Source organism: Streptomyces violens (assembly GCF_000717745.1).
Classification (GTDB): Bacteria; Actinomycetota; Actinomycetes; order Streptomycetales; family Streptomycetaceae; genus Streptomyces; species Streptomyces violens.
The window spans coordinates 114214-228881 of the sequence record NZ_JOBH01000010.1; the positions used below are offsets into that span (position 1 = coordinate 114214).

At 71.0% G+C, this 114668-nt stretch carries 101 protein-coding genes and 3 tRNA genes (2 of these 104 only partly in view); 49 read left to right on the forward strand and 55 right to left on the reverse strand.

The genetic code is table 11. The features are described 5' to 3' along the window. Positions 1 to 354 carry the 3' portion of a winged helix-turn-helix transcriptional regulator gene (locus IF04_RS0119740; protein WP_078600508.1) on the forward strand. The gene continues 66 nt to the left of window position 1, outside the view, so the window shows 354 of its 420 coding nt (coding positions 67-420); its start codon lies beyond the left edge, outside the window; the stop codon is at positions 352 to 354. A 129-nt stretch (positions 355 to 483) separates the two neighbouring features. Here the strand turns inward: IF04_RS0119740 and IF04_RS0119745 are convergent, their stop codons facing one another. Beyond that, positions 484 to 1698 carry a GTP-binding protein gene (locus tag IF04_RS0119745; RefSeq protein ID WP_037960015.1) on the reverse strand — a complete coding sequence of 405 codons (1215 nt, stop codon included), beginning with the start codon at positions 1696 to 1698 and terminating at the stop codon, positions 484 to 486. 264 nt (positions 1699 to 1962) lie between these two features. Between IF04_RS0119745 and IF04_RS35860 the strand changes: the two genes are divergently transcribed. The 5 genes from IF04_RS35860 to IF04_RS0119770 are packed head-to-tail and all read left to right on the forward strand — an operon-like array spanning position 1963 to position 6288. Next, positions 1963 to 3633: a sensor histidine kinase gene (locus tag IF04_RS35860; RefSeq protein ID WP_051831384.1), complete on the forward strand. Its 1671-nt coding sequence runs from the start codon at positions 1963 to 1965 to the stop codon at positions 3631 to 3633. Next, on the forward strand, positions 3630 to 4058 hold the full coding sequence (locus IF04_RS0119755) for a roadblock/LC7 domain-containing protein (RefSeq protein WP_030260539.1): 429 nt from the start codon (positions 3630 to 3632) through the stop codon (positions 4056 to 4058). Before IF04_RS35860 ends, IF04_RS0119755 begins: the two co-directional genes overlap by 4 nt. After that, positions 4055 to 4408: a DUF742 domain-containing protein gene (locus IF04_RS0119760; RefSeq protein ID WP_030259166.1), complete on the forward strand. Its 354-nt coding sequence runs from the start codon at positions 4055 to 4057 to the stop codon at positions 4406 to 4408. Before IF04_RS0119755 ends, IF04_RS0119760 begins: the two co-directional genes overlap by 4 nt. Next, positions 4389 to 5018, forward strand: a complete 630-nt coding sequence (locus IF04_RS0119765) for a GTP-binding protein (protein WP_030259167.1) — start codon at positions 4389 to 4391, stop codon at positions 5016 to 5018. The genes IF04_RS0119760 and IF04_RS0119765 overlap by 20 nt, the downstream gene beginning before the upstream one ends. 22 nt (positions 5019 to 5040) lie before the next feature. Next, complete coding sequence (locus tag IF04_RS0119770) at positions 5041 to 6288, forward strand: cytochrome P450 (RefSeq protein WP_030259168.1); 1248 nt, start codon at positions 5041 to 5043, stop codon at positions 6286 to 6288. A gap of 63 nt (positions 6289 to 6351) precedes the next feature. Here the strand turns inward: IF04_RS0119770 and IF04_RS0119775 are convergent, their stop codons facing one another. Continuing rightward, on the reverse strand, positions 6352 to 7494 hold the full coding sequence (locus IF04_RS0119775; RefSeq protein ID WP_245654458.1) for a cytochrome P450: 1143 nt from the start codon (positions 7492 to 7494) through the stop codon (positions 6352 to 6354). Between the two features lie 358 nt (positions 7495 to 7852). On the opposite strand from IF04_RS0119775, the gene IF04_RS0119780 reads away from it, so the two are divergent. Together IF04_RS0119780 and IF04_RS0119785 are read left to right on the forward strand one after the other, a co-directional pair. Further along, positions 7853 to 8878 (forward strand): cation diffusion facilitator family transporter, encoded by a 1026-nt coding sequence (locus IF04_RS0119780; protein WP_030259174.1) that lies wholly within the window; start codon positions 7853 to 7855, stop codon positions 8876 to 8878. Between the two features lie 199 nt (positions 8879 to 9077). Beyond that, entirely contained in the window at positions 9078 to 10055 is a 978-nt protein-coding gene (locus IF04_RS0119785) for a hypothetical protein (RefSeq protein WP_030259176.1), read from the forward strand. Here the strand turns inward: IF04_RS0119785 and IF04_RS0119790 are convergent. Beyond that, a complete protein-coding gene (locus tag IF04_RS0119790) occupies positions 10042 to 10983 on the reverse strand; it encodes an NADP-dependent oxidoreductase (protein ID WP_030259180.1) in 942 nt (313 codons plus the stop codon). The genes IF04_RS0119785 and IF04_RS0119790 overlap by 14 nt on opposite strands. 202 nt (positions 10984 to 11185) lie before the next feature. Here IF04_RS0119790 and ligD point away from each other — a divergent pair, with 202 nt between their 5' ends. Next, entirely contained in the window at positions 11186 to 12160 is a 975-nt protein-coding gene (gene ligD / locus IF04_RS0119795; RefSeq protein ID WP_051831386.1) for a non-homologous end-joining DNA ligase, read from the forward strand. A 78-nt stretch (positions 12161 to 12238) separates the two neighbouring features. Here the strand turns inward: ligD and IF04_RS0119800 are convergent, their stop codons facing one another. After that, positions 12239 to 14323: a PhoX family protein gene (locus tag IF04_RS0119800; RefSeq protein ID WP_030259187.1), complete on the reverse strand. Its 2085-nt coding sequence runs from the start codon at positions 14321 to 14323 to the stop codon at positions 12239 to 12241. Between the two features lie 289 nt (positions 14324 to 14612). Here IF04_RS0119800 and IF04_RS36965 point away from each other — a divergent pair, with 289 nt between their 5' ends. Then, a complete protein-coding gene (locus tag IF04_RS36965; protein ID WP_030259189.1) occupies positions 14613 to 16199 on the forward strand; it encodes a vWA domain-containing protein in 1587 nt (528 codons plus the stop codon). 67 nt (positions 16200 to 16266) lie between these two features. On the opposite strand, the gene IF04_RS0119810 is transcribed toward IF04_RS36965, so the two are convergent. Continuing rightward, the gene (locus tag IF04_RS0119810; RefSeq protein ID WP_030259190.1) at positions 16267 to 16461 is read right to left on the reverse strand and encodes a DUF397 domain-containing protein; all 195 of its coding nucleotides are present in this window, start codon (positions 16459 to 16461) and stop codon (positions 16267 to 16269) included. A 194-nt stretch (positions 16462 to 16655) separates the two neighbouring features. On the opposite strand from IF04_RS0119810, the gene metG reads away from it, so the two are divergent. After that, positions 16656 to 18365 carry a methionine--tRNA ligase gene (gene metG, locus IF04_RS0119815; RefSeq protein WP_030259192.1) on the forward strand — a complete coding sequence of 570 codons (1710 nt, stop codon included), beginning with the start codon at positions 16656 to 16658 and terminating at the stop codon, positions 18363 to 18365. A 682-nt stretch (positions 18366 to 19047) separates the two neighbouring features. On the opposite strand, the gene aspS is transcribed toward metG, so the two are convergent. After that, positions 19048 to 20811, reverse strand: coding sequence for an aspartate--tRNA ligase (aspS, locus tag IF04_RS0119825; RefSeq protein ID WP_030259199.1), 1764 nt, complete (start codon positions 20809 to 20811; stop codon positions 19048 to 19050). A gap of 245 nt (positions 20812 to 21056) precedes the next feature. On the opposite strand from aspS, the gene IF04_RS0119830 reads away from it, so the two are divergent. Continuing rightward, entirely contained in the window at positions 21057 to 23282 is a 2226-nt protein-coding gene (locus IF04_RS0119830) for an ATP-binding SpoIIE family protein phosphatase (RefSeq protein WP_078600510.1), read from the forward strand. On the opposite strand, the gene IF04_RS0119835 is transcribed toward IF04_RS0119830, so the two are convergent. From IF04_RS0119835 to IF04_RS0119845, 3 genes are all read right to left on the reverse strand, one after another. Continuing rightward, entirely contained in the window at positions 23189 to 24316 is a 1128-nt protein-coding gene (locus tag IF04_RS0119835; protein WP_030259207.1) for an AI-2E family transporter, read from the reverse strand. The two genes, IF04_RS0119830 and IF04_RS0119835, sit on opposite strands and share 94 nt — an antisense overlap. A 200-nt stretch (positions 24317 to 24516) precedes the next feature. Further along, on the reverse strand, positions 24517 to 25470 hold the full coding sequence (locus tag IF04_RS0119840) for a pirin family protein (RefSeq protein ID WP_030259210.1): 954 nt from the start codon (positions 25468 to 25470) through the stop codon (positions 24517 to 24519). Between the two features lie 195 nt (positions 25471 to 25665). After that, the gene (locus IF04_RS0119845; RefSeq protein ID WP_030259215.1) at positions 25666 to 26139 is read right to left on the reverse strand and encodes an SseB family protein; all 474 of its coding nucleotides are present in this window, start codon (positions 26137 to 26139) and stop codon (positions 25666 to 25668) included. Between the two features lie 131 nt (positions 26140 to 26270). Here IF04_RS0119845 and IF04_RS0119850 point away from each other — a divergent pair, with 131 nt between their 5' ends. The 6 genes from IF04_RS0119850 (at position 26271) to IF04_RS0119875 (ending at position 34205) form a co-directional block, all read left to right on the forward strand. Beyond that, complete coding sequence (locus IF04_RS0119850) at positions 26271 to 28097, forward strand: acyl-CoA dehydrogenase (RefSeq protein WP_030259217.1); 1827 nt, start codon at positions 26271 to 26273, stop codon at positions 28095 to 28097. A gap of 286 nt (positions 28098 to 28383) precedes the next feature. Next, positions 28384 to 29676 carry a M18 family aminopeptidase gene (locus IF04_RS0119855; protein ID WP_030259221.1) on the forward strand — a complete coding sequence of 431 codons (1293 nt, stop codon included), beginning with the start codon at positions 28384 to 28386 and terminating at the stop codon, positions 29674 to 29676. Between the two features lies 1 nt (position 29677). After that, complete coding sequence (locus tag IF04_RS0119860; RefSeq protein WP_037960018.1) at positions 29678 to 31615, forward strand: AfsR/SARP family transcriptional regulator; 1938 nt, start codon at positions 29678 to 29680, stop codon at positions 31613 to 31615. Positions 31616 to 31718: 103 nt separating this feature from the next. Continuing rightward, a complete protein-coding gene (locus IF04_RS0119865) occupies positions 31719 to 31946 on the forward strand; it encodes a DUF6458 family protein (protein ID WP_030259226.1) in 228 nt (75 codons plus the stop codon). Between the two features lie 344 nt (positions 31947 to 32290). Further along, positions 32291 to 33274, forward strand: a complete 984-nt coding sequence (locus IF04_RS36680; RefSeq protein ID WP_245654445.1) for a C40 family peptidase — start codon at positions 32291 to 32293, stop codon at positions 33272 to 33274. 91 nt (positions 33275 to 33365) lie between these two features. Next, positions 33366 to 34205, forward strand: coding sequence for a helix-turn-helix domain-containing protein (locus IF04_RS0119875; protein WP_030259230.1), 840 nt, complete (start codon positions 33366 to 33368; stop codon positions 34203 to 34205). An 18-nt stretch (positions 34206 to 34223) separates the two neighbouring features. Here IF04_RS0119875 and IF04_RS0119880 read toward each other — a convergent pair whose 3' ends face one another. After that, on the reverse strand, positions 34224 to 36035 hold the full coding sequence (locus IF04_RS0119880) for an NHL domain-containing thioredoxin family protein (protein WP_030259233.1): 1812 nt from the start codon (positions 36033 to 36035) through the stop codon (positions 34224 to 34226). Between the two features lie 65 nt (positions 36036 to 36100). On the opposite strand from IF04_RS0119880, the gene IF04_RS0119885 reads away from it, so the two are divergent. Next, complete coding sequence (locus IF04_RS0119885; RefSeq protein ID WP_030259235.1) at positions 36101 to 36592, forward strand: LURP-one-related/scramblase family protein; 492 nt, start codon at positions 36101 to 36103, stop codon at positions 36590 to 36592. A gap of 38 nt (positions 36593 to 36630) precedes the next feature. Here IF04_RS0119885 and IF04_RS0119890 read toward each other — a convergent pair whose 3' ends face one another. Beyond that, on the reverse strand, positions 36631 to 37419 hold the full coding sequence (locus IF04_RS0119890; RefSeq protein WP_030259238.1) for a carbon-nitrogen family hydrolase: 789 nt from the start codon (positions 37417 to 37419) through the stop codon (positions 36631 to 36633). 144 nt (positions 37420 to 37563) lie between these two features. Between IF04_RS0119890 and IF04_RS0119895 the strand changes: the two genes are divergently transcribed. Continuing rightward, on the forward strand, positions 37564 to 38388 hold the full coding sequence (locus IF04_RS0119895; RefSeq protein WP_030259241.1) for a maleylpyruvate isomerase family mycothiol-dependent enzyme: 825 nt from the start codon (positions 37564 to 37566) through the stop codon (positions 38386 to 38388). 70 nt (positions 38389 to 38458) lie between these two features. Here the strand turns inward: IF04_RS0119895 and IF04_RS0119900 are convergent, their stop codons facing one another. Beyond that, positions 38459 to 39772, reverse strand: coding sequence for an MFS transporter (locus IF04_RS0119900; protein ID WP_030259244.1), 1314 nt, complete (start codon positions 39770 to 39772; stop codon positions 38459 to 38461). Then, the gene (locus IF04_RS0119905; protein WP_030259247.1) at positions 39769 to 40437 is read right to left on the reverse strand and encodes a GntR family transcriptional regulator; all 669 of its coding nucleotides are present in this window, start codon (positions 40435 to 40437) and stop codon (positions 39769 to 39771) included. Before IF04_RS0119905 ends, IF04_RS0119900 begins: the two co-directional genes overlap by 4 nt. 178 nt (positions 40438 to 40615) lie before the next feature. Between IF04_RS0119905 and IF04_RS0119910 the strand changes: the two genes are divergently transcribed. Beyond that, positions 40616 to 41392 carry a class I SAM-dependent methyltransferase gene (locus IF04_RS0119910; protein ID WP_030259250.1) on the forward strand — a complete coding sequence of 259 codons (777 nt, stop codon included), beginning with the start codon at positions 40616 to 40618 and terminating at the stop codon, positions 41390 to 41392. Here IF04_RS0119910 and IF04_RS37590 read toward each other — a convergent pair. The 4 genes from IF04_RS37590 to pdhA (IF04_RS0119930) form a co-directional block, all read right to left on the reverse strand. Beyond that, positions 41275 to 41886, reverse strand: a complete 612-nt coding sequence (locus tag IF04_RS37590; protein WP_157847683.1) for an NUDIX hydrolase — start codon at positions 41884 to 41886, stop codon at positions 41275 to 41277. The genes IF04_RS0119910 and IF04_RS37590 overlap by 118 nt on opposite strands. A 106-nt stretch (positions 41887 to 41992) precedes the next feature. After that, positions 41993 to 43432 carry a dihydrolipoamide acetyltransferase family protein gene (locus tag IF04_RS0119920; protein WP_030259255.1) on the reverse strand — a complete coding sequence of 480 codons (1440 nt, stop codon included), beginning with the start codon at positions 43430 to 43432 and terminating at the stop codon, positions 41993 to 41995. A 23-nt stretch (positions 43433 to 43455) separates the two neighbouring features. Continuing rightward, positions 43456 to 44439, reverse strand: a complete 984-nt coding sequence (locus IF04_RS0119925; RefSeq protein ID WP_030259258.1) for an alpha-ketoacid dehydrogenase subunit beta — start codon at positions 44437 to 44439, stop codon at positions 43456 to 43458. A gap of 1 nt (position 44440) precedes the next feature. After that, positions 44441 to 45616, reverse strand: a complete 1176-nt coding sequence (gene pdhA, locus IF04_RS0119930) for a pyruvate dehydrogenase (acetyl-transferring) E1 component subunit alpha (protein WP_030259261.1) — start codon at positions 45614 to 45616, stop codon at positions 44441 to 44443. Positions 45617 to 45943: 327 nt separating this feature from the next. Here pdhA (IF04_RS0119930) and IF04_RS0119935 point away from each other — a divergent pair, with 327 nt between their 5' ends. The 3 genes from IF04_RS0119935 (at position 45944) to IF04_RS0119945 (ending at position 48214) form a co-directional block, all read left to right on the forward strand. Beyond that, positions 45944 to 46603, forward strand: coding sequence for a response regulator (locus tag IF04_RS0119935; RefSeq protein ID WP_030259264.1), 660 nt, complete (start codon positions 45944 to 45946; stop codon positions 46601 to 46603). A gap of 115 nt (positions 46604 to 46718) precedes the next feature. Further along, on the forward strand, positions 46719 to 47132 hold the full coding sequence (locus tag IF04_RS0119940; RefSeq protein WP_030259267.1) for a pyridoxamine 5'-phosphate oxidase family protein: 414 nt from the start codon (positions 46719 to 46721) through the stop codon (positions 47130 to 47132). A gap of 56 nt (positions 47133 to 47188) precedes the next feature. Further along, positions 47189 to 48214: a phosphotransferase gene (locus IF04_RS0119945; protein ID WP_030259270.1), complete on the forward strand. Its 1026-nt coding sequence runs from the start codon at positions 47189 to 47191 to the stop codon at positions 48212 to 48214. Positions 48215 to 48265: 51 nt separating this feature from the next. Here the strand turns inward: IF04_RS0119945 and IF04_RS0119950 are convergent, their stop codons facing one another. Beyond that, on the reverse strand, positions 48266 to 49801 hold the full coding sequence (locus tag IF04_RS0119950) for a protein kinase domain-containing protein (protein WP_051831388.1): 1536 nt from the start codon (positions 49799 to 49801) through the stop codon (positions 48266 to 48268). Between the two features lie 450 nt (positions 49802 to 50251). Between IF04_RS0119950 and IF04_RS0119955 the strand changes: the two genes are divergently transcribed. After that, a complete protein-coding gene (locus IF04_RS0119955) occupies positions 50252 to 51886 on the forward strand; it encodes a protein kinase domain-containing protein (protein WP_030259275.1) in 1635 nt (544 codons plus the stop codon). A gap of 129 nt (positions 51887 to 52015) precedes the next feature. Here the strand turns inward: IF04_RS0119955 and IF04_RS0119960 are convergent, their stop codons facing one another. Further along, a complete protein-coding gene (locus IF04_RS0119960) occupies positions 52016 to 52576 on the reverse strand; it encodes a bacterial proteasome activator family protein (protein ID WP_030259277.1) in 561 nt (186 codons plus the stop codon). Between the two features lie 202 nt (positions 52577 to 52778). Between IF04_RS0119960 and IF04_RS35875 the strand changes: the two genes are divergently transcribed. Further along, complete coding sequence (locus IF04_RS35875) at positions 52779 to 53660, forward strand: hypothetical protein (protein ID WP_037960021.1); 882 nt, start codon at positions 52779 to 52781, stop codon at positions 53658 to 53660. Between the two features lie 88 nt (positions 53661 to 53748). Here the strand turns inward: IF04_RS35875 and IF04_RS0119970 are convergent, their stop codons facing one another. The 7 genes from IF04_RS0119970 to pdhA (IF04_RS0120000) form a co-directional block, all read right to left on the reverse strand. Next, the gene (locus IF04_RS0119970) at positions 53749 to 54729 is read right to left on the reverse strand and encodes an NAD(P)H-quinone oxidoreductase (RefSeq protein ID WP_030259279.1); all 981 of its coding nucleotides are present in this window, start codon (positions 54727 to 54729) and stop codon (positions 53749 to 53751) included. Positions 54730 to 54847: 118 nt separating this feature from the next. Next, the gene (locus IF04_RS0119975; protein ID WP_051831389.1) at positions 54848 to 56038 is read right to left on the reverse strand and encodes a potassium channel family protein; all 1191 of its coding nucleotides are present in this window, start codon (positions 56036 to 56038) and stop codon (positions 54848 to 54850) included. Then, positions 56035 to 57789 carry a molybdopterin molybdotransferase MoeA gene (locus tag IF04_RS35880; protein ID WP_078600512.1) on the reverse strand — a complete coding sequence of 585 codons (1755 nt, stop codon included), beginning with the start codon at positions 57787 to 57789 and terminating at the stop codon, positions 56035 to 56037. The genes IF04_RS0119975 and IF04_RS35880 overlap by 4 nt, the downstream gene beginning before the upstream one ends. Next, on the reverse strand, positions 57786 to 58688 hold the full coding sequence (locus IF04_RS0119985; protein ID WP_030259293.1) for an NTP transferase domain-containing protein: 903 nt from the start codon (positions 58686 to 58688) through the stop codon (positions 57786 to 57788). Before IF04_RS0119985 ends, IF04_RS35880 begins: the two co-directional genes overlap by 4 nt. Positions 58689 to 58781: 93 nt before the next feature. Then, entirely contained in the window at positions 58782 to 60209 is a 1428-nt protein-coding gene (locus tag IF04_RS0119990) for a dihydrolipoamide acetyltransferase family protein (protein WP_030259295.1), read from the reverse strand. After that, complete coding sequence (locus IF04_RS0119995; protein ID WP_030259297.1) at positions 60209 to 61270, reverse strand: alpha-ketoacid dehydrogenase subunit beta; 1062 nt, start codon at positions 61268 to 61270, stop codon at positions 60209 to 60211. The genes IF04_RS0119990 and IF04_RS0119995 overlap by 1 nt, the downstream gene beginning before the upstream one ends. Next, the gene (pdhA, locus tag IF04_RS0120000) at positions 61270 to 62424 is read right to left on the reverse strand and encodes a pyruvate dehydrogenase (acetyl-transferring) E1 component subunit alpha (RefSeq protein ID WP_030259302.1); all 1155 of its coding nucleotides are present in this window, start codon (positions 62422 to 62424) and stop codon (positions 61270 to 61272) included. Before pdhA (IF04_RS0120000) ends, IF04_RS0119995 begins: the two co-directional genes overlap by 1 nt. Before the next feature lie 230 nt (positions 62425 to 62654). On the opposite strand from pdhA (IF04_RS0120000), the gene IF04_RS0120005 reads away from it, so the two are divergent. Beyond that, positions 62655 to 63143, forward strand: coding sequence for an Lrp/AsnC family transcriptional regulator (locus tag IF04_RS0120005; RefSeq protein ID WP_030259305.1), 489 nt, complete (start codon positions 62655 to 62657; stop codon positions 63141 to 63143). 34 nt (positions 63144 to 63177) lie between these two features. Here IF04_RS0120005 and IF04_RS0120010 read toward each other — a convergent pair whose 3' ends face one another. Then, positions 63178 to 63771: a TetR/AcrR family transcriptional regulator gene (locus IF04_RS0120010; protein ID WP_030259308.1), complete on the reverse strand. Its 594-nt coding sequence runs from the start codon at positions 63769 to 63771 to the stop codon at positions 63178 to 63180. Between the two features lie 226 nt (positions 63772 to 63997). Between IF04_RS0120010 and paaN the strand changes: the two genes are divergently transcribed. Continuing rightward, positions 63998 to 65695, forward strand: coding sequence for a phenylacetic acid degradation protein PaaN (gene paaN / locus IF04_RS0120015; RefSeq protein WP_030259311.1), 1698 nt, complete (start codon positions 63998 to 64000; stop codon positions 65693 to 65695). A gap of 16 nt (positions 65696 to 65711) precedes the next feature. Here paaN and IF04_RS0120020 read toward each other — a convergent pair whose 3' ends face one another. The 3 genes from IF04_RS0120020 to IF04_RS0120030 all read right to left on the reverse strand — a co-directional run bounded on the left by IF04_RS0120020 (position 65712) and on the right by IF04_RS0120030 (position 68607). Continuing rightward, on the reverse strand, positions 65712 to 66383 hold the full coding sequence (locus tag IF04_RS0120020; protein ID WP_030259314.1) for a TrmH family RNA methyltransferase: 672 nt from the start codon (positions 66381 to 66383) through the stop codon (positions 65712 to 65714). Positions 66384 to 66493: 110 nt separating this feature from the next. Continuing rightward, the gene (locus IF04_RS0120025; RefSeq protein WP_245654459.1) at positions 66494 to 67789 is read right to left on the reverse strand and encodes an HTTM domain-containing protein; all 1296 of its coding nucleotides are present in this window, start codon (positions 67787 to 67789) and stop codon (positions 66494 to 66496) included. Between the two features lie 128 nt (positions 67790 to 67917). Beyond that, positions 67918 to 68607 (reverse strand): DUF5819 family protein, encoded by a 690-nt coding sequence (locus IF04_RS0120030; protein ID WP_030259321.1) that lies wholly within the window; start codon positions 68605 to 68607, stop codon positions 67918 to 67920. Between the two features lie 224 nt (positions 68608 to 68831). Here IF04_RS0120030 and IF04_RS0120035 point away from each other — a divergent pair, with 224 nt between their 5' ends. Then, positions 68832 to 69965, forward strand: a complete 1134-nt coding sequence (locus tag IF04_RS0120035; RefSeq protein ID WP_030259324.1) for an acyl-CoA dehydrogenase family protein — start codon at positions 68832 to 68834, stop codon at positions 69963 to 69965. An 80-nt stretch (positions 69966 to 70045) separates the two neighbouring features. On the opposite strand, the gene IF04_RS0120040 is transcribed toward IF04_RS0120035, so the two are convergent. The 3 genes from IF04_RS0120040 to IF04_RS0120050 are packed head-to-tail and all read right to left on the reverse strand — an operon-like array spanning position 70046 to position 72791. Next, a complete protein-coding gene (locus IF04_RS0120040) occupies positions 70046 to 70390 on the reverse strand; it encodes a rhodanese-like domain-containing protein (protein WP_037960024.1) in 345 nt (114 codons plus the stop codon). Positions 70391 to 70433: 43 nt separating this feature from the next. Further along, positions 70434 to 71306, reverse strand: a complete 873-nt coding sequence (locus IF04_RS0120045; RefSeq protein WP_030259331.1) for a J domain-containing protein — start codon at positions 71304 to 71306, stop codon at positions 70434 to 70436. 21 nt (positions 71307 to 71327) lie between these two features. After that, entirely contained in the window at positions 71328 to 72791 is a 1464-nt protein-coding gene (locus IF04_RS0120050; RefSeq protein ID WP_030259334.1) for a DUF2252 domain-containing protein, read from the reverse strand. A gap of 135 nt (positions 72792 to 72926) precedes the next feature. On the opposite strand from IF04_RS0120050, the gene IF04_RS0120055 reads away from it, so the two are divergent. Next, positions 72927 to 73361: a MarR family winged helix-turn-helix transcriptional regulator gene (locus tag IF04_RS0120055; RefSeq protein ID WP_030259337.1), complete on the forward strand. Its 435-nt coding sequence runs from the start codon at positions 72927 to 72929 to the stop codon at positions 73359 to 73361. Between the two features lie 40 nt (positions 73362 to 73401). On the opposite strand, the gene IF04_RS0120060 is transcribed toward IF04_RS0120055, so the two are convergent. Beyond that, the gene (locus IF04_RS0120060; RefSeq protein ID WP_030259340.1) at positions 73402 to 73764 is read right to left on the reverse strand and encodes a winged helix-turn-helix transcriptional regulator; all 363 of its coding nucleotides are present in this window, start codon (positions 73762 to 73764) and stop codon (positions 73402 to 73404) included. A gap of 94 nt (positions 73765 to 73858) precedes the next feature. On the opposite strand from IF04_RS0120060, the gene IF04_RS0120065 reads away from it, so the two are divergent. After that, positions 73859 to 74509: an FMN-dependent NADH-azoreductase gene (locus IF04_RS0120065; protein ID WP_030259343.1), complete on the forward strand. Its 651-nt coding sequence runs from the start codon at positions 73859 to 73861 to the stop codon at positions 74507 to 74509. Positions 74510 to 74621: 112 nt separating this feature from the next. On the opposite strand, the gene IF04_RS0120070 is transcribed toward IF04_RS0120065, so the two are convergent. After that, positions 74622 to 74705, reverse strand: a tRNA-Leu gene (locus IF04_RS0120070). 497 nt (positions 74706 to 75202) lie between these two features. Here IF04_RS0120070 and IF04_RS0120075 point away from each other — a divergent pair. The 6 genes from IF04_RS0120075 to pknB all read left to right on the forward strand — a co-directional run bounded on the left by IF04_RS0120075 (position 75203) and on the right by pknB (position 83227). After that, the gene (locus tag IF04_RS0120075) at positions 75203 to 76015 is read left to right on the forward strand and encodes an FHA domain-containing protein (protein WP_030259347.1); all 813 of its coding nucleotides are present in this window, start codon (positions 75203 to 75205) and stop codon (positions 76013 to 76015) included. Positions 76016 to 76025: 10 nt separating this feature from the next. Beyond that, entirely contained in the window at positions 76026 to 76559 is a 534-nt protein-coding gene (locus IF04_RS0120080) for an FHA domain-containing protein FhaB/FipA (RefSeq protein ID WP_030259350.1), read from the forward strand. Between the two features lie 129 nt (positions 76560 to 76688). Continuing rightward, entirely contained in the window at positions 76689 to 78221 is a 1533-nt protein-coding gene (locus tag IF04_RS0120085) for a PP2C family protein-serine/threonine phosphatase (protein WP_211259836.1), read from the forward strand. A 23-nt stretch (positions 78222 to 78244) separates the two neighbouring features. Beyond that, positions 78245 to 79642 (forward strand): FtsW/RodA/SpoVE family cell cycle protein, encoded by a 1398-nt coding sequence (locus tag IF04_RS0120090; protein WP_030259357.1) that lies wholly within the window; start codon positions 78245 to 78247, stop codon positions 79640 to 79642. After that, the gene (locus IF04_RS0120095) at positions 79639 to 81102 is read left to right on the forward strand and encodes a peptidoglycan D,D-transpeptidase FtsI family protein (protein ID WP_030259360.1); all 1464 of its coding nucleotides are present in this window, start codon (positions 79639 to 79641) and stop codon (positions 81100 to 81102) included. The genes IF04_RS0120090 and IF04_RS0120095 overlap by 4 nt, the downstream gene beginning before the upstream one ends. A gap of 145 nt (positions 81103 to 81247) precedes the next feature. Beyond that, positions 81248 to 83227, forward strand: coding sequence for a Stk1 family PASTA domain-containing Ser/Thr kinase (pknB, locus tag IF04_RS0120100; protein WP_030259363.1), 1980 nt, complete (start codon positions 81248 to 81250; stop codon positions 83225 to 83227). A 72-nt stretch (positions 83228 to 83299) separates the two neighbouring features. Here pknB and IF04_RS0120105 read toward each other — a convergent pair whose 3' ends face one another. From IF04_RS0120105 to IF04_RS0120130, 6 genes are all read right to left on the reverse strand, one after another. Then, the gene (locus IF04_RS0120105) at positions 83300 to 84013 is read right to left on the reverse strand and encodes a class E sortase (RefSeq protein WP_030259366.1); all 714 of its coding nucleotides are present in this window, start codon (positions 84011 to 84013) and stop codon (positions 83300 to 83302) included. 89 nt (positions 84014 to 84102) lie between these two features. Further along, entirely contained in the window at positions 84103 to 85440 is a 1338-nt protein-coding gene (locus tag IF04_RS0120110; RefSeq protein WP_030259370.1) for a class E sortase, read from the reverse strand. Beyond that, entirely contained in the window at positions 85437 to 86075 is a 639-nt protein-coding gene (locus tag IF04_RS0120115) for an aminodeoxychorismate/anthranilate synthase component II (protein WP_030259375.1), read from the reverse strand. The genes IF04_RS0120110 and IF04_RS0120115 overlap by 4 nt, the downstream gene beginning before the upstream one ends. Further along, positions 86072 to 86248 carry a hypothetical protein gene (locus tag IF04_RS38350; protein WP_030259378.1) on the reverse strand — a complete coding sequence of 59 codons (177 nt, stop codon included), beginning with the start codon at positions 86246 to 86248 and terminating at the stop codon, positions 86072 to 86074. Before IF04_RS38350 ends, IF04_RS0120115 begins: the two co-directional genes overlap by 4 nt. Positions 86249 to 86319: 71 nt before the next feature. Continuing rightward, the gene (locus IF04_RS0120125) at positions 86320 to 87030 is read right to left on the reverse strand and encodes a class E sortase (RefSeq protein WP_030259380.1); all 711 of its coding nucleotides are present in this window, start codon (positions 87028 to 87030) and stop codon (positions 86320 to 86322) included. Between the two features lie 39 nt (positions 87031 to 87069). Next, positions 87070 to 87840, reverse strand: coding sequence for a DUF881 domain-containing protein (locus tag IF04_RS0120130; protein ID WP_030259383.1), 771 nt, complete (start codon positions 87838 to 87840; stop codon positions 87070 to 87072). Positions 87841 to 87983: 143 nt separating this feature from the next. Between IF04_RS0120130 and crgA the strand changes: the two genes are divergently transcribed. Further along, complete coding sequence (gene crgA / locus IF04_RS0120135) at positions 87984 to 88241, forward strand: cell division protein CrgA (RefSeq protein WP_030259387.1); 258 nt, start codon at positions 87984 to 87986, stop codon at positions 88239 to 88241. A 330-nt stretch (positions 88242 to 88571) separates the two neighbouring features. Here crgA and IF04_RS0120140 read toward each other — a convergent pair whose 3' ends face one another. Next, positions 88572 to 89501, reverse strand: coding sequence for a rhomboid family intramembrane serine protease (locus IF04_RS0120140; RefSeq protein ID WP_030259390.1), 930 nt, complete (start codon positions 89499 to 89501; stop codon positions 88572 to 88574). 143 nt (positions 89502 to 89644) lie between these two features. Next, positions 89645 to 90172 carry a peptidylprolyl isomerase gene (locus IF04_RS0120145; protein ID WP_030259394.1) on the reverse strand — a complete coding sequence of 176 codons (528 nt, stop codon included), beginning with the start codon at positions 90170 to 90172 and terminating at the stop codon, positions 89645 to 89647. A gap of 514 nt (positions 90173 to 90686) precedes the next feature. Between IF04_RS0120145 and IF04_RS0120150 the strand changes: the two genes are divergently transcribed. After that, on the forward strand, positions 90687 to 91406 hold the full coding sequence (locus IF04_RS0120150; RefSeq protein ID WP_030259397.1) for a DUF5324 family protein: 720 nt from the start codon (positions 90687 to 90689) through the stop codon (positions 91404 to 91406). A 74-nt stretch (positions 91407 to 91480) separates the two neighbouring features. Here IF04_RS0120150 and IF04_RS0120155 read toward each other — a convergent pair. Next, positions 91481 to 91553, reverse strand: a tRNA-Ala gene (locus IF04_RS0120155). A 117-nt stretch (positions 91554 to 91670) separates the two neighbouring features. On the opposite strand from IF04_RS0120155, the gene IF04_RS0120160 reads away from it, so the two are divergent. Together IF04_RS0120160 and IF04_RS0120165 are read left to right on the forward strand one after the other, a co-directional pair. Then, complete coding sequence (locus IF04_RS0120160; RefSeq protein ID WP_030259400.1) at positions 91671 to 92216, forward strand: helix-turn-helix domain-containing protein; 546 nt, start codon at positions 91671 to 91673, stop codon at positions 92214 to 92216. A 111-nt stretch (positions 92217 to 92327) separates the two neighbouring features. Continuing rightward, positions 92328 to 93647 (forward strand): serine/threonine-protein kinase, encoded by a 1320-nt coding sequence (locus IF04_RS0120165; protein ID WP_030259403.1) that lies wholly within the window; start codon positions 92328 to 92330, stop codon positions 93645 to 93647. Between the two features lie 41 nt (positions 93648 to 93688). Here IF04_RS0120165 and IF04_RS0120170 read toward each other — a convergent pair whose 3' ends face one another. The 11 genes from IF04_RS0120170 to dnaA all read right to left on the reverse strand — a co-directional run bounded on the left by IF04_RS0120170 (position 93689) and on the right by dnaA (position 108585). After that, entirely contained in the window at positions 93689 to 95116 is a 1428-nt protein-coding gene (locus tag IF04_RS0120170; protein WP_030259406.1) for a hypothetical protein, read from the reverse strand. A gap of 236 nt (positions 95117 to 95352) precedes the next feature. After that, positions 95353 to 95487 carry a DLW-39 family protein gene (locus IF04_RS39315; RefSeq protein WP_003958712.1) on the reverse strand — a complete coding sequence of 45 codons (135 nt, stop codon included), beginning with the start codon at positions 95485 to 95487 and terminating at the stop codon, positions 95353 to 95355. A gap of 157 nt (positions 95488 to 95644) precedes the next feature. Further along, a tRNA-Ile gene (locus tag IF04_RS0120180) sits at positions 95645 to 95718 on the reverse strand. A gap of 113 nt (positions 95719 to 95831) precedes the next feature. Then, positions 95832 to 96506, reverse strand: a complete 675-nt coding sequence (locus IF04_RS0120185) for a DUF3566 domain-containing protein (protein WP_078600516.1) — start codon at positions 96504 to 96506, stop codon at positions 95832 to 95834. 15 nt (positions 96507 to 96521) lie between these two features. Then, positions 96522 to 99146 carry a DNA gyrase subunit A gene (gene gyrA / locus IF04_RS0120190; RefSeq protein ID WP_030259412.1) on the reverse strand — a complete coding sequence of 875 codons (2625 nt, stop codon included), beginning with the start codon at positions 99144 to 99146 and terminating at the stop codon, positions 96522 to 96524. Between the two features lie 49 nt (positions 99147 to 99195). Further along, complete coding sequence (gene gyrB, locus IF04_RS0120195; protein WP_030259416.1) at positions 99196 to 101226, reverse strand: DNA topoisomerase (ATP-hydrolyzing) subunit B; 2031 nt, start codon at positions 101224 to 101226, stop codon at positions 99196 to 99198. Between the two features lie 444 nt (positions 101227 to 101670). Further along, positions 101671 to 102228, reverse strand: a complete 558-nt coding sequence (locus tag IF04_RS0120200; RefSeq protein WP_030259421.1) for a DciA family protein — start codon at positions 102226 to 102228, stop codon at positions 101671 to 101673. Beyond that, the gene (gene recF / locus IF04_RS0120205) at positions 102229 to 103362 is read right to left on the reverse strand and encodes a DNA replication/repair protein RecF (protein WP_030259424.1); all 1134 of its coding nucleotides are present in this window, start codon (positions 103360 to 103362) and stop codon (positions 102229 to 102231) included. A gap of 67 nt (positions 103363 to 103429) precedes the next feature. Next, entirely contained in the window at positions 103430 to 104308 is an 879-nt protein-coding gene (gene gnd, locus IF04_RS0120210; protein WP_030259427.1) for a phosphogluconate dehydrogenase (NAD(+)-dependent, decarboxylating), read from the reverse strand. Between the two features lie 209 nt (positions 104309 to 104517). Then, a complete protein-coding gene (gene dnaN / locus IF04_RS0120215; protein ID WP_030259430.1) occupies positions 104518 to 105648 on the reverse strand; it encodes a DNA polymerase III subunit beta in 1131 nt (376 codons plus the stop codon). Between the two features lie 912 nt (positions 105649 to 106560). After that, entirely contained in the window at positions 106561 to 108585 is a 2025-nt protein-coding gene (gene dnaA / locus IF04_RS0120220) for a chromosomal replication initiator protein DnaA (RefSeq protein WP_078600518.1), read from the reverse strand. Between the two features lie 356 nt (positions 108586 to 108941). On the opposite strand from dnaA, the gene rpmH reads away from it, so the two are divergent. The 8 genes from rpmH to IF04_RS0120255 all read left to right on the forward strand — a co-directional run. Next, positions 108942 to 109079 (forward strand): 50S ribosomal protein L34, encoded by a 138-nt coding sequence (gene rpmH / locus IF04_RS0120225; RefSeq protein ID WP_003949374.1) that lies wholly within the window; start codon positions 108942 to 108944, stop codon positions 109077 to 109079. 24 nt (positions 109080 to 109103) lie between these two features. Next, on the forward strand, positions 109104 to 109496 hold the full coding sequence (gene rnpA, locus IF04_RS37605; protein WP_078600520.1) for a ribonuclease P protein component: 393 nt from the start codon (positions 109104 to 109106) through the stop codon (positions 109494 to 109496). Then, the gene (yidD, locus tag IF04_RS0120230) at positions 109493 to 109813 is read left to right on the forward strand and encodes a membrane protein insertion efficiency factor YidD (protein ID WP_030259434.1); all 321 of its coding nucleotides are present in this window, start codon (positions 109493 to 109495) and stop codon (positions 109811 to 109813) included. The genes rnpA and yidD overlap by 4 nt, the downstream gene beginning before the upstream one ends. Positions 109814 to 109816: 3 nt before the next feature. After that, complete coding sequence (gene yidC, locus IF04_RS0120235) at positions 109817 to 110995, forward strand: membrane protein insertase YidC (protein WP_030259436.1); 1179 nt, start codon at positions 109817 to 109819, stop codon at positions 110993 to 110995. Positions 110996 to 111007: 12 nt separating this feature from the next. Then, positions 111008 to 111514 carry a Jag family protein gene (locus IF04_RS0120240; protein WP_030259438.1) on the forward strand — a complete coding sequence of 169 codons (507 nt, stop codon included), beginning with the start codon at positions 111008 to 111010 and terminating at the stop codon, positions 111512 to 111514. A 133-nt stretch (positions 111515 to 111647) separates the two neighbouring features. Further along, on the forward strand, positions 111648 to 112373 hold the full coding sequence (gene rsmG / locus IF04_RS0120245) for a 16S rRNA (guanine(527)-N(7))-methyltransferase RsmG (RefSeq protein WP_030259440.1): 726 nt from the start codon (positions 111648 to 111650) through the stop codon (positions 112371 to 112373). 339 nt (positions 112374 to 112712) lie between these two features. Further along, positions 112713 to 113783, forward strand: a complete 1071-nt coding sequence (locus IF04_RS0120250) for an AAA family ATPase (RefSeq protein ID WP_078600522.1) — start codon at positions 112713 to 112715, stop codon at positions 113781 to 113783. Continuing rightward, positions 113780 to 114668: the 5' portion of a ParB/RepB/Spo0J family partition protein gene (locus IF04_RS0120255; RefSeq protein WP_078600524.1), read on the forward strand. The gene runs 206 nt beyond the window's last position; only the first 889 of its 1095 coding nucleotides appear in the window; the start codon lies at positions 113780 to 113782; the stop codon falls past the right edge of the window. Before IF04_RS0120250 ends, IF04_RS0120255 begins: the two co-directional genes overlap by 4 nt.

The window sequence follows — 114668 nt, forward strand, 5'->3', positions numbered from 1 at the left end:
CTCTGCCCCGGCCGGGCCGTCTTCGAGCTGCTGGCCAACAAGTGGACAGGGCTGGCGATCACCGCGCTGGAGGACGGCCCGCGCCGGTTCGGCGAGCTGCGCCGCAAGCTGGAGGGCGTCAGCCCGAAGGTGCTTACCCAGACGCTGCGCCGGCTGGAGGACCACGGCCTGGTCCTGCGGACGGTGTACGCGGAGGTGCCGCCGCGCGTCGAGTACGAGCTCACCCCGCTGGGCCGGAGCGCGCTCGAGCCGCTGGCGCACCTGCGGACGTGGGTACGCGCCAACACCGGCAGCCTCGCAGGAGAAGGTGCCGGTGTCGGACGCGTGGCCGGCGGGCGGACGCCGGCCGCGTGACCGGCGGGACAGGCGCCGGTCGGGGGACGGACGGGGCGGGCGCCGGACCGCAGTCCTCCGGCGCCCACCGCCGTCCGGTCTACGGAGATGCCCGACGAGGGCTGCCAGGCCCGCCGGACATCCCCGGGTTCAGGGGGCCAGGACAGTCATCAAGTCCCAGGCCGGGAACGGGTCGTCGTACGCCGCCCAGGCCGCGGGCCCGTCGGCCAGTTCACCGGCGGTGAGCAGCGCGTCTGCCAGCGCCTCGCGCAGCGCGTCGGCCCGCAGCCCGGTACCGATGAAGACCAGCTCCTGGCCCTGCACGGCGGGCCGGGCATCGGCTCCGTTCTCCTCGGCGGAGTGGCCGTGCTCGTGGTCGTGGTCGTGCACGCCCGACGGCTCGAAGCGGGCCACCGCGCCCGCCTGGGACCACAGCCCGGTGACATCGGGACGGGTTGCAAGGGTGAAGAAGCCCTTGGAGCGCAGGACGGTGCCGTACGTACCGGCGTCCAGCGGCCCGGTGATCAGGTCCCACAGGCGGCCGGGGTGGAAGGGCCGCGGGTCGCGCAGCACCACGGACGAGATGCCGTACTCCTCCGTCTCGGGCACATGGTCGCCGTTGAGCTCGGCCACCCAGCCCGGCGCCTGCTCGGCCTTCGCGAGATCGAACAGCCCGGTTCCCAGGATCTCTCCGGGGTCGATCCGGCCGCGTACGGTGCGCAGGACGCGCGCCGCCGGGTTCAGCCGCCGCAGCGTGGCCTCCAGCCGGTCCGCTTCCTTCTCGGAGACCAGGTCGGTCTTGTTCAGCAGGATCACATCCGCGAACTCGACCTGGTCGATCAGGAGATCGCTGACCGTGCGCTCGTCGTCCTCCACCGGCGCCAGGCCGCGCTCCACGAGGTCGTCGCCACGGCCCAGCTCGTCGTCGAAGTTCACCGCGTCCACGACCGTGACCATCGTGTCCAGGTTCGCGATGTCGGTGAGCGTGGCCCCGTCATCCCTCGCGAACGCGAAGGTCGCGGCGACCGGCATCGGCTCGGAGATGCCGCTGGACTCGATGAGCAGATAGTCGAAGCGGCCGGCGCGGGCGAGCCGCTCGACCTCTTCGAGCAGGTCGTCGCGGAGCGTGCAGCAGATGCACCCGTTGGTCATCTCGACCAGGCGCTCCTCGGTACGGGAGAGCGCGGCGCCGTCCCGTACCAGCGAGGCGTCGATGTTGATCTCGCTCATGTCGTTGACGATGACCGCGACGCGCAGGCCCTCGCGGTTGCCGAGTACGTGGTTGAGGAGCGTGGTCTTGCCGGCGCCGAGGAAACCGGAGAGCACGGTGACCGGCAGCCGGCCGTCGGGCGGCGTGTGGTTCATGCCGAGGACAGTAGCAGATGATAATCATGTTCAACAAGGGGTTCGAAGGCGTCGCGCGGACGAAACGGGCGGCGCCCTCGCCTCCACGAGGAGCGGCACACCTGGTGACGCACCGGGGAATTCCGGTACGGACAGGACGTCAAAAGATTGTCATGACGCGGAAGTTGCTCGCCGGTAGGAAGCGGATAGGGTTCTTCCGATCTTCGCTTATCCTGCGCCCGCAGGGCCCGTTTGCGATGCCGCGACCGCCCGAGGACCCGTTTGATGACAGCTCAGACACCCGCCCGTCCGCCCCTTGTGGCGGCGCTGTACGCGTTCCTCGTCGCCCTGGTGGTGACCGGCGGCGCCGTCCTGTGGGCGGTGCTCGCGGGCCCGGCGGCACTGCGCACCTGGCTGGCGTGGGGCTGCGGCACGGTGGCGGTCGTACTGAGCGTCCTGCTGGCGGTCACGGTGTACGCGGTGCGCACCAGCGCCCGGCACCGCGCCCGGATCGCGGACATGGAGACCGCCGCCGACCGGCTCGCGGACGAGACGCTGCCCGCCGTCGTGGCCCGGCTGCGCGACGGCGCCTCCGTGGACACCGCGCTCGGCCACACCCTGATGCCCGCCGACGAGGCGCACCGGCGGATCGTGGAGACGCTGGCCACCGAGGTCGGGCGCGGCGAGCGGATGCGCGCCGCCGCGATGTCCGCCTGCGCCAGCGCGGCGGGCCGCGTCCAGGCGCTGGCCACCAGCATGCTCGCCGACCTGCGCGAGATGGAGCACCGGCACGGTGAGGAGGTCCTCGGCGACCTGCTCAAGCTGGACCACACCACCGCGCAGGCGGGCCGGCTGGCGGACAGCATCGCCGTACTGACCGGCGCCCGCTCCGGCCGCCGCTGGAACAAGCCGATCGCCATGGAGAGCATCCTGCGCGGCGCGATGGGCCGGATCAGCGCCTACCGCCGGGTCCGGCTGCACAGCAGCAGCACCTCGGCGGTGGCCGGGCACGCGGCCGAGGGTGTCATGCACGCGCTCGCCGAGATCATGGACAACGCCACCTCCTTCTCGCCGCCCACCTCACCGGTGCACGTGTACGTCGAGGAGGCCCAGGCCGGCATCGTGGTCAGCGTCGAGGACAGCGGCCTGGTCATGACCGAGACGGCGCTGCGCAGCGCCGAGGCGGCGGTGTCCGCCAAGACGCTGGACCTGATGTCGCTGTCCGGCACCCGGCTCGGCCTCGCCGTCGTCGGCTGCCTGGCCGGCAAGCACGGCCTGACCGTCTCGTTCCGGCCGTCGGCCCGCGGCGGTACGAGCGTGGTCGTACTGATCCCGCAGCAGCTCGTCACCCAGGCGCCGCCCAAGCCGGCCGGCCGGCCGACCGAGCCCGACCTGCCCGTCGCGGGGCTGCGCGCCGCGCATGACGCGCAGGCGCGCGAGGTGCACGAACGGGACGCGCACGACGCCGGCGCGCGCGAACGCCACTCGCACCGCAGCGACGTACACGAAACCGGCGTGCACGACCGGCCCGCCGCCCGTGCAGCGCGCCCCGCTTCCGGGGCCGGCGCGGCGCGGGAGACCACCGACCACCGCCCCACGGTCCCCGACCGGGACACGGGTGCCGCGCGCGACGGGGGCGCGTCGCGGGGCCCGGACGACCCGCACGGCCGGAGCGCGCCCCAGGACCGGGGCGCGCCGGACGTGCCCGCGCCGCGCGGTGCCGCCCCGGCGCCCGCGACGGAGTACGGACCGAGCGGCCTGCCCAAGCGGCGCCGCGGCCAGACCCTGGCCGGCGCGCCCATCCCGCAGGCCCCGCAGGCCACCGGACGCACCCGCGGCCGCTCCCACGAGGAGTCCGCCGCGCGGCTGCGCTCCTTCCGCCGGGCCGTGCAGGGCGAGGCCCCGCCCGCCCGGCCCACCACCCCCGAAAATGCCCCGAAGGACGATCCCCGATGAACACCACCGACAACCGCCTGGACTGGCTGCTGGAGAACCTCCTGCAGAAGACGCCGGGCGCCCGGCACGCGCTGGTGCTGTCCCGCGACGGCCTCAAGCTCTGCCACTCCCGGGACCTGAGCGTCGACCAGGCCGACCAGCTGGCCGCGATCGCCTCCGGCATCCAGTCGCTGTCGCACGGCGCGTCCGTGGAGTTCGGTGACGGCAGCGGCGGCGTGCGGCAGGCGATGACCGAATTCCACGGCGGCATCCTCTTCATCGTCGAGGCCGGGCACGGCGCCCACCTGGCCGTGGTCGCCGTCGAGGACGCCGACGTCGGCCTGATCGGCTTCAACATGAACGAGCTGGTCGAGCAGATCGGCGAGTACCTCAGTGCCGCGCCCCGCGAGGACGGCGGCGCCGGCCTGCCGGGCCGGCCGGCGTGAGCCCGCTCGGCCCGGACGACGACCCGGACCGCCTCTACACCGTCACCGGCGGCCGCAGCCGGGCCGCCGGGAGCCGCTTCGACCTGGTCACGCTGATCGTGGCCGAGTGCGAGCCGGCGCCCGGGATGCAGTCCGAGCACGTCCGCATCCTGGAGCTGGCCCGGCGCCCGACGGCGGTCGTCGAGCTGTCGGCGGCCCTGCGGCTGCCGGTCAGCGTCGTACGGATCCTGCTGACCGACCTGCTCGACACGGGCCGGATCACCGCCCGCCATCCGCGCACGGCCGCCCGGGCCGAGCTGCCCGAACCCGACCTGCTGAAGGAGGTGCTCGATGCACTCCAACGTCTCTGACGGCGCGGCCGGCGCCGTCTTGGAGGAGGACGTACGGGCCCCGCTGCACCAGTCCGCCGACAACGGCCTGAAGATCGTGATCGTCGGCGGCTTCGGCGTCGGCAAGACCACCATGGTCCGCTCGGTCAGCGAGATCCGCCCCCTCAACACCGAGGAGACGATGACGCAGGCGGGCGTCGGCGTGGACGACCCGGCCGGCGTCGAGGCCAAGTCGACGACCACCGTCGCCTTCGACTTCGGCCGCATCACGATCAACGACCGCAACGTCCTGTACCTGTTCGGCGCCCCCGGACAGGAGCGCTTCTGGTTCCTCTGGGACCGGCTCTTCGCGGGGACGCTGGGCGCCGTGGTGCTGGTCGACACCCGGCGGCTGCACGACTCCTGGTACGCGATCGACCGCCTGGAGGCGCACGGGATGCCGTTCGTCGTCGCGCACAACGACTTCGGCGGCGAGCAGCACACCCTGGAGCAGATCCGGGACGCGCTGGACCTCTCTCCCCATGTGCCGCTGCTCTCCTGCGACGCCCGCGACAGGGAGTCCAGCAAGCAGGTGCTGATCTCCCTCGTCCGCCATCTGTACGCGCTCGCCGCCCAGGAGCCGAGCGCATGACCCGAGTTCAGGAGGGTGCACCGTGACAGACGCCCCGCAGACCGGCTGCCCCGTCTCCGCCGAGGCCGTACCGCTGTACGGCGAGGGGCTGAGCGGCGATCCGGCCCGGCTGTACCGGGAGATGCGCAGCCGGCACGGCGCGGTCGTACCGATCCTGCTGGACGGCGGCTTCCCCGCCTGGTTCGTGATCGGCTACCGCGAGCTGCACCAGGTCACCTCCGACCCTGAGCTCTTCGCCCGCGACTCGCGCCGCTGGCACGCCTGGGACCAGGTGCCGGACGACTGGCCGCTGCTGCCGTTCGTCGGGTACCAGCCGTCGGTGATGTTCGCCGAGGGGCCCGAGCACCAGCGGCGGGCCGGGGCGATCAGCGACGCGCTGCTGGCCATCGACCAGTTCGAGCTGCGGCAGATCTGCGAACGGATCGCGGACGGGCTGGTCGACTCCTTCGCCGGGCGCGGCGAGGCGGACCTGATGGCCGAGTACGCGCTGCGGCTGCCGCTGCTGGTGGTCGCCGAGCTGTACGGCGCGCCGACGAGCGAAGTGCCGGACCTGGTACGGGACATCGCCGAATCGCTGGACGTGGGCGACGGTGCGATCGACGCGCACCAGCGGGTCGCGGACCGGATGGCGCGGCTGGTCCGCGTCAAGCACGACCGGCCCGGGCCCGACGTCCCCTCGCGGCTGCTGGCCCACGCGGCGGGGCTGACCGACGAGGAGGTGGTCATCGACCTGCTGGTGGTGATGGCCGCGGCGCAGCAGCCGACCGCCAACTGGATCGGCAACACGCTGCGGCTGATGCTGACCGACGACCGCTTCGCGGTCAGCCTGACCGGCGGGCGGCGCAGCGTGGGCCAGGCGCTGAACGAGGTGCTGTGGGAGGACACTCCCACGCAGAACTTCATCGGGCGCTGGGCGGCCCGCGACACCCAGCTCGGCGGCCACCGCATCAAGGCCGGTGACCTGCTCGTACTGGGGCTCGCCGCGGCCAACAACGACCCGCTGGTGCGGCCGGACTTCACCGCGTCGCACGCCGACGGCAACCAGGCGCACATGGCGTTCAGCCACGGCGACCACGCCTGCCCGTACCCGGCGCCGCAGCTCGCGGAGGTGATCGCGCGGGCGGCGGTGGAGGTACTGCTGGACCGGCTGCCCGACGTGGTGCTCGCGGTGCCCGACGAGGACCTGGTCTGGCACCCGTCGCTGTGGATGCGCGGGCTGACGGGCCTGCCGGTGACGTTCACACCGACGTACACGCCGGGGCCGGCCTGAGATTCGCTGTCCGGGGCGCGGGCCGTACGGGGCGTACCCGTACGGCCCTTTCGCCCGCCCGCCTCAGCCGACCGGCGTGAAGCGGACCGGCAGCGCGTCCAGGCCTCGGGTGAAGACGCCCTGCTCGCGCGGGGTGAAGCCATCCTCGAGCGCCATGTCCGGCAGCGCGTCCAGCAGCTGCCCGACGCCGGCCTCCACCTCGGCCTTGGCCAGCAGCGCGCCGACGCAGAAGTGCCGGCCGAGCGCGAAGGCCAGGTGGTCGGCGGCGGCGGAGAAGGCCGTCGTCGACTTGAGGTCCTCGCGGAAGATGTTGAAGGTGTCGGGGTCCGCGTACCGCCGCTCGTCCCGGCCCGCCGCGCCGATCAGGCAGGTCACGGTGGCCCCGGCCGGCACCTTGCCGCCGCCGATCACGACGTCCTCCGCCGGCTGCCTCATGATCATGTGCACCGGGGGCGTGTACCGCAGCGTCTCCGCGAAGGCCCGCTCGATCAGCGACCGGTCCTCCCGTACGGCGGCCAGCTGCTCGGGGTGGCGCAGCAGGTTGTGGACGATGCTGGAGATCGCCTTGTCGGTGGTCTCGCCGCCGGCGGTCAGCAGCAGGCTGCAGAACGCCTTGATGTCCTCGTCGCTCATCCGCGTGCCGTCGATCTCGGCGGCGCAGAGGGTGGAGAGCAGGTCGTCGCCGAGGTTCTCGCGGCGCTCCCGGATGATCGGGAGCAGATACGCGGCGAACTCCTCCTGCGTGCGCAGCCCTGCCGCCGCGACCTCCGGGTCCTGGCTCAGATTGCCGAGGAAGCCGATGATCGCGGTGTACCAGCGGTGGAAGCGGTCGTGGTCGGCGCGGTCCAGACTGAGCATGTCGACGATGACATTGACCGGGAAGCGGGTCGCGAACTGTGCGACGAGGTCGGCCCGGCCCGCGTCGCGGAAGCCGTCGATCAGCTCGCGCGCGTTGCGCTCGATGACCGGCTGGAAGGTCTCCTGGAGGGGGGCGCCGCGGAAGGCGGGCGCGACCAGCGCCCGGCGTACGGAGTGCTCGCGGCCGCTCATCTGCAGGATGGTCCGGCCGTGCACCGGCTCCAGCTGCCAGTCGTAGTTCTCGGTGGTGAACGCCGGGTCCTTGAAGGCCCGTTCGACGTCCTCGTACCGGGAGACGATGTAGCTCTGGGTGGGCTCGTGGTGGAGCAGCGGGAAGTCGTCGCGCATGACGCGGTACGCGGCGTACGGATCCGCCGCGAACTCCGGCGACAGTATGTCCGGCGCTCGGTTCGCTGCTCGGTTCGCTGCTCGGTTCGGCGCTTCTCGGTTCGCGGCCAAGAACGCTCCCTGGGAGTGTGTGGGTGAGGTCCTGCGGTCCCCACCAAGATCGTTCCTGCCCGGCGCCCTTTCAAGACCGCCTCCGGACTCCGTTCCGGCACACCGGGTTGACCTGCGGCGATGCCCGGCGGCCGGGGGAATGACAACGGGTACCGATGCAGCCTTTGGATCTTTTGCCGAAGTGCGGTTTCCTTCGTTCGAGCGCATTTGCGGCAGCCATGCCGCCCGACCCAGGAGGGAGTGGGCCATGACGGGGCACGCCCACGCGCACGGTGATCACTCGGGCCACTCGCACACGGTGGCCGCCGACGCGGACCGCCGCTGGCTGCGGGCCGCGCTGATCCTGATCACCGCGTTCATGGCCATCGAGGTCGTGATCGGCTTCCTCGCCCGCTCCCTGGCGCTGATCTCCGACGCCGCCCACATGCTCACCGACGCCGCCTCGATCGTGCTCGCGCTGATCGCCATGCGGCTGGCGGCCCGCCCCGCGCGCGGCGGCTACACCTACGGCCTCAAGCGCGCCGAGATCCTCTCCGCGCAGGCCAACGGCGTCACGCTGCTGGTGCTGTCGGTCTGGCTGGCGTACGAGGCGATCCACCGGCTCGTCGAACCGCCCGAGGTCACCGGCGGGCTGGTCCTGGTCACCGCGCTCGCCGGCGTCGCGGTCAACCTCGTCGCGACCTGGTTCATCTCCAAGGCCAACCGCTCCAGCCTGAACGTCGAGGGCGCCTACCAGCACCTCCTCACCGACCTCTTCGGCTTCATCGCCACCGCGGTGGCCGGTGCGGTCGTGCTGACCACCGGCTTCGCCCGGGCGGACGCCATCGCGTCGCTGCTCGTGGTCGCGCTGATGCTCAAGGCCGGTATCGGCCTGGTCCGCGACTCGGGCCGGATCTTCATGGAGGCCGCGCCCGCAGGGGTGGACCCGGACGCGCTGGGCGACCGGCTGGTCGCCGCCGACCAGGTCGTGGAGGTCCACGACCTGCACGTCTGGGAGATCACCTCCGGCGACCCCGCGCTCTCCGCGCACGTCCTGGTGGCGCCGGGCGGCGACTGTCACAAGGTCCGCCGGACGCTGCAGGAGCTGCTCGCCGCGGAGTACGGCATCACGCACGCCACGCTCCAGGTCGACCACCTGGGCGAACAGGACGGCGGCGGGGATCTCCTGCGCATCGGGGACCGCCAGGATCCCGACGCCGCGGACCAGCTCTCCGGCGCCCACTGCGCCGACACGCACGGACCGGTGCACCGGCCGGGGCCGCACGACCACTGAACGGCCGTCCGAAACGGCGCGTCGGCGGGCGGCGCGGCGCCGGACTTCTGCGCGCCTGTGATGAGGTGGTGATGTCGGGTTACTCGGGACGGGTGCCGATAACCGGGAGGGGTGCCACTACTCGGGACGGGTGCGGATTACTCGGGCCGGGCGCCGACTCCTCGGTACCGGTTCTGGTTTCACGTGAAACGGAGGAGACATGGCAGCGAGCGCGCCGGCCCGCACCGGTGCCCCGCCCGCACGCCGCGTACCGGCCCGCCACCGCCTGCGCGCCACTCTGGCCACCGTGCTGCTGGTCCTCGGCTGTCTCCTGGCCCCACCGGCCCTCACCGCAGGCTGGGCACGCGCCGAGCTGACCGACACCGCCCGCTACACCGCCACCACCGCGCCGCTCTCCCGCGACCCGGCCGTCCAGCGGAACATGGTCACCGCGATCACCGACGGCGTGATGCGCCGGGTGGACCTGTCGACGCTGGTGAACGCCGTGCCGCCGGCCGAACGGCCCGAGGTGCGCGAGCGGTTCACCCGCGGCATACGGGACTTCGTGGCGACCCACATCCGCGGCGTGGTCACCTCGCGTTCCTTCCCCGCCCTGTGGAGCCGCGTCAACGGCACCACCCATGCCTCCCTCGTCACCGCGCTCTCCGCGCCCGGCGGCCGGCCCGTGGTGCTCGACCTGCAGCCCGTCGTCGACCGGGCCCGGGACCGCCTCGTGCACACCGTGCCGGCCGGTGCCCGGCTGATCCAGCGGGTCCATGTCTCCGGCACCACGCTCGTACTGCTGCGGGCCGACGAGGTCGCCGAGGCCCACGGCGCGTACGAGGCAGTGCGGACGCTCGGCCGGCTGCTGCCCGTCGCGGCGGTGCTGAGCCTGGCGGCCGGTCTGCTGCTGGCACCGCGCCGCCGCCGGGCGCTGATCGGTACCGGCCTGGGCTGCGTGGCGGGCGGCGCGCTCCTTCTCGCCGCGTTCGCCGCCGCCCGTGGATACGCCCTGGACGCGCTGCCACCGGCGGTGTCCGACGCGGCGGGCTCGGCGGTGTACGACACGCTCACCGCGAGCGCCCGGCTCGGCGGCGGCGCGCTGCTGGCCACGGGGATCACCGCGGGGCTCGCCGCCGTCCTGTCGGGAGTACTGGCGAGGCGGGTGCGTGCCCGTCGAGCCGTCAGAGGCCGATGACGGTCTTGCCCTGCGCCCGGCCCGTGCGGCTGCGGGCGAGGGCCGCCGGGGCGTCCTCCAGCTGCACCTCACTGGTGATCAGGACAGTGAGCCGGCCCGCGTCGAGCTGATCGGCGAGGATGGACAGCAGCTGCGGCGAGGGGCGGTTGCCGAAGTTGAAGCCGCGCAGGTTGTGCTCGATGAGCATGTCCGTGTCGGCCGCGCCGACGGTGGACACGACCGTGCCCCCGTCCCGTACGACCTGCGTCATGTCCGCGAACGCCGACTCCCCGCTGACCAGGTCGATCAGGATGTCCACGCCGTCCGGGTGGGCCGCCAGCACCTGCTGGGCCACCGGCCCCTCGGTGTGATCCACCGTGGCCGCCGCGCCGAACTGCCCCATCAGCTCCGCGCTGCCCGCCCGCGCCGTGGCGATCACCTCGGCGCCGCGCTGCGCCGCGAGCTGCGTGACGAACGTGCCGACGCCGCCGGTCGCGCCCACGACCAGCACCCGCTTGCCCTCCGCGACCCGGGTCTCCTCGACGAGGTTGTACGCGGCCGTGCCGGCCGTCGGCACCGCCGCCGAGGTCGCGTACGTGACGTTGCGCGGCGCGGGGGCGACCGCGTCCTCGGCGGCGATGGCGTAGTCCGCGTACGAACCGCCGCCCCGGCCGACCAGTTGGAACTGCCCGAAGACCTGGTCACCGACCGTGCAGCGGCGCACGTCGGGGCCGACCGCGACCACCTCGCCCGCCCCGTCGGCCCCCAGGACCAGCGGGAAGGAGTGCGGCACGGCGTCCTTCAGCATGCCGTCGGCGATCTTCCAGTCGGTCGGGTTCAGCCCGGCGACCGCCATCGCGACCAGCACCTCGCCCGGTCCCGGCTCGGGCTGTGGCAGATCCATCAGCTCGGGCTCCGCCCCGAAGGCACTGACTGCTACGGCTCTCATCGTGGCGTTCCTTCCACCTCTCCGTACCCCGGCCCCTGTCCGGCCCCTGCCGTTCCAAGGATCGTAAGCACGCCGGTGCCGCCCGGCGCGGCAGGCGAAAGGGCCATGCCCCGGAAGCAACTCGTACGGCCGTCCCCAGAGCCGTCCCCGGCGCGGCGGCAAGGGGTTTGGCGCACGGCCGGCGCGGTTACCCCTCCCCCTCATGAAGGGCGACAAGGGCGACAAGGCAGACGGGCGCCCCCGCGGCGGGCGCGCGAAGGACGAGGAGACCGTACGGGCGGGCCGGCGCACCGTCGCGATCAGCCGCCCGGACAAGGTGCTCTTCCCCGACGACGGCATCACGAAGCTGGAGGTGGCAGAGCACTACGGGGCCGTCGCCCCGCGTGCGCTGCCGCATCTGCGCGGCCGCCCCCTGATGATGGAGCGCCACCCGGACGGCATCGGGGGCCGCCCGCTGATGCAGAAGAACGCGCCGGACTACTTCCCCGACTGGGTGCGCACCTCCGTCCAGGAGAAGGCGGGCGGCAAGGTCACGCACGTCGTCTGCGACGACGCCGGCACGCTCGTGTACCTCGCCGGGCAGGCGTCGCTCACCCAGCACCGCTGGCTGTCCCGGGAGGACACCCCCAACGATCCCGACCTCCTGATCGTCGATCTGGACCCGTCGGAGGGCGCGGACTTCGAGGACGTGCGCTGGGCGGCGGACCGGGTCTGCGCGCTGTGGGACGAAGTCCACCTGCCGGTCCGGCTGATGACCACCGGCTCGCGCGGCCTGCACGTCATCGCACCGCTGGACGCCAAGTCCGACTACGACGCGGTACGGGACTTCGCACACCGTGCCGCCGAGCTGCTCGCCGACCGCCACCCCGACCGGCTCACCACGGAGCAGCGCAAGGCCGACCGCCCCACCAAAGGCGGCCGCGGCCGTATCTACCTCGACGTACAGCGCAACGCCTACGCGCAGACCGCGGTCGCGCCCTACAGCGTCCGCGCCAAGCCGGGCGCGCCGGTGGCCATGCCGATCGCCCGTGAGGAACTGGACGACCCGGAGCTGCATGCCCGGCGCTGGACGCTGCGTACCGCGCCCGAGCGGCTGGATGCGGCCGACCCGTGGTCGGGGGACGGCTGGCGCGGCCGGTCGGTGAGCGCGGCGGCGAAGCGGCTGCCGGAGGAGTAGGCACCGCGCACGCGGACGGAGCGGGCCGCCTGTCCCCCCACGGCAGGCGGCCCGCTCCGTACTGGCGGATCGGGCGGCTCACACGCCGATGTCGTCACCGTCCGTGCGCCACACGCTGACCACGGACGGGCGGACCAGCGCGCCCGGTCCGTCCGGCCAGTGCGAAGCGGGCTTCTCCACGCTCGCGCCGTCCACCTCGCCCGGGTGCTGCACCGCGACCAGCACCCGTCGCTCCTGCACGATCGGCCCGCAGGTCTCGGCGCCGGTCGGCACGGTGAGGAACTGCCGCACCTGGCCGCGCCGGGGACCGGTGGTGGCCACGCCGAAGAGGCCGTCATGACTGCCCAGGGCGTTGCCGTCGGTGGAGATCCACAGGTTGCCGTGCACATCGAAGGTGATGTTGTCCGGGCAGGAGATCGGGCTGACCTGGTCCTTGGGGAAGCCGCCGAAGTACGTCGACGGGTCCTCCGGGTCGCCGCAGACGAGGAAGAGGTTCCACGTGAAACGTCCGGCCGCCGGGTCGCCGCGGTGCTCGGTCAGCTCCAGTATCTGGCCGTGCTTGTTCCCGTTGCGCGGGTTGGCCTCGTCGGCGGCCGCCTTGCCGTCCTTCCCCCGGTCGCTGTTGTTGGTCAGCGCGACGTAGACCTTGCCGGTGCGGGGGCTGGGCTCGACGTCCTCGGGGCGGTCCATCTTCGTGGCACCCACCTTGTCGGCGGCCATCCGCGTGAAGACGTACACCTCTTCCGCGGTCATGTCGGGCACGTGCGAGGTGGTACCGGTCGCCAGCGGGATCCACTCGCCGCGGCCGTCGAACTCGCCGTCCTCCGGCAGCTTCCCCGACCCGTCGATCTCGTCCGCCGGGCTGTCGCCGGTGAACTTCGCGACGTACAGCGTGCCCTCGTCCAGCAGCGTGCGGTTGTGCTCGCGCGCGGCGGCGCTCGTGCCGCGCTTCATCCGCTTGGCGGAGACGAACTTGTAGAAGTAGTCGAACTTCTCGTCGTCACCCATGTAGAGCACGGGCCGGCCGTCGGGGGTCAGCCGCGGCTCGGCGGCCTCGTGCTTGAAGCGGCCGAGCGCGGTGAGCTTGCGCGGGGTGGAGTCGGGGTCGAACGGGTCGATCTCCACGACCCAGCCGAAGCGGTTGGTCTCGTTCGGCTCCTTCGCGACGTCGAAGCGCCGGTCGAACCGCTCCCACTTGCGCTCGCTGGCGCCGCCCTTGAAGCCGTACCGCTTCAGCCGCGCCGCGGTCTCGGCGTCGCCGGCCTGGTCGCCGTGGGCGAAGTACTGGTTGAAGTTCTCCTCGCCGGACAGCACGGTGCCCCACGGGGTGATGCCGCCGCCGCAGTTGTTGAGCGTGCCGAGGATGCGAGTGCCCTCGGGGTCGGCGGAGGTCTTCAGCAGGTCGCTGCCGGCCGCCGGGCCGGTCACCTCGAACGGCGTGGTGCCGGTGATCCGGCGGTTGAGGTGGTGGCGGGGCACCGCGGTGAGCCGGCCGCTGCGCCGCTCCTCCTGCGCCACGAGCACCGTCAGGCCGTGCGCCTGCAGCCCGATCTCCGCCTGCTCGCGGGTCGGGTTCTCGGCGTCGTACCCGGCGAACATCAGGGCCTCGTCGGTGTACTCGTGATTGATCACGAAGAGCTGCCGGTCCCGCTCGCCCGGGAGGTCCAGCACGGCCATGTAGTCGCAGTTGTAACCGAACTGGCCGGCCTGCGCCTTCGCGGACTGCCGGTCGGCGTCGAACGCCGGGGCGCCGCGCAGCACCGGGTCGCCCCAGCGGATGACGATGTTGTGCTCATGGCCCGTGGGCACGGTCACCGTGTCGGCGGTGTTGGGCGCGACGGCCGGGAAGCGCAGGCCGCGGGCGGGGCGGGCGTGCCGGGTGGCGGTGGCCGCCGTACCGGACGCGGTGCCGGAACCGGCCGCGGCGGCCTGCGGCGCTGCCGGGCCGGTCAGCGCGGCGCCGGTGGCCGCGGCAGCCGTGACGACGGCGCTCGCGCGCAGGACGTTCCGGCGGGAGAGCGCCCCCGCGATCACGTCACCGACGTACGCGTTGCCGCTGGTGTTGGGCGTCTCGTGGAAACAGGCGTCACCGCAGCGGTAGCGGCAGGTCATGGCCGAACGGCCGCCCGGGTGAGAGCCGATCAGCGGCAGCAGCTTGCGCACGGTGTTCCTTCGGGTAGGGGATGACGACGGGTGGTGACGTGACGGTGCGTCGGGTGATCAGCCGTGACGGTATGGGGACAGGCCCGACACGCGGCGACAAAAAGATGAACTGACGGTGAATCCGGGTGGCTTCGGCTCGTACCGGCGCACGACGCGCGGGGTCCCACGATGCGATAGGGGCAGGCCGCTACCCTTTGGTGTCCGTCCTGGTCAGCACGCGCCTCGCTCAAACGGACATTCGCCGCACCCAGCACATACGCACGCCACCACACGCACGAGAGGTACGCCGATGGGCATTCGGAGTCTGCTGCGCAACGCTTTCGGTCGCTCCAAGGCGGCCAGTAAGGAACCGGATGCCGTCGCGGCGACGGAGGCCACCGACGCGGCGGCCATCCCGGAGGCCCGCGAGGAGTCGGCCCCCTCGGCCCCCTCGGCCGACGCGGTGACGGAGGCGGCGCCGGCCGCGGAGACGGAGGTACCGGCGGCCCGTACGGAGCAGGCACCGGCCCGTCCGGAGCCGGCGTACGCGGAGACCGCCCCCGCGGCGGGCGCCGCGGTACTCGCGGCCGAGGCCGCCTCCGCCCCCGCCTCCTCGACCCCCTCCGACGTCCCGGACGTCTCGGACCTGGTGAGAGAGGCATTCGACCGGCCGTTGGCCCCGAAGCCGGATGCTCCGGAGGAGCGGGCTGCGGAGCCGGCGGGTGCGGAGCCGGCGGCTGCTGAGGCGACGCCCGAGGTCGAGGCCGGGGAGCCGAAGGACACGAAGGACGCGAAGAGCGACGAGGTTGCGGCGCAGCACGAGGCCGAGGCCAAGGCAGAGGCCGCCGAGCCGGTGGCCGCCGAGCCCGAGGTCAAGGCAGAGCCCGAGCCGGCGACCGCCGACGCCGAGAAGGCCGAGGTCGAGGCCCCGGCCGAGGAGCCGAAGGTCGAGCAGCCGAAGGCGGAAGCACCGCAGGCCGACGAGCCGAAGGCCGAGCCCGAGCCCGCCCCCGCGGCCACCATCCCCGCCGCCCGCACCGAATCCCCCGCCGAGGCCCCGGCCGAGGCCCCCGCCGAACCGGCCCCCGCGCCCGCAGCCGCCCCCGCGAAGGCAGCCGCCCCCGCCAAGACGGACGCCGCCGACGAAGAAGCCCGTCCCGCCCTCCCCCTCGCCAAGGTCGAGGAGGTCGCGCCCGGACTGGTCAGCCTGTACAAGGACGCCGGTGCGGCGCTGGAGAAGCACGGCCTGACCACGCAGCGCGCCGCCGTCTACCTCGTGCTCGACCGCTCCGGCTCGATGCGCAACTACTACAAGGACGGCACCGTCCAGCACCTCGCCGAGCAGGCCCTCGGCCTCTCCGCGCACCTGGACGACGACGGCACCGTCCCCGTCGTCTTCTTCTCCACCGACATCGACGGCACCGCCGAGCTCGACCTCACCTCGTACGAGGGCAGGATCGAGGAGCTGCACGCGGGCCTGGGCCACATGGGCCGCACGAACTACCACTGGGCGATCAAGGCCGTCGTCGACCACTACAAGAAGTCGAAGACGACCGCGCCCGCGTTCGTGATCTTCCAGACCGACGGCGCCCCCACTTCCAAGCCCGCCGCCGAGAAGGCGCTGTGCGAGGCGGCCGGGCTGCCGATCTTCTGGCAGTTCGTCGGCTTCGGCGACCCCGAGGCCAAGGGCTTCGACTTCCTGCGCAAGCTGGACGACCTCACCGTCCCGGAGAAGCGGAAGGTCGACAACGCCGGCTTCTTCCACGCCGGCCGCGACCCGCGCGCCCTGGCCGACGCCGACCTCTACGCGCAGCTGATGATCGAGTTCCCGGAGTGGCTCACGGAGGCCCGCGCCGCGGGCGTGCTCAAGAAGAGCAAGAAGGGCAAGAAGAGCTGACCCGGCACGACCGGCGAACGGCCCGGCGGCTCCCACGGGGAGCGGCCGGGCCGTCGTGCTTCCCGCCTCAGTCCGCCGTCGTGTACGCGATGAACAGCGACCACGCGGCCGACGAGAAGGTCAGCCGCGGCTCCTCCCCGTCCACCCGCTTCGAATCCCGCACCTGCACCGATCCGGCCTCGGCGGCGACCGCGACCTCCACGCAGGCGGCGTCCTCGTACTCGCTGTAACTCGACGTGAACCACGTCGCCCCGTCACCCATCGCCCCTCCGCCACCCCTCGATGCCGCGCATCGCTTCCCCAGGTACTCACAGCATCCCCGGTCGCCTGCACACCATGCGTACGCGCGGGGGCGGCCCTTAAAGGGGGCGCGGTGACCCCCGTCCGGGCGAGTACGATATTGGCGTTCCGTAGTGCAAAAAATCACTCACCGTAGCGACTTGGGAGCAGCCGGCAATGGCTCGACACCTCATCACCAGCGCCCTTCCGTACATCAACGGGATCAAGCACCTGGGCAACATGGTGGGGTCCATGCTCCCGGCCGATGTCTACGCGAGGTACCTGCGGCAGCGCGGTCACGACGTGCTCTACATCTGCGCGACCGACGAGCACGGCACCCCCGCCGAGCTGGCCGCGAAGGACGCCGGCCAGTCGGTCGACGCGTTCTGCGCCGAGCAGCACGACGCGCAGAAGGCGATCTACGACGGCTTCGGCCTCGCCTTCGACCACTTCGGCCGCAGCTCCTCGCCGGAGAACGTCGAGCTGACCCAGCACTTCGCGCGCAAGCTGCACGAGAACGGCTTCATCGAGGAGCGGGCGATCCGCCAGGTCTACTCGAACGCCGACGAGCGCTTCCTGCCCGACCGCTACATCGTCGGCACGTGCCCGCACTGCGGTTACGACAAGGCCCGCGGCGACCAGTGCGAGAACTGCACCCGCGTGCTGGACCCGACCGACCTGATCGACGCCCGCTCGGCGATCAGCGGCAGCAGCGACCTGGAGGTGCGGGAGACCAAGCACCTCTTCCTGCTCCAGTCCAAGCTGCAGGGCGAGGTCGAGAAGTTCATCGACGAGGCCGGTGAGGAGTGGCCGACGCTGGCCTCCTCCATCGCCCGCAAGTGGCTGACCGAGGGCCTGCACGACCGCGCGATCACCCGCGACCTGGACTGGGGCGTGCCGGTGCCCGCCGACGTCTGGCCGGACCTGGCCGCCGAGGGCAAGGTCTTCTACGTCTGGTTCGACGCCCCGATCGAGTACATCGGCTCGACGAAGGAGTGGGCGGACGTCGACCCGGAGAACCGCGACTGGAAGTCGTGGTGGTACGAGGCCGACGACGTTCGGTACACGGAGTTCATGGCCAAGGACAACGTCCCCTTCCACTCCGTGATGTTCCCGGCGACCCAGCTGGGCACCCGCGAGCCGTGGAAGAAGGTCGACTTCCTCAAGGCCTTCAACTGGCTGAACTACTACGGCGGCAAGTTCTCCACCTCCCAGCGGCGCGGCATCTTCACCGACGCGGCGCTGGAGCTGCTGCCCGCCGACTACTGGCGCTACTTCCTGATCGCGAACGCGCCGGAGTCCGACGACACCTCCTTCACCTGGGAGCTCTTCTCCTCCTCGGTCAACAAGGACCTGGCCGACACCCTCGGCAACTTCGTCAACCGCGTGCTGTCCTTCTCGCGGAAGCGCTTCGGTGACGAGGTACCGGCGGGCGCCGAGGCCGGCGAGGCCGAGGCGAAGCTCGGCGAGGACATCGCGCGGCTGCTGGCCGAGTACGAGGGCCACATGGAGGCCCTCCAGTTCCGCAAGGCCGCGGCGTCGCTGCGCGCCCTGTGGAGCACGGGCAACTCCTACCTGGAGGAGAAGGCCCCCTGGCTGGAGATCAAGACCGACAAGGACGCGGCCGCGCTCACCCTCCGTACGGCGATGAACCTCATCCACCTGTACTCGGTGATCTCCGAGCCGTTCATCCCGTCCTCGGCAAAGGCCATGCGCGGCGCGTTCACCCTCACCGACGACACGGCCCTGTGGATCACCCCGGACGAGGCCCGCTCCCTCTCCGCGGTCCCGGCCGGCACCCCCTTCACCGTCCCCCCGGTCCTCTTCGCCAAGATCACCGAAGACGACCTGGCGGCCTACAAGGAGCGCTTCGGCGGCGAGGAGTAAGTCCTCCGGTCCCGGCCGGTGCCTCCTCGGGGGCACCGGCCGTCCCAACTCCCCCTGAAGCCTCAGGGGTTGACACGGCTGGTAGAATCAGAGCACCGAACGATCACACGCAGAAGCAGTACAACCGCATGTGACGTCAGTACGACAGCTCCCTTCCTCTTCGGAGGACGGGGGCTTTTCTGCTTTACCGCTCCATCTGCTTTACCGCTCCGTCCGAGTCCGACCGTCCATGGCTCCCTGAATCTCTTCAGGGGGCCTTTTGCTTTTCGGAGGCAGTACTTGTCCCACGCTCAGACCGTCCTCACCACCGCGCCGGTATGGCTCGCCGCGACCGGCGTCCTCGCCCTCCTCGTCCTCGCCCTGCTCGCTGCCTATGTCGTACGGCTCGTGGTGTGCAAGGCCCGCGCCGAAGACCTGCCGCACGTGCTGACCGGGATGAGCCAGGTACTGGAGGCCATCGCCGCCATGCTGCCCTGGTCCCGGCCGCGCGACCGGGCCGATGACCCGCTCCCCGCCCCCCCCCGCCGGGCAGCCGGTGCCGCAGCCCGCCGTCCGCTCCGTCCACACGGTCCATTCCGTGACCGCCGTACAGCAGTCCGGGCAGCTGACCGACTGACGTGCGGCAAACGCACGAAGGGCCCGGAACCGCCGAGCGGTTCCGGGCCCTTCGTCTGCGTGCTGCTTACTTCACCTGCGGCTTGCGGATCGAGAGGTGGAGTTCCTTGAGGCGGGACTCCTCGACCTCGCTGGGGGCGCCCATCAGGAGGTCCTGGGCGTTGCCGTTGAGGGGGAAGGCGATGGTCTCGCGGATGTTCGGCTCGTCGGCGAGGAGCATGACGATGCGGTCGACGCCGGGGGCGATGCCACCGTGCGGCGGGGCGCCGAACTTGAACGCGCGGAGCATGCCGCCGAACTCGGCCTCGACGGTGTCCTTGTCGTAACCGGCGATCGAGAAGGCCTTGTACATGACCTCGGGCTCGTGGTTACGGATCGCGCCGGAGGACAGCTCGACGCCGTTGCAGACGATGTCGTACTGCCAGGCCAGGATGTCCAGCGGGTCCTTGGTCTCGAGGGCTTCGAGACCGCCCTGCGGCATCGAGAAGGGGTTGTGGGAGAACTCGATCTTGCCGGTCTCCTCGTCCTTCTCGAACATCGGGAAGTCGACGATCCAGCAGAAGCGGAAGACGCCCTCTTCGAAGTGGCCCGCGCGCTTGGCGGCCTCGACGCGGACGGCGCCCATGATCTTGGAGACCTCGTCGAACTCGCCCGCGCCGAAGAAGACGGCGTGGCCGGGCTTCAGGTCCAGCTTCGTCACCAGCGCCTTGACGTCGTCCTCGGTGAGGAACTTGGCGATCGGGCCGGTGAGGGCGTTCTCCTCGCCGACGCGGACCCAGGCGAGGCCCTTCGCGCCCTGCTCGACGGCGTACTCACCGAGCTGGTCGAAGAACTTGCGCGGCTGGTCGGCGGTGTCCGGCACGGCCAGCGCGCGGACGTGCTTGCCGGCGAACGCCTTGAAGCCGCTGCCCGCGAAGACGTCCGAGACGTCGACCAGTTCCAGCTTGGCGCGCAGGTCGGGCTTGTCGTTGCCGTACTTGAGCATCGACTCGCGGAACGGGATGCGCGGGAACGGCGAGGTGACCTCGCGGCCGCCGCCGAACTCGGTGAAGAGCTCGGTCATCAGCTTCTCGACGGGCTGGAAGACATCCTCCTGCTCGACGAAGCTCATCTCGATGTCGAGCTGGTAGAACTCGCCGGGCGAGCGGTCCGCGCGGGCGTCCTCGTCACGGAAGCACGGCGCGATCTGGAAGTACCGGTCGAAGCCCGCGATCATCAGCAGCTGCTTGAACTGCTGCGGGGCCTGCGGCAGGGCGTAGAACTTGCCGGCGTGCAGACGCGAGGGGACCAGGAAGTCGCGCGCGCCCTCGGGAGAGGTCGCGGACAGGATCGGCGTCGCCATCTCGTTGAAGCCGAGCGTCACCATCTTCTGGCGGATGGCCGAGATGACAGCCGTGCGCAGCATGATGTTGCGGTGCATGCGCTCGCGGCGGAGGTCGAGGAAGCGGTACTCCAGGCGCTTCTCCTCGTTGACCCCGTCCTCGGCGTTGATCGTGAAGGGGATCTGCTCGGCGGCGCCGAGCACCTCGACCGCGGAGACCTCGATCTCGACCTCGCCGGTGGGCAGGTCGGGGTTGATGTTGTCCGCGCCGCGGGCGCTGACCTTGCCGTCGATGCGGACGACGGACTCCTTGGTCAGGGAGCCGAGCGCTTCGTTGGCGGGGGTGCCGGGGCGGGCGACGAGCTGCGTGATGCCGTGGTGGTCGCGCAGATCGATGAAGAGGATGCCGCCCAGGTCACGTCGATTGTGCAGCCAGCCGCTGAGGCGGACGTCCGTGTCGACGTCCGCGGCCCGGAGCTCGCCGCAGTTATGGGACCGGTACCGATGCATCGCTCATCCAAGTCGTCGCGAGTCGAGGTGGGGCACGGGGGAGGGAGGCCGGGGTCGGCTCCCGGTCGGCACCCGATGATCACCCCAGGATTGGCATAACCGCTCCAGGTTACCGCTCCGCTCCGCCGCTCCGGGCTGCCATATCCACGACAAGGCCCTCCTGAGCGCCGCGTGGGAACACCATGGGACCAGGGTCACGTCCTTCGCACTGGTGAGCCTCCGTGAAACCCACCTAAAGTGATGCAATGCGCACCAAGGACGTCCTGGCCGCCATTGGCACCGGCCTGTGGCACTGGGACCACGCAGTGGGCAAGGTGAGGCTGGACGCCGAGGCGGCCAGGCTGCTCGGGCTGCCCGAGGAGCCGGCCGACTTCAGCGAAGCCTTCATCCGCTCCCGTTTCCACGCCGTCGACTTCGCCGAGATCAACGGCGTCGTCCATCTCGCGCTGACCGAGGGCACCCTCGCCGAGGGCAGACTGCGGGTCATGGACACCGACGGCAAGGTGCTGCGCGTCGTCCGCTGCCGGGCCCGCGTCACCCCGCTGGACAACAGCTACGAGCTGCTCGGCACCCTCCAGGAGGTACCCGAGCCGCAGCCGGGCACGTCCGCGGCGCGCACCCCCGTCACCGGCGACTGGCGCCGCTCCCGCGAGGCGTTCCTGCTGGACGCGGGCCGTGCACTGGCCGAGGCCCGCTCCACCGCCGAGGTCCTGCGGGTGGCGGCCGGCCTGTCCATGCCCGGCTTCATGCCCGACGGGCTGGCCGTCTTCGGCATCAAGGGCGACCACATATCGGTCATCGGGCACCACGGACAGCGCCCCGGAGACGAGCAGCCGTTCGTCGACATGTCCCTGAACACCGACTATCCGGCCGCCGAGGTGATACGGACCGGGCGCGCCATTTACCTCCCCACCCCGGAGGACTACCACCGCCGGTTCCCCGCGACCTGGCCGATGGCCGCGCGCTTCGACCGCCAGTCCTGGGCCTTCCTGCCGCTGATCAGCGCCGGCCGGACGGTCGGCGCCTGGATGGCCGCCTTCGCCCACCGGGTCGCCTTCACGCCCGACGAGCGCTCGGTGCTCACCACCGTCGCCCGGATGCTCGCCCAGGCGCTGCACCGGGCCGGCGACCAGGAATCGCAGCTGGAGCTGACGGTCGGCCTGCAGCGCAGCATGATGCCGACGGTGCAGCCGGACATCCCCGGCATGGCGGTGGCCGCGCGGTACGTCCCCACCGGCGGCGGCCTGGAGGTCGGCGGCGACTGGTACGACATGATCACGCTGCCCTCGGGCCGGATCGCCCTGGTCATCGGGGACGTGCAGGGCCACGACGTACGGGCCGCCGGCCTCATGGGCCAGCTGCGGATCGCGCTGCGCGCCTACGCCTCGGAGGGCCACCACCCCGACGCCGTGCTCTCCCGTGCCTCCCGCTTCCTCTCCGGCCTGAACGACACCGAGGCCGATGGGCTGGACCCGCGCTTCGCGACCTGCCTGTACATCGAGGTCGACCCGGCCACGGGGCTGCTGGACATCGCCCGGGCCGGCCACCCCGACCCCGCCATCCGGATGACCGACGGCACGATGCTGGTGCGGCCGACCGCGGGCGGGCTGCCGCTGGGCATCGAGCCGGACACCGACTACCCCACCACCCGGCTGGTCCTGGAGCCCGGCGAGACAATGCTCGTCTGCACGGACGGGCTCATCGAGACCGGCGGGCACGACCTGGAGAGCGGCTGGGCGCGGCTGCGGGACATCATCGAGAACCACGAGGAACCGGAGTCCGGCGACAGCCTCGAAACGCTCGCCGACGCGCTGGTACAGGCCGTGCACGGACCGTCCTCGCACCACACCACCGGGCGGCTCGCCGACCGCCGCGAGGACGACATCGCGATGCTGCTGCTGTGCCGTGAGGGCGGCAGCTGCGCCATCGGCACCGGCGGGCTGGAGCCGCGCGCGCCCGTGCGCCGCACGGTACTGACCATCGCGCAGGCCGAGCCGGAGCGGATCTCCGAGGCCCGCGGCCAGATCCGCGACGTGCTGCACGACTGGGCCGACGAGGACCAGATCGACTCGGCCGCCCTGATGGTCTCCGAGATGGTCACCAACGTCCTGCTGCACACCGACGGCGACGCCCTGCTGATCGCCGAGATCTCCGGTGTGAAGGGCTCCCGGCGCGTCCGGGTGGACGTCGCCGACAGCAGCGACGAGCTGCCGCACCGCCGTCGCCCCGGCGAGCTGGCCTCCTCCGGGCGCGGCCTGGTCCTGATGGAGCTGCTGGCGGGCGCCTGGGGCGTGAATCCGCGCGGGGACGGCAAGTCGATCTGGTTCGAGCTGTACGAGGACGCGCAGGAAAAGGCCGCCGCCGTACCGGACGCGGCTCAGGCCGGGGCGCCGCCGGACGTGTCCCCGGAGGAGCCGCCGGACGGCGGTCCCTCGCTGCCCGGCTCCTCGCTCTCCGAACCGGCCGCGTAGCGCTGGTGCAGCTCTGACAGGATCCCGGTGGCCGCCGCCGTCAGCGGCACGGCCAGCAGCATCCCGAGGATGCCCGCCACGCTCGCGCCCGCGGTGATCGCGAGCAGCACCACGGCCGGGTGCATATGGACGGTACGGCTCTGGACCATCGGCTGCAGGACGTGCCCTTCGAGCACCTGCACGGCCAGTACGACGCCCAGCGCCCACAGCGCGATCACGAACCCGCGGTCGGCCAGCGCGACCAGTACCGCGACCGCGCCGGAGATGAACGCGCCGAGGTACGGGATGTACGCGCCGACGAAGACCAGCGCGCCCAGCCCGACCGCGCCCGGTACCCCCAGGATCAGCAGCCCGACCGTGATGCAGACGGCGTCGATCAGCGCGATGACCGTCGTCCCACGCATGAAACCCTCGACGGCCTCGAAGCCGCGCCGCGCCATCCGCTCCAGCTGCGGCCCGGACTCGCCCGGTGCCCAGGACCGCATGACGCCCACCGCCCGCTCGGCGTCCCGCAGGAAGAAGAAGGTCAGCAGCAGCGCCAGCACGGCGGCGGCCACCGTCTGGCCGAGCAGGCTGATCCCGGAGAGCAGTCCGGTCGCGGCCCGGCCGCCGAACTTCTCCGCCAGCTCCTTGGCATTCGCCGTCAGGTCGCCCAGCGAGGTGCCGGAAGCGCCCAGGTGCTTGGTGAGCTCCCGGGTCGCCCGCTGCACCGACGACACGATCTGGTCGCCGGTGTCGATCAGCGCCGACACCACGATGTACCCGGCTCCGCCGACGACCACCAGCAGCACGGCGCAGGTCAGCCCGGACGCCAGCGAACGGTTGACCTTCATCGCGACCAGCCGCCGGTACACCGGCCCGAGCAGCGCACTGCCCAGCAGGGCCAGCAGTACGGGCGTCACGGCCGCCTTCAGGTGCACGGTCAGCCATACGGCGACCGCGACCACCGCCGCGACCAGCAACAGCAGCCCGCACCAGGCCGCCGCCCGACGAGCACCGAGGGGAAGCAGCGCTTCCCGATCATCCCCGTTCAACCTTTTCTGCACCGGGCCAGTCCACCACGTGCCCCCCAGGGGCGCGGGGAACTGCGCGCCCAACCGGACACATCCGGCACCCGGCCGACGCAGCGAACCCCTACGGCGAGCCGCCGTGGCAACACGGACACGGCCGTGCCCGGCGTTTCACGTGAAACACCGGGCACGGCCGTGGGCGAGTCGGATCAACCGGCGGCAGCTCAGCCCGCGGCAGCGGGAATCGTGCCGAGGCGCCCCGCCTGGAAGTCCTCGAACGCCTGGGCAAGCTCGGCGTGCGTGTTCATCACGAACGGGCCGTAGTGCATCATCGGCTCGCGGATCGGCTGCCCGCCGAGCAGCACGACCTCGAAGTTCGGGCTGCGGGACTCCTGGGTCGCGTCCGCCTTGATCGTGAGCGAGTCACCGGCGCCGAAGACGACCGACTGGCCCATCCGGAACGGACGGCCCTCGGGGCCCGCTGTGCCGCGCCCGGCCAGCCCGTACGCCAGCGCGTTGAAGTCCGACCGCCAGGGCAGCGTCAGCTCGGCGCCCGGGTTGAGCGAGACGTGCATCATCGTGATCGGCGTGTGCGTGATGCCGGGGCCCTCGTGGCCGTCGATGTCGCCCGCGATCAGCCGCAGCAGCGCACCGCCGTCGGACGAGGTCAGCAGCTTGACCTGGCCGCCGCCGATGTCCTGGTAGCGGGGGGCCATCATCTTGTCGCGCTTCGGCAGGTTCACCCACAGCTGCAGGCCGTGGAAGAGACCGCCGGACATCACCAGCGACTCCGGCGGCGCCTCGATGTGCAGCAGGCCGCTGCCGGCCGTCATCCACTGAGTGTCACCGTCGTTGATCGTGCCGCCGCCACCGTGCGAGTCCTGGTGCACGAAGGTGCCGTCGATCAGGTACGTGACCGTCTCGAAGCCGCGGTGCGGGTGCCAGGGCGTGCCCTTCGGCTCGCCCGGCGCGTACTCCACCTCGCCCATCTGGTCCATCATGATGAACGGGTCGAGGTGCTTGTAGTCGATGCCGGCGAAGGCACGGCGGACGGGGAAGCCCTCGCCCTCGAAACCGCTGGGCGCGGTCGATACGGCGAGTGCGGGGCGCTGCCGCCCCTCGGCGGGCGCCGCGACGCGCGGCAGGGTCAGCGGGTTCTCAACGGTCACTGCGGGCATGACGGCCTCCTCGGTCGTTCAACGCTCAATTTAGTTGAACACTGAACAACCCGCAAGCCGCGCTTCATTCCCAAAGACGTTCACGCAGGTCAGAGGCGCCAACAAACCGGTGGGCCGGTCACGTATCCACGTGACCGGCCCACCGGGTCGGAGCGGACGGGATCAGCCGTCCACGAAGCACACGAAGCGATCGCGCTAGCCGTACATCCGCCGCATCGCGAAGTCGACCATCTGCTCCACCGCCTTGGCGTCGAACACCATGCGGTGCTCGCCCTCCATGTCGAGCACGAAGCCGTACCCCGTCGGCAGCAGGTCGAGGACCTCGGCGCCGGTGATCACGAAGTACTTGGACTCCTTGCCGGCGTAGGAGCGCAGCTCCTTGAGCGAGGTGAACATCGGGATCACCGGCTGCTGAGTGTTGTGCAGCGCCAGGAACCCCGGGTTGTCACCCCGCGGGCAGTACACCTTGGACGTCGAGAAGATGCCCTGGAAGTCCTCGGCCGACATCGAACCGGTGGTGAAGGCACGCACCGCGTCGGCGAGGGAGGGCGGGGACGGCTCCGGATACAACGGCTGCCCGCCGTAACCGCCAGGAGCCTGCTGCGGCGGAGGCGGCGCAGCGCCGTAACCCTGCTGACCCGCGCCCACGTTCTGGTCGTAGCCGTACATAGCTGCAAAGCGTACTGAGTCACAGATGGGCCGTTAGGGGTTGCTTCTTATTACCGACGGGTAGCATCATCGAAGCTACTACCTGGTATGTGTTTGAGGACTTCCTCACGAAGGATTACGGAGCCGTCGCCATGGGGCACTACAAGTCGAATCTCCGCGACATCGAGTTCAACCTCTTCGAGGTGCTCGGCCGCGACAGCGTGTACGGCACCGGCCCGTTCGCGGAGATGGACGTCGACACCGCCAAGAGCGTGCTGTCCGAGATCGCCCGGCTGGCCGAGAACGAGCTGGCCGCGTCGTTCGAGGACGCCGACCGGAACCCGCCGGTCTTCGACCCCGAGACCAACACCGCGCCGGTCCCGGAGACCTTCAAGAAGAGCTACCAGGCGTACATGGACGCCGAGTGGTGGCGGCTGGGCGTCCCGGAGGAGATCGGCGGCACGACCACGCCGCGCTCCCTGCTGTGGGCCTTCGCCGAGTCCATCCTGGGCTCGAACCCGGCCGTGTGGATGTACGCCTCCGGTCCGGCCTTCGCCGGCGTGCTCTTCGAGGAGGGCACCGAGCAGCAGAAGCACATCGCCAAGGTCGCCACCGAGAAGGGCTGGGGCTCCACGATGGTGCTGACCGAGCCCGACGCGGGTTCGGACGTCGGCGCCGGCCGGACCAAGGCGGTCCAGCAGGCGGACGGCTCCTGGCACATCGAGGGCGTGAAGCGCTTCATCACCTCGGGTGAGCACGACATGGCGGAGAACATCCTCCACTACGTGCTGGCGCGCCCCGAGGGCCACGGCCCCGGCACCAAGGGCCTGTCCCTCTTCCTGGTCCCGAAGTACGAGTTCGACTTCGAGACCGGCGAGCTGGGCGACCGCAACGGCGTGTACGCCACGAACGTCGAGCACAAGATGGGCCTGAAGGCGTCCAACACCTGCGAGATGACCTTCGGCGACAAGCACCCCGCCAAGGGCTGGCTCATCGGCGAGAAGCACGACGGCATCCGCCAGATGTTCCGCATCATCGAGTTCGCCCGGATGATGGTCGGCACGAAGGCCATCGCGACCCTGTCGACCGGCTACCTGAACGCGCTGGAGTACGCCAAGGAGCGTGTGCAGGGCCCGGACCTGGCCGCCTTCACCGACAAGAAGGCGCCGCGCGTCACGATCACCCACCACCCCGACGTGCGCCGCTCGCTGATGACGCAGAAGGCGTACGCGGAGGGCATGCGCGCCCTGGTGCTCTACACGGCCACCGTCCAGGACGAGATCCTGATCAAGGAGAGCGCGGGCGAGGACGCCTCGGCCGCGCACGCGCTGAACGACCTGCTGCTGCCGATCGTGAAGGGCTACGGCTCGGAGAAGTCCTACGAGCAGCTGGCCCAGTCGCTGCAGACCTTCGGCGGCTCCGGCTACCTGCAGGAGTACCCGATCGAGCAGTACATCCGGGACTCCAAGATCGACACCCTCTACGAGGGCACCACCGCCATCCAGGGCCAGGACTTCTTCTTCCGGAAGATCGTCCGCAACCAGGGCGCGGCGCTGACCCAGCTCTCGGAGACCATCAAGAAGTTCCTGGCCGAGGCGGCCGGCGGCGAGGAGCTGGAGGGCGCACGCGGCGAGCTGGCCAAGGCCGCCGCCGACCTGGAGGCGATCGTCGGCGCGATGCTGACCGATCTCGCCGCCACGGAGAAGGACGTCAAGTCCATCTACAAGGTGGGGCTGAACACCACGCGCCTGCTGATGGCCTCCGGTGACGTCGTCATCGGTTACCTGCTGCTCAAGGGCGCCGCGGTGGCCCAGGAGAAGCTTGCGACCGCGTCCTCGAAGGACAAGGCGTTCTACCAGGGCAAGGTCGCGGCGGCGAAGTTCTTCGCGCACAACGTCCTGCCGGGCGTCGCCGTGCAGCGCGGGCTCGCCGAGTCCGTCGACCAGTCGCTGATGGAGCTGGACGAGGCGGCGTTCTGATCCGCCGCTGAGGCTCGCCTCCGCCTGCCGTTCATGGCCCCGTCCGGACCGTTCCGGGCGGGGCCATCGGCGGTTCCTGGCCGGGGGCATTGCCCGTTCTTGGGCGGGGGCATTGGCCGTTCCTGGGCGGGGGCATTGGCCGGTCTTGGGCGGGGGCATTGGCCGGTCTTGGGCGGCTCCTGAGTCCCTTTGAGCACCGGTGTCACACCGGCCACACCTACGCCGGATTCCACTCATCCGTACGGCGCAACACCCACCCGGTGCAACGCGTCCTTATGCTGAATCCATGAGCACATCTGTCCGCTTCGATCGCGGCCACACCGACGACCTGATGTCCTTCCTCGCCGCGAGCCCGTCGCCGTACCACGCGGTGGCGAACGCGGCCGCCCGGCTGGAGAAGGCCGGCTTCCGGCAGGTCGTCGAGACCGACGCCTGGGACGGCGAGGCGGGCGGAAGGTACGTGCTCCGCGGCGGCGCCCTGATCGCCTGGTACGTCCCCGAGGGCGCGACCCCGGCGACGCCCTTCCGCATCGTCGGCGCACACACCGACTCCCCGAACCTCCGCGTGAAGCCGATCCCGGACACGGGGGCGCGCGGCTGGCGGCAGATCGCGGTCGAGATCTACGGCGGCACGCTGCTCAACACCTGGCTCGACCGGGACCTGGGCCTGTCCGGGCGCCTGACGCTGCGGGACGGCAGCCACCGGCTGGTCAACGTCGACCGGCCGCTGCTGCGCGTGCCGCAGCTCGCCGTGCACCTGGACCGGTCGGTCAACGCCGACGGCCTCAAGCTCGACAAGCAGCGGCACATGACGCCGATCTGGGGCCTGGGCGAGGTCCAGGAGGGCGGCCTGATCTCCTTCGTCGAGGAGGAGGCGGGGCTCGCCGCCGGTGACGTGCGCGGCTGGGACCTGATGGTGCACAGCGTCGAGCCGCCCGCCTACCTGGGCCGGGACCAGGAGCTGGTCGCCGGGCCGCGGATGGACAACCTCCTCTCCGTGCACGCCGGTACGGCCGCGCTCGCCGCCGCCTCCGCACAGGACGGCCTGTCCTGCATCCCGGTGCTGGCCGCCTTCGACCACGAGGAGAACGGCAGCCAGTCCGACACCGGCGCCGACGGCCCGCTGCTGGGCACCGTGCTGGAGCGTTCGGTCTTCGCGCGCGGCGGCAGTTACGAGGACCGGGCGCGTGCCTTCGCCGGCACGGTCTGCCTGTCCTCCGACACCGGCCACGCCGTCCACCCCAACTACACCGAACGGCACGAGCCGGGCCACCACCCGCTGCCCAACGGCGGCCCGATCCTGAAGGTCAACGTCAACCAGCGGTACGCCACCGACGGCGGCGGCCGCGCGGTCTTCGCCGACGCCTGCGAGCGGGCCGGTGTGCCGTGGCAGAACTTCGTCTCGAACAACTCCATGCCGTGCGGCACGACGATCGGCCCGATCACCGCCGCCCGGCACGGCATCACCACCGTCGACATCGGTGTCGCGATCCTCTCGATGCACTCGGCGCGCGAGCTGTGCGGCGCCGAAGACCCGCATCTGCTGGCCGCGGCCCTGACAGCCTTCCTGGAGGGCTGAGTTGGAGTTCTCCCTGCTGGGTCCGGTCAGCGTCACCACCGCCGCGGGCGAACTCGCGCTCGGACCCGCCAAGCGGCGCAGCGTGCTCGCGCTGCTGCTCCTGCGGCCCAACACCACCGTCCCGCTGGATCAGTTGATCGACTCCCTGTGGGAGGACGAGCCGCCGGAGCACGCCCGCACGGTCGTGCAGGGACATGTGTCGCGGCTGCGCGCCACGCTCGCGGCGGCCGGCGCCGAGGCGTACGGCGTGGAGCTGGCCACGCACGGCTCGGCGTATCTGCTGCGGCTCCCCGAGGAGCTGATCGACGCGCACCGCTTTGGTGAACTGGTTTCGCTGGCCCGACCCGAGGCGGCCCCGGCCGACGCCGTGCCGCTGCTGCGGGAGGCGCTCGGGCTGTGGCGCGGTCCCGCGCTGACCGGCACGGTCACCAGTCCGCCGTTCGCCGCCGCCACGCACGCGCTGGACGAGCGGCGGCTGACGGCGGTGGAGGCGCTGGCCCGCGCGCACAGCGCACTGGGCGAGCACGAGCAGGCCGCGTCCGTGCTCTACACCGCCGCGGTGCAGCATCCGCTGCGGGAGGGGCTGATCGCCGCCCTGATGCGGGCGCTGTTCCGCACGGGGCGCCAGTCGGACGCGCTTGACTGGTACCACCGCACCCGGCGGCTGCTGAACGAGGAGCTGGGCGTCGATCCGGGCGCGCGGCTGCGCGGGGCGTACGAGGAGATCCTGCGGGCGGAGGAGGCGACGCCGGGCACCGGCACGGTACCGGCAGCCCGTACGGCGGGCGGGCCGGGCGCTCCTGATGCCGGGACCGCTGCGGACGGCGGTGCCGAACCCCCGGCTGCGGCGGTTTCACGTGAAACCGGGCCGTCCGGCGTCGGCCCGGACGGTGGCGCGGGTACGGGCCCTGTCCCGCCCCGGCTGCTGCCTCGGCCACCCGCCCGCTTCCTCGGCCGCGGAGCGGCGCTGGAGCGGCTCACCGCTGCGCTGACCGGCGACTCCGGCCCGGAGAGCGACAGCCCGCTGGCGGTCGTGACCGGACCGGCCGGGGTCGGCAAGACCGCGTGCGCCGTGCAGTGGGCACACCAGCACGCCGCCGACTTCCCCGACGGGCAGCTCTTCGCCGACCTGCGCGGTTTCGGCGAGGGCGACGCGGCCGAACCGGCCGCCGTACTGCGCTTCTTCCTCACCGCGCTGGGGACGCCGGAGCACGCCGTGCCGTCCTCCGCGACGGCCGCGTCCGCGCTGTACCGCTCGCTGGTCGCGGACCGCCGGCTGCTGGTCGTACTGGACAACGCCGGCAGCTCGGCGCAGGTACGGCCGCTGCTGCCCGGCGGCCCCGGCTGCGCCACGATCGTGACCAGCCGGAGCAGGCTGGACGGTCTGGTGGCCACCGACTGCGCCCGGCCGGTGGGGCTGCAGGTGTTCGGCGTACCGGAGGGCGTGGCGCTGCTGGGCGCGATGCTCGGCGCCGAGCGGGTGGACGAGGACCCGGAGGCCGCCCGCGAGCTGGTCGAACTGTGCGACGGGCTGCCGCTGGCGCTGCGTGCCGCGGTCGCCCAGCTGACCGCCCGGCCGCGCTGGCGGCTGGCCCGGCTGGCGGCCGCGCTGCGCGACGAGCGGCGCCGGCTGTCGCTGCTCTCCGCGGAGGACACCGGGATCGCCTCGGCGCTGCGGATGTCCGTGGCCCGGCTCTCGGCGGACGACGCACGGCTGCTGAGCGCGCTGGCGACCAGTACGGACGGGCAGCTGAACGCCTCGGCGGCGGCCGCGCTGGCCGGCTCGGACCTGGAGCACACCCAGGACGGGCTGGACCGGCTCGCCGAGATGCATCTGGTCGACGAGAAGGCCACGGACGTCTACACGATCAGCACGCTGACCCAGCTCTTCGCCAGGGACGGGACGGGAGAGCCGGAAGAGCCGGAACCGCACAACTGAGGTACGGCGCTTCTGGATTGGCGGGCGGCTGATTGACGCCTCCGCGTCCGGGTACTCGGCGCGGGACCCGCCCGGAACCGCCGATCCAGAGGAGGCGCACATCATGGGCATCGGCTGGTGCATCGGTCTGCTCGCCGCCGGAGGAATCCTGACCTTCGCGGTGGACTGGCAGATGGCCGGGGTCAACCTCGATCTCGTGGGCCTGATCCTGATGGCGGTCGGCATCATCGGTATCGCCGCTTACGTCAGCATCTTCAAGCGGCGGCGCATGCAGCCACCGCCGCCCGCAGCGCCCGTGATCGAGGAGACCCACCGGCACGGCTACGAGTGAAATAGCCACCGCTCTCCGACCATCTGCGACCGGACCGGAGAACGAAGACCGGACCCCAATGACTTGAAGGGGCGCCCGCGCGAGGACCGCGCGGGCGCCCCTTCTGTGTGCCCGCACGTCCCGTCATGTCCCGCACCCGGCCGGCCGGCGTCCCGCGCGCACCGTCCCACGCCCACGTCCCAGCAGGTCGGCGCCGCTCCCGGGACGTCCCGGCGGACGGGATGTCCCATGGGACAGCACAGCCCCGGATTCCCCCTGTGCCCCGCCCAATGATGGATCTCGTCGCCGAGGCGGCCGGTCGGCACAACGCCCCGGCGGCCTCCGTCAAACGAGGGGAATCCACCATGTCGCAGACCGACGACACCATGTTCCGCACGACTTCCAGCACCCGGGCACCGGCCCGAACGCCCCGCAGGAAGGCGCTCCGCAGGGTCCTCCCCGCGATCGCCGCGGCGGGCATCGGCATCTCCGGCATCACGGCCTGCTCGGGCGGTGACGCCAAGGCGGACACCGGCACCAAGGCCGCCGCGCAGACCACCGTCGAGGCGCGGGACACCAAGGCGGACCTGAAGACACAGGGCGGGACGGCCGCCACCATCAAGAAGACCGCGGCCGGCAGCACCTTCCCGACCTGGGGGACGCGCTGGGTGGTGCACGCCACGCCGGACACGAACTCACCGTCCGTCGGCATGATCAACAAGGACGCGCCGGGTCAGGACAAGATCACGGCCGACTACCAGGTCAACACGGGCAAGAAGGTCTGCGAAGGCAGCTCCTGCTCGACCTACATGGCACACATCACCGGCCCGGTGACCGGCTTCCTCAGCGTCGTCGCGGTCGACATCCCGCAGGACTCGCTGCCGGGCGTGCCCGTGCAGGGCGGCCCGCCGCCGGCCCCGGCGCCCGGCGGCACCCGCGGCGAGGCGCTGCAGCGCGCGGCCACCTGGCTGACCGCCAACAACGGTGCGCAGGTGCCCTACAGCCAGGCAAAGAACTGGAAGGACGGCTACCGCCAGGACTGCTCCGGCTATGTCTCCATGGCGCTGAACCTGGGCGCCCCGGGCACGAACACCGTGGGACTCACCAGCTCGAAGATCACCCGGCCGATCGCCGTCAACGAGCTGAAGCCCGGTGACCTGCTCATCGACGCGGCCGGTGACAGCAACACCCGGCACGTCGTGATGTTCGAGAAGTGGGACAACCCCGCGCACACCTCCTACACCGCGTACGAGCAGCGCGGCGGCCACGGCACGGACCACCGGTCCCTCACCTACGGGCTCAACGGCGGCGAGTTCAAGCCCTACCGCCCCGTGAAGTTCACGGACTGATCCGGGCAGTTTCCGGATCCTGTAACGAGAGGCACTTCCGCCGCAGGGGAGCGGAAGTGCCTCTCGCGGTGCGTACCGCGGCTGTGCTGGAATGCCGTGCGTGCATGGGAAACCGAACCGCGCCACCAGCCCCCGCCGTAAGCCCCTCGCGCCCCTGCCCGACCAACTCGCCGGACCGATACGCGACTTCGTGACCGGGCTGCGGCACATGCATGGCGAGCTGGGCCTCAGCCTGAAGGAGCTGGAAGGCAGACTCCCGGCCAGCAGATCGTCCCTGTCCCGCTACCTACGGGGCCAGAGCCTGCCCGACGAACGGCTGTTGGTGCAGTGGTGCAAGCTCTCCTTCACCGGCGAGGACCGGCTTCCGGAGCTGGTACGGCTGCTGCATCGCGCCAACGAAGCAGCGGCGGCGGGTGGTTCGGTGAGCACGGAGGTGCCTGGCGGCGCACCGGAACGGCCGCCGAAATCGGCCCTCCGGCTGAAGCCGGTCCTCGTGGGCGCGGCGACGGCTGCGGTGCTCGCGGTGGCAGCCGTCGTGACGTGGGGGCTGATCGACGACAACGACGCATCGGGCAAGGGTGTTTCACGTGAAACAGGCCCGGCCGCCAAGAACCACGAGACCGAGCGCATCACCATCCACAACATCGAGAAGGCGTGCCGGGACAGCCACAGCAGGGAGTGCGCCCTCGGCCTCGCGCTCGACCCGTACGTGCCCTACCGGCCGTCCAATATCGGTGGCCGGGCCTGGCACGGCGACCGACTGACCGCCTCGTGTCGCATCGCCAACGGCGTCACTGTCACCGACGAGGCCGGCGGCCACAGCAGCATCTGGTACGAGGTCCGCAAGGACGGCAAGAAGCTGTGGGTGCCCGGCATCCGGATCGAGCCCGACCAGCTGCAGTACTCCTCGCTCCGCAACTGCCCGGACTGATCCACTACCGCCGGCTGATCACGCCTCGCTGTCCAGCCCCGCCAGGACCAGCCCGAGCCGGGCGGTCCCGTCCGCGGTGACCGTGACCGGTACGCCCCAGTCCTGCTGGTGCACATGGCAGGCCGGGTACTCGATGTCCGGGTCGTCGTCGCAGGACGCCGCCATCGCGGAGACGTGCAGCACGCCCTCGGTGACCCCGTCCGCCAGCACCAGGTCGCGGCTGAGGTCCGTATCGGCGCCCTCGCCCTCCGCCAGCAGCTCCGGCGGGGTCGAGCTGACCAGCAGCCGGGTGGACGGGCCATAGCGGGTGTCCAGCTTCTGCCCGGCCGGCGCCTGGAAGACCACCTCCAGCCGGAGCCGGCCGGGGGCCACCTCGGTGGCGGCGCGCTGGGTGCGGTGCGCGACCGACTCGACCCGTACCGCCTCCTCGGGCAGCCGCAGCCGGGTCAGCCGGTGCCGGGCCGACTCCACGACGACGATGTCGTCACCGACGAGCACCGCGTCCGACGGCTCCCGCAGGTCCGTGGCGAGCGTGGTCACCTCGCCGGTCGCGGGGTCGAAACGGCGCAGCGCGTGGTTGTACGTGTCGGAGACCGCGACCGAGCCGTCCGGCAGCGCGGTGACGCCCAGCGGGTGCTGCAGCAGCGCCTGATCGGCGGCGCCGTCGCGGTGGCCGAAGTCGAAGAGGCCGGTGCCCACGGCCGTGTGCACGACGCCCTCGCGGTCGATCCAGCGCACCGCGCTGGTCTCGGAATCGGCGATCCACAGCCGGTCCTCGGTGGCGGCCAGGCCCGACGGCTGCGCGAACCACGCCTCGGCGGCCGGCCCGTCCACCAGGCCCTCGTTGGTGGTGCCCGCGGCGGCCCGTACGGTGCCGGCCTCCGGGTCGTACGTCCACAGCTGGTGCACGCCGGCCATGGCGATCCACACCCGGCCGTCGAAGTACGCCACGTCCCACGGCGAGGAGAGGTCCACCTCGCGGGCCGGGCCTTCGGTGGGCGAGCCCTGCCACCACTGCTTGCCGGTACCGGCGACGGTGCTGACCTCGCCGCTCTCCGGGTCGAAGACGCGCAGCGCGTGGTTCACGGTGTCGGCGACGATCACCTTGCCGTCGGGCAGCAGCGCGAGGCCCTGCGGCTCGCTGAAGGCGGCCCGCTCGGCCGGTCCGTCCGTCAGGCCGCGCTCGCCGGTGCCGATCCGGCGCAGCACGCTCTCGCCGTCCCCGTCCAGCTCCACGAGCTGGTGCCGGGTGGTGTCGGAGACCAGGAAGGAGCCCCCGGGCAGCTGAAGCGCCTTGCCGGGGAAGCGGAGGTCGGTGGCGACGGGCTCGGGCGGTACGTACGGGCCGTCGCCACGCCGCAGCGTCCCCTTGGCCTCGTGCTCCGCCTCCAGCTCCTCGACCAGCTTCTCGATGGCGTGGGCGTGGCCCTCACCGGCGTGCTGGGCGACGACATAGCCCTCGGGGTCGATGACGACCAGCGTCGGCCAGGCGCGGACGGCGTACTGCTTCCAGGTGGCGAGCTCGGGGTCGTCCAGGACGGGGTGCTCGACCTCGTACCGCTCGACGGCGTCGACGACTGCCTGGTGCTCCGCCTCGTGCACGAACTTCGGGGAGTGCACGCCGATGATGACGACGGTGTCGCGATGCCGCTCCTCCAGCTCCCGCAGCTCGTCCAGGACGTGCAGGCAGTTCACACAGCAGAACGTCCAGAAGTCCAGGACGACGATGCGTCCCCGCAGGTCGGAGAGGGTCAGTTCCTTGTCGCTGGTGTTGAGCCAGCCGCCCTTGCCGATCAGCTCGGGGGCCCGGACGCGCGCACGTGAAGCCATGTGGACATTCAACGCCACCCACCCGGTCGCGCATTCCAGCGGGGCCCGCGGGAAGTCCTCAGGACATGAGATACCTGGTACGCGACCGGATCTTCGGCATCGGCGAGGACTACTGGATCGAGGACGAGACGGGTCGCAGCGTCTACCTCGTCGACGGCAAGGCGCTCCGGATGCGGGAGACCTTCGAGATCAAGGACCGCGAGGGCCGGGTCCTGATCACGCTCCGCAAAAAGGTGCTGAGCCTGCGCGACACGATGACGATCGAGCGGGACGACCAGGCCATCGCCACCATCCGGCGGAAGCGGCTGTCGCTGCTGCGCAACCACTACCGCGTGGAGCTGGTGGACGGCACGGAGCTGGACGTCAGCGGCAAGATCCTGGACCGGGAGTTCGCGGTCGAGTACGACGGCGAGCTGCTGGCGGAGATCTCCCGGCGCTGGCTGACCGTGCGGGACACCTACGCGGTCAACGTGGTGCGGGAGGACGCCGACGCCGCGCTGATCATCGCGGTCGCGGTGTGCGTGATCCGGCTGGCGGAGCGGGAGCGCGAGGACTGACCGCCCCGGCTCCCCTCACTTCGAGCGCCGACCACAGGTCACGGCTTCGGCAGCCCCAGCACACGGTCCCGCAGCACGGGGAAGGAGTGCCGGACCTTGCCGACCAGCTCGGGGTCCAGCTCGGCGCTGATGATCTCCTCGTCGGGGCCGGCCTCGGCGAGCACCTCGCCCCACGGGTCGACGATCACGCTGTGCCCGGCCTGCTCGACCCCGGCGTGCGTGCCGCCCGTGCCGCAGGCGAGTACGTACGTCTGGTTCTCCACCGCCCGGGCGCGGGCCAGCAGCGACCAGTGCGCGCGGCGCCGCGCGGGCCAGCCGGCCGGTACGACCAGGGTCTGCGCGCCGGCGTCCACCAGCTGCCGGAACAGCTCGGGGAAGCGCAGGTCGTAGCAGGTGGCCAGGCCGAGCGTGGTGTCCGGCAGCGCGACCGTCACCGGGTCCGTACCGGCGCCCAGCAGCGTCGCCTCACCCTTGTCGAAGCCGAAGCGGTGGATCTTGCGGTAGTGCGCGGCGCGCTCGCCGTCGGGGGAGTAGACCAGCGAGGTGTTGTAGAGGACGCCGTCCGCGTCGCGCTCGATGACGGACCCGGCGTGCAGCCAGACGCCCGCGTCCCGCGCCGCCGCGGACATCGCCTCGTGGGTCGGGCCGTCCAGTACCTCCGCGACCTCCTCGAAGGCGTCGAAGGCGAAAGCGCCGACCGGCCACAGCTCGGGAAGCACGACGAGATCCGCTGCCGCCTGGGAGCGCACGAGTGAAGCCACCCGCTCCCGGCGGGAATTGACCGGTTCCTGCTGGTCCACACCGACTTGGATCAATGAAGCGCGCACAGTACCACCGCCTGGTCTTCCGAGCCCGGTCCGTCGTCAAAAAATGCCTACGATGGTCACCCGAAAGCACTGCCGGGGTGCCCGTGCGCAGCGTAACTTAACTGCACAGACAGCAGCCCGCGTACAAACCGTCCGAGGGGTCCCGTGACCGTCCACCCAGTCCTTCAGCCCTCCATCGACGCCTGGACGCACTCCATCGAAGCAATATCCGAGCTGGTGACGCCGCTCGTGGAAGGGGAGTGGAATCGCGCCACGGAATGCCCCGGCTGGTCGGTGCGGGACGTCGTGTCCCACCTCATCGGCCTGGACTGCGAGGCGCTGGGCGACCCCCGCCCCATCCACTCGCTGCCGCGCGATCTCTACCACGTACGCAGCGAGTTCGCGCGGTACATGGAAATGCAGGTCGACGTCCGCCGGCACCACACGGGCCCGGAGATGACGGCGGAGCTGGAGTACACCGTCATCCGCCGCTCCCGGCAGCTGCGCAATGAGACGCGCGAGCCGGACGCCATGGTGCGCGGCCCTCAGGGCAAGGAGCAGACGCTCGAACACGCGCTGAAGGTACGGGCCTTCGACACCTGGGTGCACGAGCAGGACATCCGCCGCGCGCTCGGCGAGCCCGGCAACCTCGACTCCCCCGGCGCCCACCTCACCCGCGACTTCCTGCTGCCCGCGCTGGCCAAGGTCGTCGCCGAGGGCGCGGGCGCGCCGGCCGGCTCCGCCGTGGTGGTCGATGTGACCGGCCCGGTGGAGTTCATGCGGACCGTACGGGTCGACGCGGAGGGCCGCGGGTCGGTCGACGGCAGCGTCTCGCTGGGCCCGGCCGTCACGATCTCGACGGACTGGGAGACCTACGTCCGGCTGGCCTGCGGCCGGGTGCGGCCGGCGGCCGTCGCCGACCGGGTCAAGATCGAAGGCGACCAGGAGCTGGCCGGGGCCGTGCTGGAGCACTTCGCGGTGACGCCGTAGGCACGGGGCGCGCGCCCGGAAGCGCTGGAAGCGCCCAAAGCGCCGGCAGCGCACGCCCCGCCCGGGGCGGTCACACCGGTACGTGCACCGCCTCCACCCGGCTCGCCACCGTCCGCTCGCGTTCGCGGCGCGCCGCCCGCTTGCGCAGCCGCAGGATCTGGCTGAGGCCGAGCGCCTCCAGGACGAAGACCGTCGCGAACGCGATGCGGTAGTTGTCGCCGGTGGCGTCCAGCAGCACGCCGACCGCCAGCAGGGTCGTCATCGAGGCCATGAAGCCGCCCATGTTGACGATGCCGGAGGCGGTGCCCTGGCGCTCCGGCGGGTTGGCCGGGCGGGCGAAGTCGAAGCCGATCATCGAGGCCGGGCCGCAGGTGCCGAGCACCACGCAGGTGAGGACCAGCAGCGTCATCGGCGCGTGCCCCGGCCAGCAGAGCATGGCGGCCCACAGCGCCGCCGTGGCGCCGACGGTACCTAGCGCCAGCGGCATCCGGGCCGCGTGGTGGCGGGCGATGACCTGCCCGTAGACCAGCCCGGAGGCCATGTTCGAGACCACGATCAGCGTCAGCAGCCCGCCGGCCGCGGTCTCGGTCAGCCCCTGCGCCTCGACGAGGAACGGCATCCCCCACAGCAGCAGGAAGAACATCGCGGGGAACTGCGTGGTGAAGTGCACCCACATGCCCAGCCGGGTGCCCGGCTCGCGCCAGCACTGGGATATCTGCTGCCGTACGTAGCCGCCGCCGGTCGCCGGCCGGCTCGCGGGCGCCGGCTCGAAGCCCTCGGGGTGGTCCTTGAGGAAGAGCAGGACGAGAACGATCACCGCGATGCCGCAGACGGCGCTGCCGGCGAAGGTCGGGGTCCAGCCGAGGGTGTCCAGCAGCCGCGCGAGGACCAGCGTGGAGACGAGGTTGCCGGACATGCCGATGAGTGCGGCGATCTGCGCGATCATCGGGCCGCGCCGGGCCGGGAACCAGCGCGTGCCCAGTCGCAGCACGCTGATGAACGTCATCGCGTCGCCGCAGCCCAGCAGCGCGCGGGAGATCAGCGCCATGCCGTACGAGCCGGAGAGCGCGAAGCCGAGCTGGCCGACGGTGTAGAGCGTCGCGCCGAGGATCAGGACCTTCTTCGGGCCCATCTTGTCGACCATCAGGCCGACGGGTATCTGCATGCCCGCGTAGACCAGCAGCTGCAGGATGGAGAAGGTCGACAGCGCCGAGGCGTTGATGTGGAAGCGCTCGGCGGCGTCCAGTCCCGCGACGCCGAGGCTGGTGCGGTAGATGATCGCGACGAAGTAGACGGCGACGCCGATGCCCCAGACCCACATGGCGCGCCGACCGCCGGGCGGATCACCGGGCAGCGTCATCGGGGTGCTCCGTGCGGTACTCATCGCACGTCCCCCTGGGCGAGGTTCCGCACCCAGCTGACGTGTCGGTGCACGGCGGCGGTGGCCGCCTCCGGGTCGCCGGCCCGCAGCGCTTCGAGGATCTCGGCGTGCTCGGCGATGTTCTTCGCGATCCGGTCCGGGTGCGCGTGCATCACCGCGACGCCCATCCGCAGCTGGCGGTCGCGCAGCTGCTCGTAGAGCCGGTCCAGGATCTGGTTGCCCGCGCTGCGCACGATGGCGGCGTGGAAGGCGCGGTCGGTGACCGAGACGGCGGCCAGGTCACCGGCGGCGACCTGCTCCCGCATGGTCGCGAGCAGCGACTCCAGCTCCTCGATCAGCGCGGCCGGCGCGGGCACGGCCTTGCGCGCCGCGTGCTCCTCGACCAGCAGCCGGGTCTCCACGACGTCCGCGATCTCCTGCGCGGAGACCGGCAGAACCAGCGCGCCCTTCTTCGGGTAGAGCTTGATCAGCCCCTCGACCTCCAGCCGCAGCAGCGCCTCGCGTACGGGCGTCCGCGACACACCCACGGCCTCGGCGAGCTCGCCCTCGGTGAGCAGCATGCCGCCTTCGTAGCGGCGTTCGAGGACGGCGTGCTTGATGTGTGCGTACACCCGCTCGGCAGCGGGCGGCTGCTTCAGGGGGGCTGGAGAGGTTGAGGCTGATGGCATGCGCACAGGATAGATACAACAGGTATGCGTCTGCGATTCCGTTCCATCATCCGGACCGGGGCCGGGCGAGGAGACTGCCTACGCCAACTATCCCGACCCTGCCTACGCTCCATGAGCAGTGCGCCACGAGACCGTGTCCGGCCCGTGACGCTCGGTGAACGAGATGGGGTGCGTCCGCATGTCCGTCAAGAAGAACCTCGCCGTCGACCGGACGGCGGTCGCCCACAAGGTCCGCTACGCCCTCGGCCACCCCGGACGAATACCCCCGTACGTCCGGCGGGCCGCCAGGGACCGCTGGCTGGCCCTGCACCACCCCGACCACGTGAGCTACTACCGCGCGGTCATGGCGTCCGACACCCGGCGGAACCCCGAGGCGGCGGTCGGTAGCCAAACGCACGACCGGTGGCTCGCGCTCGGCCGGATGCAATTCGACTACCTGCGGGAACACGGCCTCACCCGGCAGTCCCGGATGCTCGACATCGGCTGCGGCAACCTCCGCTCCGGGTGGCGCTTCATCGAGTACCTCGATGCCGGGAACTACTACGGCATCGACATCTCCCCCGACATCCTCATCGCGGCGAAGCGGACGCTGACCGACCACGGGCTCCAGGCGAAGCTCCCGCATCTGACCCTGACCAGAGACCTCACGCTGGACTTCCTGCCCGACGCGCACTTCGACGTCGTGCACGCGCACAGCGTCTTCTCGCACTCACCGATCGAGATCATCGACGAATGCCTGGCGCATGTGGGGCGGGTGCTGGCCCCCGGCGGCTTCTTCGACTTCACCTTCGACCGGACCACCGGCACCGAACACCAGGTGCTGCGCGAGGACTTCTACTACCGGACCGAGACCCTGACCGGTCTCGCCGCGCAGCACGGCCTCAAGGCCCACTTCATGGACGACTGGGAGTCGCGCGGCCACGGCCAGTCCAAGCTCCGCGTCACCGCGGGCTGATGCCCTAGGTCGTGTCCGCAAAGTCCCGTCGTCCGCCCGGAGGGCGGGGCCCGCGGCGTCTGGTGCGTGCGATCGCAAGGCGGAGGGTCGTCCTCGTAGTGGGGCGCGCAGACGGCGAAGTCCTCGGCGTTGTGCCAGGCGACCTCGGCGATCTCGCGGCCCGGGACCGGGTCCACCGTGGCCGGGCCGCCCGTGAAGCAGGTCATGTGCAGGCGGCGGCCGGCGCGGCCGTGCGCCTCGTCGTGGACGGTGAACGCCTCGGTCAGCTCGCTCGCCGGGACCTGTACGCCGATCTCCTCGGCCAGCTCGCGGGAGAGCGCCTCCGCGGCCGTCTCACCGGGCTCGTACTTGCCGCCGGGCAGGTAGAACGTGTCGTTGCCGCGGGTGCGGACGCTCAGCAGGCGGCCGTCCCTGATGTGCAGCCAGGCGACGGAGCGCAGGGGCGGGAGGGCGTCCGGGGCGACGGTGTCAGCAGTGATCTGTGTGTCGGTCATGACGGTGACGGTAAGCAGGGCGGCGCGGCGACACCAATTCCTTTTCGCCGACGCCGTCCTGCCGGGCCGCTCGATCGGTACTGCGACCAGATGACTCGATCGCCTACTACGACCAGGTGATCAGGCGCTTCGGGCGCTCCAGGATCGCGGCGGTGTCCGCGAGGACCTTGGAGCCCAGCTCGCCGTCGACCAGGCGGTGGTCGAAGGAGAGTGCCAGGGTCGTCACCTGGCGCGGCTTGACCTTGCCCTTGTGGACCCAGGGCTGTTCCTTGACCGCGCCGAAGGCGAGGATCGCGGACTCACCGGGGTTCAGGATGGGCGTACCGGTGTCGACGCCGAAGACGCCGACGTTGGTGATGGTGACCGTGCCACCCGCCATGTCCGCCGGGGAGGTCTTGCCCTCGCGGGCCGTGGCGACCAGTTCGCCGAGGGAGGCGGCGAGCTGCGGGAGCGTCTGGGCACCCGCGTCCTTGATGTTGGGAACGATCAGGCCCCGGGGGGTCGCCGCCGCGATGCCCAGGTTCACGTAGTCCTTGCGGACGATCTCCTGGTTCTCCTCGTCCCAGGAGGCGTTGATCTCCGGGTGGCGCTTGATGGCCACCAGGAACGCCTTGGCGACGAGCAGGAGCGGATTGACGCGGACACCCGCCATGTCGGGGTCCTGCTTCAGCTCCTGTACGAGCCGCATCGTGCGGGTCACGTCGACGGTGATGAACTCCGTGACGTGCGGCGCGGTGAACGCGGAGTTCACCATGGCCTGGGCGGTGGCCTTGCGCACGCCCTTGACCGGGATACGGGTCTCCCGGGCGGCGGCGACGGCCTCGGGGGCCGGCGCGGGCTCGTGCGGGGCCGGCTCCACGTCGTACTCCGGTACCGCCGCGGGCGCCGGTGCGGCCGCCGCGTGCACGTCCTCGCGGGTGATGATCCCGTCGGGGCCGCTGGGTACGACCGTGGCCAGGTCGATGCCGAGGTCCTTGGCGAGCTTGCGGACGGGCGGCTTGGCCAGCGGACGCTCGGCGCCCGCCGGAGCGGCAGGAGCCGCAGGCTCGCCCGCGGGTGTTTCACGTGAAACAGGCGCCGGCTCAGGCGCCGCGTAACCGTTCAACTCCGCCTGGACGGCCGCCTGCGCGCCGTTCGAGGTGCCGGGCTGCGCCTTGCGCGCGCGCCGCTTCGTCGAGGACGGCGCGGCGCCGTAGCCGACGAGTACGGCCTTGCGGCCCTCCTCGCCACCCTCGGCGGCCGGCTCGGCGGCTTCCGGAGCTGCCGGGGCCTCGGCGGGTCCCGCGCCCGGGTCGGTGTCCACGGTGATGATCACCGTGCCGACGTCGACCGTGGTGCCCTCGCCGAACCGCAGCTGGTGCACCACCCCGTCGTACGGAATGGGGAGTTCGACGGCCGCCTTGGCGGTCTCGACCTCACAGACGACCTGGCCGTCGGCGACGGTGTCGCCCTCGGCGACGTACCACTTGAGGATCTCCGCCTCGGTCAGTCCCTCGCCCACGTCGGGCATCTTGAACTCGCGGAAGCGCTGATCGGTTGCAGTCATGGTCACGACTCTCCTCAAGCCCCTCAGTACGCCAGCGACCGGTCGACCGCGTCGAGCACCCGGTCCAGGTTCGGCAGGTACTCGTCCTCCAGCCGGGACGGCGGGTAGGGGGCGTGGTAGCCGCCCACCCGCAGCACGGGCGCCTCCAGGTGGTAGAAGCACCGCTCGGTGATCCGCGCGGCGATCTCCGCGCCGGAGCCGAGGAAGACCGGCGCCTCGTGCACGACGACCAGGCGGCGGGTCTTCTCGACCGAGGACTGGAGCGTGTCGAAGTCGATCGGGGAGAGGGACCGCAGGTCGACGATCTCGACCGACTTGCCCTCCTCGGCGGCGACCTGCGCGACGTCCTGGCAGACCTTGACCATCGGGCCGTACGCGGCGAGCGTCAGGTCGCTGCCCTCGCGGGCGACACGGGCCTTGTGCAGCGGGTGCGGCAGGGCGTCGGTGTCCAGCGCGGACTTGTCGTGGTAGCGGCGCTTGGGCTCGAAGTAGATGACCGGGTCGTCGCCGGCGATGGCCTGCTGGAGCATCCAGTAGGCGTCCGAGGAGTTCGACGGGGTGATCACCTTCAGGCCGGCGACGTGCGCGAAGAGCACCTCGGGCGACTCGGAGTGGTGCTCGACCGCGCCGATCGCACCGCCGTAGGGGATGCGGATGACGACCGGCAGCTTGATCTTGCCGAGCGCGCGGGCGTGCATCTTGGCGAGCTGGGTGACGATCTGGTCGTACGCCGGGAAGACGAAGCCGTCGAACTGGATCTCCACGACCGGGCGGTAGCCGCGCAGGGCCATGCCGATCGCGGTGCCGACGATGCCGGACTCGGCGAGCGGGGTGTCGATCACCCGGTCCTCGCCGAAGTCCTTCTGCAGGCCGTCGGTGACGCGGAAGACGCCGCCGAGCTTGCCCACGTCCTCGCCCATGACGAGGACCTTGGGGTCGGCCTCCATGGCCGTGCGCAGCGATTCGTTGATCGCCTTGGCGATGGTGATCTTCTCGAAGACGGCCATGTCAGTTCTCCTCCGCGAACGCGGCCTGGTACGCGGCGAACTGGGCGCGCTCCTCGTCGACGAGCGCGTGCCCGTCGGCGTAGACGTGCTCGAACATCGCCATGTCGTCGGGGTTCGGCATGGTGCGGACCGCGTCGCGCACCCGCTTGCCGAGCGCCTCGTCCTCCTTCTCGACGGACGCGAAGAAGGCCTCGTCGGCCATCCCCTCGGCCTCGAGGTACCGGCGGAGCCGCAGGATCGGGTCCTTGGCCTCCCAGGCCAGCAGCTCGTCGTTGCCGCGGTAGCGCGTCGGGTCGTCGGAGGTGGTGTGGGCGCCCATGCGATACGTGAACGCCTCGACGAGCATCGGGCCCTGGCCCGTCCGCGCGCGCTCCAGCGCCGCCTTGGTGACGGCGAGCACGGCGAGCACGTCGTTGCCGTCGACCCGTACACCGGGGAAGCCGTAGCCGCGGGCGCGCTGGAAGAGCGGCACCCGGGTCTGCTTCTCGGTCGGCTCGGAGATCGCCCACTGGTTGTTCTGGCAGAAGAACACCACGGGGGCGTTGTAGACGGCCGCGAAGGTGAAGGACTCGGCGACGTCACCCTGGCTGGACGCGCCATCACCGAAATAGGCGATGACGGCGGAGTCGGCGCCGTCCTTCTGCACACCCATCGCGTACCCGGTCGCGTGCAACGTCTGCGAGCCGATCACGATCGTGTACAGGTGGAAGTTGTTGGTGTTGGGGTCCCAGCCGCCGTGGTTCACGCCGCGGAACATGCCCAGCAGGTTCGTCGGGTCCACCCCGCGGCACCAGGCGACGCCGTGCTCGCGGTAGGTGGGGAAGACGTAGTCGTCGTCGCGCAGCGCGCGCCCGGAACCGATCTGCGCGGCCTCCTGGCCCAGCAGCGAGGGCCACAGGCCCAGCTCGCCCTGGCGCTGGAGGGTGGTCGCCTCGGCGTCGAACTTCCGCGTGAGCACCATGTCGCGGTACAGGCCGCGCAGCTCGTCGGCGGACAGGTCGATCGCGTACTCCGGGTGCTCGACCCGCTCCCCCTCCGGGGTGAGCAGCTGGACGAACTGGTCCGGGTCCTGCTCCGCTGAAGCCTTGGCCCTCGGTTTGGCCGGGGCTTTCTTCGCGGTCGTGCGCTTGCCGCTTCCGCGTGTGGCTTTTCGTGCGGCACTGCTGTCCACGGTCACGTGCTGCTCCTCCGTCTGTCCGGCCCCCGGGGTCCGCCGGTGGCCGTATTGCGGCTCACCCGGTATCCGATACGGCGCACGGGGTGTGTGCGAACGCGGTCAGGCCCGGGTGGAACAAAACTGCCCCGGACGTGGCCTGCCCATGCACGTTACCCATTTCCCGAGCCTAAGCGAAAACGGCCCTGACCTGCGATTTTGCTTGGATTTCCAAGTAAATCGCGGAGGGTGGGAACAAGTCCTGGTCACAGCGTTGCAGGCCGCCGGGACAACGGCACGTTATATCGGCGGGCCGGGGCACGGGAAGGGTCGGTGTGTGAGACTGAAACCGTGCGCGAAGACGGAAAAATCACGGTATTCCTGCTCGACGATCACGAGGTCGTCCGGCGTGGCGTCCACGACATGCTCACGGTCGAGAGCGACATCGAGGTGGTCGGCGAGGCCGGTACCGCCGCGGATGCCCTGGTCAGGATCCCGGCGACGCACCCCGACGTGGCCGTGCTCGACGTCCGGCTGCCGGACGGCAGCGGTGTCGAGGTCTGCCGGGAGGTCCGCTCGCAGAACGAGGACATCAAGTGCCTGATGCTCACGTCTTTCGCCGATGACGAGGCGCTTTTTGACGCGATCATGGCTGGTGCGTCCGGTTACGTACTCAAGGCCATCCGCGGGAACGAACTGCTCTCGGCCGTCCGGGACGTCGCGGCCGGCAAGTCCCTGCTGGACCCTGTCGCGACCGCGCGGGTCCTCGAACGGCTGCGCGACGGCAACGGCCCCAAGGGTGACGACCGGCTGGCGAACCTCACCGAACAGGAACGACGCATCCTCGACCTGATCGGCGAGGGACTGACCAACCGCGCGATCGGCGAACGGCTGCATCTGGCCGAGAAAACCATCAAGAATTACGTCTCCAGCCTGCTGTCCAAACTCGGCATGGAACGCCGTTCCCAGGCCGCCGCATACGTCGCCAGAATGCAGGCGGAAGGCCGCTGACCCCGTTTATAGGCGGCTGACCTGCGGCGTAACGAATTTCGGGACCAACGTCCCCGGTGAACCAGGGGCTGCCGCCCCTACAGTCGCGCCCGCGCCGCCGGGCAGGCTGGTTGCCATGCCCGACGAATTCCGCGCACTGGAACTGCTCAGCCGTACGCCCTACGGCCGGGTCTCGGCCAGCCAGCGGGCGCTGCCCTTCACCACGATCGCCCGGCACGTCGTGACCGGGGGCCGGCTCCTGCTGCGCCTGCACCGTGGCTACGGCTACCACCGCGCCCTGGACGGCAGCGTGGTCTCGTACCAGGCGGACAACCTCGCCGGCGGCGAGCCCGAGACCTGGACCGTCCAGTTCACCGGCACGGCCCGCGTCGAGCACCCGCAGCCGGCCGACCACGACGCCTTCGGGCGCACCCCGGCCCTGGCCGACGGCGAGCCCTTCGACCCGGTGTTCCTGCACATCGAGCCGGTCTTCGCCAAGGTCCACACGCTGACCGATGTACCGGTGTTCCGGTACGCCCATTCAGGCTGACCGATAGCCGACCTGGCGGCGGATCGGCCCGGGCCGTGTGATCTAACATCTGACGGGTGCTGCGCTCATCTGCGGTCCGGACGGCAACGGCGCCCGACGGACACCTCCTCGGCTCCCTGCTGCGCCGCTACGAAGGCGCCGGGGAGCCGCTGACGTGCGAGCCGGTCGCCGAGGGCCTGCTCAATCACGGCTACCGGCTGGTCACCACGCGCGGCCGCTTCTTCCTCAAGCACCACCTCGACGCCGACCGCGGCGCCCTGGTCCGGCAGCACCGCGCCACCCGCCTGCTGGGCGCCATGGGCCTCCCCGTGGCGCCGCCCGTACGCGCCGCCGACGGCCGCACCGTCGCCGTCATCGACGGCCGCTGTTACGCGCTGCACCCCTGGGTCAAAGGCCGGCACCTGGACGGCGCGGCCCTCACTCCCGCCCAGTGCCGCCGCCTCGGCGCGCTGCTGGGCCGGGTCCACGTGTCCCTCGCCCAGGTGATGCCCGACGAGCCGCCGCAGCCCGGCCAGGAGAGCGCCGACCCCGCCGCGACCTTCGTGGGCATCGACGAGCTGCTGGCGCTGGCGCGGGACGCCCGCCCGCACGACAGCTTCGACGCGCTGGCCGAGCACCGGCTCCTGGAGCGGCGCGCCCTGCTGGCCGCGCACGCCCACCACCGGCCGCCCCGCGCGGCGCCCGCGGGCTGGGTGCACGGCGACTTCCACCCGCTGAACCTGCTCTACCGGGGCGCCGAGCCGGCCGCGATCGTCGACTGGGACCGGCTGGCGGTCAAGCCGCGCGCCGAGGAGGCCGTACGGGCCGCCGCGATCTTCTTCGTACGGCCCTCGGGCAGCCTGGACCTGGCCAAGGTGGCGGCGTACGCGCGCGCCTACCGGGGCGCCTCGGGCGTCGGCCCGGAGGAGCTGGCGGCTGCCGTACACCGCGTCTGGTGGGAACGTCTGAACGACTTCTGGATGCTGGACTGGCGGTACCGGCTGGGCGACCGGCGCGCCGACAGCCTCTTCCCCGCCTCGGCCGCGCTCGCGGTGTGGTGGACGGACGAATACGCGGCCGTACGCGGGGCCTTCACGGGCTGAGGGCCGCCGGGGACAGTGTCCCCGGCGGCCCTCAGTAGCCGTGTGCGGCGCTCACTGCTCGCCTTCACCGTCCGGCGGCGGGATGATCGGCGACTGCTCGTCGGTCGGCGCATCGGTGGGCGCCGTCGGCTCCCCGGTCGGCTCCCCTGTGGGCTCCGTCGGCTCGCCGGTCGGCTCGTCGGTCGGCTCCCCGGTGGGCTCCGTCGGCGTCGGCTCCCCGGTCTCCGTCGGCGTCTGGGTGTAGTCACCGGTGTTGCCGCCCGTGCCGCCGGGCAGCGTCGCCTCCGTCGTCGGCTCCTGCGTCGGCGGCTCGGTGGTCTCCTCGTCCTTGGTCTTCGTCGCCGTCGGCGTGGGCTTCGGCTTCTTCGGCTGCTCGTCGCCGCCGGTGTTCTGCAGGGCGATGGCGACGCCGGCCACGATGGCGATCAGCGCGAGCGCCGCGATCAGCCAGATCTTGCCCTTGCCGCCCTTCGAGCCGCGCGGACCGCCCTCGTACCCGCCGTCGTCGTCCCGCCCGCCCGGAAGGATCGGCTGCGCGGTCGTCGAGCCGTGCCCCGGGTGCGGCATCGCCGTCGTGGACGCGACGCCCATCGCGGGCGTCGAGCCGCCCTCGTGCACGGCGACCGGGCCGGTGCTCCACGTACCGGTGTGGCCGCCCTGCTCGTGCAGCATCTGCAGCGCGTACTGGACCAGGCCGCGCATCTCCTCGGCGCTCTGGAACCGGTCGTCCGGGTCCTTCGCCAGCGAGCGCATGACCAGCCCGTCCAGCTCCGGCGGCACCGCCTCCAGCACCTCGGACGGCGGCACCGGCATGTCCTGCACGTGCTGGTACACCACCGACAGCGGCGTCTCGCCGACGAACGGCGGGCGCAGCGCGAGCAGTTCGTACAGCAGGCAGCCGGTCGCGTACAGGTCGGAGCGGGTGTCGACGGTCTTGCCGAGCGCCTGCTCGGGCGAGAGGTACTGCGGCGTGCCCATGACCATGCCGGTCTGGGTCATGGTGTTCGACGCGCCGTGCAGGGCACGCGCGATGCCGAAGTCCATGACCTTGACCGCGCCGCTGTTCGTGATGATCACGTTCGCGGGCTTGATGTCGCGGTGCACGATGCCGTGCTGGTGGCTGTAGGCCAGCGCCTCCAGCACCCCGGAGACGATGATCAGCGCCTGGTCCGGCGGCGGCGCGTCGGCGTTGAGCAGCAGGTCACGGATGGTGTGACCCTCGACCAGCTCCATCACGATGTACGGGATGGTGTTGCCGCCGACCACGTCCTCGCCCGAGTCGTACACGGCGACGACGGCGTGGTGGTTCAGCCCGGCGACGGACTGTGCCTCGCGGGTGAAGCGGGCCTTGGAGACCGGGTCCTCGGCGAGGTCGGAACGCAGCAGCTTCACCGCGACCGTACGGCCCAGCCGTACGTCCTCGGCGGCGAACACCTCCGCCATGCCGCCCCGGCCCAGACGGCTCGTCAGGCGATAGCGCCCGTCACCGACCAGACCACCGTTGCCCCACATCTCCGGTGCGTCGGGGATATTGGAGCCGGTGGCTTCAGGATCGGACGGGCCCTGGGGGCTCTGCGTCTGTGCCATCGGTCCTCGCCGTCGAATCGATCCGCGTGCAACGCGGTTTTACGTCTCGGTCTTCGCAAGAGCACGCTACAGGCTCCGCGGCGCGCACCGGTTTCGTAAGGGGACCGGCCATCAAACCGTTCACCGGCCACATGTCGCAAGTTCACTACGAGTGACCGTTTTGCCCGGCGGCCGCTGACAGAGTCGTGACAGGTTTCTGACACGCTCGCGACAACCCGCCGCCGCGGAACTGGCAGGCTCCCGTCAGGTGACGCGGCGGTGCAGGGATGCTGCCCATCTGGTCACGGAACGGGCACGCAGCTTGACTGGTCGGAGCCCTGAGGCACACTTGGCTGCGGAATTCCAGAACCTGGCCGACCGGTCGCATACCGGGCGCGGCCAGCAACAGAACAGCCCGAACAGTGCCGCGTACGGGATCACGGGCAGTGCGCCTAGGGGGAAACGGAAAACATGAGCCAGGACGGCGCACAGGCCCACGGCGCGGGCCGTTCGGTGGGACGGGGACGCTACCAGCTCCGTGATCTTCTCGGCACCGGCGGCATGGCCGCCGTCCACCTCGCGTACGACAGCGTGCTGGACCGCGAGGTCGCGATCAAGACGCTGCACACCGAGCTCGGCCGTGAGCAGGCGTTCCGCGAGCGCTTCCGCCGCGAGGCCCAGGCCGTCGCGAAGCTCTCGCACACCAACATCGTCTCGGTGTACGACTCCGGCGAGGACGAGCTCGACGGCGGCACGACGCCGTACATCGTCATGGAGTACGTCTCCGGGCAGCCGCTGCGCGATGCCCTGGACACCGATATCGCGCAGTACGGCGCCATGCCCACCGAGAAGGCGCTGAAGATCACAGCAGATGTGCTGGCGGCCCTGGAGACCAGCCACGAGATGGGCCTGGTCCACCGGGACATCAAGCCCGGCAACGTCATGGTGACCAAACGCGGTGTCGTGAAGGTCATGGACTTCGGCATCGCGCGCGCCATGCAGTCCGGCGTCACCTCCATGACCCAGACCGGCATGGTCGTCGGCACGCCGCAGTACCTCTCGCCCGAGCAGGCGCTGGGCCGCAGCGTCGACGCCCGCTCCGACCTGTACTCCGTCGGCATCATGCTCTTCGAGCTGCTGACCGGGCAGTTGCCCTTCGACGCGGACTCGCCGCTGGCCATCGCGTACGCGCACGTACAGGAGGAGCCGCCGGCGCCCTCCAGCATCAACCGCTCGCTGCCGCCCGCGGTGGACGCGATCGTCGCCCGCGCGCTGAAGAAGAACCCCAACGAACGCTTCCCGACCGCCCAGGCGATGCAGGACGAGTGCCTGCGCATCGCCCAGTCCGGGCAGTCCGGCTCCTCGCCGGTGATCATTGGCGGCCAGGGGCCGCGGTCCAGCGGCGCTTCGGTGGCCTCCGCGGTCTTCCCGTCGGCGACCGGCAACCCGGCAACGGGCGCGCAGCACGTGCAGAACCCGTACACGCCGCCGCCGGCGAACGGGCAGTACGGCTACCCCCCGTCGACCCCGCCGCCGCCGAGCCACGGTTACCAGACCCCGGCGCCCGGTCCGTACAACGGCGGCATGCAGACCCCGCCGCCGTACACGATCTCGCCGCAGAACGGGGGCCCGGGGACCGGCGGCAAGAGCAACAAGCCGGTGCTGATCGGCTCCGCCGCGGTCGCCCTGATCGCCGTCGTCGCGGTGGTCCTGGTCATCGCCCTCAGCGGCGGCGACCCGGAGCAGCCGGGCCCGCAGGCCAACGGCACCGCGCAGCCCTCCGCCTCCGCCACCGAGGGCCCCTCCGACAAGGTCCAGCCGGAGCAGACGGACCGCACCATCGACCCCAAGGCATGCACGGAAGCGGTCAAGAGCTTCGACGACAAGTCGAAGGTCATGATGCCGAACTTCTACAGCAAGAACCTCCGCTCGGTGAAGGCGTGCATGCAGAAGGCCGGCTGGGAGTGGGACATCACGTACGAGAACAGCGAGCCCATGTGGGGCAAGAACGCCGTCATCCGCCAGACCCCGGCCGAGAACGAGAACTTCGACCCCAAGGGCGACCAGGAGATCGAACTGGTCGTCTCGACGGGCAAGTCCGGCTGAGACCGGAGCCGGACACACCTGCACCGAGGGGCCCTGCGCGCACGTCGCGCGAAGGGCCCCTCGGTGCAGGTTTCCGACGTCCGGTCCGCCGTGCGGCGACGTCCGGTCCGCCTCCGGCGGCGCCGGCCGTCAGAGGTACGGGCCGGAGCGGGCGCCGCGGCCGGGGTGTTCGTCGTCGTCCTCGGACGGGGCCACGCCGGGCGGGAGGGCGCGGCGCATCTGCTCCAACTGGGCGCGCGCGGCCATCTGCTGGGCGAACAGGGCGGTCTGGATGCCGTGGAACAGGCCCTCCAGCCAGCCGACCAACTGTGCCTGCGCGATGCGCAGTTCGGCTTCAGTGGGCACGGAGTCCTCGGTGAACGGCAGGGACAGCCGCTCCAGCTCCTCCACCAGCTCAGGAGCCAGCCCGTCCTCCAACTCCTTGACGGAGCCGGCGTGGATCTCCTTGAGGCGGACCCGGCTCGCCTCGTCCAGCGGGGCGGCCTTCACCTCTTCCAGCAGCTGCTTGATCATGCTGCCGATGCGCATGACCTTCGCGGGCTGTTCGACCATCTCCGTCACCGGAACCTCGCGTGGCTCATCGTCGCCGCCTCCACCACCGGAGCCTGCGCTGCCGAGAGCCATGCCGTCCGGGCCGACAACCAGGACGTGCGGGCTCTCCTGCGACCGTTCGTTCATCGGCATATCCATGCCGCCATTCTCTCGTACATGCAGTAGGAACAGTTGTGCCCCGAGGAACTGGTGATCCACCCTCGCGATGCGTCCCGTCACCGTACTTCGCCGCTGTTCAGGGTGTTTAGCGGTATATGCGGGCCTTTTCCGAGATGCCGCGATTGTGGGCTCATGTGACCCTGATTACGTCACTCGACGGCTCGGCACGGGAGGACACGGCGTGGTTCCAGGACTCCGCTCACTCATCGTCGCCGGCCTGCTGACGACCACCACGCTGCTCCCCACCACCGCCGTACCCGCGGCCGCCGCCACCACGCATCTCCCCGTACGGGCGCACACCCGGGCGGCGGACCCCCCGCAGCCGCAGTCCACCGACGGGCTGCCCGCCGAGAGCCGGCTCCCCGTACGCGGGTCCGGCCGGCCGCAGCCGTCCGTGCAGGACCAGACGGGTAACAGCAGCACCGGCCACCGCCCCCAGGCGCCCGGTACGTCGGCGTCCGCCGGTACCTCGGCGGCGTCGGCGGAACCGGACGACAGCCCCTCGCCGTCCTCGACCGCCTCCGGCCCGGGCCCGTCCGCCGGCCCGAGCGACTCCGCCACGGCGTCCCCCGGACGGCCCACCCCGAGCCACTCGGCCTCCGGCTCCGGCTCGGCGTCCAGCTCGGGCTCGGCATCCAGCTCGGGCTCCGGCGGGGTGACCAGCCGGCCGGCGACGCCGCCCCGGACCGGCGCCCCGTCCGGTACCCACGACGGGACGAGCGGGCCGGGTACGCCGCACGCCTCCCGTACCTCCGACAGCGCCGGTACGTCGCCGAAGGACCCCGGCGCGACCGACCGGCCGGCCACCGGCTCGGACCGCCCGTACGCGCCCCTCTCGCCGCACAGCCCGGGGACCCACGCATGGCAGACGCTGCGGCCGCCGCACCACCCGGCCGCCGCCGGGCCCTCCTCGACGAGCCGCGAGACCGCCGGCGCCGTCCGGTCGCCCTACGCCCCCACCGAACGCGCCGCCCGGGTCGCCCGCGTCCTCCCCTTCGGCGCCGGGCTGGCGCTCACGGGGCTGGGGCTCGCGTTCATCGGGCTGCGACTGCGGCGGCGGTGAGGGCGGGCGTACGGCCTTCCGGAAGGACCGGCTTACGGCTTCCCGGGAAGCGGCCCGGCTGCTCCCGGGAAACGGCCCGGCCGACGGCTCAGCCGACCGTCAGGACGACCTTGCCGATGTGGCTGCTCTCCTCCAGGACGCGGTGCGCCTCGGCGGCGTCCGCCATCGGCAGCGTGCGGTCCACGATCGGCCGCACCTGGCCGTTCTCGACCAGCGGCCAGACGTGCTCCCGTACGGCGGCGACGATCGCGGCCTTCTCCTCGATCGGCCGGCCGCGCAGCGACGTCGCGGTGACCGCACCCCGCTTGGCCAGCAGCGCGCCCAGGTTCAGCTCGCCCTTCCGGCCGCCCTGCAGACCGATGACGGCCAGCCGCCCGTTGGTGGCCAGCGCCTGGACGTTGGCGTCCAGGTACTTCGCGCCGATGATGTCGAGGATCACGTCCGCGCCCCGGCCGTCGGTGGCCTTGCGGATCTCCTCGACGAAGTCCTGCTCGCGGTAGTTGATGAGCACGTCGGCGCCCAGTTCGCGGCAGCTCTCCAGCTTCTCGGCGCTGCCCGCGGTCACGGCCACCTTCGCGCCGACGGCCTTGGCCAGCTGGATCGCCATGGTGCCGATGCCGCTGGACCCGCCGTGCACGAGCAGGGTCTCGCCGGGCCGCAGGTGCGCCACCATGAAGACGTTCGACCAGACGGTGCAGGTCACCTCGGGCAGCGCGGCGGCCTGCGTGACGTCGAGGCCCTTCGGCAGCGGCAGCAGCTGACCGGCCGGCACGGCCACCTGCTCGGCGTAACCGCCGCCCGCCAGCAGCGCGCAGACCTCGTCGCCGACCGCCCAGCCGCTCACGCCCGGGCCGACCTCGGTGATCGTGCCGGCGCACTCCAGGCCGGGGTAGGGGGAGGCGCCGGGCGGCGGGTCGTAGAAGCCCTGGCGCTGCATCACATCGGCGCGGTTGGCGGCGCTGGCCGCGACCCGCACCAGCACCTCGCCTTCGGACAGTTGCGGCGCGGGCACCTCGGCCCACACCAGGGCCTCGGGTCCGCCGGGTTCGGGAATGGTGATCGCACGCATGGCCGCGAGGCTACTCGCCTCGGTACCGGACGTACGAGCACCACCCGCGCGGTGCCTGCGGGTGCTGATCCCGCGTTTCACGTGAAACAACCCCGCGTGCACGCGCCTGGACGGGCGGCTAGTCCTTGTCCCCCAGGTCCTGCTCGTCCGCGCGGCGGATCACCCGGTCCTTCTCGTCCGCCCGGCGCATCGGCTGGACTCCGGAGCCCGGCAGTCCCTGTGCGGCCGGGCGGCCCAGCTCCACCGGCTCGTCCTTCGGCACCGCGCGGACGATCGTGATCAGCCGGTCGGCGTGCTGCAGCGGGCTCGCCGCCGGGTCGTCGTACGCCAGCAGCCGGTGGCCGCGCAGTACGGAAACGACCAGGTCACCGGTGTCCCGTACCGACTTGCCGACCTCCGCCTTCACCACCGGGCGCTCGATCAGGTCCAGCCCGCTGCCCTGCTGGATCAGGTCCTCCATGACCGTGCTCGCGCTCGGGCTGTGCACGGACAGGCCCAGCAGCCGGCCCGCCGCGCTCGCGGAGGTGATCACGGAGTCGGCGCCGGACTGCCGCAGCAGCGGCGCGTTCTCCTCCTCCCGCACCGCCGCGACGATCGTCGCCTTCTTGTTGAGCTGGCGGGCGGTGAGCGACACCAGGACCGCGGTGTCGTCGCGCTGTGTGGCGATGATGATCTGGTGGGCGCGCTGGACCTCGGCGCGCAGCAGTACGTCGCTGCGCGTGGCGTCGCCCAGTACGCCCGCGAAGCCCTCGGCGACGGCCGCGTCGATCACCTTGGGGCTCGGGTCCACGATGACGATGCGTTCCCGGCTCGCGCCCGTGGCACGCAGCGTCTCCACGGCCGACCGGCCCTTCGTACCGAAGCCGACGATGACGGTGTGGTCGCGCAAGGCGGTCCTCCAGCGGTTCAGCCGCCACTGTTCACGGGTCCGCTCGGTGAGGACCTCGAGGGTGGTGCCGACCAGGATGATCAGGAACAGGACGCGGAGTGGCGTGATGAGCAGGATGTTCAGCAGCCGTGCGGTGTCTCCGTACGGCACGATGTCGCCGTATCCGGTGGTGGAGAGCGTGACGGTCGCGTAGTAGACGCAGTCGAGGAAGTCGACCTTGCCGTTGGCGTTGTCGTGGTACTCGTCGCGGTCCACCCAGACGATGACGACCGTCAGCACCAGCACTATCAGCGCCATGCAGAGCCGGCGGATCACCTGACGCAGCGGTGCCGCGGGCGCCCGGCGGGGCAGCTGGACCCGGTGCGAGACGTCATCGGGGAGCCGCTCGTGGGCTGCGGCGTCGTGCGTGGGGAGCTTCACACCCGGCCTCCGGTGGCGCCGATGTCCGAGGTCGTGGCGGCGGGGGACCAGGGGAGGCCGAGGAGTACGGCCGACTCGCCCTCGGCGGCGCCGCCGGGCGGGATCACGGCCAGCGCGTCGGCGGCGGCGATGCCGCGCAGCATGGCAGGGCCGTTGAAGTGCAGGGGGAGCGCCACGACGCCTCCCTTCTCGTCCGTGCGGCAGGCCACGGGGACCAGCCGGGTGTCGTGCGGGTGCCCGTGCACGCCGTCGGCGAGGCGTACTCGGCGGGGCTCGGAGCGCGTACGGCCCGAGAGCGTACCGAGCAGCGGTTCGGCAAGCGTCAGCAGCCCCGAGACGGCGGCGAGCGGATTGCCGGGAAGGCCGACCAGGTGACGAGGGGTACGCGGGGTACGCACGGGGCGCTTGGTGCGCTTGGCGGACCGGCCGCGCGGGGTGGTGCCGTCCGCCGGGTCGAGCCGGGCGAGCAGCATCGGGTGGCCGGGGCGTACCTGTACGCCGTCCACCAGCAGTTCGGCCCCGAGGCGGCGCAGCGTGGGGTGCACATGGTCGACCGGGCCCGCGGCCGTGCCGCCGGTCGTGATCACCACGTCCGCCGTCGACGAGGCGATGGCCTCGTACAACACGCCCTCGTCGTCCGCGAGATGACGCGGACCGATGGTCTCCGCGCCCAGGGCGTGCAGCCAGGGCGCGAGCATCGGGCCGAGCGCGTCCCGGATGCGTCCCTCCTGCGGCAGCCCGCTGTGCAGCAACTCGTCGCCCAGGACCAGGATTTCCACCACCGGACGGCGGTACGTCCACAGCTCGTCGTAGCCCGCGGCGGCGGCGAGGCCGAGCACGGCCGGGGTCACCGACGTGCCGGGCGGCAGCAGTTGGTCGCCGTTGCGGCACTCCTGGCCGCGCGGCCGGATGTCCTGCCCGGGCGGCGCGCCACCGGGCGCGGACAACAGCGCGCCGCCATCGGCCTGTTCGACGGTCTCGCCGTGTTCGGAACGGAGCACCGCCGAGGCGCCGGGCGGTATCCGCGCCCCGGTGGCGATCCGGATCGCGTGCCCGGCGGGCAGCGGCCGGGCGGGGCCCTGACCGGCGAGGATGCCGGCGGTCGCGGAGGGAGCGAGGGTGCTGGGGGCGGTCACGCGCCAGGGTCCAGGGCCGGAGACGGCCCAGCCGTCCATCGCCGAGGTGTCGAACGAGGGCAGGTCCGTGAGCGCCGTGAGCGCCCCGGCTAGCACGCGGCCCAGAGCTTCGGGGCCGAGCGGGACGGTGGCTGCCTCCAGCGGCCCGGCCACGGCGCCGGCGGCTGCCGCCCGGGCGTCGTGCCAGGGGGAGTGCGCGCTGTGGCGGTGGGCGGGTGCGGTGCGGGAGGCGGCGGGGGCGGGGGAGTTCGGGGAGTGGGCCGGGGCGCTCGGCTGCGGTTCAGGGGCGGCCGGGAGGTCCGGGGCGCCGGGGCCTCCCGGGCCCGGCTTCGGCTCCTGATGCGGCTCCGGCTCCGGGGTCCGGGCCGCGGCCGCCGCCTCCGGCCCCGCTTCGTGTCGGCCGTTGCCCCAGGGCGCGTGCCACGGGTCCATCCACGTACGTTCGGACGAGCGCTCGCGGACACGGTGCTCCGCGCCATGGGGTGCGGCGTCCGCCGTACGAGGCGCGGCGTCCGGTACCCGAGGCGCGGCATCCGGTGTCCGGGGCCGCCCCGCGTTGGCGATGGCGAGGGCGTCGTCGAATTCGCCGGGGTCTCCCGTAAGACCGGGCATCATTCCGCCGTGTCCGCGGCTTCGGCTTCCGCGGCTTCCGCGGCCCAGCGGTTCGCCAGCGCCGCCGCGCGCCTGCTGACCTCCGCCACGTCGAGGCCCTGCTGCGCGGCCGCGTACCCGACGAGGAAGGTCGTCAGCGGCGCGGCCGGCCGGGCCACGCCGTGCGCCGCGTCCCGCGCCAGGTCGAGGAGGTCGGCCGTGTCGACATCGAGTTCGATGCCCAGTTCGGCCTTGACTGCGGTGATCCATTCGTCCAACACGTGTCCATGCTCCCTGATCCGGGCGCGCGCCGCGCTGAGGGCCTCCCAGGTGTCGCAGTCGAACGAGGCCGCCGCCGTCTCGTCCCGGACCCGCCGCACCGACAGTTCGGCGAGCAGGGCACGCAACGGCAGCCCGTCGAGACCACCGCGCTCGGCCCGCAGCGTCTCAAGGGCGCGGCGCAGCGCCGCGGCCTTGTACGCCGCCACGAGCGGCTGGTCCCGCCCGTCGCCGTCGACCAGCAGCGCCCCGTCCACGTGGCCGGGCGGCTCGCCGTCCGCGTGGCCTGACGGCTCCCCGGGCCCCGGCCCGGCTCCCGCCGCCAGCAGCGCGTCCACCGTCCCCGTCGTGAGAAAGGGCAGGTCGGCGGAGAGGACGAGCACCGTGTCGGCGGTGGTGTGCCGCAGGCCCGCGTCCAGCGCCGCGACCGGTCCGGCCCCGGGCGGGTCCTCGCGCGTCGTCACCACCGGGCGCGCGGTCGGCCGCTCGGGCCCGACCACCACGGTGCGCGCCGCACCGGGGCAGGCGGCGAGGACCCGGTCCAGCAGGGACCTCCCGCCGACCGCGAGGGCCGGCTTGTCGGCGCCGCCGAGCCGGCGCGCCGCGCCCCCGGCCAGCACGATGGTGTCGTAGTCGGTCGTCACCCCCCGAGTATCACCGGCACCCGGCGATCGACACCCCGTCCGTGCCGGTGTTCGTGATCGTGGTGCCTCTCACATCCCCCACGGTGGTGCCTCTCACAGCCCTCGCAACAGAATCGCCGGTGATTCCACGCAGTCCGCCACGAAGCGCAGGAAGCCGCCCGCCGTGCCGCCGTCGCACACCCGGTGGTCGAAGGTGAGCGAGAGCTGTACGACCTGCCGCACGGCCAACTCCCCTTCGTGCACCCAGGGCTTGGCGGCTATCCGGCCGACGCCGAGCATCGCGGCCTCGGGGTGGTTGATGATCGGCGTGGAGCCGTCGACACCGAAGACGCCGTAGTTGTTGAGGGTGAACGTGCCGTGCGTCAGCTCGGCGGGCGCGAGCCGGCCCGCGCGCGCCGTCTCGGTGAGCCGCGCCATCTCGGCGGAGAGCCCCTCGACCGTACGGGCGTGCGCGTCCCGGACGACCGGCACGATCAGCCCGCGGTCGGTCTGCGCCGCGAACCCCAGATGCACGGCGGGCAGCCGGACGATCTCGTGCGTCGCGGTGTCGACGGTGGAGTTCAGCTCCGGATACCGCGCGAGGGCCGCCGTACAGATCCGGGCAAGCAGCGCGAGCAGCGACACCTTCTCGCCGCGCCCCGCGTTCATCGCGCGGCGGACGGCCAGCAGCTCCGTCGCGTCCGCGTCCACCCAGCAGGTCGCGTCCGGGATCTCCCGCCGGCTGCGGGCGAACTTCTCCGCCGCCGCGCCCCGCATCCCCTTCAGCGGCACCCGCTCGGCACCCTCCGGGGCCACGGCAGCGGGCCCCGCGGGAGCGGCGGCCGCAGCCTGCTTCCCGCCGCGCAGCACGTGCTCGACGTCGGACCGCAGGATCAGCCCCTCCGGGCCGCTCCCCCGTACCGTGCGCAGGTCCACGCCGTGCTCCCGCGCCAGCCGCCGCACCAGCGGCGAGATCACCGGCACGGGCCCCGACGCGCTCGCATCGTGCGGCATCTCCCGGCCCGCTGTCTCCGGGGCAGCTGCCTCCCGGACCGTCACCTGCCCGGCGGCCGTCTCCCCGACTGCCGGCTCCCCGGCTGCCGTCCGCGCGTCGCTCACGCCGTTGACGAACCCGCCGACGGCCGCACCGGTCGTACGGGCCGCATCCGACGGCCGTACGCGTCGCCGCCGCCCCGCCGGCGCGCTCGTGCCGTACCCGACCAGTACGTTCCCCGAGCCCTCGGCCTCCCCGGCGCGCTCGCCGCCCGTGGAGCGCTCGGTCCCGGCGTCCGGCGACGCCCCCACCGCGACCGTCACCAACGGTGCGCCGACCGGCACTTCGTCGCCCTCCGCGCCCATCCGGGCCGTGACGACGCCGCCGTACGGGCACGGCACCTCGACCATCGCCTTGGCCGTCTCGACCTCCACCACCGGCTGGTCGATGGCGACAACCTCGCCCACCTCGACCAGCCAGCGCACGATGGTCGCCTCGGTCAGCCCCTCGCCCAGGTCGGGCAGCGGGAACTCGCGTACTACGGCCATCACGCACCACTCCCCTCGGTGCCGCCCCCGGTCCAGTCGGACTCCCACTGCAGGCGCGCCACGGCGTCCAGTACCCGGTCGACGCCGGGCAGGTGGTGCCGCTCCAGCATCGGCGGCGGATACGGGATGTCGAAGCCGGCCACCCGCAGCACGGGGGCCTCCAGGTGATGGAAGCAGCGCTCGGTGATCCGGGCGGCGATCTCCCCTCCGGGACCGCCGAAGCCGGTGGACTCGTGGACGACGACCGCGCGCCCCGTGCGCCGCACCGACGCGCACACCGTCTCGTCGTCGAACGGCACCAGAGAGCGCAGGTCCAGCACCTCCAGGTCCCAGCCCTCCTCGCGCGCCGCCTCGGCCGCCTCCAGGCACACCGGCAGCGACGGCCCGTACGTGAGCAGCGTGGCGCTGCTCCCGGGGCGGCGGATCTCCGCGCGCCCTAGGGGAGCGACGGGCGCCGGCTCCTCGGGGGACCAGTCGGCCTTGGACCAGTACAGCCGCTTGGGCTCCAGGAAGACCACCGGGTCGTCGGAGGCGATCGCGGCCCGCAGCATCCCGTACGCGTCGGCGACCGTCGCCGGGGCGAGCACCTGGAGGCCGGGCGTGGCCATGTAGTACGCCTCGGAGGAGTCGCTGTGGTGCTCGACGCCGCCGATCCCGCCGCCGTACGGGATGCGGATCGTCAGCGGCATCGGGAGCGCGCCCCGCGTACGGTTGCGCATCCGCGCCACATGGCTGACGAGCTGCTCGAACGCGGGGTAGGCGAACGCGTCGAACTGCATCTCCACCACGGGCCGCAGGCCGTACATCGCCATGCCGACCGCCGTGCCGAGGATGCCGGCCTCGGCGAGCGGGGTGTCGGTGCAGCGGTCCTCGCCGAACTCCTTGGCGAGCCCGTCGGTGATCCGGAAGACACCACCGAGCTGCCCGACGTCCTCGCCCATCACATGGACGGTGGGGTCCTCGGCCATGGCGTCGCGCAGCGCCCGGGTGAGGGCCTGCGCCATCGTGGCGGGCCTGCGCTCGGTCGCGGTCGTGCTCCCGGCGGCGACTGCGGTGCTCATCAGTGCTCCCCTTCCGCTGCGATCTCGGCCCGCAACAGGTCTGCCTGCTCGCGCAGTTGGCCGGTCGGCGCGGCATACACGTGGTCGAAGAGGTCCATCGGGTCCAGCGCCGGGTCCGCGTTCATCCGCTCGCGCAGCGCGCCGGCCAGCTCCTCCGCCGCGTCCTTCGTGGCGCTCACGTACTCGGGCGTCAGCAGGTCCCGCCCGGCCAGCTCGCGCTCCAGCAGGGTGATCGGGTCGTGGCCGCGCCAGGTCTCGACCTCGGCGTCGCTGCGGTAGCGGGTGGCGTCGTCGGCGTTGGTGTGCGCCTCCATGCGGTACGTCACGGCCTCGACCAGCGTGGGGCCGCCGCCGCGGCGCGCTCGCGCCACCGCCTCGCCGAGCACTTCGTGGAGCGCGGGCGCATCGTTCCCGTCGACCAACCGCCCGGGCATGCCGTATCCCACCGCCTTGTGGGCGAGCGAGGGTGCGGCCGTCTGCTTGGCGAGCGGGACGGAGATCGCGAAGCCGTTGTTCTGGACCAGGAAGACGACCGGCGCCTGCCATACGGCCGCGAAGTTCAGCGCCTCGTGGAAGTCGCCCTCGCTCGTGCCGCCGTCGCCGACCATGGCGAGCGCGACGACGTCGTCCCCCTTGAGGCGGGCAGCGTGCGCGAGGCCCACGGCGTGCGGGAGCTGGGTGGCGAGCGGGGTGCACAGCGGCGCCACGCGGTGCTCCCGCGGGTCGTACCCCGTGTGCCAGTCGCCGCGCAGCAGGGTGAGCGCCTGTACGGGGTCCAGGCCGCGGGCGACGGCGGCGAGGGTGTCGCGGTAACTGGGGAAGAGCCAGTCGCGCTCCTCCAGGACGAGCGCGGCGGCCACCTCGCACGCCTCCTGGCCGGTGGAGGAGGGGTAGACGGCGAGCCGGCCCTGGCGGGTGAGGGCGGTGGCCTGGGTGTTGTACCGGCGGCCGCTGACCAGCTGCTCGTACAGCCGCTTGAGAAGGCCGTCGTCCAGCCCGCGCGCCGCGTCCGTGCCCAGCAGGCGGTACGGCTCCTCGTCGGGCAGGAGGGGCCCGGGGTCGACGCGGGGCCGCCAGGCGGGCGGCGGGGCCGGGCGGTCGCCGGTCCCGGTGCTGCCGTGCCTGCTGCTGCCGGGCTGCTCGAGAACCGTCATGAGGGCACCTCCTCGGTGAAGGGGTGGCGCTGTGCGCCGCGTACGGGGTGGTGACGGGCGGCTGGAGGGAAAACTGCGGGTACGGGGGACCGGCCGGTGGGCCGGACTCCTCCCTACCGATTGTTCGGTTGCCGACACATTTTGGCTACAGGTGGGCCGAGCCTGTGGACAATCGGTTCTGCACAGCCTGGAATGGAGTCAGGACGTCCAACAAGGGGAGACAGGACGGCATGTCGGACGAACAGATGGTCAATCCCGCCGGACGACACCCCGTCCGTCCACTGGACGCCGTCGACCGCGACATCCTGCGCATGCTGCAGACCGACGGCCGGGCGTCGATACGGTCCGTGGCCGACCGCGTGCACATCTCACGGGCCAACGCGTACGCCCGGATAAACCGCCTGCTGGACGACGGCGTCATCCGCGGTTTCAGCGCCCGGGTGGACCAGGAGCGGGCGGGTCAGGGCGCGTCGGCGTACATCACGCTGAAGATCGTGCAGAACTCCTGGCGCACGGTGCGCGAAGCGCTCCAGGCGCTCCCTGGCGCCGCACATATCGCCCTGGTCAGCGGGGACTTCGACGTCCTGCTGCTGGTCCACACGAAGGACAACAGGGCGCTGCGGGAGCTGGTCCTCACCCGCATCCAGTCGATACCGGAAGTACTGAGCACCCGCACGCTGCTGGTCTTCGAGGAGACGGATCTCGAACCGGAGGGGTGACATGAGCGGCGTGGCCCTCAGGGGCCCGTCGGCGTCAGCCTTCGTTGCGCAGACCCGCGAAGGCCGTACGGACCACCGCGTCGGCCACTTCCTCACTGCTCGCCGAGCCGCCGCGGCCCGGTCGGTACCACTCCACGATCGAATTGATCATGCCGAAGAGCAGCCTCGTCGCCAGCCGGATGTCGGCGTCCGGGCGCAGGTCTCCCTCGGTGGCCGCCGCCTTCAGCAGCTCGGCGACCTCGTTGTCGAAGTCGCGGCGGCGCTCCATGGCCCACCGCTCGGTGTCGGTGTTGCCCCGCACCCGCAGCAGCAGCGTCACGTACGGCAGCTCCGCGATCAGTACCTCGACCTCGCGCCGGGTCACGTACTCCAGCCGCTCGATCGCCCGCCCCTGGGTCGCGCCCGGCTCCTGGAGGACGCCGAAGAGACCGTCCAGCGCCCTGCTTATGGCCCGCCGCAGCAGCTCTTCCTTGCTGCGCACGTGGTGGTAGATCGAGGACTTGGAGATGCCGGCCGCCTTGGAGAGGTGCTCCATGGACGTGCCGTCGTAACCGCGCTCGTTGAACACCTCGACGGCGACCGCGAGCAGCGAATCGGGCGTGTAGGTGTCGCGCTTGGCCATGGTCATGATTACAGCAGCTTTCCGGACGGGGCCGCACAGCGGACCAGGGAGCGGGACGGGGCCGGCGGCCGCGGAGCGGGCTCCCGCCCCACGCGTCCCGCCGTGACGACCGGCGCCCCGGCGGAGTTTTCCACAGGCTTTCCGGGCCCCCTTGCCCCGACCGATCGTTCGGTTACTCTAGCTCCCGATGCCCGTCCGCTCCCAGCCCCGATCGACGAGGAGTTGGTCCCCGATGGCCGCCGACCCGACCACGACGCAGTTGATCGAGAAGCACCGCCCCACGCTCGACCAGGCACTGGAGACCATCCGCAGCCGGGCGTACTGGTCCCCGCACCCGGAGCACCCCAAGGCGTACGGCGAGGACGCCGCGCCCGAGGGCAAGGCCGCCTTCGAGGCCCTCCGCGGCACCCGTTTCGAGCTGGACCAGCCCGGCACGGACGGCTGGACCGGTGAGGAGATCTCGCCGTACGGCATCGAGCTGGGCATCACGTATCCGCATCCCGACCCCGATGTCCTGCTGCCGGTCATGCGCGCCGCGATCCCGGCCTGGCGGGACGCCGGACCCGAGGCCCGCGCCGCGGTCTGCCTGGAGATCCTGGCCCGGATCAACGCCCGCACCCACGAGTTCGCGCACGCGGTGATGCACACCAGCGGCCAGGCGTTCATGATGGCGTTCCAGGCCGGCGGGCCGCACGCCCAGGACCGCGGCCTGGAGGCGGTGGCGTACGCGTACGCGGAGCAGACCCGCACGCCCGGCGAGGCCCCCTGGTCCAAGCCGCAGGGCAAGCGCGACCCGCTGGAGCTCAGCAAGACCTTCCAGGCCGTCCCGCGCGGCGTCGCCCTGCTGATCGGCTGCAACACCTTCCCCACGTGGAATGGTTACCCGGGCCTTTTCGCCTCCCTGGCCACCGGCAATCCCGTGCTGGTCAAGCCGCATCCGCGGGCCGTCCTGCCGCTCGCCCTCACCGTCCGCGTCGCGCGCGAGGTGCTCGCCGAGGCCGGCTTCGACCCGAATCTGGTCGCGCTCGCCGTGGACCGCCCCGACGAGGGCCTCGCCAAGATCCTCGCGCTCCGCCCCGAAGTACGCATCATCGACTACACCGGCTCCACCGCCTTCGGCGACTGGCTGGAGGAGAACGCCCGCCAGGCGCAGGTGTACACCGAGAAGGCCGGCGTCAACACCGTCGTCATCGACTCGACCGACGACTACAAGGGCATGCTCGGCAACCTGGCCTTCTCGCTGTCCCTCTACAGCGGCCAGATGTGCACCACCCCGCAGAACCTCCTCATTCCCCGGGACGGCATCAGCACGGACGCCGGACCGAAGACGTACGACGAGGTGGTCGACGACCTCGCGGGCGCCGTCCAGGGCCTCCTCGGCGACGACGCCCGCGCCAACGCCCTGCTGGGCGCGATCGTGAATCCGCAGGTGGCCGGGCGTATCACGGCAGCCCCCGAGCTCGGCGAGGTCGCGCTGGCCTCCCGCGAGGTGACCCACCCGGAGTTCCCCGGCGCCACGGTCCGTACGCCGGTGATGGTCAAGGCCGACGGCGAGCGGAAGCAGTGGGAGGCCGCGGACGCCGAACCGCCCTTCCTCTCGGAGTGCTTCGGCCCGGTCTCCTTCGCCGTCGCCGTGGACTCCGCGCCGGAGGCGGTGGAGCTGCTGCGCCGCACGCTGCGCGACAAGGGCGCGATGACCGTCGGCGCGTACACCACCTCGCCGGAGGTGGAGCGCCTGGTCGAGGACGCCTGTCTGGAGGAGTGCGCCCAGCTCTCGCTGAACCTCACGGGCGGGGTGTACGTCAACCAGACCGCGGCGTTCTCCGACTTCCACGGCTCCGGCGGCAATCCGGCGGCGAACGCGGCGCTGTGCGACGCGGCGTTCGTGGCCAACCGGTTCCGGACGGTGGAGGTGCGACGCCAGGCGTGAGCGCCTGAGGCGCGTCCTAGGCGGGCGGCTCGATGTGGGCGTGGCGGCCGATCCAGGCGTGCATGGCGATGGCGGCGGCCGCCCCCGCGTTGATCGAGCGGGTCGAGCCGAACTGCGCGATCGAGCAGACCATCGAGGCGTGCGTGCGGGCCTCCTCGGTCAGCCCCGGCCCCTCCTGCCCGAAGAGCAGCACGCACCGCCGCGGCAGTTCCGTGGTCTCCAGCGGGACGGCGCCGGGGAGGTTGTCGATCCCGATGATCGGCAGCCCCTCGGCGGCCGCCCAGGCGGTGAGGTCCGCGGTGTCGGGGTGATGGCGCACGTGCTGGTAGCGGTCGGTCACCATCGCGCCCCGCCGGTTCCAGCGCCGCCGGCCGACGATATGGATCTCCTTGGCCAGGAAGGCGTTGGCGGTGCGGACGACCGAGCCGATGTTGAAGTCGTGGCCCCAGTTCTCCACGGCCACGTGGAAGTCGTGGCGGCGGGTGTCCAGGTCGGCGACGATCGCCTCGCGGGTCCAGTAGCGGTACTGGTCGACGACGTTGCGCCGGTCACCGTGCGCGAGCAGATCGGGGTCGTACCGCTCGTCCTGCGGCCAGGGCTCCGGGTGCGGCCCCACGCCGACCACGGTCGCGAAGCCCTCGTCGTACTGGACGGGCTCGGCGGTCCGGGCGGACTCGTCGGGGAGGATCGTCGCCGGGCCGGTGGTGCGCCGGCCGTGGCCCTCCGGGCCGCCGCCGGTGGTGTCCTGACCGCTGCCGGTGGTGTCCGTACCGCTGCCGGGGGCGGTTTTCTCGCTGCTCACCCCACGAGCGTATGGCCACCGCCGGACTCCCGCGTACGAGCCCCCGGCCCACCGGCCGGGTTCCCCTGGTCACCCGCTGCGTCGCCCGCCGCGGCAGCCGCCGCTCCGGAAGCCGCGTCAGCCACCGCCCCGGACGCCGTTGCGGATGCCCCGCCGGACACCCCGCCCGACGAGACCCGCGCCGCACCGCCCGGAAGCAGCCGGTCGCGTACGGCTGCCACCCGGGCGCCGAGCCACCGCAGGAAGTTCGTCGGCAGGAAGACCGCGTCCGCCGCCACCATCGCGAGGGAGAAGAACGGCAGCCCGAGCAGCACCGCGATCGACAGGTGCTCCAGGATCATCGCCACCAGAAGGACGTTCTTCACGCGCCGGTTGAAGACCGTGAAGGGGAAGGCGACCTGCACGATCACCGTGCCGTAGGTGACCAGCATGACCACCAGCCCGCTGCTCGCGAGCAGCGCCGACAGCTCGGGCCACGGCGAGAAGTAGTCCAGGTGCATCGGGTAGAAGACGGCGGTGCCGTCCTGCCAGCGGTTGCCCTGGATCTTGTACCAGCCGGCCGTGGCGTAGATCAGGCAGACCTCGACCATGATGACCAGCAGCGCGCCGTTGTGCGCGAGGTCGGCGAGGGTGTTGAGGACCGTACGCGGCTCGCCCGGCGCGTAGCGCCGCACCCACCACCACGCGCCGTGCGCCAGCCACAGCCCCCACAGCGCCAGACCCCAGCCCACGTGCGGGAACGGCCCGTCGGCCGTCCACTCCAGCCCGTGCAGCCCCATGAGCTGGGCGAGCGCGAGGACCAGCCCGAGGACGGACCACAGCAGTACGCCGGTCACGTCCCGGCCAGGCGTCCCATCGCCACCTGCCGCCGGCGTCCGTCGCGCGCGCCGGGCATCCAGCGACCAGACCTGCCCGCAGCGGGTCAGGACCAGATACATCGACATCAGGTGGATGACGTTGTCGCCGCCGTCCCCGAGAAAGACGCTGCGGTTCTGCAGCGACAGCACGCCGATCATGAACAGCACGGACATGGTGCGGGTGCGCCAGCCGAGCATCAGCAGCGCGCTGGAGATCATGGCCAGCGCGTACACGAGCTCGAACCAGCCGCGGCCGTCGGACCAGACCAGCACGGAGAACGCGCCGTTGTTCCCGAGGAGCCGGCGAGCCATGTCCAGGCTCCAGACGCCGTCCGGCCCGTACAGCTCATGGCGGTGCGGCCACTCGCGCAGCAGGAAGAACAGCCAGGTCGCGGCGAAGCCGATACGGATCACGGCGGTCTGGTACGGGGCCATCGGGCCGGCCGTGACACGGGCGAACCCGCGGCCGACCGCGCGCTCTATCCAGGTGTCCTGCACGACGTAGTCCTGCGCGTCGGCACCGCGGTCATCGCTCACGTGCTGAGGCTCCGTGGAGTGCGTGCTCACTGGTTGCTCGCCCCCTCGGGCACGTCGTCGACGGTGACCGGCCACCAGGGCAGCACCCGGTACACGGGCTTGTCACTGATCTTCTCGCTGCTCCACGGCGGCGGCCCGACAGGAGTCGTCACCGAGCGGAACTCCATCCGGTCGACCGTGCCGCCGTGCGCCGTCCATTCCGCGCCGAGGCGGCCCATCGCGATCCGCCGCAGATAGCGTTCGGTCAGCTCACCGCGGACGCCGTTCGGGCGGTTCTGCGCGTCGTGCGAGCCGACGAACGACTCCCAGGCGCGGCGCAGTTCGTTCTGCTGCGTGTGACTGGGGAAGAGATTGTGGTGGATGGCCCGGCCGTCGAGCGCGGTCAGGTCGGTCCAGCCGGTCCTACGGGCACTGCCGCCGTCGCCGGGGCGTATTTCCGCCCGTACTTGTACGGAGATGTTCTGCTGCAGCGGATTGGGCGCGAACAGCTTCCAGTTCTGTTCGTACTCCGGGTAGACGTAGTCGCTGACGGCCTCGCCGTGCGCCTTGGTGACCGTGTTGGACGGGGCGACGTGCAGGAACATCATCGCGATGTGGACCAGGGCGGCGATCGCGATGCCGCCCGCTGCGGTCGCCACCACGATCCGCGAAGGAAGAGAGAGCGCGGTGACGGGCGACACCTGTGGTGGTCGCGTTTCGTCCGCGTATGACTGCATTCCTGCCCCGTTCCCCGGTCCTGTGCGGCTCCATCCCGCCACGGAACCGTACCCAGGCCACGTGCGCAGCGACAGCGTTCCCCCGGTTGTGCACAGCCTCGACACCTTCCCGGCCGTCGCCGCAAGCTCCGCCGGACCGTCCTGGGGCGGCCGTCGCCATTCCCAATTCCTGCAACCTGTTCTACCTTGCAGGGCCCCCAACGGTGCGTGCGGAAGGACAGCCAGTGGACTTCACCTTCACCGAGGAACAGCAGGCGGCCGCCGAGGCGGCCGGGGCCGTCTTCTCCGGAGTCGCCCCCGACACCGTCCCGTCGCCCGCTCTCACCACCGGAGCCGTCGCCGACGACCTCGACCGCGGCCTGTGGCGCACGCTGGCCGACGCCGACCTGCTCAGCCTGGTGCTCGACCCCGCGTACGGCGGGTCGGGGCTCGACCCCGTCGCGCTCTGCCTCGTCCTGCGCGAAGCCGCCAAGGTCCTCACCCGGGTACCGCTGCTGGAGACCGGCGCCGCCGCACTCGCCCTGCAGACATACGCCGCCCCCGACCTGCGCGAGGAGACGCTCCCCCGCATCGGCCGCGGCGAGCTTATCGTCACCGTCGCCGGCACCGGACGCACCGGACACGAACCGGCCGAACTGGCCGTCGAGGCACACGAGAAGGACGCGCACTGGACGCTGGACGGCATCCACAGCGCCGTGCCCTGGGCGCACAGCGCGGACCGCCTCCTCCTGCCGGCACACACCCGCGACGGCAGCGCCGTCCTCGCCCTCGTCCCCTGCGACCACCCGGGCGTCACCCTCGCCGAGCAGATCTCCACCAACGGAGAGCGGTACGCCGAGGTCCGGCTGGACGCCGTACGGCTCACCGCACGCGAGGTGATCACCGACCCCGCGGCCTGGGAACGGCTGCGGCAGCTCCTCACCGTCGGCACCTGCGCCCAGGCGCTCGGGCTCGGCGAGCGGGTGCTCGCCATGACCGCCGAATACACCGGTACCCGCGAACAGTTCGGGCACCCGGTCGCCACGTTCCAGGCCGTCGCCGTGCAGGCCGCCGACCGGTACATCGACCTGCGGGCCATGGAAGCCACCCTGTGGCAGGCCGCCTGGCGCATCAGTACCGGCGCACCCGGCGCCCTGCCCCCGGCCGGAGACGTCGCCGTGGCCAAGATCTGGGCCGCGGAGGGGGTACGGCGCGTCGTACAGACCGCGCAGCACCTCCACGGTGGATTCGGCGCCGACACCGACTACCCGCTGCACCGCTACCACGCCTGGGCCAAGCAACTGGAACTCGCACTCGGCCCGGCCCCGGCCCACGAGGAGGCCCTGGGAGACCTGTTGGCCGCTCACGCACTGGGCTGAGCCCGGCAGTACAACGGCGGCGCCCCGCTTCACGTTTCACGTGAAACAGAGCGCCGCCGCGAAAAGCCTTGGGCCGACGGTCAGATGACCGTGCCCGCTCCGCCCTGGTCGGTGACCACCGGACGTCCAGCTGCCTCCCAGGACTGCATCCCGCCCTCGACGTTCACCGCGTCGACGCCCTGCTGGACCAGGTACTGCGTAACCTGCGCCGAACGGCCGCCGACCCGGCACAGTACGTACACCTTGCCGCCCTCGGGCGCCTTCTCCGTCAGCTCGGCGTAGCGCGCGACGAAGTCACTCATCGGGATGTGCAGGGCACCCTCGGCGTGCCCGGCCTCCCACTCGTCGTCCTCACGCACGTCCAGCAGGAAATCCGCCGGCGAGAGCTCGTCGACACCGACCGTGGGCACAGAAGCAAAATGCATGACCCCGACGCTACCCGACCGGCCTCCCCGCACGCCGCCCGCGCTATCCGACCAGCTGAGTCAGCCGCTCCTCGCGCTCCGCCACATCGGCCAGCAGCTTCTCGGCGATCTGCTCCAGCAGCGCGTCCGGGTCCTCCGGCGCCATCTTGAGCATCTGGCCGATCGCGCTCTCCTCCAGCTCCGCGGCGACCGCCGTCAGCATCTCCTTGCGCGTGGCCAGCCACTCCAGCCGCGCGTACAGCTCCTCGCTCTCGCTCAGCTGCCGCTCCTGCGGGACCGGGCCGGCCTCCCACTCCGCCGCCAGCTCGCGCAGCGCTGCCTCGTCACCGACCGCGTACGCGGCGTTGACCCGCGAGATGAACGCGTCCCGGCGCTCCCGCTCCGCCTCGTCCTGCGCCAGATCCGGATGCGCCTTGCGCACCAGGTCCCGGAACACCTTGCGGGCCTCCTCGCTCGGCCGCACCTTCTGCGGCGGGCGCACGGGCTGGTCCGTCAGCATGGCCTGCGCCTCGGGCCACAGCCCCTCGGAACCCATCCAGCCGTGGAACAGCTCCTCCACACCCGGCATCGGCAGCACGGCGGCACGGAGCTCCTGCGCCTTGCGCACGTCCTCCGGATCGCCCGACCGTGCCGCGACGGCCTCCGCGATCTGCGCGTCCAGCTCGTCCAGCCGCGAGTACATCGGACCGAGCCGCTGGTGGTGCAGGCGCGAGAAGTTCTCCACCTCCACCCGGAAGGTCTCCACCGCGATCTCGAACTCGATCAGTGCCTGCTCGGCCGCCCGCACGGCCTGCGCCAGCCGGGCGGTGCCGCCCACTGCCCGCCCTTCGGAGCCGCCGGCCGCCGGGCCCTCCGGGCCCGCACCGCCTGCGGCTTCCTGGCCGTCCTGCCCGTTCTGCGCTTGCGAGTTCGTCACCCGGCCACCCTAAGGCCCGGCTCACACTCCCGGCTCTGCGGCCAGCCGCCCGTTGCGCACCGCCGTGACCAGCTCCTCGTGGTCGGCCTCCGTACGGTCCGCGTACGCCACCGCGAAGGAGGCCAGCGCCTCGTCCAGGGCCGCGTTCTTGCCGCAGTACCCGGCGACCAGCCGCGGATCGGCGCTGTGCGCATGGGCCCTGGCCAGCAGCGCACCGGTCATCCGCGCGTAGTCGTCGAGCTGGTCCGCCGGCAGCGCCGCCGGGTCCACGCTGCCCTTGCGGTTACGGAACTGCCGCACCTGGAAGGGCAGCCCCTCCCGGCGCCCGCCCGCAGCGGCCCCCGCGTCGTACACCGTCGTCCACCCCAGCAGCATGTCGCTCACGACCTGCATCCGCTTCTGGCCCAGCACCACCCGGCGCGCCTCGTGCTCCACGGGCGCCACCTCGAACCCGGCCTTCTGCACGTACGGCGCGAGCGCGGAAGCCCGCGCCTCCTTCACCTGCAGCACCAGCGGCTCCCCCCGGTGATCCAGCAGCAGGACGACATACGACCGCAGGCCCACGCTGCCCGTCCCGACGACGCGGAAGGCCACGTCGTGCACCGCGTACCTGGACAGCAGCGGCAGCCGGTCGTCGGGCAGCGTCCGCAGGTACCCGGCGAGCGCCGACACCACCGCGGCGGCCTCCGCGTCCGGCACCCGCCGCAGCACGGGCGGCGCGTCGACGAACTGCCGCCGGACGCCGGCCCGCCCTCCGCCCGGTGCCGCGCCACCGTCGTCCGGTACCGCCTCGGTCGACTTCGCGGCGAAGCGCGCGCTGGTGTTCTTGCGCGCCTTCTCCATCACCCGCTCCAGCGTGCCCACCAGGTCACGCGCGTCGGCGTGCGAGACCAGGTCCTCGTCCACGATGGCCTGCCACGCGTCCGCCGCGGGCATCCGCGCCAGCAGCCGCATCGTGCGGCGGTACGCGCCCGCCGCGTCCCGCGCCGCGTCCCGGCAGGCGTCCTCGTCGGCGCCCGCCTCGCGGCCCGCCAGGACGAGCGAGGTCACGAGCCGCTTCAGGTCCCACTCCCACGGCCCCCGCAGGGTCTCGTCGAAGTCGTTCAGGTCGATGACGAGCCGGCCGCGGGCGTCGGCGTACAGCCCGAAGTTCGCGGCGTGCGCGTCGCCGCAGATCTGCGCCGCGATGCCGGTGACGGGCGTGGTCATCAGGTCGTAGGCCATCAGCCCGGCCGAGCCACGCAGGAACGCGAACGGCGACGCCGCCATCCGGCCGACCCGTATCGGGACCAGCTCCGGCAGCCGGCCGGCGTTGGACTCCTCCACAGCCGCCACGGCGCCCGGGCGGCCGGCCCCGAAGGCCGGCTCACCGTGCGCGGACCGCGGAACCGTCTCCCGCAGCGCCTTGCCGGCGGCCTTCGGCCCCGGCCCGTCGTCACCACGCCGCGCAAAACCGCCGACGTGCGGAAGCCGCACCGTGTCCATCAGGGTCCCTCCGGTCGGGTCCGCGTCTTCTGGCGAGGCGGGGTGACCACCATCCCACCCGGCCTCGGCCCTGCCGACGGAAAGCAGCACAATTCGGGTTGTACTATGCAACGAACAGGAAGAAAGGCAGCGACCGTGGCTCAGCGAGACGACTCCGTCGGCATCATCCAGCAGGAGCTGACCGCTTTCGCGCGTCGAGCCCGCGCCACCGCGGCCCGGATGCACCCCGAGCTCTCGCTCGTCTCGTACACCCTCCTCGCCCATCTGGAGGACCAGAAGGGCTGCCGCGCCACCGATCTCGCCGCACACTACCTGCTGGACAAGTCCACGGTCAGCCGGCAGATCTCCGCACTGGAGAGGCTCGGATTCGTCGAGCGCCGCGTCGACCCGGACGACCACCGCGTACAGGTACTGCACCCCACCGAGCTCGGCGCGCAGGTACTCGCCAGCGCCGGCGCACAGCGCCGCCAGGCGTTCACCGACCGGCTCGCCGACTGGGACGACGCGGACCTGGAGCGCTTCGCCGCGTACCTGCTGCGCTACAACGAAGCCCAGCAGTGCCTCGGCTGACCAGGCCGCACCCCCACGACAAAGCAGCCCCGGAACCCCCTCAGTCCCGGAACCGCTCCGGACACTGCCCCCCGTCCGCCAGATACGTCTCCGCCCAGCGCGCGAGCTCCTTGAGCGCCGGCTCCAGGGCGAGGCCGGCCCGGGACAGCCGGTACGCCACGCGCAGCGGGGGGCCCGCGTCGACCTCGCGGACCACCAGGCCCGCCGAGCCCAGCTCCCCGAGCCGGTCGGAGAGCATCCGCTCACTGATTCCGGGGATCGCCCGCCGCAGGTCGGCGAAGTGCACCGGGCCCGACATCAGGGTGGCCACGATCAGCCCCGTCCAGCGCTTTCCGAGCAGCCCGAAGACGCGCGTCATACCGCTGTCGACCTGCTTGCATGCCTCTCCGCCGTGATCCGCCATGACACCAGGGTACTGCTTTCCGGTTGGGAGCTATAAAAAAGTAAGTGACTGTGGTATCCATAGGTACGTACGGTTTTCCACTAAGGAGCTCACCATGGCCACGCTGCTGCTGATCGACTCGTCCGTCTCGCCCGAGGGCGTCTCCGCCTCCCGTGCCGTGACCGCCGTCTTCCGCAAGACCTGGGAGGAGCAGCACCCCGGCGGCACGGTCATCCACCGCGACCTGGCGGCCGAGCCGCTGCCGCACCTCGACGGCGTCGCCGCCTCGGCCGGCTTCAGCGACCCCGCGACGCACACCCCGGAGCAGCAGGCCGCCTTCGCGCTGCGCACGAAGCTCGCCGAGGAGATCGAGCAGGCGGACGCGATCGTGATCGCCGCGCCGATGTACAACTTCACGATCCCCTCGACCCTGAAGGCGTGGCTGGACCAGACGATCATCATGGGCCGCACGGCCGGTGCGGAGCCGTCCGCCAAGGGCACCCCCGCGGTCGTCGTCGCCAGCCGCGGCGGCAGCTACGCGCCGGGCACCCCGCGCGAGGACTTCGAGTACGCGCGGAACTACATGGAGGCCGTGCTCACCGGGGCGTTCGGCTTCGAGGTGGACTTCATCGTGCCCGAGCTGACGATGGCGCCGTCGAACCCGGCGATGGCCGAGTTGATCCCGCTCTTCGAGGAGTCCCGCGAGAAGGCCCAGCAGGAGGCGGTCATCAAGGCGAAGGAGCTGGCGGAGCGCGTCGCCGCCTGAGCCGTACCGAGCATTGCGGCGGCGGGTGTGAGGTACGCCTCACACCCGCCGCCGCGGTTTCGGACAACGAAAAACCCCCGGTCCGGATCTCTCCGGGACCGGGGGTCCTCTGTGCGCGAGGGGGGAGTTGAACCCCCACGCCCTTTCGGGCACTGGAACCTGAATCCAGCGCGTCTGCCTATTCCGCCACCCGCGCATGGGTGTTGTCGCTCGATTCTCTCACCGGGGATCCGGGCCGTTCGGTCCGGGTCTTCGGCGGGAGCGCCTTTCGACATGGAAAACATTAGCACGCTGTCGGGGGTGCCTTCGAACCCGTTCTCCGCAGGCCACCGCCCCGCAGGTCATGGACGCGTCAGCCGTACCGTCCACCGCGCCGTCACCCGCCCGGCCCCGCGGCGGACATCCAATCCTCCCCGTCGCGTCAGTACGGCGCCCGCCACGGAGGTCCATCCGTGCACCGCGCGCCTCCTCAACGGCCCCGCCCGCCCGGGGAGCTCGGCAGTTGCGGGACACTGTCGTGCGGCCGCATCTACGATCGCAGTCAGCATCGAACGGCGAGCGTGGGCAACCTTGTGAGAGGCGACACTCGTCCTCTAGGCGGGAAAGGGGAACCAGCTGTTTTCCCGACGCGTGGATACGATCAGTAAGCAGTACAGGGACGACCCTGAAGAAGACTGAGGAAGGAGGTGCCCCGTGGGAGTACTGAAACGCTTCGAGCAGCGTCTCGAGGGCCTCGTCAACGGCACCTTCGCCAAGGTGTTCAAGTCCGAGGTGCAGCCCGTGGAGATCGCGGGCGCGCTCCAGCGTGAGTGCGACAACAACGCCACGATCTGGAACCGCGACCGGACGGTCGTCCCCAACGACTTCATCGTGGAACTGAGCGCTCCGGACTACGAGCGCCTCAGCCCCTACAGCGGACAGCTCGGCGACGAGCTGTCCAGCATGGTGCGGGACTACGCCAAGCAGCAGCGCTACACGTTCATGGGTGCCATCAAGGTCCACCTGGAGAAGGCCGAGGACCTGGACACCGGCCTGTACCGCGTGCGCAGCCGTACCCTCGCCGCCAGCACGTCGCAGCAGGGAGGCGCCGCACCCCAGGGTGCAGGCGCGGCCCGGGCCGGCCGGCCCGGCGGCGGACACGTGGGCCCGCCCCCCATGCCCTCGTCCCCGCCGCCCGGTGCGCCGCCGGCCTCGCGCCCCACAGCGGGCCCGCAGCCGCAGGCCCAGACCCGGCGCTGGATCGAGATCAACGGCACCCGCCACCAGATCTCGCGTCCGACGCTGGTTCTCGGCCGCAGCACCGACGCCGATGTGCGCATCGACGACCCGGGGGTCTCGCGTCGGCACTGCGAGATCCGGGCCGGATCGCCTTCCTCGATCCAGGATCTCGGGTCGACGAACGGCATCGTGGTGGACGGGCAGCACACCACCCGCGCTACGCTCCGCGACGGCTCGCGGATCGTCGTGGGCAGCACCACCATCGTTTACCGGCAAGCCGAAGGGTGAAGCGGGGGCAATGTCAGAGCTGACCCTCACGGTCATGCGGTTGGGTTTCCTCGCCGTACTGTGGCTGTTCGTCATCGTGGCCGTACAGGTCATCCGCAGCGATCTGTTCGGCACGCGCGTCACACAGCGCGGTGCCGCCCGTCGCGGGGGCCAGGAGCAGCGAGGCGCACAGCGGCAGACGGCGGCACCGCCGCAGGCGCAGCGTCGCCAGGAGAGCGGACGCGGCGGCAACAGCCGCCAGCGCCGCGGCGCTCCCACCAAGCTGGTGGTCTCCGAAGGGACCCTCACGGGCACGACGGTCGCCCTGCAGGGCCAGACCATCAGCCTGGGCCGGGCCCACGACTCCACGATCGTGCTGGACGACGATTACGCCTCCAGCCGGCATGCCAGGATCTACCCGGACCGTGACGGCCAGTGGATCGTCGAGGACCTCGGGTCCACGAACGGTACGTACCTCGAGCGGACCCGGCTGACGACGCCGACGCCGATCCCGCTCGGAGCCCCGATCCGCATCGGCAAGACCGTCATCGAGCTGCGGAAGTAGTACGACAATGAGCGAGCGGAGCGAGCGAGCCGCGGCGGTCCACTCGGCCGGCCACTGCGCGCTCCCGACCGGAGGGTGGGCAGTGTGGCGCGAGACCGGCTGTACCCCGAGCCGACGGGCGAGGTGCGCATGAGTCTGTCACTGCGCTTTGCCGCGGGATCCCACAAGGGCATGATCCGGGAAGGCAACGAGGACTCCGGATACGCCGGCCCCCGCCTGCTCGCCATCGCCGACGGCATGGGCGGCCAGGCCGCCGGCGAGGTCGCCTCCTCCGAGGTCATCTCCACGCTCGTCCAGCTCGACGACGACGTGCCCGGCTCGGACATCCTCACCTCGCTCGGCACGGCCGTGCAGCGCGCGAACGACCAGTTGCGCGTCATGGTCGAGGAGGACCCGCAGCTGGAGGGCATGGGTACGACCCTGACCGCCCTGCTGTGGACCGGGCAGCGGCTCGGTCTCGTCCACGTCGGCGACTCGCGCGCGTACCTGCTGCGCGACGGCGTGCTGACGCAGATCACGCAGGACCACACGTGGGTGCAGCGGCTGGTCGACGAGGGCCGGATCACCGAGGAAGAGGCCACGACGCACCCGCAGCGGTCGCTGCTGATGCGCGCGCTGGGCAGCGGTGACCACGTCGAGCCCGACCTCTCCATCAGAGAGGTGCGAGCCGGGGACCGGTACCTCATCTGCTCGGACGGGCTGTCGGGGGTGGTGAGCCATCAGACGATGGAGGACACCCTCGCCAGTTACCAGGGCCCGCACGAGACCGTGCAGGAGCTGATCCAGCTCGCGCTGCGCGGCGGCGGCCCGGACAACATCACCTGCATCGTCGCCGACGTACTGAACGTCGATGACACCGACACCCTCGCCGGGCAGCTCAACGACACCCCGGTGATCGTCGGCGCGGTCGCGGAGAACCAGCACCAGTACGACGACGGCGCCCTGCACACCCCGGCGGGCCGCGCGGCCGAGCTGGGGCGCGGTGGGCGGGGCGACGTGCCCCCGCAGCCGGCCGGCGGCTTCGGCCCGCCCGGAAGCGGCCCCGCGGAGACGGTGCCGCCGCAGGGCGCGTACGGCGCGTTCGTCGACGAGGACTACGCGCAGCCGCGGCGGCGCGGCCGGTGGATCAAACCGACGCTGATCGTCGCGCTGTGCCTGGCCGTGGTCGGCGGTGGACTGTATGCGGGTTACCGCTGGACGCAGTCGCAGTACTTCGTGGGTGCCAAGGGCGGGCATGTGGCCCTGTACCAGGGCATCAGCCAGGACCTGGCGTGGTTCTCCATGAACAAGATCGATCAGGACCATCCCGAGATCGAACTCAAGTACCTGCCCGCCTACCAGCGCAAGCAGGTCGAGGAGACGATCGCGGTCGACAGCCGGAACCAGGCACTGGTCAAGGTCGGCGAGCTCGGCAAGCAGGCCGGCGCGTGCAAGTCCCTGCAGCAGCGGGAGGCCGCGGAGCGCGAGGCCGCCCGCAAGAAGAGCGAGCGCCAGGCCGGCGGCACCGCCGGTACGAAGCCGAGCGCGACCGCCAAGCCGGGTTCCACGGCCGGGCCGGGCAGCGCGACGGACAGCGCGAGCCCCACTCCCACGCCGTCCACCAGCAACTCCCCCTCAGCGGAGCAGCAGCGGCTGGAGAAGAATTGCAGCACCCAGCAGTGAGGGCGTAGGGGGCAGTTGATCTCATGAGCAGTACCAGCAACACCACCACCATCGGGACGATCGGAGCCCCGAGCCGCCGGAACACCGAACTGGCGCTGCTCGTCTTCGCCGTGATCATCCCGGTGTTCGCCTACATCAACGTCGGGCTCGCCAAGGAGGACACGGTCCCCGCCGGCGTGCTCGGCTACGCGCTGGGCCTCGGCCTGCTGGCGGGCGTCGCGCACCTCGTCGTGCGCAAGTGGGCCCCGTACGCGGACCCGCTGATGCTCCCGGTCTCCACGCTGCTGAACGGGCTGGGCCTGGTGTTCATCTGGCGCCTGGACCAGGAGCCGCAGATCACCACGCCGCAGCTGGGCGGGGCGATGGCTCCGGGACAGCTGATGTGGTCCACGCTCGGCGTCGCGCTGTTCCTGGGCGTACTGATCTTCCTGAAGGACCACCGTGTCCTGCAGCGCTACACCTACATCTCGATGGTGGTGGCGCTGGTTCTGCTGATCCTGCCGGTGTTCTTCCCGGCCCGCTTCGGTGCCCGCATCTGGATCACGATCCCGGGCGTGGGTTCGCTGCAGCCGGGCGAGTTCGCGAAGATCATCATCGCGATCTTCTTCGCCGGGTACCTGATGGTGAAGCGGGACGCGCTGGCCCTGGCCAGCCGCCGTTTCATGGGCCTGTACCTGCCGCGCGGCCGTGACCTCGGTCCGATCCTGGTCATCTGGGCGCTGAGCCTGATGATCCTGGTCTTCGAGACCGACCTCGGTACCTCGCTGCTGTTCTTCGGCCTCTTCGTGATCATGCTGTACGTCGCGACGGAGCGGACCAGCTGGATCGTCTTCGGTCTGCTGCTCAGCGGCGCCGGCGCGGTCGCCGTGGCCACCTTCGAGTCCCACGTGCAGACCCGTGTGCACAACTGGCTCAACCCCCTGGAACTGCTGAACGGCGGCGTCACCGAGACCGCGCAGGCGATGTACTCCTTCGGCTCCGGCGGCATCCTCGGGTCGGGCCTCGGGCAGGGCTACTCCCGCCTCATCGGCGGTATCGCGCCGAAGAGCGACTACATCCTCGCCACTGTCGGCGAGGAGCTGGGCCTGGCCGGAGTCATGGCCATCCTGCTGCTCTACGGCCTGCTGATCGAGCGCGGCATCCGTACGGCGCTGGCCGCCCGCGACCCGTTCGGCAAGCTGCTGGCCGTCGGCCTGTCCGGCGCGTTCGCGCTGCAGGTCTTCGTCGTCGCCGGCGGTGTCACGGGGCTGATCCCGCTGACCGGTATGACCATGCCGTTCCTGGCACAGGGCGGTTCGTCCGTCATCGCCAACTGGGCGCTCGTCGCGATCCTGCTCCGGATCAGCGACACCGCGCGCCGCCCGGCCCCGGCCCCCGCTCCCTCCACCGACGCCGAGATGACCCAGGTGGTCCGACCGTGAACAAGCCCCTGCGCCGGGTCGCGATCTTCTGCGGCCTGCTCGTCCTCGCCCTGCTCATCCGCGTCAACTGGGTGCAGTTCGTCCAGGCCGACGAACTGAAGAACGATTCCCACAACCGCCGGGTGGCCATCGAGCGGTACAGCATCCCGCGCGGCAACATCATCGTCGGCGACAAGCCCGTGACCGGCTCGACCACCACGGACAGCGGCGACTTCAAGTACAAGCGGACCTACAAGGACGGCCCCATGTGGGCGCCGGTCACCGGGTACGCCTCGCAGGCGTTCGACGCGAACCAGCTGGAGAAGCTGTACGACCCGGTCCTCACCGGCACCGACGACAAGCTCTTCTTCAGCCGCACGGTGGACATGTTCACCGGTGAGAAGCAGCAGGGCGGTGACGTCGTCACGACCCTGAACGCCAAGGCCCAGAAGGCCGCCTTCGACGGGCTCGGCAAGCAGAAGGGCGCGGTCGCGGCCGTCAACCCGGAGACCGGCGCGATCCTGGCGCTGGCCTCCACCCCGTCCTACGACCCGTCCAGCTTCGCCGGGATGAGCGACAAGGACGCCAAGGCGTACATCGGGCTGCAGAAGAAGAACAACGCGGACGACCCGATGCTGAACCGGGCGCTGCGCCAGACCTACCCGCCCGGCTCCACGTTCAAGGTGGTCACCGCGGCCGCGGCGCTGGAGAACGGCCTCTACACCGACATCGACGCGCCGACGAAGTCCCCGCTGCCCTGGACGCTGCCCGACACCCGCATTCCGCTGCCGAACGAGGGCAACATCCCGTGCGAGAACGCCAGCCTGCGCGAGGCGCTGCGCTGGTCCTGCAACACCGTCTTCGGCAAGATCAGCGCCGACCTCGGCAACAAGAAAATGATCGAGGAAGCCGACAAGTTCGGCTTCAACGACGAGCACTTCACGCCGGTCCGCGCCGACGCCAGCGTCTACCCCGAGGACAACCGGCCGCAGAACGCCATGGCCGGCATCGGCCAGGCGTCCAACCGCGCCACGCCGCTGCAGATGGCCATGGTCGCCTCGGCCGTCGCCAACGGCGGCACGCTGATGAAGCCGTACATGGTCGACAAGCTGGTCGCGCCGAACCTCAACGTCATCCAGCAGCAGCAGCCGGAGAAGCTCAGCGAGCCGCTGAAGCCGGAGAACGCGCAGAAGCTGCAGGAAATGATGGAGACGGTCGTCAAGACCGGTACCGGCACCAACGCGCAGATCCCGGGCGTCACGGTCGGCGGTAAGACCGGTACGGCCCAGCACGGCGAGAACAACAAGGACAACCCGTACGCCTGGTTCATCTCCTACGCGAAGACCGACAAGGGCACCCCGGTGGCCGTCGCCGTGGTCATCGAGGGATCCGACGCCCTGCGCAGCGACATCGCAGGTGGCAGGCTCGCGGCCCCCGTCGCCAAGCGGGTCATGGAGGCGGTACTCGACGGCAACCAGTGACGGCGGTCACGCCCATACCGGTCGCATATCAGGTAGCGGCCGCGGCCGGGCCGCGTCAGGCGTGCCGGGTACGGTATGCCCGAACAGCACACCGCCGGACCACACACAGGTGCGGTCGGGATCAACGGAGAGGGCTGGAGTAGCTATGGAAGAGCCGCGTCGCCTCGGCGGCCGGTACGAGCTGGGCTCGGTGCTCGGCCGCGGCGGCATGGCCGAGGTCTACCTCGCCCATGACACCCGTCTGGGGCGCACCGTCGCTGTGAAGACGCTGCGCGTGGACCTCGCCCGCGATCCGTCGTTCCAGGCCCGGTTCCGCCGGGAGGCCCAGTCGGCCGCCTCGCTGAACCACCCGTCCATCGTCGCGGTCTACGACACCGGCGAGGACTACGTCGACGGCGTCTCGATCCCGTACATCGTGATGGAGTACGTCGACGGTTCCACGCTGCGTGAGCTGCTGCACTCCGGCCGCAAGCTGCTGCCCGAGCGGTCCCTGGAGATGACCATCGGTGTGCTCCAGGCGCTGGAGTACTCGCACCGGGCGGGCATCGTCCACCGTGACATCAAGCCCGCCAACGTCATGCTCACCCGCACCGGCCAGGTCAAGGTCATGGACTTCGGCATCGCCCGCGCGATGGGTGACGCCGGCATGACGATGACGCAGACCGCCGCGGTGATCGGTACCGCGCAGTACCTCTCCCCGGAGCAGGCCAAGGGCGAGACCGTCGACGCCCGCTCCGACCTGTACTCCACGGGCTGTCTGCTGTACGAGCTGCTGACCGTGCGGCCGCCGTTCATCGGCGACTCACCGGTCGCGGTCGCCTACCAGCACGTACGGGAGGAGCCGCAGCCGCCGAGCAACTTCGACTCCGAGATCACGCCCGAGATGGACGCCATCGTCCTCAAGGCGCTGGTCAAGGACCCGGACTACCGCTATCAGTCGGCGGACGAGATGCGCGCCGACATCGAGGCGGCGCTGGACGGGCAGCCGGTCGCGGCCACCGCGGCGCTCGGCGCCGTCGGCTACGACCAGGACCAGCCCACCGCACCGCTGCGACCGCAGGACTCGGCGGGCGCCACGTCCATGCTGCCGCCGGTCAACCCCGATGACGGCGGTTACGGCTACGACGACCGCCCGGACCGGCGCCGCGGCCAGAAGAAGAACCGCACCTCCACGATCCTGCTGATCCTGGCGGCGGTCCTGGTACTGATCGGCGCGATCTTCATCGGCAAGGCGATGTTCAGCGGCGGCAAGACCGACGGCGACCTCGACGTGCCCAGCCTGGTCGGCAAGACCCTCTCCGAGGCCAAGGAAGCCGGCCGCAACGGCGACTTCGAGGTGGTCAGGGGCGGCAGCAAGACCTGCGACAACGTCAAGAAGGGCCAGGTCACCAAGCAGACCCCGAAGCCCCCGGCGACCATCGGCAAGGGCGACTCGGTCACGGTCACGATGTGCACCGGGCCGGCCAAGGTGACCGTGCCGGACGTCCTGGGTTACACCTTCGACAAGGCCAAGTCGATTCTGGAGAGCAAGGGCTTCACAGACGTCCAGCAGACGACGGAGCAGTCCGACCAGACCCCCGGCAAGGTCATCCGGCAGAACCCCGAGAGCCAGACCGAGGCCGCCAAGGACAAGACGATCACCCTGACCGTCGCGGCTGCCAAGCCGAAGACCTCGGTGCCCGACGTCACCAACAAGCCCTTCGACCAGGCGCAGAAGCAGCTCACCGACCTGGGCTTCGAGGTGGCTCGCACCGACCAGGAGTCCGACCAGCCGGCCGACACCGTGCTGTCGCAGGACCCGGCCGGCGGCAGCCAGGCCGAGAACGGCTCCACGATCACCCTGACCGTCGCCAAGGCGGCCGAGAAGGTCCAGGTCCCCGACCTGGCCAACCAGAAGCTCAAGGACGCCAAGAAGACCCTCACCGACATGGGTCTCGCGGTCGGCAACATCACCGGGCCGCAGGACGACAAGGCGACCGTCGTGGTCTCCGACCCGGTGGCCGGCACTGAGGTCGCCAAGAACACGCCGATCAACCTCACGACGATGCCCGGCAACGGGGAAGACGGCGGGGACGACGGCGGCTTCTTCGGCGGCGTCGGCGGCTGGGGCCGCGACAAGCACTGAGCCGACGGCAGTCGGCACAACGAAGAGGGCCCGGGGCACATTGCCCCGGGCCCTCTCGCGTACGCCTGCGCTCTAGCGCAGTTCCTTCGGCGGGGTGCGGTCGGCGTCCACCTTCTCGGTGCGGACCAGCTCGCCCCACACGATGTAGCGGTAGGTGGAGGTGTAGACCGGCGTGCAGGTCGTCAGGGTGATGTAGCGGCCCGGCTTGCGCTTGCCGGACGCCTTGGGGGTCTTCTCCAGCACGCCGACGTCGTACTTGGAGGTCTGCGGCAGCGTCGCGAAGACCTTGTAGACGTACCAGGTGTCCTGCGACTCGTAGACGACCGCGTCGCCCTTCTTCAGCTTGTCGATGTTGTGGAACTTGGCGCCATGCCCGTCCCGGTGCGCGGCGAGCGTGAAGTTACCCGTCTTGTCCTGCGGCAGCGCGGACTTCACGGGGTCGGTGTAGTAGCCGGCCACCCCGTCGTTGAGGACCTTGCTGCTGGTGCCCTTCTTGACCAGCACCTCGCCGTTCTTCATCGCGGGGACGTGCAGGAAGCCGATGCCGTCCTTGGTGTCCAGCCCCTTCTGCTCCGGACTCTTGGACTTCGCCCAGTGCTGCCGCACCTGGTCACCCTGGTGGTGCGCCGCACGCTCGGCGAGGACGTTGGTCCACCACAGCGAGTAGGCGACGAAGAGGCCCATGACCACGCCTGCCGTGATCAGCAGCTCGCCGATGACGCTGATGACCGCGGCGATCCGGCGCCGGGCCCGCCGGGGCGGGGGCGGCGGCGTGCTGGTGGTCACGGACGTCTCGGACGCCTCGGTGTCATCGACGCCGCAGGCGTCCGCGTCCTGTCCGGTGGCAGTCACCGCGTGGTACCCCCTGATGGTGCTCAGCTGACGAGCGCATCCGGCTTGCCCTTGCTCCGCGGCCGCTCCTCGACCATCTTGCCCCACACGATCATCCGGTAGGTACTGGTGAACTCCGGGGTGCACGTGGTCAGCGTGAGGTACCGGCCGGGCTTCGTGAAGCCGGAGCCGGGCGGGATCGGGCCGATCACCCCGATGTTGGAGGGCGAGGTCTGCGGGAGGATGCTCTCCATCTCGTACGTGTAGAAGCGGCTGCGCGTCTCGACGACGATCTTGTCGCCCTTCACCAGCCGGTTGATGTAGCGGAACGGCTCGCCGTGGGTGTTGCGGTGGCCCGCGACCGCGAAGTTGCCCGTCTTGTCCCAGGGCATCGCCGTCTTCAGTTTGCCCTCGCCGTAGTGGCCGACCATGCCGCGGTCCAGGACGCCGTGCTTGCTGATGCCCTCGGCGATGGGGACCTTCACGTCGAGCTTCGGGATGTACATGATCGCGAAGCCCTCACCGGGCGAGAACGCGCCCGCCGCGCGCTTGTCCGCGCCGTCCTTGTCCCACTCCTGCTGGAGGTTGCTGGCCGCGCCGCCCGCCTGGTTGTGCGCCAGGACGTTGGTCCACCACAGCTGGTAGGCGACGAACAGCAGCATCAGCACGCCGAGCGTGATGAACGCCTCGCCCGTGACCCGGCTGACGACGACGCCGACGCTCTCCTTGCGGGCGCGTGCGGCCCGTCGTGCGGCGACCCGCGAGGTGGGCGGCGCGGGCTCGGGGGCGGTCTCCGCAGGCTTGGCGGCGTGGCGGGCGCGTTTGCCACCCTGTTTGCCGCCCTGTTTGGCGGCCGCCTGTGCCGCTCTGCGCCGCGCGGCGCGGCCGCCCGGAGCCGGAGGCGCTGTTTCACGTGAAACAGCGTCCTCGGGCCGTTTCACGGCCTTCGCGTCCGCCTGCCGCAGCGCCATGGTCTCGTCGTCCTGCCGCGGCACCACCGTCTCGTCGTCGGCGGGCACGGACGGCACGGCCGGCGCGATGAGCGTCTCGGCCGACGCGAGCGCCGCCTCGCTGTACGCGCCCGGGTCCTCCGGGGCGTACGCATACCCCCCGGCCTGTTCGTAGGCCGAGAACTGCGGATGGCTCGCGGCCGGTTGGACCTGCGGGTAGGCCGCGGTCGGTTCGTACCCGGCATCCTCGTACTGCGGCGGGTGCGGCGGGTCGTAGTACTGCTGGTGCGCTTGCTCGTTCCGGCCGGGCAGGGGGTCCGTCAGGGGATCGCCGAGCTGCCCGACGGCCGCCTCGAACGCGGCAGAGCCGTCGTACGGATCATGAGGACCGTACGACGACGTGCCTTCGCGCTCGGGGCGGAGTGCGGTCACGCGCCGGCCTTGCCGACCACGGGGGCAAGCCCCGTCGAACGCTCCACCGCTCCCTCGTCACCGCACTCGACCAGCCAGTTGGCGAGCATTCCGTGGCCCCACTCCGTCAGCACCGACTCCGGGTGGAACTGCACGCCCTCCACCCGCAGTTCACGGTGGCGGACGCCCATCACCAGGCCGGTCTCCGTCCAGGCGGTGACCTCCAGCTCGTCCGGCAGCGTGTCCCGCTCGACCGACAGCGAGTGGTAGCGGGTGGCCGTGAACGGCGTGGGCAGCCCCTGGAAGACGCCCTTGTGCTCGTGCGTCACCAGCGACGTCTTGCCGTGCAGCAACTCGGGGGCGCGGCCCACGACACCGCCGTACGCCACCGCCATCGACTGCATGCCCAGGCAGACGCCGAAGACCGGCACGTCGGTGTCCGCGCAGTGCCGCACCATGTCGATGCAGACGCCGGCCTGCTCGGGCGCGCCCGGGCCCGGCGAGAGCAGGACGCCGTCGAAGCCGTCCTGCGCGTGCCCCGGCTCCACCTCGTCGTTCCGCCGCACCTCGCACTCGGCACCGAGCTGGTAGAGGTACTGGACGAGGTTGAAGACGAAGCTGTCGTAGTTGTCGACGACGAGGATCCTCGCGCTCATCGGACGGCCTCCATTCCCTGATCCACCGTGACGTCGTTGAAGGGGAGCAGCGGCTCCGCCCAAGGAAAGACGTACTGGAAGAGCAGGAAGACGATCGCCAGCGCGAGCACGAGCGAGATCAGTGCCTTCACCCATGTGTTGCCCGGCAGATGCCGCCAGATCCAGCCGTACATGCTGTCCCTACTTGCCGATGCCAGTTGTCATTTGCCCCACCAGAGTAAGGGGCGAGCTCTGGCCATGGGGCTCAGCTGCGCAATGCCGCCGGACGACCCTCGGCCACGGGTGAGGTGGCGTCCAGGTGCGCCCAGGCGATGAGCCGGTGGCTGTGCCCCCACTCCGGCTCGCAGGTCGTCAGGGTGAGGTAGCGGCCCGGGCCGTCGTAGCCGGATGCGCGCGGTACGGGGTCGATGACCCCGATGTCGCTCGGGAGAGTCCGGTAGGGACGCTTGTCGATGCGGTACGTGAACCAGGTCGTGCCATCACTGATCACTACCGGGTCGCCGGGCCGCAGTCGCGGGAAGTCCTTGAAGGGGTCGCCGTAGGTGCGGCGGTGGCCCGCGACGGCGAAGTTTCCGGTCGCACCGAGGCGTGCGGTGCGCGCGTAGTGGCCGAGGCCCTTCTGCAGGGTGCCGGTGGCCGTGCCCTCCAGGACGGGCTTGGCCCAGTCGCGGCCGAAGCGCGGGATGTACATGACGGCGAAGGGCTCGCCGTCGCGGTACGCGGGCCGCGCCGGTTCCTGCGCCTTGTCGTCGTCCGGAGCGGGTGAGGCAGCCGAGACCGGCCCCGTGGACCAGCGGTCCTGCAGCCGGCCGAGCTCGCCGTCCATGGCGCTGTCGGCCCGTACGCCGGTCCAGAAGAGCACGTAGACCACGAAGAGGACGATCAGGCTGCCGATCGTCAGGCACAGCTCGCTGAACGTCCGCACGATCCACCGCACCGTCGTCCCGGTCGCCATCCCGGCCCCGCCCTCCCCGCTCCGGCGCGCCGGAGCGCGCTACGGCTTCACAGGCTGTGCGTAGTGGAGATCCACTGTGCCGGAGTAGCCGCGCAGAGTCATCGCCCCGTGCGGCTCGACTTTCCAGCCGAGGCCGTACGCCTCGACGTACTGGAGGTAGTTCTGGATGGCGGGCGATGCGTTCAGGGAGTCCGTCAGCGCCTGGCGGTCACCCACGGCGGTGACGGTGTACGGCGGGGAGTAGACCCGGCCCTGGAGGATCAGGGTGTTGCCGACGCAGCGCACCGCACTGGTGGAGATCAGCCGCTGGTCCATGACCCTGATGCCCTTGGCGCCGCCCTGCCACAGAGCGTTGACCACGGCCTGCAGGTCCTGCTGGTGGATGACCAGGTCATTGGGCTGCGGCTCGGGCACGCCGGGGATCTGGGCGGTGGCGTTGGGCGGGGCGTCGGTGAGGGTGACGGTCAGGCCCTGGCCGCTCACCTTCTCCGTCCCCGCGTTCTTCTCCAGCGCATCGACCCGGGCCTTGTCGGCGTCGGTGCTGCCGCTGTCCTTGCCCGCGAGGCGGTCGACGTCCGAGCGCAGGGAGGCGTTCCGCTCGTCCTGGACCTTGTTCTTCTGGCTATGGTCCTGGATGAGGTCCGACAGCCGCAGCATCGAGTCGTCCGAGCGCAGGTTCGTGCCGCGCGCGGTGTCGAAACTGATCCAGAAGAGCAGCCCGGCCAGCGCGAAGACGACGAGCGTCAACAGGCGTACGGGGCGCAGCCGCAAACGGGAGCGGCGGCCGGGGGAGTCAGCGGAATTGCTCAACGTACCCTTACTCCTTACGACGCCGCGGAAGCACTACGCTAACGGACGCCCCGGGGGGAGCACCCGATCCCCGACGCCGCCCGCCCGGTGCCAGCCTTTGTACATCCGCGCGGTTACGCAGCGCATCGACAGGAGAGTTCCTCGTGCCGAAGTCACGGATCCGCAAGAAGGACGACTTCACGCCGCCGCCGTCGGCGAAGCAGACCTCGATCAAGCTGAGCTCGGGGCGGAGCTGGGTGGCGCCGCTGATGCTGACGATGTTCCTGATCGGGCTGGCGTGGATCGTGTGCTTCTACGTGACCGAAGGTGACCTGCCCATCAAGACGATGGGAAACTGGAACATCGTGGCCGGCTTCGGCTTCATCGCGGTGGGCTTCGGCGTCTCCACGCAGTGGAAGTAGCGCCCCGAGCGCAAGCTGTACCCAAGGCCATCCACACGGTTATCCACAGCCGGGGAAAACTTCAGAAGATCTGTGGATAACCCCTGTGGGGTTGACGCCGGTCACACCGGCGGCGGGCGCCGCCGGTGACCCGCACTACCGCGCTGTACTGGGGAAACGTCCCTGCAGCGGCCCCCCTGGCCGGGATTCTGCACGGTGCGCACAGGGGCCGACACGAGCTGTGGACAAGTGAACGGGCGATCACTCCGGACGGGTGTCCAGGGGACTCGGCCGGGAGTCGTGTGGCTTCTGTGGGTGACGAGCGGGCTCCCCAGCCGAGGTGCCCCGAGGTCAGCCGGTGAGCTGGGCGGTGCGGATCCAGACCACCGCGACGATCACCAGGAGTGCCAGCACGCAGGCCGCGGCCTGTATCGCGTTCCGGCGACCGCGCGGCGCGTGCACCATGGCGTACGTCACCGCGGCGCCCACCACCAGGCCGCCCACGTGTGCCTGCCAGGCGATGTTCGGCCACAGGAACGTGAAGGCCAGGTTCAGGCCGAGCAGGATCAGTACCGGCTTCATGTCGTAGTTCAGCCGGCGCAGCAGCACCGCCGTGGCGCCCAGCAGCCCGAAGACCGCGCCGGACGCGCCCAGCGACGGCTGGTTCTGCGCGGCGAGCAGGTACGACAGGGCGCTGCCGCCGAGCCCGGCGAGGAAGTACAGCGCGAGGAACCTGACCCGGCCGAGCGCCGCCTCCAGCGGCGGCCCCAGCCACCACAGCGAGAGCATGTTGAACGCGATGTGCATGACCTGCTGGTGCAGGAACATCGCGGTGACCAGGCGGTACCACTCGCCGTCCGCGACGCCGACCAGCCCCAGCGAACCGGGGTCGAAGGCCAGGCCCACCAGGTCCAGCGCGTTGACGAACCGGTCACCGATGACCATGGCCGCGACGAAGACCGCGGCATTGACGCCGATGAGGATCTTGGTGAGCAGCCGGGGATCGGCGGTGAGCGCACCGCCGGCGACCGTACGCGGACGGCTCGCGCCCGGTGCGTGGCCGGTCCCGCTGCCGCCGCGTACGCACTCCGGGCAGTGGAAGCCGACCGAGGCGCTGACCATGCACTCCGGGCAGATGGGCCGCTCGCAACGGGTGCAGCTGATGCCGGTGGCCCGGTCGAGGTGGCGGTAGCAGCGCGGCGAACCGTTTCCGCCCTCCGACGGATCGTTTCCGCCGTGGGCGTCCTGCGGTCCCTGCGGATTGCCTGGCGCCTGCTCCATCGCTTCCCCTCGTCCTGAATGGCGCACGGCCCTGACAAGCTGCGCGCCCCGCCTGGTCTACGACCGGGCGGGGCGTTATGGTTCCACGCCACCCGCGGCCGACCGCGGGCAGGGGGTGGCGGAGAGGCCTCGTGCGCCGGGACTCAGCGGGTCTCGATGACGACGCTCTCGATGACCACGTCGTTCACCGGACGGTCGGTGCGCGGGTTGGTCTGGGTGGTCGCGATGGCGTCCACGACCTTCTTGCTCGCGTCGTTGGTGACCTCACCGAAGATGGTGTGCTTGCCGGTCAGCCACGTGGTGGGGGACACGGTGATGAAGAACTGCGAGCCGTTGGTGCCCGGGCCGGCGTTCGCCATGGCCAGCAGGTACGGCTTGTTGAACGACAGGTCCGGGTGGAACTCGTCGGCGAACTCGTAGCCCGGGCCACCGGTGCCGTTGCCCAGCGGGTCGCCGCCCTGGAGCATGAAGCCTTCGATCACCCGGTGGAAGACGGTGCCGTCGTACAGCTTGTCCGTGGTCTTCTGCCCGGTCGCCGGGTTGGTCCACTCCCGCTCGCCCTTGGCGAGTTCGACGAAGTTCTTGACCGTCTTCGGGGCGTGGTTCGGCAGAAGCCGAAGTTCGATGTCGCCCTGGTTGGTCTTCAGGGTGGCGTAGAGCTGCTCAGCCACGATCTACCTTCCATAAGTCTGCACTGACGGTTACCGATCCTCGCACGAACGGGCGCGCCCGTCCCCCGCACGCCACCTCATGCCTGGCGTTCGCACTGATTTCCCCCCTCCAGTGGGGTTTTCGACGCCGACCATCGGGGACCCGTACATTCCGGTCCGGCCGGCGACCGTACGTCCGTACCGCGTGGACCGTCGCCGACCGTGCACCGGACCGACCACAACCGCAGACAGACCCCGGACAGGCCCCAGGCAGACCGCAGACAGCCCGCTGACAGGGGGCGAGAAACCGCCGAATTCCGATACCGCGGCCGGAAGCCGCCGAAGCGGCGCGCGCCGCGCCGAACCGTGGCATTGTCATCACAAGGCGCCCGAAGTCCGCATTGACCCGGATGCCCGCCTGCACATGCCGTACGTCCGTCGCGCAGGCATGATCTGCAAGCGGGCGGAGAGGCGTCACTGCAGACGTGGGCAAGCGCCCCCGAGCCCGGACACGCCACCCGATGAGGAGGATCCCGTGACCCGCAAGGACAGCGTGCGCGCCGCCACCGGAACGGCCAAGGACAGCGTGCGGCACGCCGCGGAGGTGGTGGCTCCGTATGCCGGTACGGCGAAGGACACCGCCGTGCACCTCACGCACGAGGCGCGCACCAAACTGGCCCCCAAGGTGACCGAGGCCGCCCATCAGGCGCGTCAGCAGTACGACGTCCGGCTGCAGCCACGCCTGGAGCATGCGCGCGGCGCGCTGCCCCCGAAGGTGGACGCCGCCGCCACGAAGGCCGCGGCCCGCACCCGTAAGGCCGCCCGCCAGGCCACCGTCTACACCGCGCCGCGTGTGGAGAAGGCCGTACGCAGCGCCCGTGCCGCCGCCGAGCCCGCCCGCGAGGAGGCCATGTTGCGCGGGGCAGCGGCCGTGGCGGCGCTGCGCGGACAGGTCACCGCCGCCGAGATCGAGAAGCTCGCCAAGAAGCACCGCCGCCGCGCCCGCACCGGCAAGGCCGTCAAGCGGCTCACCCTCCTCGGCATCCTCGCCGGCGGCGCCTACGCCGCGTGGAAGTGGTGGGACAAGCAGGCCAACCCCGACTGGCTGGTCGAGCCGCCCGCCGCCACCGAGGTCGGCGAGCGCACCCCGCTCAGCGCCGTGGACGGCAGCCCCGGCGCGGTCCTGGACCCCGAGGTGCAGGCCAAGCAGGCGGAGTCCGAGGCAGACGAACGCGACGGCGGCGGCCGCGCGTAGGCCACCGCCCCGCCGCACGCGGCGAAAAAGGTCACCCGACCTGCGTTTCCGCAGGTCGGGTGACCTTTTGGGAGTGGAGCCTAGGGGAGTCGAACCCCTGACATCTGCCATGCAAAGACAGCGCTCTACCAACTGAGCTAAGGCCCCGTCGCGCACCAGAGTACCCGGTACCCGCTCGCTTTCCCGACCGGGTATCGCTCCGGGCGGTTGCTCTCCGTAGGATGCTTCGCGAGATTCGCGGCAGCGAAGCGAAGGGGAGACGCCATGGATGCAGCACAGCAGGAAGCCACCGCGCGCGCTCGGGAGCTGCAGCGCAGCTGGTACGGAGAGCCGCTGGGGGCGCTCTTCCGTCGTCTCATCGACGATCTCGGGCTCAATCAGGCCCGTCTCGCAGCTGTGCTCGGCCTTTCGGCGCCCATGTTGTCGCAGCTGATGAGCGGCCAGCGCGCCAAGATCGGTAACCCGGCCGTGGTCCAGCGCGTACAGGCGCTCCAGGAGCTGTCGAGCCAGGTCGCCGACGGCAGCGTGTCCGCGGCCGAGGCCACCGACCGGATGGACGAGATCAAGAAGACGGCGGGCGGTTCGGTGCTGAACAACACGACGCAGACCGCCACCACGGGAGCCACCACCGTGCGTCGCGTCGTGCGCGAGATCCAGTCGCTGCTGCGGTCCGTCGCGGCGGCCGGCGACATCATCGAGGCCGCGGATTCCCTCTCCGCCACCCACCCCGAACTGGCAGAGTTCCTGCGGGTCTACGGGGCGGGCCGGACCGCCGACGCGGTGGCCCATTACGAAGCGCACCAGAACTGATCCAGGACCGGTTACGACCAGAGCCAGTCCGGAATCAGTCCTGAACCAGTCACTTAGCGCACCAGAATCAGCCAAGCACAGGCAGCTTGTCGAGGGAGCGGACGCGGCGCCATGGGTGAGGTCTTCGCCGGCAGGTACGAGCTGATCGATCCGATCGGGCGGGGCGGGGTGGGCGCCGTGTGGCGCGCCTGGGACCAGCGGCGCCGGCGCTACGTCGCGGCGAAGGTGCTCCAGCAGAGCGACGCGCACACGTTGCTGCGCTTCGTACGGGAACAGGCGCTGCGCATCGATCACCCGCACGTGGTCGCGCCCGCCAGCTGGGCAGCCAACGACGACAAGGTCCTGTTCACCATGGACCTGGTCAACGGCGGTTCGCTGGCGCACCTGGTGGGCGACTACGGCCCGCTGCCGCCGCGCTACGTGTGCCTGCTGCTGGACCAGGTGCTCTCGGGGCTGGCCGCGGTGCACGCCGAGGGTGTGGTCCACCGGGACATCAAGCCCGCCAACATCCTGCTGGAGGCCACCGGCACCGGACGGCCGCACGTGCGCGTCTCCGACTTCGGCATTTCGATGCGCAAGGGTGAGCCGCGGCTCACCGAGGCCGATTACGTGGTCGGGACGCCCGGTTACTTCGCGCCCGAGCAACTGCTGGGCGCCGAGCCGGACTTCCCCGCCGACCTCTTCGCGGTCGGCCTGCTCGCCCTGTACCTGCTGACCGGCAACAAGCCGGACTCCCAGGCGCTGGTCGACCACTTCACGCAGCACGGTGTGCCCGGCGCGCCCGAGGGCGTGCCCGAGCCGCTGTGGCAGGTACTGGCCGGTCTGCTGCAGCCCGACCCGGACGCCCGCTTCAAGACGGCGAACGGCGCCCGTAAGGCGGTCCTCTCGGCCGTCGAGCTGCTGCCCGAGGAGACGGTCGAGGACGAGATCGTCGAGGTCTTCGACCACATCGGGCCGCTGCCCTCGGGGTACGGGCCCGATGGGCCGGTCGGGGGCGGTCGGAACGGTGGTGCGCAGGGCGGTGGACCGATCGGCGCTCCTCGGATGCCGGGTACCGGCAGCTTCCCGTCGGCACCGCCCGTCCCGCAGGAGCCGCCCGGCCCCACTCCGACGCCGACGCCGCTCCCGGCGCCCGGTGCGCAGCCGTACGCGCCACCACCGGTGCAGCGGTACGAGCCACCGGTACGGACGTACGAGCCGACCGCCGCGGCGCAGCAGGATCTGCCGCAGACCCGGCCGTACACCGTCGGACAGCCACGCGTCTCCGGCCCGGCCCCGGCGCCCGCTGTACCGGGTGCGCAGCACGCCGCACCCGGTGCGCAGCACGCGAAGCCGGCCCGCCCCGGGCCGCCCCCGAAGGTCGCCGTGCCGGTCCTGGTCGTCGCGCTGCTGTGCATCGCGGTGGGGATCTGGGCCCTGTTCGCGAGCTGAGCGCCGGGCCCTGCACAGACCCGCACGAACTCCTGGACCGGTCAGCCCTGCCGCGACCGGCTTCCGGGCCCCTGTCCGGTGCCCTGAGCGCCGTTCTGAGCGCCGTACGCCCGCTGTCCGGGCACCGGTACTCCCTGTCCCCCCGGCGCGCCCGCAGCGGGCCCCGTGGCCGCCGCGGTGATCGCCGCCCTGCGCCGCGCCGTCACCGTCCACACCCCGAGTCCGACGAGCAGCGCCGCACCGACGCCGATGCCCGCGTACCCGACCGTCCGCAGATGACCGTTGCGCTCCGCCTCGGTCGCCGCGCGGCCCGTCGCCGCCAGGTTCCGGTCGTCGGACGTGACGGCGAAGTCGGCCGCCGGCTCCGCGTACTGGGGGCCCGGCTTCGGCGCACCCTTGAGGCCCACCCGGAGCGTGAGGTCCGCGCCCTTCTTGAAGAACTGCGCGGCATCCGGGTTGAGCGACACCTCCAGGTAGTACCAGCCCGCGAAGCGCATCGGGCTGACGGCGTCGTCGTCACTGAAGCGGTTGCCGTAGTCCACCGGCGCGGTGAACAGCCGCACCGCCGTCTGCTTGCCCTCGTACGCCTTGAAGCTCTCGTCGCTGACCAGGCCGCGTGCCGGGTTGTACGCGGTCAGGCCGAGCGCCTCCGGGACGAACGAGGAGATCCCCGTGCCCGGTTTCCGCGCGGTGCTGGACAGTTCGGCGCTGACGTTCAGCTGCTGCCCCCAGTCCACCGGCACCCGGTAGAAGCGGGTCTCGCCGGGCCTGATGCGGTCCTGCCACTGCCCCTCGCCCACAGAAGCGGCGTCGTTGAAGCCGGTGCCGCCCGCGACGGACTTCCGCGCGCCCTCCGTGGGCGGCGGTGGCGTGGCACTGCTCCAACTGCCCTTACCGGGTTCGGCGGGCGGCGCACCCGTAAGGCCGGGCTCCGTCATGTAGTGCAGCTCGACCGGCCAGCTGTCAGGACCCGAGGTGGCTTCCCCCGGGCGTTCGACCACCACGTAGTACGGGCCCGCCTGTTGACACTCCGACAGGTCGCTGCCGATGCGGCGGCTGGCGTAATCGGCGATCGGATAGGCGGTCTTGCCGCCGTGGAACCGCACGTCACCGTCCGGGCCGCAGGTCGTCCCGTTGCTGTCCTGCACGGAGACCGTCAGCCCGTCGGTGTAGTCCTCCACCTTCGTGTCCGGCGCCGGCGCGGCCACTGCCGACACGTAGGCGGTGGAACTGCCGTCCAGTTCGAGGGCGTAGAGCTTCTTCTCACCGCGCTCGAGGGAGTCGGTGTACGTACCGGGGACGATCTTCGGCGCGACTCCCGTGCTCGGCTTTCCGACGACGGGTTTGGCGTCCGTCGCGGGCGCATACGTGGGCGGCGCGTCCGCCGCGGCCACCCCCGGCAGCACCGCCAGCACACCGAGCGCCACCGGGCCGGCCAGTCCCCTCCTGATCGTCCGCCGCGTCACCACGTACTACCCCTCATCGTCCCGAGCCCCCGCCCATCCTGCCCCGCCGGCCGCGTCGCTGTCCGCCGCCCCGGTACACACTCACAGGATTTGCTAGCGCAACTTAGTAGTGTGCTACCGCAAACTCAAGGCGCAAGGCATCACAGTCCCGCAACGACCCCGGCAGACGCCACCGAACAGACGAAACCCCGGCCACCGCGCAGCGCGGCAACCGGGGTTTCGTACGTACGTGCTGGGGCTCACACGCCCGAACCTGCGGGCACGGAGTCGGTCGCCTCCGTCCACAGATCCTGCTCGGCGCGATCCGCCTGGATCTGGCGGTACACGAGGAGCCCGCCGATGGCGGCCAGTGCGACCAGGAGAAGCTTCTTCACCGCGCGACCTCGTCTTTCGTTGACGTAGGGGACCTTCGGGGGCCGATGATACACACCGGTCGATATCAATCGGTGACCTAGCCCGCCCCCAACTCGCCGGAAGCACAAACGGATCGGCCCGGGCGGAGAACTCTCCGTCCGGGCCGATCCTTGCCGGTGGGGCTAACAGGACTTGAACCTGTGGCCTCTTCCTTATCAGGGAAGCGCTCTAACCGTCTGAGCTATAGCCCCTGGCTTGGTGCCGCCTCGCTGGCTGCACCGAAAGATTAGCGCACTTCAGAGCCATGACCCAAATCGATGGCCGCCGGGGGTCCGAAAGGCCGCCGGCAGCCGCCCGCATCAGGTCATTCGTCCTCGGCCAGGGTCAGCTCCACGCCGCCCACGAAGCCCGCCGAGAGGTTGTAGATGAACGCGCCGAGCGTGGCCAGCGCCGTCGCCAGCACCACGTCGATCACCGCGATGACACCGGTGAACAGCAGCACCCGCGGCAGCGACAGGAACGACTCCAGGTCGAAACCGGAACCACCGTCGGAGCTGGTGGCCTCGCTGATCGTGCCGCCGACCGTGGTGAAGACGCCCATCGCGTCCATGACCATCCACAGCACCGACACCGCCACCAGCGTGCACAGCCCCAGCGCGATGGACAGCAGGAAGCTGACCTTCATGACCGACCACGGGTCGGCGCGGGCCACGCGCAGCCGGGCCTTGCGCGTACGCGGGGTCGTACGGACGCCCGGACGGGGCACGCGCACCCCCTGCTGGCCCCCGCCGGTCGCGTACGCCGACGGCGGACGGTACGGCTGGCCCTCGGCGCCCTGCGGGCGGGGCTCGGGCTGCGGCTGTGCCTCGGGCTGCGGCTGCCTGGTGTCGGTCACGGTTCCCCCCTCGGAGGCGGCTTCCTTACGGGGGCCGCCGTCAGCATCGGAGCCACGGGCGCTGTCCGTCACGGTCGCGGGCCCGGAGGACGAGCTCCGCCCGTCGCCCGATCCGCCCGCCTGCGCACCCGTGGCTCCACTCACGACCTACTCCTCGCGCTACTCCGCCGCGGGCTCCTCGCCCCCGGCCGCCGGGGCCTGGTCCTGCGCCGCGTCATCGGCCGGCTCGCCGTCCGCCAGCGCTTCGACCTCCTCGGCCTCGCGACCGGCCTCGGCGTTCCGAGCGATACCGACGACGGCATCGCGCTTGCCCAGGTTGATCAGTTGGACGCCCATGGTGTCACGGCCCGTCTCCCTGACCTCGTCGACCCGCGTGCGGATCACCCCACCGCCGAGGGTGATCGCGAGGATCTCGTCGCTCGCCTCGACCACCAGCGCGCCGACCAGCTCACCCCGATCCTCCACGATCTTGGCGGCCTTGATACCGAGGCCACCGCGGCCCTGGACGCGGTACTCGTCGACGTTCGTGCGCTTCGCGTACCCACCGTCGGTGGCGGTGAAAACGAAGGTGTTCGCCCGCACCACGTTCATCGAGAGGAGCTCGTCGCCTTCGCGGAAGCTCATGCCCTTGACGCCGGAGGTCGCACGGCCCATCGGGCGCAGCGCGTCATCCGTTGCGGTGAAGCGGATCGACTGTGCCTTCTTGGAGATCAGCAGCAGGTCGTCCTCGCCGGAGACCAGCTCGGCGCCGATCAGCTCGTCGTCCGAGCCGTCCTCCTGCTCGCGCAGGTTGATGGCGATGACACCGCCGGAGCGCGGCGAGTCGTAGTCCTTCAGCGGCGTCTTCTTCACCAGACCGGCCTTGGTGGCCAGGACCAGGTACGGCGCCGCCTCGTAGTCGCGGATCGCCAGGATCTGCGCGATCTGCTCGTCCGGCTGGAAGGCGAGGAGGTTCGCGACGTGCTGGCCGCGCGCGTCCCGGCCCGCGTCCGGCAGCTCGTACGCCTTGGCGCGGTAGACCCGGCCCTTGTTCGTGAAGAACAGCAGCCAGTGGTGGGTGGTGGACACGAAGAAGTGGTCGACGATGTCGTCTTCCTTGAGCTTCGTGCCGCGGACGCCCTTGCCGCCGCGCTTCTGCGAGCGGTAGTCGTCGGTCTTGGTCCGCTTCACATAGCCGCCACGGGTGATCGTGACGACGATGTCCTCCTCGGCGATCAGGTCCTCGATGGACATGTCGCCCTCGAAGGGCACCAGCTTGGAGCGGCGGTCGTCGCCGTACTTGTCGACGAGCGCGGTCAGCTCGTCGCTGACGATCCCGCGCTGCTTCTCGGGGGAGGCCAGGATCGCGTTGTACTCGCGGATCTTCGCTTCCAGCTCGTCGTGCTCGGCGGTGATCTTCTGCCGCTCCAGGGCCGCCAGGCGCCGCAGCTGCATCTCCAGGATCGCGTTCGCCTGGATCTCGTCGATCTCCAGCAGGCCCATCAGGCCGCCGCGCGCGTCCTCGACCGTCTGGCTGCGCCGGATCAGCGCGATGACCTCGTCGATGGCGTCCAGGGCCTTGAGCAGACCGCGCAGGATGTGCGCCCGCTCCTCGGCCTTGCGCAGCCGGAACTTCGTCCGGCGGACGATGACCTCGATCTGGTGCGTCACCCAGTGGCGGATGAACGCGTCCAGGGACAGCGTGCGCGGCACGCCGTCGACCAGCGCCAGCATGTTGGCGCCGAAGTTCGTCTGCAGGTCGGTGTGCTTGTACAGGTTGTTCAGGACGACCTTGGCGACGGCGTCCCGCTTGAGCACGATGACCAGGCGCTGGCCGGTCCGCGAGGAGGTCTCGTCGCGGACGTCGGCGATGCCGCCGACCCGGCCGTCCTTCACCAGGTCGGCGATCTTCTGCGCGAGGTTGTCGGGGTTGACCTGGTACGGAAGCTCCGTGACCACCAGGCACTGGCGGTTGTGGATCTCCTCGACCTCGACGACCGCGCGCATCGTGATGGAGCCACGGCCGGTGCGGTACGCCTCCTCGATGCCCTTGCGGCCCACCACCAGCGCGCCGGTGGGGAAGTCCGGGCCCTTGATCCGCTCGATCAGGGCGTCCAGCAGCTCCTCGTTGGAGGCTTCCGGGTGCTCCAGCGCCCACTGCGCGCCGGCCGCGACCTCGCGGAGGTTGTGCGGCGGGATGTTGGTCGCCATGCCGACCGCGATGCCGGCCGAGCCGTTGATCAGCAGGTTCGGGAAGCGCGACGGCAGGACCGTCGGCTCCTGGTTACGGCCGTCGTAGTTGTCCTGGAAGTCGACGGTCTCCTCGTCGATGTCCCGGAGCATCTCCATCGACAGCGGCGCCATCTTGCACTCGGTGTACCGCATGGCCGCGGCCGGGTCGTTGCCCGGAGAACCGAAGTTGCCGTTGGAGTCCACCAGCGGCATCCGCATCGACCACGGCTGCGCGAGGCGGACCAGCGCGTCGTAGATCGAGGAGTCGCCGTGCGGGTGGTACGTACCCATGACGTCGCCGACGACGCGGGCGCACTTGTAGAAGCCCTTCTCGGGGCGGTACCCGCCGTCGTACATCGCGTACAGGACGCGGCGGTGCACCGGCTTCAGGCCGTCCCGCACGTCGGGCAGGGCACGCGAGACGATGACGGACATCGCGTAGTCGAGGTACGAGCGCTGCATCTCGGTCTCGAGCCCGACGGGCTCGACACGCATGCCCACGCCTTCGATGGCGGCGGGCGCGCCCTCGGCGGTCACGCCGTCCGGGGTCACGGGGGGATTCTCGTCGGCCATTGCTGTTCAAAGTCCTTTCGAGCTGCGGCTGTTGTTCGGGCCGACGGGCTCAGATGTCGAGGAAGCGGACGTCCTTGGCGTTGCGCTGGATGAACGAGCGACGTGCTTCGACGTCCTCGCCCATGAGCACGGAGAACAGGTCGTCCGCGCGGGCCGCGTCGTCCAGCGACACCTGGCCGAGCACCCGGTGGTCGGTGTCCATGGTCGTCACGCGCAGCTCTTCGGCGTTCATCTCACCCAGACCCTTGAAGCGCTGGACCGAGTCGTCCTTGATGCGCTTGCCGGACCGCTTGCCCAGCTCGATCAGGGCGTCGCGCTCGCGGTCGGAGTAGGCGTACTCGAAGTCGTCCCGGCCCCACTTGATCTTGTACAGCGGCGGGCGGGAGAGGTACACGTGCCCGGCCTCGACCAGCGGCCGCATGAAGCGGAACAGGAAGGTGAGGAGCAGGGTGTTGATGTGCTGGCCGTCGACGTCGGCGTCCGCCATCAGGATGATCTTGTGATAGCGGAGCTTCTCGATGTCGAAGTCCTCGTGGACCCCGGTGCCGAAGGCCGAGATCAGCGCCTGGACTTCCTGGTTCTGCAGGATCTTGTCGACCCTGGCCTTCTCGACGTTCAGGATCTTGCCGCGGATCGGGAGGATCGCCTGGTACTCCGGGTTACGGCCGGACTTGGCCGAGCCGCCGGCGGAGTCACCCTCGACGATGAAGATCTCGCACTTGGTCGGGTCGTTGGACTGGCAGTCGCTCAGCTTGCCCGGCAGCGACGCGGTCTCCAGCAAGCCCTTGCGGCGGGTCAGGTCGCGCGCCTTGCGGGCGGCGACGCGGGCTGTCGCGGCCTGGATGCCCTTGCGGATGATGTCCGCGGCCTCGTTGGGGTTCCGGTCCAGCCAGTCCGTGAGGTGCTCGTGCACGACCTTCTGGACGAAGGTCTTCGCTTCGGTGTTGCCCAGCTTGGTCTTGGTCTGGCCCTCGAACTGGGGCTCACCGAGCTTGACGGAGATGATCGCCGTCAGACCCTCGCGGATGTCCTCACCCGTGAGGTTGTCGTCCTTCTCGCGCAGCAGCTTGCGGTCGCGCGCGTACCGGTTGATCAGACCCGTCAGCGCGGCGCGGAAGCCCTCTTCGTGCGTACCGCCCTCGTGGGTGTGGATGGTGTTCGCGAAGCTGTAGACACCCTCGGTGTACTGGGTGTTCCACTGCATCGCGATCTCCACCGAGAGCATCCGCTCCTTGTCCTCGGCCTCGATGTCGATGACCGTGGGGTGGACCGTCTCGCCCTTGCGGGAGTTCAGGTACTTCACGAAGTCGACGAGGCCGCCTTCGTAGTGGTACTTGACCGTGAGCGGCTTGCCCTCCTCGTCGACGTGCGCCTCGCGCTCGTCGGTGAGCTGGATCGTCAGCCCCTTGTTGAGGAAGGCCATCTCCTGGAAGCGCCGGGACAGCGTCTCGAAGCTGTACTCGGTCGTCTCGAAGATCTCACCGTCGGCCCAGAACGTGACCGTCGTGCCGGTCTCGTCCGTGGCCTCGTTGCGCGCCAGCGGGGCGGTCGGCACGCCCTGCTTGTAGTCCTGCGTCCAGCGGTAGCCGTCCCGCTTGACCTCGACGGAGACCCGCTGGGACAGGGCGTTCACGACGGAGACGCCCACGCCGTGCAGACCACCGGAGACCGCGTAACCGCCGCCGCCGAACTTGCCGCCCGCGTGCAGCACCGTCAGCACGACCTCGACGGCCGGCTTCTTCTCGGAGGGCACGATGTCGACGGGGATACCGCGACCGTTGTCGATCACCCGGACGCCGCCGTCGGGCAGGATCGTGACGTCGATGGTGTCCGCGTGTCCGGCCATCGCCTCGTCGACGGAGTTGTCGACGACCTCCTGGACGAGGTGGTGCAGACCACGCTCGCCGGTGGAGCCGATGTACATACCCGGTCGCTTGCGAACCGCGTCCAAGCCCTCAAGGACAGTGATCGCACTGGCGTCGTACGACTTCTCTTCCGAGGAGCCGCCACTGGCGACGGCAGGAACCCCCTCTTCGGTAGAAGCCGTGATGTTCTCGTTGAGGTCGCCGGAGTCGGCCACGAAGCGCCCTTTCTGGCACAGGCACGAGCCTTCTCCTGCCGCCGGCGGGAAGACCCCGTGCCGGTCAGGAGCGGCTGCGTCGTTCGACATGTTCCGCGAGTGGGCGGGATTGCTACCAGTCTACCGGTAGCGCCGACACTCATGGGGGTTTGCGGGCGCCTGAGTCCTCACGTGCCGCCCTGAACTGGCATCCACCGACTCCCCATATGCGAGACGGGCCCCCAGGACGCTCACACCGGCACTCAGCGCTTCGGGCTGTCAACCTCCGACTACGGTGAGCGGAGTCTCATGCGTCACATCAGAACATCCGAGGCATGTCGCCCGTACGGACACCCGCCACAGGGGCGGTTTCACGTGAAACGGAACGGAGACGCGGTTTCACGTGAAACATAAGGCCGAGACGGTTTCACGTGAAACGGAAGGCTTCGGCCCCGCGTGTACGGATCAGCCGTACGTGTCGCCCGGTCCCTTGCTCCCCGGAGCCCGCAGCGAGCCGTACCGGCGGGGCGGTCCACCCGGCCCCAGTACCTTGATGATCTTTACCGAGCCATGACCCAGGTCCTCGTTCAGCCGCGCCACCAGCGTCGGCGCCAGCAGCCGCAGCTGCGTCGCCCACGCCGTCGAGTCGCACTGCACCGTCAGCACCCGGGCGTCCTCGTCGTACTTCTGCGGCTCACAGTGCTGCGCCACCTCGGCACCGACGAGCTGGGGCCAGCGCCCCATCACCCCGCCGACGGCGGCCGGCGTCTCCCAGCCACGCTCGGTGATCAGCCGGTTGATCGCCGCACCCAGCGGCAGCGGGTCCCGGCCGTCGGCGCGCGCGCCGGAACGGAGCCCGCCCCCGCGCCTGGCCTGCTTCTTCTGCTGCGCTGCCGCGCCCCGGGCCCGCGCCTGCTCCTTCGCGGCCACCAGCGCCTGCCGCGCCAGATCGACACCGGACAGCTCCGGCGGCTTCGGCTGCTCGGGTCCCGCAGGCTCCTGAGGACCGGACTGCTCACTCACTTACGACACCTTCTCCGCCGTGCCCTCGGAGACCGCGAACCGCGCCCCCGCCAGCACGCCCGGCACATCGTCGTCCACCGCCGCCGTCACCAGCACCTGCTCGCCCGGCGCCACCAGCTCGGCCAGCCGCTCCCGCCGCCGGGCATCCAGCTCGGCGAAGACGTCGTCCAGCACGAGGACCGGCTCGTTGCCCTCGGCCCTCAGCAGGTCGTACGAGGCCAGCCGCAGCGCCAGCGCGTACGACCAGGACTCGCCGTGGCTCGCGTACCCCTTCGCCGGCAGCCGCCCCAGCTTGAGGACCAGGTCGTCACGGTGCGGACCGACCAGCGTCACGCCCCGCTCGATCTCGTTCTTCCGCGCCTCGCCCAGCGCCTCCATGAGCAGCCCGTACAGCTCCTCACGGTTCGACGCCTCCGCCAGCCGCTCGCCCACCGACCCGCGGTACTCCAGCGCGACCGGCCCGCCGCCCGGCGCCAGCTGCTCGTACGCCTTGTCCGCCAGCGGCTGCAGCGTCGCGATCAGGTCAAGCCGCTGCGCCAGCAGCTCGGCCCCCGCACGCGCCAGATGCTGGTCCCACACGTCCAGCGTGGACAGATCCATCTTCCGGCCGCCGTGCCGGCGCGCCAGGGCCGCGCTCTTCAGCAAGGTGTTGCGCTGCTTCAGCACGCGGTCGTAGTCCGAGCGCACGCCCGCCATCCGCGGGGAGCGCGCCGTGATCAGCTCGTCCAGGAAGCGCCGCCGCTCGCCCGGATCGCCCTTGACCAGCGCCAGATCCTCCGGCGCGAACAGCACCGTTCGCACGATGCCGAGCACGTCACGCGGTCTGACCTGCGACGATCTATTGATCCTGGCCCGATTGGCCTTCCCGGGGTTCAGCTCCAGCTCGACCAGCTGCTGCCGCTCGCCCTGCACCACCTGCGCCCGGACGATCGCCCGCTCCGCTCCCATGCGGACCAGCGGCGCGTCGGAGGACACCCGGTGGCTGCCGAGGGTGGCGAGATAGCCGACCGCCTCGACGAGATTGGTCTTCCCCTGGCCGTTGGGCCCGACGAAGGCCGTGACGCCCGGGTCGAGCGGGACCTCGACCCGGGCGTACGAGCGGAAGTCGGCGAGCGACAGATGCGCGACATGCATGGGCGGCGCCGACCTCCCCCGGCGTAACACTGCTGCGGTGCCGGGGAAAACGCCCCAGCACCTGGGATTACTTCTTGTTCTCGACCGCGTGGCCACCGAACTGGTTGCGCAGCGCGGCGATCATCTTCATCTGCGGCGAGTCGTCCTGACGCGAGGCGAACCGCGCGAACAGCGAAGCGGTGATCGCCGGCAGCGGCACCGCGTTGTCGATCGCGGCCTCGACCGTCCAGCGGCCCTCACCGGAGTCGGCGGCGAAGCCCCGCAGCTTCTCCAGGTGCTCGTCGTCGTCCAGCGCGTTGACCGCCAGGTCCAGCAGCCAGGAACGGATGACCGTGCCCTCCTGCCAGGAGCGGAAGACCTCGCGCACGTCCGTGACGGAGTCGACCTTCTCCAGCAGCTCCCAGCCCTCGGCGTACGCCTGCATCATCGCGTACTCGATGCCGTTGTGGACCATCTTGGCGAAGTGGCCCGCGCCGACCTTGCCCGCGTGCACCGAGCCGAAGTCGCCCTCCGGCTTGAGCGCGTCGAAGATCGGCTGGACCTTCGCCACGTCCTCGGCGGCACCGCCGTACATCAGCGCGTAGCCGTTCTCCAGGCCCCACACGCCACCGGAGACGCCGCAGTCGACGAAGCCGATGCCCTTGGCGCGCAGCTCCTCGGCGTGCTTCTCGTCATCGGTCCAGCGGCTGTTGCCGCCGTCCACGACGATGTCGCCCTCGGACAGCAGCTCGCCCAGCTCATCGATGGTCGCCTGGGTGGCGGCGCCGGCCGGCACCATGACCCACACGACGCGCGGACCCTGCAGCGAGTCCACCAGCTCCTTGAGGCTGCCAACGTCAGCGAGGTCCGGATTGCGGTCGTAACCGATGACCGTGTGGCCTGCGCGGCGGATGCGCTCGCGCATGTTGCCGCCCATCTTGCCGAGACCGACGAGACCGAGCTCCATCAGAGACCCTCTTTGCACATAGTCGTTGCCCTTGTACCTGACCTAGGACGAGCCTACGCCCGAAGGGCCGTGCACAGCTGTGGGCTCAGCCGCTCATAAGCCGCAGGTCAACCGCGTCATCCGGGCGGCCGTACGGAGCGGGTCCGTACGGCCTTCCGGGCGTGTGCACAGCCTGTGGAGGCAGGGCCCCGGCCGAGGTGGAGCGGGCCTCAGCCCGACAGGCGCACCGGCATGATCAGGTACTTGTACGCGTCGTCCGCCTCGGCGTCTGCGGCCGGCTTGCCGCTCAGCAGCGCGGGCTTGGTCGACGTCGTGAACGACAGCTGCGCGACCGGGGAGTCGATCGCGGACAGACCCTCCAGCAGGAAGCCGGGGTTGAAGGCGATCGAGATGTCGTCGCCGTCCAGCTGGGCGTCGACGCGCTCCACAGCCTGTGCATCGTCGCTGGAGCCGGCCTCCAGGATCAGCACGCCCTGCTCGAAGCTGAGCCGCACCGGGGTGTTCCGCTCGGCCACCAGCGCCACACGCTTGACGGCCTCGACGAACGGGGCGGTCTCGATCACCGCGACGGAGTTGAACTCGGTCGGGAAGAGCGTGCGGTACTTCGGCAGGTCGCCCTCGAGGAGGCGGGTGGTCGTCCGCCGCCCGGCGCCCTCGAAACCGATCAGGCCCTCACCGGCGCCGGAGCCCGAGAGCGCCAGCGTGACCGTGTCACCGCTGCTCAGCGACTTGGCGGTGTCCAGCAGCGTCTTGGCGGGCACCAGCGCGACCGCGGAGGCGTCCGGGCTCTCCGGCTTCCACAGGAACTCGCGGACCGCGAAGCGGTAGCGGTCGGTCGAGGCGAGCGTGACGGTGTCGCCCTCGATCTCGATGCGGACACCGGTGAGCACCGGGAGGGTGTCGTCGCGGCCGGCGGCGATGGCGACCTGGGCGGCCGCGGAGGCGAAGACCTCACCGGGGACGGTGCCGGTGGCGGTGGGCATCTGGGGCAGTGCCGGGTACTCCTCCACAGGAAGGGTGTGGAGGGTGAAGCGCGAGGAGCCGCAGACGACGGTCACTCGTACACCGTCTGTGGAGATCTCCACCGGGCGGTTCGGCAGCGCACGGCAGATGTCGGCGAGCAGGCGGCCGGAGACGAGGACCGTGCCCTCCTCCTCGGTCTCCGCGTCCACCGAGACGCGTGCCGAGACCTCGTAGTCGAAGCCGGAGAGGCTCAGGGAGCCGTCCTCCGCCTTCAGCAGCAGGCCCGCGAGGACGGGCACCGGCGGACGGGCCGGGAGGCTCTTGGCCGCCCAGGCCACTGCCTCCGCGAGTACATCGCGCTCCACCCGGATCTTCACCGGAAACCGCCTCCTGCTGTTGCTGGCTCTTCGCCCTGCTGGCCTTCGTCGTCGGCTGGGTTGCCGGAGACCAGTCTGACGCACACCACCGACAGTCGGTGCGGCTCGGGGTCAAGTCGGGACGGGAGCTCCGAGAGGCCCGGTCCCCAAGTTGTGCACAGCACCCGATTCGAAACGAGTTCCCCGCTACATATCCGTGGTCGTAGTAGTAGGGGCTGTGGAAACCGTGGACAACCGGCTTTCCGCAGGTCAGCGCCCGTTTTTTGTCCACCGGGGGCTGTGGGTGCAGCCGTGGATAAGCCGGCGGTTCTGTGGACCGCCCGACTTTGTGCACACCTGATGCACAGGGGAGGCCGGTTTCTCCCCAGCGCCGTCCCCAGTTTTACCCAGGTTCCCCACAGCCCAACCCGGCACTTTGGTGTGACGGCTTTCACTCGACGCGGTGAGAGGGGGTGTTGCCTTGCCGAACAGTGGACAGCGGTGTGGACGAGGTGTGTACAACGCCGCTTTCCCTGTGGGCGGCCGGTGGACAGTCGCGTGCGCACGCTGTGGACGAGATCTTTGTCCACACCCTGTGGATGAAAGTTGTCCGCAAATCCACACCCTGCTGACCTGGGACGATGTGCTGGCGGGCGGCCCCCTTGTGGATGCTGTTGGGATAACTCTGCAGTCCCCAGGGTGTGGAAGGAAGATTCTCGCCCAATCTGTGGAGAGAGGCCGTGTCCTCGTCAGAAATCGAACAGAGCTGGGGAGTTCGGAGCCGGCCGGGAAGCTGGTTCCACAGCGTGGGGACGGCTCGGGACACCCGAGGGGCCTCCCGTACGGCCTTCTTGAGGGCCCCTCAACGGCGAAGGGCGCCCCGGGAGTTGTCCCGGAGCGCCCTGTGCGCGTCCGCGGCCGGCGCCGCCCGCGTCAGCCGTTCTTGATGCGGTTCGTCAGCTCGGTCACCTGGTTGTAGATGGAGCGGCGCTCCGCCATCAGCGCGCGGATCTTCCGGTCGGCGTGCATGACGGTCGTGTGGTCGCGGCCGCCGAAGTGGCCGCCGATCTTCGGCAGCGACAGATCGGTCAGCTCGCGGCACAGGTACATCGCGATCTGCCGCGCGGTCACCAGCACCCTGCTGCGTGAGGAGCCGCACAGGTCGTCCACCGTCAGCCCGAAGTAGTCCGCGGTGGCCGCCATGATCGCGGTCGCCGTGATCTCGGGCGCCGCGTCCTCGCCACCCGGGATCAGGTCCTTCAGCACGATCTCGGTGAGGCCGAGGTCCACCGGCTGCCGGTTGAGCGAGGCGAAGGCCGTGACCCGGATCAGCGCCCCCTCCAGCTCGCGGATGTTGCGCGAGATCCGGGAGGCGATGAACTCCAGTACCTCCGGCGGCGCGTTCAGCTGCTCCTGCACCGCCTTCTTACGGAGGATCGCGATACGGGTCTCCAGCTCGGGCGGCTGGACGTCCGTGATCAGGCCCCACTCGAAGCGGTTGCGCAGCCGGTCCTCCAGGGTCACCAGCTGCTTGGGTGGCCGGTCACTGGAGAGCACGATCTGCTTGTTCGCGTTGTGCAGCGTGTTGAACGTGTGGAAGAACTCCTCCTGCGTCGACTCCTTGCTCGCCAGGAACTGGATGTCGTCGACCAGCAGGATGTCCATGTCGCGGTAGCGCTTGCGGAACGCGTCCGCCTTGCCGTCGCGGATGGAGTTGATGAACTCGTTGGTGAACTCCTCCGAGCTCACGTATCTGACCCTGGTACCGGGGTACAGGCTGCGGGCGTAATGGCCGATCGCGTGCAGCAGGTGCGTCTTGCCGAGCCCGGACTCGCCGTAGATGAACAGCGGGTTGTACGCCTTGGCCGGGGCCTCGGCGACGGCGACCGCCGCCGCGTGCGCGAAGCGGTTCGAAGCGCCGATGACGAAGGTGTCGAAGAGGTACTTCGGGTTCAGCCGCGCGGTGGGCTCACCGGGGCCGGTCGCCGGCGCGGGCTGGGCCGCGAGCGGGCCGGGGGCGCCGCTGGGCGCGGGCAGGTTGCTGCCGGGGCCGGCGTGCCGTCCGGGGCCGCCCGGCTGGTGGCCGTCGGAGTCCCGGTGCTGCGGGGACTGCTCGTACGGAGAGCGCTGGTTGTCGCCGTGCTGCCCGGGGCCCGGACGGTCGGTGCCCTGCCGGCGGTAGTCGTCGGCGTTCTGCGAGCGGTAGTCGTCGGATTGTGACCGGTAGTCGTCGCTCTGCGACCGATAGTCGCCGGGTCCGGGGCGGCCGTGCTGCTGGAGATGCGACGGCGTGGCATAGGGGTCGCGCTCGGGGAAGCCGCCGAGTCGCTGCTGCTGCCAGCCGTAGTCGTCGTGCCTGCCGGAGTCGTCGCCCATGCCGGAGCGGCGGTCTTCGGAGTGCTGCGGCCAGGCGCCGGGCGCGGGCCGCGGCTGCGGGTGCTGCTGCTGGTACTCGGGGTAGGCGGGGCGCACGGTGGGCAGTTCGTCACCCTGGTGGCTGCCGTGCTGGCCGCCTCCGTGTCCAGCCTGCGGTCCCCCCTGGGGGCCGTTTTCGTGGCCGCCCTGGTGGCCGTTCTGCCTGCCGTAACCCTGGCGGCCGTCGTAGCTTTCGTACGCATCGTGCGAGAGCTGAGGCTGCTGCGAGGGGAGGTGCTGCTGGGGCGGCGCGGGGGGCTGCGGAGCCTCGGCGGTGTCGTCGACGGTGATCGCGATGCGGATCGGGCGGCCGCACTCATGGCTCAGCGCCTCGCCGATCAGCGGGGCGAGCCGGCCTTCCAGTACACCCTTCGCGAATTCGTTGGGTACGGCGAGCAGCGCGGTGTCGGCGACCAGGGCGAGCGGCTGGGTCCGCTTCAGCCAGTCCTGGTCCTTGGGCTTGAGGCTGTCGCTCTCCGCCCGGAGCAGGTGGTCGAGGACCCGCGGCCACACTGCGGCAAGATCTGCAGGGACGTCAGCCACAGAGCACGCTCTCTCACAGTCCCACGAATGTGTGATTCTCAGGACGGGCGGGAAGGAATCGGAGTTCAGCCACGGTAGTCAGCTGACCCACGCGTGTTCAAGTTGTTGTCCACAGGCTGTGCACAGCGTGTCCTGTCCTAGAGCCGGTTTGACCGGATGATGCAGCCGCGCGTACCGTGACCAGGTCGAGTTGTCGATGGCTGCTGCCGCCTGCCTCCGATGGGCAAAGATCGCGCCCAGCGATCGTGTAGCGGTGCACTCGGGCGTATGCGAGCTACTCGTGGGCGCACGGTGACAGCCAGTCGACGCCCCACACCTGTCTCGCAAGAGGCAACAATCTTTCCTGGAGCCCCCGAGTGAGCAAGCGCACCTTCCAGCCGAACAACCGTCGTCGCGCCAAGACCCACGGCTTCCGCCTGCGCATGCGCACGCGTGCCGGCCGCGCGATCCTCGCGTCCCGCCGTGGCAAGGGTCGCGCCCGCCTGTCGGCCTGACAGCCCGGCCTCTAGGTCCATGACGTGCTGCCTACCGAGAATCGGCTGAGGCGGCGCGAGGACTTCGCGACCGCGGTACGCCGGGGACGCAGGGCCGGGCGCCCGCTCCTTGTCGTCCATCTACGCAGCGGTGCAACGGACCCGCACGCAGCGGGGGAAATGGTTCCCCCGGCGCGTGCGGGTTTCGTCGTGAGCAAGGCCATCGGCAACGCTGTGGTTCGGAACAAGGTCCAGCGTCGGCTCCGTCACCTCGTGCGTGACCGCCTGGACCGGCTGCCCGCCGGTAGCCTGGTGGTTGTACGTGCGCTGCCCGGCGCGGGTGAGGCGGACTACGACGCGATTGCCCGTGATCTTGATGCCGCGCTGCAGCGCCTGCTGAGGACCCCCGGGCGGGACCCAGGAGGGGGCGCTCCGTGAAGTACCCGCTGCTGCTGTTGATCAAGTTGTACCAGTGGACCATCAGCCCCTTGCTGGGGCCGGTCTGCAAGTACTACCCGTCGTGTTCGCACTATGGCTACACGGCCATCGACCGGCACGGCGCGGTGAAAGGTACCGCGCTGACCGCCTGGCGCATCCTGCGCTGCAATCCGTGGTCGCTCGGCGGTGTCGACCATGTACCGCCCCGGAAGCACCCGGTCTGGCACCAGCGGCTGAGGAGCCGCCTGGGCGGGCCCACCGTCCATGTTGAGCCTGCCGCACAGCCCGAGACTCAGCCCAACGCCCAAGGAGCTTGATTCGTGGACACGATCCTGAATCCTCTCTATTACGCCGTTTCCTGGATCATCGTCCAGTTCCATTCGCTGTACAGCCTGGTCTTCGACAAGAACAGCGGCGCGGCGTGGGGCCTGTCCATCGTCTCGCTGGTGGTGCTGATCCGTATCTGCCTGATCCCGCTCTTCGTGAAGCAGATCAAGTCGACGCGGAACATGCAGGCGCTCCAGCCGAAGATGAAGGCGATCCAGGAGCGCTACAAGAGCGACAAGCAGCGCCAGTCCGAAGAGATGATGAAGCTCTACAAGGAGACGGGCACCAACCCGCTCTCGAGCTGTCTCCCGATCCTGGCCCAGTCGCCGTTCTTCATCGCGCTGTACCAGGTCCTGAATCACATCGCGAACAACCAGATCGTCGGTGTCATCAACCAGCCGCTGCTGGACAGCGCGAACAAGGCGCACATCTTCGGTGCCCCGCTGGCCGCGAAGTTCATGGACAGCGCGTCCAAGATCGAGAGGCTCGGCGCCTCCCTCACCGACGTCCGGGTCGTCACGGTCATCATGATCGTCCTGATGTCGGCGTCGCAGTTCTACACGCAGCGCCAGCTGATGACGAAGAACGTCGACCTCACGGTCAAGACGCCGTTCATGCAGCAGCAGAAGATGCTGATGTACGTCTTCCCGATCATGTTCGCCGTCTTCGGTATCAACTTCCCCGTCGGTGTCCTCGTGTACTGGCTGACCACCAACGTGTGGACCATGGGCCAGCAGATGTTCATCATCCGCCGTAACCCCACTCCGGGCAGCAAGGCATACACGGAGCGCCAGGAGCGGCTGCGTGCGAAGGGCAAGCTGAAGGAAGACCCGGCCGAGGTCGAGGCGAGGAAGGCCGTCGAGGAGGCGCGCCAGAACCGCCAGCAGCCGAAGCGGCAGAGCAAGTCCCAGCGGCAGACCGCGGCCCCGGCCGGCGGCGGTACGCAGACCCGCACCCGGGCCGGTGCGCAGGGCGGGCAGTCGGGCTCCACGGCCAAGGGCGGCGAGACGAAGCAGTCGCTGCAGAAGGACTCGGGCCAGAAGGCGGACGCCGCGAAGAAGTCCTCCGAGGGCGGCAAGCCCAAGGGCAGCTCGGCCTCCGGTTCCTCCCGTAACGCCAAGTCCGGACAGCGCAAGGGCCAGCAGCGGCCCAAGCACCCGTCCAAGAAGTAGAAGGAGTCTTTCGTGACGGACACGACCCCTGCCGCCGAGGGCACCGACACCCTGTCCCGGCTGGAGCAGGAGGGCGAGATCGCGGCCGACTACCTCGAGGGCCTGCTGGACATCGCGGATCTCGACGGCGACATCGACATGGACGTCGAGGCCGACCGTGCCGCGGTGTCGATCATCAGCGACTCCACCAGCCGCGACCTGCAGAAGCTGGTGGGCCGGGACGGCGAGGTGCTGGAGGCGCTCCAGGAGCTGACCCGGCTGGCGGTGCACCGGGAGACCGGCGACCGCAGCCGTCTGATGCTGGACATCGCCGGCTACCGCGCACGCAAGCGCGAGGAGCTCGCGGAGCTGGGTGCCAAGGCGGCTCAGGAGGCGAAGACCTCGGGCGAGCCGGTGAAGCTGAAGGCGATGACGCCGTTCGAGCGCAAGGTGGTGCACGACGCCGTCGCGGCGGCCGGGCTGCGCAGCGAGTCCGAGGGCGAGGAGCCCCAGCGCCGGGTCGTCGTGCTCCCGGCCTGATTCTCCGGCGCTCGCGTGTGTCTTTGGCCCCGTCTGTTCGCAGGCGGGGCCACGTCTTGTCAGCCTTCTGCCAGGACCGGGTCTCGATCCGGGCAAGCGGCAGGATCAGCAGTTCAGAGGAAGGGCGGTAACCGTGACGGAGTCAGCGGCGGAGCTTCCAGCGGCGCCGGAAGCGGCGCGGGAGATTTTCGGTGAGCGCTTCCCGGAGGCCGTGCGGTACGGCGAGCTGCTCGCCGACGCGGGTGTTCGGCGCGGGCTGATCGGTCCGCGTGAGGTGCCGCGGCTGTGGGAGCGGCACCTGCTGAATTGCGCGGTGCTCTCCGAGGTGGTCCCGGAGGGCGTCTCGGTGTGCGATGTGGGCTCGGGGGCCGGGCTGCCGGGCATTCCCCTGGCGCTGGTACGACCGGATTTGAAGATCACCCTGCTGGAGCCGCTGCTGCGGCGGACGAACTTCCTGCAGGAGGTCGTGGAGCTGCTGGGGCTGGATCACGTGACCGTGGTGCGGGGCCGGGCCGAAGAGGTGATGGGCAAGATTCCTCAGGTCCACGTGGTGACCGCGCGTGCCGTGGCACCGCTGGACCGGCTGGCCGGCTGGGGTGTCCCGCTGTTGCGGCCGTACGGCGAGATGCTGGCGCTCAAGGGCGACACCGCGGAGGAAGAGCTGAAGGGCGCCCGGGCGGCGCTCAGCAAGCTCGGCGTGGAGTCCACCTCGGTGGTGCACGTCGGCGAGGGCGTGGTGGATCCGCTGTCCACGGTCGTCCGTGTGGAGGTGGGCGAGAGTCCCGGCGGCGTCCGCTTCGCGGCCAAGCGCGCCAAGGCGAATCGCGCCAATCGGCCGACCCGGGGTCGTCGGCGGTAGACCGGCGCAGCACAACACCAGACGCAGACAGGAGCGCTTTCCGTCCGCCGACGGGAAGCGCTCCTGTCATGTCTGGCCAGGGGCGTCGCTCGAACCGACGAGGGCCATGCTCCATACAAACCACCAAAACGACATAAGCCGGAGTGTCGCGGGGGAATGGGACACGGCGCTGGCATCGTGTTTCACGTGAAACGTCGCTCCCTGCTGCATGGAATCATCAGTCGAGGTCGTGCGGCTGCCGCACCGCGTGGCCACCGACCCGGTCGGGTCACGGATGTATCCACAGAGGAGGATTCATCCACAGGAGACAGGGCCTCGCTGGTTCGCGACACCGAAACCATGGCAGGCTCTGAGCATTGCGAGCCTGAAGTCGAGGAGAGTGAATCCTTGCGGTCCGACGCCAACATCGCGGGACCGATGACCGATCCGGTCCCCGGTCCCCGTAGCGAGTCGCTCGGGGACGACGTTTCACGTGAAACGCCGCCCCCCATGGACGACACCCCGATCGGTCGTGCTGCTCAGCTGGCAGTCCAGGCGCTGGGTCGTGCGGGAGAGGGTCTGCCCCGCCCCGAGCAGACCCGGGTCATGGTGGTGGCCAACCAGAAGGGCGGGGTCGGCAAGACCACGACCACCGTGAACCTGGCTGCCTCACTCGCCCTGCACGGGGCACGAGTACTGGTGGTGGACCTGGACCCGCAGGGCAACGCCTCCACGGCCCTGGGGATCGACCACCACTCCGAAGTCCCCTCCATCTACGACGTGTTGGTGGAGAGCAAGCCGCTTTCCGACGTGGTGCAGCCGGTGCCGGACGTGGAGGGGCTGTTCTGTGCCCCCGCCACGATCGACCTGGCCGGTGCGGAGATCGAGCTGGTCTCGCTGGTGGCCAGGGAGAGCCGGCTGGACCGGGCCATCAAGGCGTACGAGCAGCCGCTGGACTACATCCTCATCGACTGCCCGCCCTCGCTCGGCCTGCTGACGGTCAACGCGCTGGTGGCCGGTGCCGAGGTGCTGATCCCGATCCAGTGCGAGTACTACGCGCTGGAGGGCCTGGGCCAGCTGCTGCGGAACGTCGATCTGGTCCGCGGCCATCTGAACCCCAAGCTTCACGTCTCGACGATCCTGCTGACCATGTACGACGGCCGGACCCGGCTCGCCTCCCAGGTCGCCGACGAGGTGCGCAGTCACTTCGGCAGCGAGGTACTGAGAACCAGCATCCCCCGCTCCGTGCGCATCTCTGAGGCGCCGAGCTACGGGCAGACGGTGCTCACCTATGATCCGGGCTCCAGCGGTTCGCTGTCCTATCTCGAAGCGGCGCGCGAGATCGCGCTGCGCGGGGTTTCGGGGACGGCCGGTCAGGGGCTCAGCGTGACCTATGAATCACAGCACAGCATGTCGGAGGGGAATCAGTGAGCGAACGACGTAGAGGACTGGGCCGCGGGCTCGGTGCGCTGATCCCCGCGGCACCGCAGGGTTCGGACAACGCCGGCCCGGCGGTGGGACGGGGGACGACATCGCCATCGGCGGTGCCGGTCATGGCGCCGGAGCGAGGTGTTGCCGCGGCCAAGGTGGCGGCCATCCCGGACGCTGCGGTTTCACGTGAAACGGAGGCACCGGCCGAGCCGGTGGTAAAGGACAAGGAGGGCGAGGTCGCCGGGGCGCACTTCGCCGAGCTGCCGATCGGCTCGATCACTCCCAATCCACGGCAGCCGCGTGAGGTGTTCGACGAGGACGCCCTGGCGGAGCTGATCACCTCCATCCAGGAGGTGGGCCTGCTCCAGCCGGTCGTCGTGCGGGCCACGGGCCCCGACCGGTACGAGCTCATCATGGGCGAGCGCCGCTGGCGGGCGTGCCGTGAGGCCGGTCTGGAGAAGATCCCAGCGATCGTCAGGGCGACGGACGACGAGAAGCTGCTCCTGGACGCGCTCCTGGAGAACCTCCACCGGGCTCAGCTGAACCCGCTGGAGGAAGCGGCGGCATACGACCAGCTGCTGAAGGACTTCAACTGCACGCACGACGAGCTGGCGGACCGGATCGGGCGCTCGCGTCCGCAGGTCTCCAACACCCTGCGGCTGCTGAAGCTGTCGCCGTCGGTGCAGCGGCGGGTCGCTGCCGGGGTGCTCTCGGCCGGTCATGCGCGGGCGCTGCTGTCCGTGGAGGACTCCGAGGAGCAGGACCGGCTGGCGCACCGCATCGTGGCCGAGGGGCTCTCGGTGCGGGCGGTCGAGGAGATCGTGACCCTGATGGGGTCCACGCCCAAGAGCGCGTCGAAGGCGAAGGGGCCGCGGGCGGGCACCC

Coding starts and splice junctions, on each gene's coding strand:
- IF04_RS35860 (WP_051831384.1), top strand. CDS start 1,963: ATGACAGCTCAGACACCCGCCCGTCCGCCCCTTGTGGCGGCGCTGTAC.
- IF04_RS0119790 (WP_030259180.1), bottom strand. CDS start 10,983: ATGAGAGCCGTAGCAGTCAGTGCCTTCGGGGCGGAGCCCGAGCTGATG.
- IF04_RS0119970 (WP_030259279.1), bottom strand. CDS start 54,729: ATGCGTGCGATCACCATTCCCGAACCCGGCGGACCCGAGGCCCTGGTG.
- IF04_RS0119960 (WP_030259277.1), bottom strand. CDS start 52,576: ATGGATATGCCGATGAACGAACGGTCGCAGGAGAGCCCGCACGTCCTG.
- IF04_RS0120025 (WP_245654459.1), bottom strand. CDS start 67,789: ATGGCCCCGTACCAGACCGCCGTGATCCGTATCGGCTTCGCCGCGACC.
- IF04_RS0120065 (WP_030259343.1), top strand. CDS start 73,859: ATGGCCACGCTGCTGCTGATCGACTCGTCCGTCTCGCCCGAGGGCGTC.
- paaN (WP_030259311.1), top strand. CDS start 63,998: ATGGCCGCCGACCCGACCACGACGCAGTTGATCGAGAAGCACCGCCCC.
- IF04_RS0119885 (WP_030259235.1), top strand. CDS start 36,101: ATGAGATACCTGGTACGCGACCGGATCTTCGGCATCGGCGAGGACTAC.
- IF04_RS0119865 (WP_030259226.1), top strand. CDS start 31,719: ATGGGCATCGGCTGGTGCATCGGTCTGCTCGCCGCCGGAGGAATCCTG.
- IF04_RS0120115 (WP_030259375.1), bottom strand. CDS start 86,075: ATGAGCGCGAGGATCCTCGTCGTCGACAACTACGACAGCTTCGTCTTC.
- IF04_RS0119765 (WP_030259167.1), top strand. CDS start 4,389: ATGCACTCCAACGTCTCTGACGGCGCGGCCGGCGCCGTCTTGGAGGAG.
- IF04_RS0119990 (WP_030259295.1), bottom strand. CDS start 60,209: ATGGCCGTAGTACGCGAGTTCCCGCTGCCCGACCTGGGCGAGGGGCTG.
- IF04_RS0119810 (WP_030259190.1), bottom strand. CDS start 16,461: ATGGGTGACGGGGCGACGTGGTTCACGTCGAGTTACAGCGAGTACGAG.
- IF04_RS0119925 (WP_030259258.1), bottom strand. CDS start 44,439: ATGGCCGTCTTCGAGAAGATCACCATCGCCAAGGCGATCAACGAATCG.
- IF04_RS0119905 (WP_030259247.1), bottom strand. CDS start 40,437: ATGCCATCAGCCTCAACCTCTCCAGCCCCCCTGAAGCAGCCGCCCGCT.
- pknB (WP_030259363.1), top strand. CDS start 81,248: ATGGAAGAGCCGCGTCGCCTCGGCGGCCGGTACGAGCTGGGCTCGGTG.
- IF04_RS0119855 (WP_030259221.1), top strand. CDS start 28,384: ATGAGCACATCTGTCCGCTTCGATCGCGGCCACACCGACGACCTGATG.
- gnd (WP_030259427.1), bottom strand. CDS start 104,308: ATGGAGCTCGGTCTCGTCGGTCTCGGCAAGATGGGCGGCAACATGCGC.
- IF04_RS0120005 (WP_030259305.1), top strand. CDS start 62,655: ATGTCGGACGAACAGATGGTCAATCCCGCCGGACGACACCCCGTCCGT.
- IF04_RS0119775 (WP_245654458.1), bottom strand. CDS start 7,494: ATGCGCGACGACTTCCCGCTGCTCCACCACGAGCCCACCCAGAGCTAC.
- IF04_RS0120030 (WP_030259321.1), bottom strand. CDS start 68,607: ATGCAGTCATACGCGGACGAAACGCGACCACCACAGGTGTCGCCCGTC.
- IF04_RS0119940 (WP_030259267.1), top strand. CDS start 46,719: ATGCCCGACGAATTCCGCGCACTGGAACTGCTCAGCCGTACGCCCTAC.
- IF04_RS36680 (WP_245654445.1), top strand. CDS start 32,291: ATGTCGCAGACCGACGACACCATGTTCCGCACGACTTCCAGCACCCGG.
- IF04_RS35880 (WP_078600512.1), bottom strand. CDS start 57,789: ATGATGCCCGGTCTTACGGGAGACCCCGGCGAATTCGACGACGCCCTC.
- ligD (WP_051831386.1), top strand. CDS start 11,186: ATGAAGGGCGACAAGGGCGACAAGGCAGACGGGCGCCCCCGCGGCGGG.
- IF04_RS0120010 (WP_030259308.1), bottom strand. CDS start 63,771: ATGACCATGGCCAAGCGCGACACCTACACGCCCGATTCGCTGCTCGCG.
- IF04_RS36965 (WP_030259189.1), top strand. CDS start 14,613: ATGGGCATTCGGAGTCTGCTGCGCAACGCTTTCGGTCGCTCCAAGGCG.
- IF04_RS0120250 (WP_078600522.1), top strand. CDS start 112,713: ATGGCAGGCTCTGAGCATTGCGAGCCTGAAGTCGAGGAGAGTGAATCC.
- metG (WP_030259192.1), top strand. CDS start 16,656: ATGGCTCGACACCTCATCACCAGCGCCCTTCCGTACATCAACGGGATC.
- IF04_RS0119875 (WP_030259230.1), top strand. CDS start 33,366: ATGCCGTGCGTGCATGGGAAACCGAACCGCGCCACCAGCCCCCGCCGT.
- IF04_RS0119920 (WP_030259255.1), bottom strand. CDS start 43,432: ATGACTGCAACCGATCAGCGCTTCCGCGAGTTCAAGATGCCCGACGTG.
- IF04_RS0120050 (WP_030259334.1), bottom strand. CDS start 72,791: ATGGACACGGTGCGGCTTCCGCACGTCGGCGGTTTTGCGCGGCGTGGT.
- IF04_RS0120085 (WP_211259836.1), top strand. CDS start 76,689: ATGAGTCTGTCACTGCGCTTTGCCGCGGGATCCCACAAGGGCATGATC.
- IF04_RS0120165 (WP_030259403.1), top strand. CDS start 92,328: ATGGGTGAGGTCTTCGCCGGCAGGTACGAGCTGATCGATCCGATCGGG.
- IF04_RS0120080 (WP_030259350.1), top strand. CDS start 76,026: ATGTCAGAGCTGACCCTCACGGTCATGCGGTTGGGTTTCCTCGCCGTA.
- IF04_RS0119840 (WP_030259210.1), bottom strand. CDS start 25,470: ATGCCCGCAGTGACCGTTGAGAACCCGCTGACCCTGCCGCGCGTCGCG.
- IF04_RS0119995 (WP_030259297.1), bottom strand. CDS start 61,270: ATGAGCACCGCAGTCGCCGCCGGGAGCACGACCGCGACCGAGCGCAGG.
- IF04_RS0119880 (WP_030259233.1), bottom strand. CDS start 36,035: ATGGCTTCACGTGCGCGCGTCCGGGCCCCCGAGCTGATCGGCAAGGGC.
- pdhA (WP_030259302.1), bottom strand. CDS start 62,424: ATGACGGTTCTCGAGCAGCCCGGCAGCAGCAGGCACGGCAGCACCGGG.
- IF04_RS37590 (WP_157847683.1), bottom strand. CDS start 41,886: ATGACCGACACACAGATCACTGCTGACACCGTCGCCCCGGACGCCCTC.
- IF04_RS0119845 (WP_030259215.1), bottom strand. CDS start 26,139: ATGTACGGCTACGACCAGAACGTGGGCGCGGGTCAGCAGGGTTACGGC.
- IF04_RS0119900 (WP_030259244.1), bottom strand. CDS start 39,772: ATGAGTACCGCACGGAGCACCCCGATGACGCTGCCCGGTGATCCGCCC.
- recF (WP_030259424.1), bottom strand. CDS start 103,362: ATGCATGTCGCGCATCTGTCGCTCGCCGACTTCCGCTCGTACGCCCGG.
- IF04_RS0119785 (WP_030259176.1), top strand. CDS start 9,078: ATGGCAGCGAGCGCGCCGGCCCGCACCGGTGCCCCGCCCGCACGCCGC.
- IF04_RS0119950 (WP_051831388.1), bottom strand. CDS start 49,801: ATGGCACAGACGCAGAGCCCCCAGGGCCCGTCCGATCCTGAAGCCACC.
- IF04_RS0120125 (WP_030259380.1), bottom strand. CDS start 87,030: ATGGCGACCGGGACGACGGTGCGGTGGATCGTGCGGACGTTCAGCGAG.
- IF04_RS0119755 (WP_030260539.1), top strand. CDS start 3,630: ATGAACACCACCGACAACCGCCTGGACTGGCTGCTGGAGAACCTCCTG.
- IF04_RS0119780 (WP_030259174.1), top strand. CDS start 7,853: ATGACGGGGCACGCCCACGCGCACGGTGATCACTCGGGCCACTCGCAC.
- IF04_RS38350 (WP_030259378.1), bottom strand. CDS start 86,248: ATGTACGGCTGGATCTGGCGGCATCTGCCGGGCAACACATGGGTGAAG.
- IF04_RS0119830 (WP_078600510.1), top strand. CDS start 21,057: ATGCGCACCAAGGACGTCCTGGCCGCCATTGGCACCGGCCTGTGGCAC.
- IF04_RS0119955 (WP_030259275.1), top strand. CDS start 50,252: ATGAGCCAGGACGGCGCACAGGCCCACGGCGCGGGCCGTTCGGTGGGA.
- IF04_RS0120060 (WP_030259340.1), bottom strand. CDS start 73,764: ATGGCGGATCACGGCGGAGAGGCATGCAAGCAGGTCGACAGCGGTATG.
- IF04_RS0119910 (WP_030259250.1), top strand. CDS start 40,616: ATGTCCGTCAAGAAGAACCTCGCCGTCGACCGGACGGCGGTCGCCCAC.
- gyrA (WP_030259412.1), bottom strand. CDS start 99,146: ATGGCCGACGAGAATCCCCCCGTGACCCCGGACGGCGTGACCGCCGAG.
- IF04_RS0120040 (WP_037960024.1), bottom strand. CDS start 70,390: ATGCATTTTGCTTCTGTGCCCACGGTCGGTGTCGACGAGCTCTCGCCG.
- IF04_RS0119745 (WP_037960015.1), bottom strand. CDS start 1,698: ATGAACCACACGCCGCCCGACGGCCGGCTGCCGGTCACCGTGCTCTCC.
- IF04_RS0120160 (WP_030259400.1), top strand. CDS start 91,671: ATGGATGCAGCACAGCAGGAAGCCACCGCGCGCGCTCGGGAGCTGCAG.
- IF04_RS0120140 (WP_030259390.1), bottom strand. CDS start 89,501: ATGGAGCAGGCGCCAGGCAATCCGCAGGGACCGCAGGACGCCCACGGC.
- aspS (WP_030259199.1), bottom strand. CDS start 20,811: ATGCATCGGTACCGGTCCCATAACTGCGGCGAGCTCCGGGCCGCGGAC.
- IF04_RS0120090 (WP_030259357.1), top strand. CDS start 78,245: ATGAGCAGTACCAGCAACACCACCACCATCGGGACGATCGGAGCCCCG.
- IF04_RS0119850 (WP_030259217.1), top strand. CDS start 26,271: ATGGGGCACTACAAGTCGAATCTCCGCGACATCGAGTTCAACCTCTTC.